The 89,845-nt window shown below is 60.2% G+C and carries 72 protein-coding genes, 5 pseudogenes and 2 riboswitches; of the genes and pseudogenes, 48 read left to right on the top strand and 29 right to left on the bottom strand.

Annotated elements, in window-relative coordinates:
* Positions 1 to 56: 56 nt before the first annotated feature.
* Complete coding sequence (locus L4G42_RS16605) at positions 57 to 992, bottom strand: LysR substrate-binding domain-containing protein (RefSeq protein ID WP_237254091.1); 936 nt, start codon at positions 990 to 992, stop codon at positions 57 to 59.
* Positions 993 to 1,119: 127 nt separating this feature from the next.
* Here L4G42_RS16605 and L4G42_RS16600 point away from each other — a divergent pair.
* From L4G42_RS16600 to L4G42_RS16585, 4 genes and pseudogenes are all read left to right on the top strand, one after another.
* Positions 1,120 to 1,434: pseudogene (locus L4G42_RS16600) on the top strand (heavy-metal-associated domain-containing protein); the annotation flags it as partial.
* Between the two features lie 77 nt (positions 1,435 to 1,511).
* Positions 1,512 to 1,925, top strand: coding sequence for a Cu(I)-responsive transcriptional regulator (gene cueR, locus L4G42_RS16595; protein ID WP_237254093.1), 414 nt, complete (start codon positions 1,512 to 1,514; stop codon positions 1,923 to 1,925).
* A gap of 192 nt (positions 1,926 to 2,117) precedes the next feature.
* A complete protein-coding gene (locus L4G42_RS16590; protein WP_237254094.1) occupies positions 2,118 to 2,675 on the top strand; it encodes a cytochrome P460 family protein in 558 nt (185 codons plus the stop codon).
* An 87-nt stretch (positions 2,676 to 2,762) separates the two neighbouring features.
* A complete protein-coding gene (locus L4G42_RS16585) occupies positions 2,763 to 3,107 on the top strand; it encodes an MmcQ/YjbR family DNA-binding protein (protein ID WP_237254095.1) in 345 nt (114 codons plus the stop codon).
* 31 nt (positions 3,108 to 3,138) lie between these two features.
* Here the strand turns inward: L4G42_RS16585 and L4G42_RS16580 are convergent, their stop codons facing one another.
* Entirely contained in the window at positions 3,139 to 3,579 is a 441-nt protein-coding gene (locus L4G42_RS16580) for a DUF1294 domain-containing protein (protein ID WP_237254096.1), read from the bottom strand.
* A 7-nt stretch (positions 3,580 to 3,586) separates the two neighbouring features.
* Positions 3,587 to 4,417, bottom strand: coding sequence for an undecaprenyl-diphosphate phosphatase (locus L4G42_RS16575; protein WP_237254161.1), 831 nt, complete (start codon positions 4,415 to 4,417; stop codon positions 3,587 to 3,589).
* Between the two features lie 355 nt (positions 4,418 to 4,772).
* On the opposite strand from L4G42_RS16575, the gene pnuC reads away from it, so the two are divergent.
* Positions 4,773 to 5,336 (top strand): nicotinamide riboside transporter PnuC, encoded by a 564-nt coding sequence (gene pnuC / locus L4G42_RS16570; protein ID WP_237254097.1) that lies wholly within the window; start codon positions 4,773 to 4,775, stop codon positions 5,334 to 5,336.
* Between the two features lie 5 nt (positions 5,337 to 5,341).
* Positions 5,342 to 5,866: an AAA family ATPase gene (locus L4G42_RS16565; RefSeq protein WP_237260949.1), complete on the top strand. Its 525-nt coding sequence runs from the start codon at positions 5,342 to 5,344 to the stop codon at positions 5,864 to 5,866.
* A 52-nt stretch (positions 5,867 to 5,918) separates the two neighbouring features.
* On the opposite strand, the pseudogene L4G42_RS16560 reads toward L4G42_RS16565, so the two are convergent.
* Positions 5,919 to 6,833 (bottom strand): annotated as a pseudogene (locus tag L4G42_RS16560) (sigma 54-interacting transcriptional regulator); the annotation flags it as partial.
* Between the two features lie 77 nt (positions 6,834 to 6,910).
* Positions 6,911 to 7,292: pseudogene (locus tag L4G42_RS26385) on the bottom strand (VpsR-related response regulator); the annotation flags it as partial.
* 399 nt (positions 7,293 to 7,691) lie between these two features.
* Between L4G42_RS26385 and L4G42_RS16555 the strand changes: the two are divergent.
* The gene (locus tag L4G42_RS16555) at positions 7,692 to 7,958 is read left to right on the top strand and encodes a hypothetical protein (protein ID WP_062381945.1); all 267 of its coding nucleotides are present in this window, start codon (positions 7,692 to 7,694) and stop codon (positions 7,956 to 7,958) included.
* Between the two features lie 36 nt (positions 7,959 to 7,994).
* Here L4G42_RS16555 and L4G42_RS16550 read toward each other — a convergent pair whose 3' ends face one another.
* The 4 genes from L4G42_RS16550 to cobW form a co-directional block, all read right to left on the bottom strand.
* Positions 7,995 to 8,621 carry a vWA domain-containing protein gene (locus tag L4G42_RS16550; protein WP_237254162.1) on the bottom strand — a complete coding sequence of 209 codons (627 nt, stop codon included), beginning with the start codon at positions 8,619 to 8,621 and terminating at the stop codon, positions 7,995 to 7,997.
* Positions 8,622 to 8,674: 53 nt separating this feature from the next.
* The gene (locus L4G42_RS16545) at positions 8,675 to 9,715 is read right to left on the bottom strand and encodes a magnesium chelatase ATPase subunit I (RefSeq protein WP_237259523.1); all 1,041 of its coding nucleotides are present in this window, start codon (positions 9,713 to 9,715) and stop codon (positions 8,675 to 8,677) included.
* Between the two features lie 184 nt (positions 9,716 to 9,899).
* Positions 9,900 to 13,664, bottom strand: a complete 3,765-nt coding sequence (gene cobN, locus L4G42_RS16540; RefSeq protein ID WP_237254101.1) for a cobaltochelatase subunit CobN — start codon at positions 13,662 to 13,664, stop codon at positions 9,900 to 9,902.
* 2 nt (positions 13,665 to 13,666) lie between these two features.
* On the bottom strand, positions 13,667 to 14,758 hold the full coding sequence (gene cobW, locus L4G42_RS16535; RefSeq protein ID WP_237259521.1) for a cobalamin biosynthesis protein CobW: 1,092 nt from the start codon (positions 14,756 to 14,758) through the stop codon (positions 13,667 to 13,669).
* A gap of 128 nt (positions 14,759 to 14,886) precedes the next feature.
* A riboswitch (cobalamin riboswitch) is annotated at positions 14,887 to 15,118 on the bottom strand.
* 101 nt (positions 15,119 to 15,219) lie between these two features.
* A riboswitch (cobalamin riboswitch) is annotated at positions 15,220 to 15,452 on the top strand.
* Between the two features lie 99 nt (positions 15,453 to 15,551).
* On the opposite strand from cobW, the gene L4G42_RS16530 reads away from it, so the two are divergent.
* The 4 genes from L4G42_RS16530 (at position 15,552) to cobM (ending at position 18,031) form a co-directional block, all read left to right on the top strand.
* Positions 15,552 to 15,761 (top strand): CbtB domain-containing protein, encoded by a 210-nt coding sequence (locus tag L4G42_RS16530; protein ID WP_237254103.1) that lies wholly within the window; start codon positions 15,552 to 15,554, stop codon positions 15,759 to 15,761.
* A gap of 11 nt (positions 15,762 to 15,772) precedes the next feature.
* A complete protein-coding gene (locus tag L4G42_RS16525; RefSeq protein WP_237254104.1) occupies positions 15,773 to 16,492 on the top strand; it encodes a CbtA family protein in 720 nt (239 codons plus the stop codon).
* The gene (locus tag L4G42_RS16520; RefSeq protein ID WP_237254105.1) at positions 16,489 to 16,923 is read left to right on the top strand and encodes a cobalamin biosynthesis protein; all 435 of its coding nucleotides are present in this window, start codon (positions 16,489 to 16,491) and stop codon (positions 16,921 to 16,923) included. Before L4G42_RS16525 ends, L4G42_RS16520 begins: the two co-directional genes overlap by 4 nt.
* Positions 16,924 to 17,284: 361 nt before the next feature.
* A complete protein-coding gene (gene cobM, locus L4G42_RS16515) occupies positions 17,285 to 18,031 on the top strand; it encodes a precorrin-4 C(11)-methyltransferase (RefSeq protein ID WP_237254106.1) in 747 nt (248 codons plus the stop codon).
* Positions 18,032 to 18,260: 229 nt separating this feature from the next.
* Here cobM and nfuA read toward each other — a convergent pair whose 3' ends face one another.
* Complete coding sequence (gene nfuA / locus L4G42_RS16510) at positions 18,261 to 18,854, bottom strand: Fe-S biogenesis protein NfuA (protein WP_237254107.1); 594 nt, start codon at positions 18,852 to 18,854, stop codon at positions 18,261 to 18,263.
* A 105-nt stretch (positions 18,855 to 18,959) separates the two neighbouring features.
* Positions 18,960 to 19,979: an acyltransferase family protein gene (locus L4G42_RS16505; RefSeq protein ID WP_237259519.1), complete on the bottom strand. Its 1,020-nt coding sequence runs from the start codon at positions 19,977 to 19,979 to the stop codon at positions 18,960 to 18,962.
* 481 nt (positions 19,980 to 20,460) lie between these two features.
* Between L4G42_RS16505 and metH the strand changes: the two genes are divergently transcribed.
* The 3 genes from metH (at position 20,461) to L4G42_RS16490 (ending at position 27,080) form a co-directional block, all read left to right on the top strand.
* Positions 20,461 to 24,171, top strand: a complete 3,711-nt coding sequence (gene metH, locus L4G42_RS16500; RefSeq protein WP_237254109.1) for a methionine synthase — start codon at positions 20,461 to 20,463, stop codon at positions 24,169 to 24,171.
* Positions 24,172 to 24,943: 772 nt separating this feature from the next.
* Positions 24,944 to 26,602 carry a nitrite/sulfite reductase gene (locus tag L4G42_RS16495; RefSeq protein WP_237254110.1) on the top strand — a complete coding sequence of 553 codons (1,659 nt, stop codon included), beginning with the start codon at positions 24,944 to 24,946 and terminating at the stop codon, positions 26,600 to 26,602.
* On the top strand, positions 26,586 to 27,080 hold the full coding sequence (locus L4G42_RS16490; protein ID WP_237254111.1) for a DUF934 domain-containing protein: 495 nt from the start codon (positions 26,586 to 26,588) through the stop codon (positions 27,078 to 27,080). The genes L4G42_RS16495 and L4G42_RS16490 overlap by 17 nt, the downstream gene beginning before the upstream one ends.
* Before the next feature lie 233 nt (positions 27,081 to 27,313).
* Here the strand turns inward: L4G42_RS16490 and sohB are convergent, their stop codons facing one another.
* Positions 27,314 to 28,336, bottom strand: coding sequence for a protease SohB (sohB, locus tag L4G42_RS16485; protein ID WP_237254112.1), 1,023 nt, complete (start codon positions 28,334 to 28,336; stop codon positions 27,314 to 27,316).
* 206 nt (positions 28,337 to 28,542) lie between these two features.
* Between sohB and L4G42_RS16480 the strand changes: the two genes are divergently transcribed.
* The 6 genes from L4G42_RS16480 to L4G42_RS16455 all read left to right on the top strand — a co-directional run bounded on the left by L4G42_RS16480 (position 28,543) and on the right by L4G42_RS16455 (position 34,348).
* Positions 28,543 to 29,253 carry a histidine phosphatase family protein gene (locus tag L4G42_RS16480; protein ID WP_237254113.1) on the top strand — a complete coding sequence of 237 codons (711 nt, stop codon included), beginning with the start codon at positions 28,543 to 28,545 and terminating at the stop codon, positions 29,251 to 29,253.
* Between the two features lie 57 nt (positions 29,254 to 29,310).
* Complete coding sequence (locus L4G42_RS16475; protein ID WP_237254114.1) at positions 29,311 to 29,625, top strand: SCP2 sterol-binding domain-containing protein; 315 nt, start codon at positions 29,311 to 29,313, stop codon at positions 29,623 to 29,625.
* Between the two features lie 298 nt (positions 29,626 to 29,923).
* Positions 29,924 to 30,991, top strand: coding sequence for a phosphotransferase family protein (locus L4G42_RS16470; protein ID WP_237259517.1), 1,068 nt, complete (start codon positions 29,924 to 29,926; stop codon positions 30,989 to 30,991).
* Positions 30,992 to 31,016: 25 nt separating this feature from the next.
* The gene (locus L4G42_RS16465) at positions 31,017 to 31,784 is read left to right on the top strand and encodes an SDR family oxidoreductase (protein ID WP_237254116.1); all 768 of its coding nucleotides are present in this window, start codon (positions 31,017 to 31,019) and stop codon (positions 31,782 to 31,784) included.
* 219 nt (positions 31,785 to 32,003) lie between these two features.
* Positions 32,004 to 33,143, top strand: coding sequence for a Gfo/Idh/MocA family protein (locus tag L4G42_RS16460; protein ID WP_237254117.1), 1,140 nt, complete (start codon positions 32,004 to 32,006; stop codon positions 33,141 to 33,143).
* A gap of 431 nt (positions 33,144 to 33,574) precedes the next feature.
* Positions 33,575 to 34,348, top strand: a complete 774-nt coding sequence (locus tag L4G42_RS16455; protein WP_237254118.1) for a TSUP family transporter — start codon at positions 33,575 to 33,577, stop codon at positions 34,346 to 34,348.
* Here the strand turns inward: L4G42_RS16455 and nudC are convergent.
* Together nudC and L4G42_RS16445 are read right to left on the bottom strand one after the other, a co-directional pair.
* Positions 34,310 to 35,176: an NAD(+) diphosphatase gene (gene nudC, locus L4G42_RS16450; RefSeq protein ID WP_237254119.1), complete on the bottom strand. Its 867-nt coding sequence runs from the start codon at positions 35,174 to 35,176 to the stop codon at positions 34,310 to 34,312. The two genes, L4G42_RS16455 and nudC, sit on opposite strands and share 39 nt — an antisense overlap.
* A gap of 90 nt (positions 35,177 to 35,266) precedes the next feature.
* Positions 35,267 to 36,079 carry a crotonase/enoyl-CoA hydratase family protein gene (locus L4G42_RS16445; protein WP_237254120.1) on the bottom strand — a complete coding sequence of 271 codons (813 nt, stop codon included), beginning with the start codon at positions 36,077 to 36,079 and terminating at the stop codon, positions 35,267 to 35,269.
* A 284-nt stretch (positions 36,080 to 36,363) separates the two neighbouring features.
* On the opposite strand from L4G42_RS16445, the gene L4G42_RS16440 reads away from it, so the two are divergent.
* Both L4G42_RS16440 and L4G42_RS16435 read left to right on the top strand, forming a co-directional pair.
* The gene (locus tag L4G42_RS16440) at positions 36,364 to 37,848 is read left to right on the top strand and encodes an ATPase domain-containing protein (RefSeq protein WP_237254121.1); all 1,485 of its coding nucleotides are present in this window, start codon (positions 36,364 to 36,366) and stop codon (positions 37,846 to 37,848) included.
* Complete coding sequence (locus tag L4G42_RS16435) at positions 37,845 to 39,875, top strand: response regulator (protein ID WP_237259516.1); 2,031 nt, start codon at positions 37,845 to 37,847, stop codon at positions 39,873 to 39,875. The genes L4G42_RS16440 and L4G42_RS16435 overlap by 4 nt, the downstream gene beginning before the upstream one ends.
* A gap of 60 nt (positions 39,876 to 39,935) precedes the next feature.
* On the opposite strand, the gene L4G42_RS16430 is transcribed toward L4G42_RS16435, so the two are convergent.
* The 5 genes from L4G42_RS16430 to L4G42_RS16410 all read right to left on the bottom strand — a co-directional run bounded on the left by L4G42_RS16430 (position 39,936) and on the right by L4G42_RS16410 (position 47,441).
* Positions 39,936 to 40,313, bottom strand: a complete 378-nt coding sequence (locus L4G42_RS16430) for a response regulator (RefSeq protein WP_237254123.1) — start codon at positions 40,311 to 40,313, stop codon at positions 39,936 to 39,938.
* A gap of 959 nt (positions 40,314 to 41,272) precedes the next feature.
* On the bottom strand, positions 41,273 to 42,454 hold the full coding sequence (locus L4G42_RS16425; protein WP_237253229.1) for a hybrid sensor histidine kinase/response regulator: 1,182 nt from the start codon (positions 42,452 to 42,454) through the stop codon (positions 41,273 to 41,275).
* Positions 42,448 to 43,065: a chemotaxis protein CheB gene (locus L4G42_RS16420; RefSeq protein WP_237253228.1), complete on the bottom strand. Its 618-nt coding sequence runs from the start codon at positions 43,063 to 43,065 to the stop codon at positions 42,448 to 42,450. The genes L4G42_RS16425 and L4G42_RS16420 overlap by 7 nt, the downstream gene beginning before the upstream one ends.
* The gene (locus tag L4G42_RS16415; protein ID WP_237253227.1) at positions 43,062 to 43,883 is read right to left on the bottom strand and encodes a CheR family methyltransferase; all 822 of its coding nucleotides are present in this window, start codon (positions 43,881 to 43,883) and stop codon (positions 43,062 to 43,064) included. The genes L4G42_RS16420 and L4G42_RS16415 overlap by 4 nt, the downstream gene beginning before the upstream one ends.
* Before the next feature lie 48 nt (positions 43,884 to 43,931).
* Positions 43,932 to 47,441, bottom strand: coding sequence for a response regulator (locus tag L4G42_RS16410; RefSeq protein WP_237253226.1), 3,510 nt, complete (start codon positions 47,439 to 47,441; stop codon positions 43,932 to 43,934).
* A gap of 260 nt (positions 47,442 to 47,701) precedes the next feature.
* Here L4G42_RS16410 and L4G42_RS16405 point away from each other — a divergent pair, with 260 nt between their 5' ends.
* From L4G42_RS16405 to L4G42_RS16355, 12 genes and pseudogenes are all read left to right on the top strand, one after another.
* Positions 47,702 to 49,090, top strand: a complete 1,389-nt coding sequence (locus L4G42_RS16405) for a tyrosine-type recombinase/integrase (RefSeq protein ID WP_237259513.1) — start codon at positions 47,702 to 47,704, stop codon at positions 49,088 to 49,090.
* A gap of 987 nt (positions 49,091 to 50,077) precedes the next feature.
* Positions 50,078 to 52,756 carry a DNA-directed RNA polymerase gene (locus L4G42_RS16400; protein ID WP_237259512.1) on the top strand — a complete coding sequence of 893 codons (2,679 nt, stop codon included), beginning with the start codon at positions 50,078 to 50,080 and terminating at the stop codon, positions 52,754 to 52,756.
* Positions 52,757 to 52,773: 17 nt separating this feature from the next.
* Positions 52,774 to 53,427: a BRO-N domain-containing protein gene (locus L4G42_RS16395; protein ID WP_237259511.1), complete on the top strand. Its 654-nt coding sequence runs from the start codon at positions 52,774 to 52,776 to the stop codon at positions 53,425 to 53,427.
* 78 nt (positions 53,428 to 53,505) lie between these two features.
* A complete protein-coding gene (locus L4G42_RS16390; RefSeq protein ID WP_237259510.1) occupies positions 53,506 to 54,009 on the top strand; it encodes an HNH endonuclease in 504 nt (167 codons plus the stop codon).
* 163 nt (positions 54,010 to 54,172) lie between these two features.
* Positions 54,173 to 55,407: pseudogene (locus tag L4G42_RS16385) on the top strand (hypothetical protein).
* A gap of 235 nt (positions 55,408 to 55,642) precedes the next feature.
* The gene (locus L4G42_RS16380; protein ID WP_237260945.1) at positions 55,643 to 58,282 is read left to right on the top strand and encodes a hypothetical protein; all 2,640 of its coding nucleotides are present in this window, start codon (positions 55,643 to 55,645) and stop codon (positions 58,280 to 58,282) included.
* 67 nt (positions 58,283 to 58,349) lie between these two features.
* Positions 58,350 to 58,793: a phage protein Gp13 family protein gene (locus L4G42_RS16375; RefSeq protein ID WP_237259506.1), complete on the top strand. Its 444-nt coding sequence runs from the start codon at positions 58,350 to 58,352 to the stop codon at positions 58,791 to 58,793.
* Between the two features lie 12 nt (positions 58,794 to 58,805).
* Positions 58,806 to 59,381 (top strand): virion core protein, T7 gp14 family, encoded by a 576-nt coding sequence (locus L4G42_RS16370; RefSeq protein WP_237259505.1) that lies wholly within the window; start codon positions 58,806 to 58,808, stop codon positions 59,379 to 59,381.
* Positions 59,382 to 59,619: 238 nt separating this feature from the next.
* Positions 59,620 to 59,796, top strand: a complete 177-nt coding sequence (locus tag L4G42_RS26380; protein ID WP_419789377.1) for a gp19.5 family protein — start codon at positions 59,620 to 59,622, stop codon at positions 59,794 to 59,796.
* A 50-nt stretch (positions 59,797 to 59,846) separates the two neighbouring features.
* The gene (locus tag L4G42_RS16365) at positions 59,847 to 60,443 is read left to right on the top strand and encodes an HNH endonuclease (RefSeq protein ID WP_237259504.1); all 597 of its coding nucleotides are present in this window, start codon (positions 59,847 to 59,849) and stop codon (positions 60,441 to 60,443) included.
* A gap of 473 nt (positions 60,444 to 60,916) precedes the next feature.
* Positions 60,917 to 61,279, top strand: a complete 363-nt coding sequence (locus L4G42_RS16360; RefSeq protein WP_237253225.1) for a response regulator — start codon at positions 60,917 to 60,919, stop codon at positions 61,277 to 61,279.
* Entirely contained in the window at positions 61,269 to 62,582 is a 1,314-nt protein-coding gene (locus L4G42_RS16355) for a glycosyltransferase (protein ID WP_237253224.1), read from the top strand. Before L4G42_RS16360 ends, L4G42_RS16355 begins: the two co-directional genes overlap by 11 nt.
* 10 nt (positions 62,583 to 62,592) lie before the next feature.
* On the opposite strand, the gene cobF is transcribed toward L4G42_RS16355, so the two are convergent.
* Complete coding sequence (gene cobF, locus L4G42_RS16350; RefSeq protein WP_237253223.1) at positions 62,593 to 63,354, bottom strand: precorrin-6A synthase (deacetylating); 762 nt, start codon at positions 63,352 to 63,354, stop codon at positions 62,593 to 62,595.
* Between the two features lie 1,153 nt (positions 63,355 to 64,507).
* Between cobF and L4G42_RS16345 the strand changes: the two genes are divergently transcribed.
* The 8 genes from L4G42_RS16345 (at position 64,508) to L4G42_RS16310 (ending at position 74,122) form a co-directional block, all read left to right on the top strand.
* Entirely contained in the window at positions 64,508 to 65,413 is a 906-nt protein-coding gene (locus L4G42_RS16345) for an AraC family transcriptional regulator (RefSeq protein ID WP_237253222.1), read from the top strand.
* Between the two features lie 241 nt (positions 65,414 to 65,654).
* Positions 65,655 to 66,977, top strand: coding sequence for an ABC transporter substrate-binding protein (locus L4G42_RS16340; RefSeq protein ID WP_237253221.1), 1,323 nt, complete (start codon positions 65,655 to 65,657; stop codon positions 66,975 to 66,977).
* Between the two features lie 75 nt (positions 66,978 to 67,052).
* On the top strand, positions 67,053 to 67,985 hold the full coding sequence (locus tag L4G42_RS16335; RefSeq protein WP_133771368.1) for a carbohydrate ABC transporter permease: 933 nt from the start codon (positions 67,053 to 67,055) through the stop codon (positions 67,983 to 67,985).
* 10 nt (positions 67,986 to 67,995) lie between these two features.
* Positions 67,996 to 68,829, top strand: a complete 834-nt coding sequence (locus L4G42_RS16330) for a carbohydrate ABC transporter permease (protein WP_237253220.1) — start codon at positions 67,996 to 67,998, stop codon at positions 68,827 to 68,829.
* Between the two features lie 164 nt (positions 68,830 to 68,993).
* On the top strand, positions 68,994 to 70,097 hold the full coding sequence (locus L4G42_RS16325) for an ABC transporter ATP-binding protein (protein WP_237253219.1): 1,104 nt from the start codon (positions 68,994 to 68,996) through the stop codon (positions 70,095 to 70,097).
* A gap of 34 nt (positions 70,098 to 70,131) precedes the next feature.
* On the top strand, positions 70,132 to 71,649 hold the full coding sequence (locus tag L4G42_RS16320; RefSeq protein WP_237253218.1) for a mannitol dehydrogenase family protein: 1,518 nt from the start codon (positions 70,132 to 70,134) through the stop codon (positions 71,647 to 71,649).
* A gap of 23 nt (positions 71,650 to 71,672) precedes the next feature.
* Positions 71,673 to 73,154 (top strand): xylulokinase, encoded by a 1,482-nt coding sequence (gene xylB / locus L4G42_RS16315; RefSeq protein WP_237259503.1) that lies wholly within the window; start codon positions 71,673 to 71,675, stop codon positions 73,152 to 73,154.
* 32 nt (positions 73,155 to 73,186) lie between these two features.
* Positions 73,187 to 74,122: a carbohydrate kinase family protein gene (locus L4G42_RS16310; protein ID WP_237253216.1), complete on the top strand. Its 936-nt coding sequence runs from the start codon at positions 73,187 to 73,189 to the stop codon at positions 74,120 to 74,122.
* A gap of 1,058 nt (positions 74,123 to 75,180) precedes the next feature.
* On the opposite strand, the gene L4G42_RS16305 is transcribed toward L4G42_RS16310, so the two are convergent.
* Both L4G42_RS16305 and L4G42_RS16300 read right to left on the bottom strand, forming a co-directional pair.
* On the bottom strand, positions 75,181 to 75,795 hold the full coding sequence (locus L4G42_RS16305) for a hypothetical protein (protein WP_237253215.1): 615 nt from the start codon (positions 75,793 to 75,795) through the stop codon (positions 75,181 to 75,183).
* A 241-nt stretch (positions 75,796 to 76,036) separates the two neighbouring features.
* Positions 76,037 to 77,065 (bottom strand): alpha/beta fold hydrolase, encoded by a 1,029-nt coding sequence (locus L4G42_RS16300; protein WP_237253214.1) that lies wholly within the window; start codon positions 77,063 to 77,065, stop codon positions 76,037 to 76,039.
* Between the two features lie 322 nt (positions 77,066 to 77,387).
* Between L4G42_RS16300 and L4G42_RS16295 the strand changes: the two genes are divergently transcribed.
* Complete coding sequence (locus L4G42_RS16295) at positions 77,388 to 79,127, top strand: dipeptidase (RefSeq protein ID WP_237253213.1); 1,740 nt, start codon at positions 77,388 to 77,390, stop codon at positions 79,125 to 79,127.
* Between the two features lie 69 nt (positions 79,128 to 79,196).
* On the opposite strand, the gene L4G42_RS16290 is transcribed toward L4G42_RS16295, so the two are convergent.
* From L4G42_RS16290 to galU, 6 genes and pseudogenes are all read right to left on the bottom strand, one after another.
* Positions 79,197 to 79,502 carry a DUF1883 domain-containing protein gene (locus L4G42_RS16290; RefSeq protein ID WP_205483022.1) on the bottom strand — a complete coding sequence of 102 codons (306 nt, stop codon included), beginning with the start codon at positions 79,500 to 79,502 and terminating at the stop codon, positions 79,197 to 79,199.
* A 373-nt stretch (positions 79,503 to 79,875) separates the two neighbouring features.
* A complete protein-coding gene (ahpF, locus tag L4G42_RS16285; RefSeq protein ID WP_237253212.1) occupies positions 79,876 to 81,438 on the bottom strand; it encodes an alkyl hydroperoxide reductase subunit F in 1,563 nt (520 codons plus the stop codon).
* Positions 81,439 to 81,601: 163 nt separating this feature from the next.
* The gene (ahpC, locus tag L4G42_RS16280) at positions 81,602 to 82,165 is read right to left on the bottom strand and encodes an alkyl hydroperoxide reductase subunit C (RefSeq protein WP_122534640.1); all 564 of its coding nucleotides are present in this window, start codon (positions 82,163 to 82,165) and stop codon (positions 81,602 to 81,604) included.
* Positions 82,166 to 82,394: 229 nt separating this feature from the next.
* Positions 82,395 to 84,056: pseudogene (locus L4G42_RS16275) on the bottom strand (hybrid sensor histidine kinase/response regulator); the annotation flags it as partial.
* Between the two features lie 159 nt (positions 84,057 to 84,215).
* A complete protein-coding gene (gene gorA, locus L4G42_RS16270) occupies positions 84,216 to 85,571 on the bottom strand; it encodes a glutathione-disulfide reductase (protein WP_237253211.1) in 1,356 nt (451 codons plus the stop codon).
* A 136-nt stretch (positions 85,572 to 85,707) separates the two neighbouring features.
* Positions 85,708 to 86,550, bottom strand: coding sequence for a UTP--glucose-1-phosphate uridylyltransferase GalU (galU, locus tag L4G42_RS16265; RefSeq protein ID WP_237253210.1), 843 nt, complete (start codon positions 86,548 to 86,550; stop codon positions 85,708 to 85,710).
* A 424-nt stretch (positions 86,551 to 86,974) separates the two neighbouring features.
* On the opposite strand from galU, the gene L4G42_RS16260 reads away from it, so the two are divergent.
* Both L4G42_RS16260 and L4G42_RS16255 read left to right on the top strand, forming a co-directional pair.
* On the top strand, positions 86,975 to 87,160 hold the full coding sequence (locus tag L4G42_RS16260; protein WP_237253209.1) for a hypothetical protein: 186 nt from the start codon (positions 86,975 to 86,977) through the stop codon (positions 87,158 to 87,160).
* Positions 87,161 to 87,363: 203 nt separating this feature from the next.
* Positions 87,364 to 87,645 (top strand): hypothetical protein, encoded by a 282-nt coding sequence (locus L4G42_RS16255; protein WP_237253208.1) that lies wholly within the window; start codon positions 87,364 to 87,366, stop codon positions 87,643 to 87,645.
* Positions 87,646 to 87,691: 46 nt separating this feature from the next.
* Here L4G42_RS16255 and L4G42_RS16250 read toward each other — a convergent pair whose 3' ends face one another.
* Positions 87,692 to 88,048 carry a hypothetical protein gene (locus tag L4G42_RS16250; RefSeq protein WP_237259501.1) on the bottom strand — a complete coding sequence of 119 codons (357 nt, stop codon included), beginning with the start codon at positions 88,046 to 88,048 and terminating at the stop codon, positions 87,692 to 87,694.
* Between the two features lie 203 nt (positions 88,049 to 88,251).
* On the opposite strand from L4G42_RS16250, the gene L4G42_RS16245 reads away from it, so the two are divergent.
* The 3 genes from L4G42_RS16245 to alkB all read left to right on the top strand — a co-directional run bounded on the left by L4G42_RS16245 (position 88,252) and on the right by alkB (position 89,525).
* Entirely contained in the window at positions 88,252 to 88,557 is a 306-nt protein-coding gene (locus tag L4G42_RS16245) for a DUF1883 domain-containing protein (protein ID WP_237253206.1), read from the top strand.
* An 80-nt stretch (positions 88,558 to 88,637) separates the two neighbouring features.
* A complete protein-coding gene (locus L4G42_RS16240) occupies positions 88,638 to 88,817 on the top strand; it encodes a hypothetical protein (RefSeq protein WP_237253205.1) in 180 nt (59 codons plus the stop codon).
* Positions 88,818 to 88,847: 30 nt separating this feature from the next.
* On the top strand, positions 88,848 to 89,525 hold the full coding sequence (gene alkB / locus L4G42_RS16235) for a DNA oxidative demethylase AlkB (protein WP_237253234.1): 678 nt from the start codon (positions 88,848 to 88,850) through the stop codon (positions 89,523 to 89,525).
* Positions 89,526 to 89,845 lie beyond the last annotated feature (320 nt).

The raw sequence follows: 89,845 nt of genomic DNA, 5'->3' as shown, positions 1-89,845 counted from the left end.
GCGAAACTCGAGGCCGTTAGGCCGACGCTCTTGATCTTGATCTTTGAAAGACAAGCCTAAAGGTGCCCCGCCAACTCACACGCCTCCCGATCCGCCTTCGCATTCGCCCCGAAATCCTCGGCCAGCAAATCCACCAGCCCCCGCACCGACGGCAACAACCCCCGGCGAGACGGGAACACCGCATGAATCAACCCACTCGGCGGCCGGAACCCCGGCAGCAACTCAACCAGCCGTCCCTCATGCAACGAATGCCGAACCATGATCTCCGGCATCTGCACCACCCCCACACCCTCCACCGCCGCACGGTGCAACGCATCCAGATCAGACGTCACAAAGCGCGGCTGATGAGCAACCTCGATCCGCTCATCCCCCGGCCCGATCAACGCCCAACGGTGCTCACGATTCGCCGGCGCCAGATCCATACTCGGCAGACCCACCAGCTCCTGCGGCGTTCGAATCGTCCTGCCCTCCAGCAATGACGGACGAACCACCAATCGCTGATTGCTCTCGCCCAACACCTTCATCACCAGATTCTCGTCGTCCAGCGGCGGAAAGCGCACCCTCAGCGCGATGTCATACCCTTCCCCCAACACATCCACCCGACGGTTGGAGCTCTCCACCTGAATCTGCACTTTCGGGTGCAGCACCAGAAACCTGGCAATCGTGTCGCTCACCCCCATCGCCCCCAGCGCCGGCGGGCAACTGATGCGCACAATGCCCTGGGGTTCGGACCTCGACTGCTCGACGACCTTCTCCGCAGCATCGGCCTCCACCAGCATCGCCACGCAGTGCCGGTAATAATCCAGCCCCACCTCGGTCACCGTAAATTTGCGCGTGGTGCGCTGGATCAGACGTACCCCGAGCCGATCTTCCAGCTGAGCAATGCGCCGACTAAGCTTGGTCTTCGGCACGTCGATCTTGCGCGCGGCGGCGGCGAACCCCTTGTTCTCTACCACCTGCACGAAATAATACAAATCGTTGAAGTCGTACACGGTATGCCGCTCGCCTGGTCGGAAGGGGCTGCGATTGTCGCAGGTTGCAAATGGGCTGTCCTGCGTCGCAGCGTGCAAACGATCCAGCCAGATCGTTCATCGCTGTACACCCCTTGACCTTGCCAGAATGGCAAGGTTGATCCTTACTGGACATCGACTTCCCGGAGTGTCCGCGATGCCCCGTTCACACACATTTGACCTGCCCATTACCGGCATGACCTGCGCCAGTTGCGCAGGCCGGGTTGAGCGCGCCTTGCGCAAAGTCCCCGGCGTTCAAGTCGCCACGGTCAACCTCCGCGACGTGCACGCCGAGGTCTTGCCCGCCGACAAAGCCGCAACCGTCGTGGCGCTGAAGAAAACCGGCGTGGTGGCGATGGTCGGTGACGGCATCAACGACGCCCCTGCCCTTGCCGCGGCCGACATCGCCATCGCCATGGGCGGCGTCAGCGTCGTGAGCAACGCCCTGTTGCTGAAAACCTGGATACCCAAAGACAAACCCAAAGACACTGGAGACGCGTCATGAACATCGGACAAGCCGCGAAACGCAGCGGCCTGAGCGCCAAGATGATTCGCTATTACGAATCCATCGGCCTGCTTCCGGCTGCCACCCGCACCGACAGCGGCTACCGCCTGTACGGCCCGAACGAGTTGCACACCCTGGCGTTCATCAAACGCTCGCGGGATTTGGGGTTTTCCCTGGAAGAAGTCGGCAAACTGCTGACCCTCTGGCAGGACCGCGGACGCGCCAGCGCCGACGTCAAGGCGCTGGCCCACAAGCACATCGTCGAACTCAATCAGAAAATCGAGGAATTGGCCGGGCTGCGCGACACCCTGCAGGACCTGGTCAGTCACTGCCAGGGTGACCGCCGCCCGGACTGCCCGATTCTGGCGGACCTGGCGTCGAATGGCGGTCGCACCGATCAGCCCGCATAAGCGCTTAAGGCACCCGCGCGGCAGGATCATTTCGCCCAGTGCAATGCTGGATTGCGGCATTGGGTCATTCCGCAACCTTTCAGATCGCGGGATGATCGGCGTGCGGCAATAAATCAGTCAGAAGTCCTCACCCCACCGCCGAAGCGCCATTCTGCCCTGCGTTCGCCTTTGTTTATCCCTGGAGATTCTGTGATGACCCGGAACATGCGTTTTGCCTCGCTGACCGCCAGCGCCCTTTGCGCCCTGGCCGGTCTGTCATGGTTAGGGCTTTCATGGGCTGCGAGGGCTGAATCATCCCAAGGCACGCCAGCTGACGCCTCGCCAGTGTTCGGCGTAACGCTGCCACCGGGCTACCGCGACTGGCCATTCGTGAGCATCGCCCATGAAGCCGGGGACAAGCAGGACATCCGCGTCATCCTCGGCAACGACATCGCCATGCAAGCCTTCAAAGACGGCACGCGGCCGTTTCCGGACGGCGCGATCATTGCCCGCCTTGCCTACAACTACGAGGTGTCGGCGCAGAACAACGCGGTCTTCGGTCGTGAGCAATCGTTCGTCGCGGGCGAACCGACCAACGTGCAAATTGAAATCAAGGATTCGAAACGCTTCGCCAGCACCGGCGGCTGGGGTTATGGGCAATTCGAAGAGGGCAAAGCCAACCCCAGCGAGAAACTGGCCAACAGCTGCTTCGCCTGCCACAACAAATTGCCGCCGGCGACCGACCTCATCTTCACCCGTTATTCCCGCTGATGCGTAGGCGGGAAAGGAGCAGCTGCATGCTGCTACACAGGGGCTCACCCGTGGCAGAATGCATTCTCTGAACCCGGGAACACCGCCATGCACATTGAAGCAGTCGCCGCGTTCTGCCTGAATCTTCCAGGTGCTCGGGAGGATTACAAATGGGGCGGCGTCAGGGTTTTCTCCATCGCGGACACCAAAATGTTCGCGGTGATGGGCCTGGCGGGCAACGACCTGTCGTTCAAGGTCGGCGCCGAGCTGTTCCTCGGCTATGTAGACCGTCCGGGGGTGCGACCTGCGCCGTACCTGGCCCGCGCCCACTGGGTCACCCTCACCTACCCGTTCGCCATGGGCGAGGCAGAGCTGAAGGAACTGCTGACCCGCTCCCACCAGTTAGTGGTCGGCAAACTGTCGAAGCGCCGGCAAGTGGCGCTGAAGTTGTAGCCACGCTCGTCCAGCCTTTTACGTCAGTGGTCTAAAACAGGTGGCGCGAGATCAGGCTACCGCCGAACAGCAGGCGGTCCATCCAGAACAGTTCATGCAGCAGCACAATCAACCAGAACACCCACTGGTACGAGAACTTGCGGGTTTTGTGGCGAAACACTTGCTGAGCCAGCAGCGCACCCGGCCAGCCGCCGAGCAGCTCAGCGGCATGCAGCAGCCTTTCCGGCGTGCGCTGGCCGCTATGTCGGGCCTGCTTCTTGTCGTAGCCGTACAAGGCAAAGGCGACAACGCTCATCAGCCCGTAGATCGCCGCCGGCAGCCAGCTCACGCCGCTTGTCCAATACGTGACGACCCCGTAAACCGGCAGGCCGCACAGCAACACCAGCGCCAGCAGCTTGATTTTCAGAAAGCGCACGACAGGCGTGCCAGCGCCCCGGCCACCCGGATGTTGCGGTTCGGAGCGTTGAGTCATTGGATGATCAGCCCTGCACGCTGGACCAGTCGACCCAGCCGAATTGCCAGGTCGCCAGGATCAGCAAACCAAAAGCGATGCGGTACCAGGCGAAGACGTCGTAGCTGTGGGTGGCGATGAACTTGAGCAAGGCGCGCACGGCGATCATGGCGAAGATGAACGCGGCGATGAAACCGATGGCGAACACCGGCAGGTCATCGGGCTGGAACAGGTGGCGGTATTTGTACCCTGAGTATACCGAGGCGGCGATCATGGTCGGCATCGCCAGAAAGAACGAAAACTCGGTGGCGGTCTTCCGTGACAGGCCGAACAGCAGCCCGCCGATGATGGTCGAGCCCGACCGCGAAGTGCCGGGAATCATCGCCAGGCATTGCGCGAAGCCGACCTTCAGCGCATCCACCCAGGTCATCTCATCCACTGTCTCGGCGTGAATCACATGCTCGCGGCGCTCGGCCCAGAGCATGATGAAGCCACCCACCACCAACGCTACGGCCACGGTGATCGGGTTGAACAGGTATTCGTGGATCAGATCGGCAAACAGCACCCCGAGGACCATGGCTGGCAGCACGCCGACGATGAGGTTGGCAGTGAATCGCCGCGCTTCTGGCCGCGTGGGCAAACCGGTGACGACGTCGAGGATCTTGCGGCGGAATTCCCACATCACCGCGAGGATCGCCCCCAGCTGAATAATGATATTGAACGCCATCGCGCGCTCGCCGCCAAAACCGATCAGATCAGCGACGATGATCTGATGGCCCGTGCTGGAAATCGGCAAAAACTCTGTCAGCCCTTCTACAACCCCAAGTATCAGCGCCTGTGCGGCGGTCCAAAGATCCATCATTCCCCCGGCTGGAACCTGCTCATGGCAAGGCTCTCTTGATATGTATTACAAACTGTTGCGCGAACGATAAACGGTCGAGCGTAAAAAAAGCATGAACGCAGGCTGTCTGGCTCGGGCATGAGCGCGGCGATGCTAGCAGACCTTTCTGACGAACGCCCTAGCATGAATACTGGCGCGAAGGCTTTGACGTTTACCCCGTCCTCGTTACATTTGCGCTATGAACGCCGCAGGTGGCTCTGGCTGTTTTTCCACTGCCTGTTCAGACGCTTGCGACGCATCATCGAGCCCCACCCCGGGCGATAAAGCGCCTACAATCGCCGACCCGTTTTTTCATCCTTCCTCAGGAGTTGCCATGTCAGGGCTTGAACTGTTCGCCGCTGCACTCGGTGTCATTGCCGTCTGGCTGACAGTCAAACAGAACCCGTGGTGCTGGCCGATCGGGCTGGTCATGGTGCTGCTCTACACCTGGATCTTCTTTGACGTGAAGCTCTACTCCGACATGCTGCTGCAGGTGGTGTACGCCGGGCTGCAAGTGTATGGCTGGTGGCAATGGACCCGCAGAGGCGCGGCGGACAGCGGCCGTATCGTCACCTCGCTGGGCAGCAGCAGCCTGTTGCTCAGTCTGGTGGCCGGCGCGGTGGTCAGCCTTGCCCTCGGGGCGGCCATGGCCCACTTCACCGACGCCGCGCAACCCTGGCTCGACGCCGCACTGACCGGCTACAGCCTGGTGGCGCAGGTCTGGATGGCGCAGAAGCGCGTGCAGTGCTGGCCGTTGTGGATCCTGCTGGACGTGATCTTCGTCGGCCTGTTTCTCTATAAAGCGCTGTACCTTACCGCCGGCCTGTACGCGCTGTTCACCCTGCTCGCCGTCCAAGGCTGGCGTGACTGGCGCGCCGACCCTGCGATGGCGCGTTGACCGGGATGAAAGTGCTGGTCCTGACGGGGCCTGAGTCCAGCGGCAAGAGCTGGCTGGCGGAAGAGATTCAGCGACATTTCGGCGGCGTACGGGTGGGCGAATACGTGCGCCAGTTCATCGATGAGGTGCAGCGCGATACCTGCTACGCCGACATCGACGTCATTGCCCGGGAACAACTGGCCCGGGAAGACGCCGCCCGGTCGCTGAAGCCGGCGCTGCTGATCCTCGACACTCACTTGCTCAGCAACATCCTCTGGAGTCGTACGCTGTTCAACGACTGCCCGGCCTGGCTCGAAACCGCCCTCGCCGAGCGCCAGTACGATCTGCACCTGTTGCTGTCACCGGAAGGCGTCGAATGGATCGGTGACGGTCAGCGCTGCCAGCCGGCGCTGGGTGAACGCCAGGCATTCTTCGAGGCCAGCCGGCAGTGGCTGGTGGCCCATGGGCAGCCTTTCGAAGTGATGGGTGGAAGCTGGAGCTACCGCAGTGAGCGAGCATTGCAGCGGGTCGCCCAGTTGATTAACGACTGAATGCCCACAAGCCGGACGGTGAGCGCCGGCGGATAAATCGCCCAACGCCTGTTCAACGAATCTGGTGTTTGTGCAGCAAGCGATAGAACGTCGGCCGAGAGATGCCGAGCACTTTGGCTGCCACGCTGAGGTTGTCGCTGTGCCGGGTCAACACATCGCAGAGCGCTTGCCGTTCCGCCCGGGACTTGTATTCATCCAGAGTGGCCATGCTGGAACTGATTTCTTCTTCGCCCAGCAGCCCGAGATCGAACGCCTCGATCTGCCGCCCTTCCGCCAGCACCAGCCCGCGGCGTACCCGGTTCTCCAACTCCCGCACGTTGCCGGGCCAATCGTGCTTGCCCATGGCGACCAGCGCATCCTGACTGAAATTGCGCGCCCGCCGGCCGGTTTCCCTGCTATAGAACTGAGCGAAGTGATTGGCCAGCAAAGCCAGATCGCCGTGCCGCTCGCGCAAAGGCGAGGTGCCCACCTGCAACACGTTGAGCCGGTAATACAGGTCTTCGCGAAAACGCTTCATGCGAATCGCCGCTTCCAGGTCGACATTGGTCGCCGCCAGCACGCGCACATCAACCGGGACCCGCTCGCCCGCCACTTCAATGTGCCGATCCTGGAGGAACCGCAGCAAATTCGCCTGCACCTCCAGCGGCAGGTCGCCGATCTCGTCGAGAAACAGCGTGCCGCCATTGGCCTCTTCGATGCGGCCCGTCTTGCGCTGGCGTGATGCGTCGACTCCTTCGCCAGATGCGCCGAACAATGCCTCCTGCAGCAGATGCTCCGGCGTCGCCCCGCAATTGATCGAAATAAAAGGCTGCTCGCGGCGCTGGGACTGCGCATGCAGCGTGCGAGCGATCAATTCCTTGCCCGTCCCGCCTTCGCCACGGATCAGCACCGGCGATTCGGTGGGCGCCAGCTTGCTCAGCAATCGCCGCAGCTCGCGCATTGGCCGACTTTCCCCCAGCAGTTGCTGGCCAGGGTGCTCCCCATACGGGGCGTCTTTGCCGCAAAGGGCACCGTTGGCATAGCTGGCGCCTTTGGCGTAGCTGACGCCCTTGGCACGCAGCCGCGTCATGCCGTAGGCGCGCCCCAACGTAACCTGCACCCGGGCAACGTCGAAGGGCAAGGTATGGAAATCGAAGAACCACTCGCAGACGAAATCACCGATGTGCTCGCGGCGCAGGTCCTCGCTGGTCAGCACGGCGATCCATTCGGTGTTGCTTCGGGAGATAAGGGACTTGACCACTTCAGGGTGTTCGAAGTGCTCGGGCAGCAGACGGATAAGGCCGACGTCACAGGGACGCAACGCCGCTTCTTCAAGGGTGCAGCTGTCGACATCCCAGCCCGCGATGCGCAAGCCGGGGACTAATCGCAGACATTCCTCGCACGGTTCGACGATCAGCAGGCGGCGGATGGAGGCCAGATCATGCATGTGAGTTTCCTTGGCGCCGGGGTCGCGTAGTGATCATGGAGAAAAGTTCTTGTAAACAGTGCCTTGTGAAGGCCGATTGACACCATAGCAAGATTTTTGACGCACCCTTGGATCGATTCTCTATAAGCCTAAGATCGAAACGTGCTTAGCACTTGCGTGCAAAAGCTGGCGGTCTTGGCCACGAAAACGCTGGCCTCGCAGAAGTCTGGACCAGGCGCGGGAAGGAAGCGCGGCTGAAGCGCCGCTTAAAATAAATCAAGAAATTTCAGGAATGGGTGTGACTCAGCCCCGGGGGACGGTCATCAGTACAAGTAGCAACACAAGTAGCGACACGAGTAGCCACCGAGCGAAACGCCCGCCGCCGGTGCACAACGGATACGGGCACTTTGAGGACAGTCCATGAACGCCCCCTTGCGCTTCAACGATGCTTTGCTGATTGCCGGCCACGCCTTTGAACCCTTCCAGTGTGTGGCCTGGGCCCCACAGGACGGCAATGGCGAACTGAGCCTGACCGTCGTCGACCGCACCAGCACCCGCATTGGCCGCAAGCAGATTCCAAGCAGCGCCTATTCCGATCCGAAACAACTGGCGCAGTTTCTGGAACAGGCCCGTGCCGAAATCAGCGGCGAAGGCTACAGCCTCGAGCCGTGGACCATGCCCGCCTGAGCATCTGCCGTCGAAGCGCTTGCCGACGAAGCGCTGTCAGCACTCGTCGATGTGGTGGTAATCCGCGTTTAGTTGCGCGGCAATGTCTCGGGCACGGCCCAGTCGAATGGGGCCGCGCTCGATGTCGATCAGCAGCACGGGACCGCTGAACAAGGGAAGCGGCTGCGCCGGTCGTGCTGATAGCGCCGGCATGTCCTTAACGCGCCCGTCCGTGAGAATCAGCACCCGTTGCTGTTCCGCCGGGCAGCGCTTCTGCCGCTTTGCAGACCAGTCGGCCGCCTGATTGATCGCATCAAACAGCGGCGTGCCGCCCCCCGCACCCAGTGCGTCGAGCCAAGGCTGCAACGCAGCGCTGGCCTTCAGGCCCTGATGCTGCCAGCGCGCGCCCTTGCCGCTGGCAGTCAGCAACGCCAATCGGGCGCGCTGCCGATAAGCATCATCGAACACCCCCGCCAATAAACCCTTTGCCTGACTCAACGCCTGATTGCGCCGGGTCGATGCCGACGCGTCGACGATCACCAGCCAGAGCTGCTCCGGCCGGCGACTGCGGGGCTGATGTACCAGGTCGCTGCGAACCCGCGGGCGGCCGCGGAGCAAGGTTGGCAGCCAGGCAATGGCGCCCTCTGCACCGGGGCGGGCAGCGCCGTTTCGGCCGCCGCCCAGTGCGCCCGGTCGAGGGCTGGCATTCGCCCCCTTCGACGGGCGGGGGCGAATGCCTAGGGCTTTTTTGGCCAGTGGGGCACTTCTTTGCGATTGCCCGTCTGCACGCTGCGGGCGGGTAGCTCACCCCAACTGCCCTCGCCTGTTTCTGGCCCGTTATGCTGCGGCAGAGCACCGTTGTCGGGTTTCGGCGGGGTTTGTTCTGACGGCGCAGGCGGTTGGGACTGGGACTGATGCGGCGGCTGCGGCTCGCGACGACGATGGCGCAGGGCGAAATCTGCCACGGCGTCGATGTCCGCATCGGTGATATGGGCACTGCCGCACCAGGCGGCATGGGCACGCGCCGCCCGCAACCAGACCAGATCCGCCCGCAAACCGTCGACCCCGGCCGCAAAGCAACGCTCGGTGATCAGGCCCAGGCTGACGTCATCCAGCTCAATGTTCGGCAACAGGTTGCGAGCGGTTTCACAACGGGCCTTCAACGCCTGCTGTTGCGGGGCCCATTGCTGACAGAACGCTTCAGGCGCGGCGTCGAAATCCAGCCGGCGGCGAATGATCTGCCCGCGCTGTTGCGGCAATGTCTGCCCGCTCAACGCCACGTTCAGGCCGAAACGGTCGAGCAGCTGCGGGCGCAGTTCGCCTTCTTCCGGGTTCATGGTGCCAATCAGCACAAAACGCGCCGCATGGCGATGGGAGATGCCGTCGCGCTCCACCAGATTGACCCCGCTGGCGGCTACATCCAGCAGCAGATCGACCAGATGGTCCGGCAGCAGATTAACCTCATCGACGTACAGCACGCCGCCGTCCGCCTTGGCCAGGACCCCCGGCGAGAACGCAGCGCGGCCTTCGCCCAGCGCCGCGTCAAGGTCCAGCGTGCCGACCAGGCGCTCTTCGGTCGCACCCAGCGGCAGCGTGACGAACTGACCGCTGGCCAGCAGATCCGCCAGCCCTCGGGCCAGGGTCGATTTGGCCATGCCGCGCGGCCCCTCGATCAACACGCCGCCGATTTTCGGGTCGATGGCGGTCAGGCACAGGGCGAGCTTCAGGTCATCGGCACCGACGACGGCGGCCAGGGGAAAATGTGGGGTGTCGGTCATGTCGGGCTCTGTTCACACATCGGATAGTAAGGTCGTGGCGCATGTCGATGATCCACGCACGACGTGCAGGAGCGCGCTTGCCCGCGATCGGGTCGGTGCATCCGACTCATTTCTGCCGTCTGAACCGACGTTTTCGCGGGCAAGCGCGCTGCTGCCGTCGCCGCTGTAAGCCTTGGCGTCTGACTCATGACTCTTCGATGTCCAGCAACAGATTCTCCAGCGCTTCCCGGTATTCGCCAGGTTCCTGCCACAAGCCGCGCTGCTGCGCTTCGAGCATGCGCTCGGTCATGTCCCGCAGCGCGTCGGGGTTGTGCTGCTGGATGAAATCGCGGGTCGAGGTGTCCAGCAGATAGGCATCGGCCAGCAGCGCGTATTGGTGGTCGTCGATCAGCTCGGTAGTGGCGTCGAAGGCGAACAGGAAATCCACCGTCGCCGCCATCTCGAACGCGCCCTTGTAGCCGTGTCGCTTGACCCCTTCGATCCACTTCGGATTGGCCGCCCGCGAGCGCACCACCCGGTTGAGTTCTTCCTTCAGCGTGCGGATCTTCGGCAAATCGGGCTGACTGTGATCACCGTGATAACTGGCGACCTTCTCGCCGGACAGGCTTTCCACCGCCGCGAGCATGCCGCCTTGAAACTGGTAGTAATCGTTGGAATCCAGCAGGTCGTGTTCGCGGTTGTCCTGGTTCTGCAGCACCGCCTGGACCTGGCTCAGCCGCTTGGCAAAATCGTCACGGGCCGGCGTGCCTTCGTCGCTGCCGCCGTAGGCGTAACCGCCCCAATTCAGGTAAACCTCGGCGAGGTCTTCGCGGCTCTGCCACAAGCGCCCGTCGATGGCGTTCTGCACCCCCGCACCATACGCCCCCGGTTTGGCGCCGAAGATACGCCAGCCGGCCTGCTTCGCCGCTTGCTCGGCATCCAGACCGTCGCGCAGCAGTTGCTCGCGCTCCTGGCGCACGCGGGCGGCCAGCGGATTCATGTCGTCGGGCTCGTCCAGCGCTGCGACGGCCTGCACCGCGGCGTCGAACAGGCGAATCAGGTTGGTGAACGCGTCGCGGAAGAAACCGGAGACCCGCAGGGTCACATCGACCCGAGGCCGATCAAGCAGGCTCAGGGGCAGGATTTCGAAATCATCGACGCGCTGACTGCCCGTCGCCCACACCGGGCGCACGCCCATCAGCGCCATGGCCTGGGCGATGTCATCACCGCCGGTACGCATCGTGGCCGTGCCCCAGACCGAAAGCCCAAGCTGACGTAAATAATCACCATGATCCTGTAAGTGCCTCTCCAGCAACAGGTTTGCCGACTGGAAGCCGATTCGCCAAGCGGTCATGGTGGGCAGGTTACGCACGTCCACAGAGAAGAAATTACGCCCGGTGGGCAGCACGTCCAGCCGTCCGCGACTGGGGGCTCCGCTCGGCCCGGCCGGGACAAAGCGGCCGCTTAGCGCGCTAAGCAGGTTCGTCATTTCCGCAGGACCGCACGCGTCGAGACGCGGAATCACCACTTCATGCAAAGACTGAACAACCTCGGACAATCCTTCGTTTTCAAAGCAATTACTAATCGGTACGCCGTCTGCAATCTGCCCGATCATCTGCGCTGCCAGCAGCTCCAGACGCTCGCGGGTATCGCCCGTCGTGCGCCATGGTTCAGCGCTGACCTCATGTAATGCCTGAGGTTTGTCGCCGGTCCACGGCGCGCCCAGATCACAGTCCAGCGGATCGAAATCCAGCGCCAGTGCCTGACTCAACGCGCGCAGAAGACTCGCCTGACCGCCGCGACCATCGCCGCGAGGCACCCGCACCATCGCCAGCAGCGTGTCGATGCGCAGCCGGCCAGTGGGCGACTCGCCGAACACGTGCAGGCCATCGCGGATCTGCGATTCCTTCAGGTCACACAGGTAGGTGTCCAGACGCGGCAGCCACACGGCGGCGTCGGCCTCGCTGTTGGCATTCCCGTCCATGGCCAGTTCGCGGTCGATATGGGTTTCGCGGACCAGCCTGAGAATGTCTTTTTGCAGCTCCCGGGCACGGCGCGGATCGAGTAGCTGCGCTTCGTAGTATTCGTCAGCCAGCAGTTCGAGATCGCGCAACGGACCGTAGGTTTCGGCGCGGGTCAGCGGCGGCATCAAGTGGTCGATGATCACCGCCTGGGTGCGGCGCTTGGCCTGGGCGCCCTCGCCCGGATCGTTGACGATGAACGGGTAGATATTCGGCATCGGGCCGAGGATCGCGTCCGGCCAGCAGTGCTCGGACAGGCCGACGCCTTTGCCCGGCAGCCACTCCAGATTGCCGTGCTTGCCGACGTGGATGACGGCGTGGGCGCCATAGCGTTTGCGCAGCCAGAAGTAGAACGCCAGATAACCATGGGGCGGAACCAGATCGGGGTCGTGATACACCGCACTGTGGTCCACGTTGTAGCCCCGCGCCGGTTGAATGCCGACGAAGGTCATGCCGAAACGCAGGCCGGCGATCATCATCCGCCCGTCGCGGCACATGGGATCGGTATGCGGCACGCCCCATCGCGCGATGACGGCATCGCGATTGGCTTGCGGTAAGGCCTGAAACGCGGCGAGGTACTCGTCCATGGCCATGCTCTGGTGGCAAGGCCGTTGATCGAGGCTGTCCGGGTCGTTGGTGACGCCGCCGAGCAAGGCGTGAATCAGCGCGGTGCCGGTCTCGGGCAAGTCCTCGACCGGATAACCCTCGGCCTGCATGGCTTTGAGGATGTTCAGCGCGGCCGCCGGCGTGTCGAGACCGACGCCGTTGCCAATGCGCCCGTCGCGAGTCGGGTAGTTGGCGAGAATCAGCGCCACGCGCTTGTCGGTGTTGGCCGTTCGGGCCAGCAGCACCCAGCGCCGGGCCAGTTCGGCGACGAAATCCATGCGTTCCGGCTGCGCGCGGTAGCAGACCACGTCGGACTGGCTGCGCTCACTGTGCCAGGCCAGGTCCTTGAAGCTGATCGGCCGGCTGATGATGCGCCCGTCCAGTTCCGGCAACGCGATGTGCATGGCCAGATCGCGAGACCCCAGGCCTTGCGCGCTGGCCTGCCAGGCCGGTTCGTTGTCCTGGGCGCAAATGGCCTGAATGACCGGAATGTCCCGGCGAAACGGTCGCACATCCGGCGCTTCCGGGCTGGATTGAGCGAAGCCGGTGGTGTTGAGAATGACCTCGCACTCCACCTCGTCGAGCCAACCCTGCAACGCCGCCATGCAGCCGGCTTCCTTGAGGCTGGCGACGGCAATCGGCAACGGGTTCAGGCCCTGGGCCGACAAGCGCTCGCAGAACACATCGATGAACCCGGTGTTCGCGGCTTGCAGGTGGGAGCGGTAGAACAGCACGGCAGCGACCGGCTGATCCGCGCGCCAGTCGGCCTGCCAACGGGCCAGGTCCGCGTTGGCGTTCTGCGGGTGATAAATCACGGTGCGCGGCAGGGTTTGCGGCTCGGCCCAGGGATAGTCGCCGCCCAGCCAGCGCGTGGCGATGAAGTTGAACAGCGCCAGCGCGTTGTGTTTGCCGCCCTGACGCAGGTAGTGCCAGAGCCGCTCGCGGTCTTCGGTGGATTCCGTGCCCAGTGCGCTCAGCTCGGGGTCCGGCCGATCGCAGCCGGGCACCAGAATCAGCTTCACCCCTTTCGCCGCCAGCTCCACCAACCGCTCGACGCCGTAACGCCAGTAGCCGATGCCGCCGTGCAGGGAAATCAGAATGACTTTGGCGTGGCGCAGCACCTCGTCGACGTACAGATCCACCGATGCATGGTTCTGCACCTGCATCGGATTGGCCAGGCGCAGGCTCGGGTAGTCATCCGGCAGTTGCTGCGCGATTTCAGCCAGCAGCGCCAGATTTGAGTCGGCGCTGCACAGGATCACCAGCTCGGCGGGCGTCTGGCCCAGGTCAGCGATGTTGTCGTCGGGAACAAACCCGCCGGGCTGAGTACGCAGCAGGTGCATGGTTAGCCTTTGATCCCAGAGACCGCGTCACGTAATGAGACCGCAGCGCGCAATTGCGCCTCGAGAACGCCGGCGTCCAGCTCCTGGCCGATCAGCACCAGGTGGGTTTCACGGGCTTCGTCGGGTTTCCAGGCGCGGTCGAAATGCTTGTCGAAACGCGTGCCGACGCCTTGCACCAGCAGGCGCATGGGTTTGCCGGGAATGGCCGCGAAGCCTTTGACACGGAGGATGCCGTGCTGCACGACGGCCTGGGTCAGGGCATCGAGCAACAGCGATTCGTCGGCCTGGGGCAGCGTGATGGAGATCGAGTCGAAGGCGTCATGGTCGTGATCATCGTGATCGTCGCCTTCGTGGTGATCGTGGTGGGTCTTGCGGCCATCGATGTGCAGCTCGGATTCAGCGCCCAGGCCCAGCAATACGCTGATAGGCAGCTGACCCCTGTTCGCTTCGACGATCTTCACCGCCGGCGGCAGTTCTTCGGCGACTTCCGCGCGTACGGCGGCCAGAGCGTCGGCGTCGAGCATGTCGGCCTTGTTCAGCACGACGAGGTCAGCGCTGGCCAGTTGGTCGGCGAAGAGCTCGTGCAACGGCGATTCGTGGTCCAGATTCGGGTCGAGTTTGCGCTGGGCGTCGACCTGATCCGGGAACGCGGCGAAGGTGCCGGCGAGCACGGCCGGGCTGTCGACCACGGTGATCACGGCATCGACGGTGCAAGCGTTGCGGATTTCCGGCCACTGGAAGGCTTGCACCAGCGGTTTCGGCAGGGCCAGGCCCGAGGTTTCGATGAGGATGTGATCGAGGTCGCCGCGACGGGCGACCAGTTCCTGCATCACCGGGAAGAACTCTTCCTGAACGGTGCAGCACAGGCAGCCGTTGGCCAGTTCGTACACACGACCGACTGCTTCCTCTTCGGTGCAGCCGATGGTGCATTGCTTGAGGATGTCGCCGTCGATGCCCAACTCGCCGAATTCATTGACGATGACGGCGATGCGCCGACCTTCGGCGTTGTCGAGCATGTGCCGCAGCAAGGTGGTTTTGCCCGAGCCGAGAAAGCCGGTGACGATGGTGACGGGGAGTTTGGCCAGTGTTTTCATCGGTTGCCCTCAGGCGTGCGGCAGGGCAACGAGGACGAAAACTGCGCAGGGCCGGCGGAAGCAGGCGCGCGGTTCGATTCGCTACCGGATCACCCCGCCCGGTTGTAGTGAAATTCCTCGGCCGCGCGCAGGCGGTCCGATTCGAGGCAGGTCTCCTGGCTCACGGCGGCCGGTCGCCGATGGGCATCATCAGGCGACTGGCATTCATTGCGCCTTCCCGCTCGCGCAGTGGCTGTGCAATGAAGCTGTCCGTTTACAGTTGCGGGGGCAGCTGCGGCATGTCACCGCATTCCCTTCTTAGCGCCGGTGGCCTTGATACTGGATAAAGGCGGCCGGCGAACCTCAAGTGCGCAAGGCTACGCAGTGACTGGAAGCCGGTCAATCGCGCTGTTGCAGTGATTGCAGCGCCGATTGGCCCACCGAATGACCGTTCGATTGACGACTCGAACAGTGCGTGGTCTCCTACACACCTTGTTACGGGTGCCCTTCACAGGGTGAAACGGGAAACCGGTGCGTGCAGACCTTCGGGTGTGTATCAGTCCGGTGCTGCCCCCGCAACGGTAAGCGAGTGAAGAGTCAGATCCACTGTGTCGGCAACGACATGGGAAGGCGATTCTTGAAGGCACGACGGCTGTAACGGCTGATGCATGTGCCCCTCGCGAGCCCGGAGACCGGCCCGACAACGCTACCTAACACAACCCGCGGTGGGCGGGCGCTGTTGAGCACTGCCAGCCTTCGCCTGCGGTGTCTTCGCGCCTTTCCGTCCGCTGAATCCACTTCAGAGGGAAGCGCCATGTCCATCAGCACACCCCGCCAGACGTCCGGCACCAGCACAAACACCACAACAGCCGTGACCGCCACGCAAAGCCAGCGCCTTGTCGTCGCCGTCAGCGCGATGTTTCTCGGCGCGTTTCTGGTGTACTTCGCCGGCTTCTCCCACATCGATGCAGTGCACAACGCGGCACACGACACCCGTCACAGCTCCGCCTTCCCCTGCCATTGAGACCTGCCGCCATGTTCAAGCAAATCGCGCAAACGGCCGGGTTCACCGGACTGCTCGCCGCCCTGTTGTTGACGCTGCTGCAAAGCTTCTCGGTGGCGCCACTGATCCTGCAGGCGGAGACCTACGAGAAGGCCCCGTCGGCTGACATGCATGAGCACGCCGAGGGTGCGATGGCCGGCCATGTCCATGACGCCGAAGCCTGGGAGCCGGAAGACGGCTGGCAGCGCGTGCTGTCCACCACCGGCGGCAATCTGGTGGTGGCGGTCGGTTTCGCTTTGATGCTGGCGGCGCTGTACACCTTGCGTTCGCCGACCAGTGCCCGCGAAGGCGTGTTGTGGGGATTGGCCGGTTATGCCGTGTTCGTGCTGGCGCCGACCCTCGGCCTGCCGCCCGAACTGCCCGGCACCGTTGCGGCTGACCTGACCCAACGGCAGGTCTGGTGGGTTGGCACTGCCGCCTCCACCGCTACGGGTCTGGCGCTAATGGTGTTTGCCAGGCACTGGCTGCTGAAGATATCGGGCGCGGTCATTCTGGTGGTGCCGCATATCGTCGGCGCGCCGCAACCGGCGGTCCATTCGGCGCTGGCGCCGGAAGCCCTGGAGGCGCAATTCAAGGTAGCGTCGCTGCTGACCAATGCCGTCTTCTGGATTGCCCTGGGCTGGATCAGCGCCTGGCTGTTTCGTCGCAGTGAAGCACCCGCGACGCAACCCGGCTTGAACCCCGCGTTGTGAATGATTCGCGCGACCGGCCGCTGTGGGTGGTCGGCCTGGGCTGCCAGCGCGATTGTTCAGCGCTGGGACTTCGGCAGTTAATGGAAGATGGTTTGCGGGAGTGTCGGCTTGAACTGCAGGACATTGCTGCCCTCGCCTCAATCGATGGCAAAGCGGATGAAGCGGGGTTATTGGAGCTGGGTCATGCGCTGGGCCTGACGGTCGGGTTCTTCAGTGCGGGTGATCTGGCAGCTTACGAGACTCAGCTCAGCCATCGATCCGAGCTCGCTTTCGAGCGCACCGGATGCTACGGCGTGGCGGAAAGCGCGGCGTTGGCGATGGCAACGCGGCTGACCGGCTCGCCGGCGACACTGGTCATCCCCCGCCGAAAAAGCCCCCATGCGACATTTGCGCTGGCAACCGGGACGGGTAAGGCTGGCGCAATCTTGTAGGATCCGCTCAACCTTGTAGGATCCGCTCAACCTTGTAGGATCCGCTCAACCTTGTAGGACCGGCTCAATCCTGTAGGACCGGCTTTAGCCGGGAAGGCATCAGGCGTCACACTGTAGATTTCGAGGGTGTACGCACAGGCCCCTTCCCGGCTAAAGCCGGTCCTACAGAGGCAGACCGCGTGCATTCAGTCAGAGATGGGCGCGAGCTTTTTGTAGGACCGGCTTTAGCCGGGAAAGCGTCAGGCGTCACGCCGCCAAATCGAGGGTGTACACGCAGGCCCCTTCCCGGCTGAAGCCGGTCCCACTGGACCGCCTGCAGCCATCCAAACAGTGCTCAAACGAATTCCAATCAGGACACCCCATGACTGTTTTTTTCATCGGCGCCGGCCCCGGCGATCCGGACTTGATCACCGTCAAAGGCCAGCGGCTGATCCGCTCCTGCCCGGTGATCATCTACGCCGGCTCGCTGGTGCCTGAAGCGGTGCTGGAGGGGCATCAGGCGGTTCAGGTGACCAACAGCGCTTCATTGCACCTGGAACAGATTATCGAACTGATGAAATCCGCTCATGCACAGGGTCAGGATGTGGCGCGGGTGCATTCCGGCGATCCCAGCCTGTATGGCGCCATCGGCGAGCAGATCCGCTGCCTGCGCGAATGGCAGATCCCCTTCGAAATCATCCCCGGCGTCACCGCCACCGCTGCGTGCGCCGCGTTGCTCGGCACGGAACTGACGCTGCCGGACATTTCCCAGAGCGTGATACTGACCCGCTACGCTGACAAAACCGACATGCCCGACGGCGAAAGCCTCGGTGACCTGGCGCGGCATCGGGCAACCATGGCGATTCACTTGGGGGTGAACAACCTCGGCAAAATCGTCGCCGAGCTGACCCCACACTATGGCGCGGATTGCCCGATCGCCGTGGTGCATCGCGCCAGTTGGCCGGATCAGGACTGGGTCACGGGCACTCTGGCGGACATCGAGGAGAAGGTGCGGATCAAGGGATTCCGCCGCACCGCGCTGATTCTGGTAGGCCGGGTGCTGGGCAACGACGTGTTCAGCGAATCATCGCTGTATCGCGCGGGCCATGCGCATGTGTTCAGGCCCTAGCTGAACGACGTGCCCGAAACTGACCCGATCTGCCTTTGATTCTGGCCGAAGGCCGTAGGAGCGCGCTTGGTCTGGGCCGCATCCGGACGAATGCGTCGGGTCAATCACTACAGGAATATCTGAAAAATCGCTTTCGCGGGCAAGCGCGCTCCTACAATGACCGTCGCTACCCACAACCCACAAAAAAGCCCCGAACCAGTCGGGGCCTTGCTTTCAACACAATCACTTCTCAGTAATACGCGTTTTCTTTCTGGGTGTGGTCGGTCACGTCGCGCACACCGGTCAACTCGGGAATGCGCTCCAGCAGCGTGCGCTCGATGCCTTCCTTGAGCGTCACATCCGCCTGACCGCAACCCTGGCAACCACCGCCAAACTGCAGAATGGCGACGTTCGCCTCATCTTCTTCCACGACCTCGATCAAGGTCACCTGGCCGCCGTGACTGGCAAGACCCGGGTTGATCTCGGTCTGCAGGTAGTAATTGATGCGTTCGTTGATCGGGCTGTCGGCGTTGACCATCGGCACTTTGGCGTTTGGCGCCTTGATGGTCAGCTGGCCGCCCATGCGGTCGGTGGCGTAATCGACAACGGCGTCGTCCAGAAACGCTTCGCTGAATGCGTCGATCCAGGCGGTGAAGCTTTTCAGGCCGATGGCCGTGTCTTCCGATTTTTCTTCGCCGGGCTTGCAGTAGGCAATGCAGGTTTCAGCGTATTGGGTGCCAGGCTGGGTAATAAACACGCGGATGCCGATGCCGGGTGTGTTCTGCTTTTCAAGCAGATCGGCCAGGTAATCGTGGGCGGCATCAGTAATCGTAATAGCGGTCATAAAAACTCCTCGCAGACGTGGGGCGCAGTTTACGCCAATCAACTGCGCCTGACAAAGCCCTAGTGTTTTAGTCGGGTAAGTGACCCGACCGCTACCCGGCGCCTGTCAGGACAGCGCCGTCTCCTTGCTCGCCCGTCGCTGATCCAGCCAGCCTTTCATGCGCCGGTGCAGACCCTTCTCGATCCATTCATAACTGAGCCACGCACCCAGCGCGATGACCGGCACACAGACGGCAAACACCATATACGGGTTCAGGCCGTAACGCTCGCTCACCAGCCAGCCCGCATACAGCACCAGCACGTGGAGCAAATACACTGAGTACGAGCAATCGCCCATGACTTTCAGGAGGCGGTAGCCGCGCAGATAAGGTTCAAGGGAGATGCACGCGACCACGATCACCGCACTCGGCAGGCCCCAGTTAATGATGCGAGGCGCCGGTTGCAGGTGATCGATGGTGAACAGCGCAGCGCCGATCGCGATTAATGGCAGCCACAGCCGCTCGCTGATCCAGCCCCGGCGATACACCACACCCACGAAAATACCGAGCAGGAATTCATAAACGATGTCATTGGCGTAGAACCGGCTGACCAGCCCGGAACGGCCGAGCACATCGGTAATGGCGAAAAGCGCCGCCGCCAGGATCACCGGGCGCAGACGCTGTTGAAACAGGAAGACCAGCGAGAACAGGACGTAGAAGAGCATCTCGTAATTCAGCGTCCAGCCCACGTTGAGGGTGGGATAGAGGCCGTAGCCGCCGGGGTTTTCCGAAGGGATGAACAGGAGCGACAGCGCAAAGCTCTGCCAGTCGACGACTTGGTGGGGCAGCAGCGGCTGAGCGACGACCACCAGCAGGCCCATCACCAGCGTGTAAAGCCAATACGCCGGGACGATACGAATGACCCGGTTGAGCATGAAACGGCCGGCGGGAATGTCTCTGTCCACCGTCGACAGGTAGATGACCAGACCGCTGATGACGAAAAAAATGTCGACACCGACGGCGCCTTTTTCAGTGAAAAAGCGGCCGACCGGCCCACTCGGATGGAAGTCGAAAAAAATCTGCATGAAGTGGTGACACACCACAGCCCACGCGGCGAGTGCCCGCAGGGCCTGAACCGAAATCAACATCTGCAACCTCTTGCTTCGTCTGGATTGACCTTCGGTGCCACGCCAAAACAGGCAGGGTGTCGAAGAGCGACTCACAAGTCCGACTTCAAAAATTGCAAAAAGGTTCGACGCCACTGACGGGCTGCGTAATGGCTGCGCGCCATGTTTTACAAGGGTTTCAGCGTTTCGGACAGCGTGCGTGGGGCTGGCACCGAAAGCAGCGTTTCGCAAAGTCTGTAGGGGCCGGCTTGCTGGCGAAAGCGGTGTATCAGTGACATCAACGCCACAGGACGACACGGGTTCGGCAGCAAGCCGGCTCCTACAGCTCGATGACGGTGCTCGCCCGAGCTGTGCAATCAGGATGCGCCCGGGTCAGAGACAATTGTCCTCAACATGAACAGAATTCATGCAAATCCTGGAATGATTTAAATCCACGCAGGTTTGCTATGATTTCGCACTTTTCAGCAACACCATTTCGTACTTCTTCATCCGGGTAACCTTCATGTCAGATCGCAGCGCGCGTCTTCAAGCACTCCAGCAGGCTCTTCAACAGCGAATCCTGATCCTCGATGGCGGCATGGGCACGATGATCCAGAGCTATCGGCTGGAGGAAGAAGACTACCGCGGCAAGCGTTTTGCCGACTGGCCGAGCGACGTCAAGGGCAACAACGACCTGTTGATCCTGACCCGGCCCGACGTAATTGGCGCGATCGAAAAGGAATACCTCGACGCCGGCGCCGACATTCTCGAAACCAACACCTTCAACGCCACCCAAGTGTCACAGGCCGATTACGGCATGGAAGCGCTGGTCTACGAACTGAACGTGGAAGGCGCGCGCCTGGCTCGCCAGGTCGCCGACGCCAAGACGCTGGAAACCCCCGACAAGCCGCGTTTCGTCGCCGGCGTGCTCGGCCCGACCAGCCGCACCTGCTCGCTGTCGCCGGACGTCAACAACCCCGGCTACCGCAACGTGACCTTCGACGAGCTGGTGGAAAACTACACCGAAGCCACCAAAGGCCTGATCGAGGGCGGTGCGGACATGATCCTCATCGAAACCATCTTCGACACCCTCAACGCCAAAGCGGCGATCTTCGCCGTTCAGGGCGTGTTCGACGAGCTGGGTTTCGAGCTGCCGATCATGATTTCCGGCACCATCACCGACGCCTCGGGCCGCACCCTGTCCGGCCAGACCACCGAAGCATTCTGGAACTCCGTGCGCCACGCCAAGCCGATTTCCGTGGGCCTTAACTGCGCGCTGGGCGCCAGCGAGCTGCGGCCTTACCTGGAAGAACTGTCGAACAAGGCCGAGACCCACGTATCGGCGCACCCCAACGCCGGCCTGCCCAACGAATTCGGTGAGTACGACGAAGCCCCGGCAGAGATGGCCAAGGTCGTCGAAGAGTTCGCCCAGAGCGGATTCCTGAACATCGTCGGCGGTTGCTGCGGCACCACCCCGGCGCACATCAAGGCCATCGCCAACGCCGTTGCCCCGTATGCGCCGCGGCCGATTCCGGAGATCCCGAAGGCCTGCCGCCTGTCCGGGCTGGAGCCGTTCACCATCGATCGCAGCTCGCTGTTCGTCAACGTCGGCGAGCGCACCAACATCACCGGCTCTGCCCGCTTCGCCCGCCTGATCCGCGAAGACAACTACACCGAAGCCCTGGAAGTCGCCCTGCAGCAGGTTGAAGCCGGCGCCCAGGTGATCGACATCAACATGGACGAGGGCATGCTGGACTCGAAGAAGGCCATGGTGACCTTCCTCAACCTGATTGCCGGCGAGCCTGACATCTCCCGCGTGCCGATCATGATCGACTCCTCGAAATGGGAAGTCATTGAAGCCGGCCTCAAGTGCATTCAGGGCAAGGGCATCGTCAACTCGATCAGCATGAAAGAAGGCGTCGAGCAGTTCATTCATCACGCTAAATTGTGCAAGCGCTACGGCGCGGCGGTAGTCGTGATGGCCTTCGACGAAGCCGGCCAGGCCGACACCGAGGCGCGTAAGAAGGAGATCTGCAAGCGCTCCTACGACATTCTGGTCAACGAAGTGGGCTTCCCGCCGGAAGACATCATCTTCGACCCGAACATCTTCGCCATCGCCACCGGCATCGAAGAGCACAACAACTACGCCGTGGACTTCATCAATGCCTGCGCCTACATCCGCGACGAGCTGCCGTACGCGTTGACCTCGGGCGGCGTGTCCAACGTGTCGTTCTCGTTCCGCGGCAACAACCCGGTGCGCGAGGCGATCCACTCGGTGTTCCTGCTGCACGCGATCCGCAACGGCCTGACCATGGGCATCGTCAACGCCGGCCAGCTGGAGATCTACGACCAGATCCCGGCCGAACTGCGCGACGCGGTGGAAGACGTGGTGCTCAACCGCACGCCGGAAGGCACTGACGCGATGTTGGCCATCGCCGACAAGTACAAGGGTGACGGCTCGGTCAAGGAAGCGGAAACCGAAGAGTGGCGCGGCTGGGAGGTCAACGAGCGCCTCAAGCACGCGTTGGTCAAGGGCATCACCACGCACATCGTTGAAGACACCGAGCTGTCGCGCCAGTCGTTCAAGCGCCCGATCGAGGTCATCGAAGGCCCGCTGATGGCTGGCATGAACGTGGTCGGCGACCTGTTTGGCTCAGGCAAGATGTTCCTGCCGCAGGTCGTTAAATCCGCCCGCGTGATGAAACAGGCCGTGGCGCACCTGATTCCCTTCATTGAAGAAGAGAAAGGTGACAAGCCGGAAGCCAAGGGCAAGATCCTCATGGCGACGGTCAAGGGCGACGTTCATGACATCGGCAAGAACATCGTCGGCGTGGTGCTGGGCTGCAACGGCTACGACATCGTCGACCTCGGCGTGATGGTGCCGGCGGAGAAGATCCTGCAGGTTGCCCGGGAGCAAAAGTGCGACATCATCGGGCTGTCCGGCCTGATCACGCCGTCGCTGGACGAAATGGTTCACGTCGCCCGCGAGATGCAGCGTCAGGACTTCCACCTGCCGTTGATGATTGGCGGCGCGACCACCTCCAAAGCCCACACGGCGGTAAAGATCGATCCCAAGTACAGCAACGACGCGGTGATCTACGTCACCGATGCGTCCCGCGCCGTGGGTGTGGCAACGCAGCTCTTGTCCAAGGAGCTGAAAGCCGGCTTCATCGAGAAGACCCGCGCCGAATACGTTGAAGTGCGCGAGCGCACGTCTGCCCGCAGTGCCCGCACCGAGCGCCTGAGCTACGGCGCGGCCGTCGCCAAGAAGCCGCAGTTCGACTGGGCCAACTACCAGCCGGTGAAGCCGACGTTCACCGGGGTCAAGGTGCTGGAAGATATCGACCTGAACGTGCTGGTGGATTACATCGACTGGACGCCGTTCTTTATCTCCTGGGACCTGGCCGGCAAGTACCCGCGCATCCTGACCGACGAAGTGGTGGGCGAAGCGGCCACCTCGCTGTTCAAGGACGCCCAGGAGCTGCTGCGCAAACTGATCGATGAGAAGCTGATCCGCAGCCGCGCCGTGTTCGGCTTCTGGCCGGCGAATCAGGTCGATCACGACGACATTCAATTGCTCGACGACCACGGCGCGCCGCTGGCCAAGCTGCATCACTTGCGCCAGCAGATCATCAAGACCGACGGCAAGCCGAACTTCTCCCTGGCCGACTTCGTGGCGCCCCAGGGCAGCGGCGTGACCGATTACGTCGGTGGCTTCATCACCACCGCCGGCATCGGCGCGGAAGAGGTGTCGAAGGCGTATCAGGACAAGGGCGACGACTACAACGCGATCATGGTCAAGGCGTTGGCGGATCGGCTGGCCGAGGCCTGCGCCGAGTGGCTGCACCAGCAGGTGCGCAAAGAGTATTGGGGCTATGCGCGCGACGAGCAGTTGGGCAACGATGAGCTGATCAAGGAGCAGTACACCGGCATTCGCCCTGCCCCCGGCTATCCGGCCTGCCCGGACCACACCGAGAAAGGCGTGTTGTTCGAGCTGCTCGACCCCGCCCAGGGCAACGGCAAACCCGGCGTCAGTGGCGTGTTCCTCACCGAGCACTACGCGATGTTCCCGGCGGCAGCAGTCAGCGGTTGGTACTTCGCCCACCCTCAGGCCCAGTATTTTGCCGTGGGGAAAGTGGACAAGGATCAGGTGGAAAGCTACACGGCGCGTAAGCAGCAGGAGTTGAGCGTGACCGAACGCTGGCTGGCGCCGAATCTGGGGTATGACGAGTAAACGGCGAATTCATTATTGGCCGACCTGATCATTCGGCCAACGCGACACCTGTAGAAGGGACCGGGGTGGCGCTCCACTTTGCCCGCGAAGACGTCGTTACAGGCGATAAAAATGTGTCGGATGTACCGACCCTTTCGCGGGCAATCGCGCTCCTACACCGATCTGCGGCACCCGCCGAGCCCGTAGGAGCCGGCTTGCTGGCGAGCCCGATTTTCGCAGACGCCGTTGCAGCGTCTGCATGAACGCATTCGCCAGCACGTCGGCTACTGCGGATGGGTGGTATCCGCCAAGCCTGTGCAGGAGTCAGAGCCTTTAAGGAGACGCAGGACCCCGCTACTGATGAGTCACCCAGAACGCCACCGCCCCCACCACCAGCACAATAATGAACAGAATGGCCCATGCATCCACATGGCTCTCGGATTTGGCAACTTTCGGGTGATTTCGCATTGCATCGCCTTTTGTCTGTTTTATGGGTGATCGCAAAACTCGCGGGCCAACGACGGGCGTCGTCAACCATCGCCTCAGTAAAGTCGAGCCATGCCCTTATCACAAGTGAGGTTATGTCGGGCCGACGTACTGCTTAGCACTTTTGGTTCTGTGCATATACTCAAACGTCACTTTTGCGCATAACCGCAAACTGGTAACCTCCCCCGGCTCCGCAAGGGGTGCGCGGCCGTGCGCGCAGATTTGTTCGGTAGCCTGAAAGCAGACGACAACGCATCGCCTTTCCGGCTGGCCCAGCAGCAGTGAACCGCCTGAGAACAGGACCACCATGTACGTATACGACGAGTACGATCAGCGGATCGTCGAGGACCGCGTCAAGCAGTTCCGCGACCAGACCCGCCGCTATCTGGCCGGCGAGCTCAGCGAAGAAGAGTTCCGCCCGCTTCGCCTGCAAAACGGCCTCTACATCCAACGCTTCGCCCCGATGCTGCGCGTCGCTGTGCCCTACGGCCAGCTGACCTCGCGCCAGGCCCGCATGCTGGCGAAGATCGCCCGCGATTACGACAAGGGCTACGCGCACATCAGTACCCGCCAGAACGTGCAGTTCAACTGGCCGGCACTCGAAGACATCCCCGACATTCTCGCCGAACTGGCCACCGTGCAGATGCACGCGATCCAGACCAGCGGCAACTGCCTGCGCAACGTCACCACGGACCAGTTCGCCGGCGTCGCTGCCGATGAGCTGGTGGACCCGCGCCCATGGTGTGAAATCGTCCGTCAGTGGACGACGTTCCACCCGGAATTCGCCTACCTGCCGCGCAAGTTCAAGATCGCGATCAACGGCTCGACGTCCGACCGCGCCGCCATCGAGGTGCACGACATCGGCCTGGAGCCGGTCAAGAATGCTGCCGGCGAACTGGGCTTCCGCGTACTGGTCGGCGGTGGCCTTGGCCGCACGCCGGTGGTCGGTGCGTTCATCAACGAGTTTCTGCCGTGGCAGGACCTGTTGAGCTACCTCGACGCCATCCTGCGTGTGTACAACCGCTACGGCCGTCGTGACAACAAGTACAAGGCGCGCATCAAGATTCTGGTCAAGGCGCTGACGCCTGAAGTGTTCGCCGAGAAAGTCGAGGCCGAAATGGCCCACCTGCGCGGCGGCCAGACCACGCTGACCGAGGCCGAAGTGCATCGCGTCGCCAAGCACTTCATCGACCCGGACTACAAGGCGCTGACCGATTACAACGCCGAACTGGCTCAGCTGGATCAACAACACCCCGGTTTCGCCCGCTGGCGCTCGCGCAACGTCCTGGCCCACAAAAAGCCGGGCTACGCAGCGGTGACGCTGTCCCTGAAACCTACCGGCGTTGCGCCGGGCGATCTCACCGACAAGCAACTGGACGGCATCGCCGACCTCGCCGACCGCTACAGCTTCGGTCAACTGCGCACGTCCCACGAGCAGAACGTGATTCTGGCTGACGTCGAGCAGAGCCAACTGTTCACGATGTGGGGCGAACTGCGCGAGCAAGGCTTCGCGACGCCGAACATTGGTCTGCTGACGGACATCATCTGCTGCCCGGGCGGCGACTTCTGCTCGCTGGCCAACGCCAAATCGATCCCGATTGCCGAATCCATCCAGCGTCGTTTCGACGATCTCGATTACCTGTTCGACATCGGCGAGCTGGACCTGAACATCTCCGGCTGCATGAACGCCTGTGGTCACCACCACGTAGGCCACATCGGCATTCTCGGTGTCGACAAGAAAGGCGAAGAGTTCTACCAGGTCTCTCTGGGCGGCAGCGCCAGCCGCGATGCCAGCCTTGGCAAGATCCTCGGCCCGTCATTCGCACAGGACGTCATGCCGGATGTGATCGAGAAGCTGATCAACGTCTACGTTGAGAAACGCAACGAAGACGAGCGCTTCATCGACACCTACCAGCGTATTGGCATCGACCCTTTCAAGGAGCGCGTCTATGCAGCGAATCATTAAGAACAACGAGGTCATCGACGAGACCTGGCACTTGCTGCCCAAGGACACGACGTTCGACAGCCTGTCCAACTGCGACGACCTGATCGTGCCGCTGAACCTGTGGCGCGAGCATGCCCATGCGTTGAAGGCCCGCGACGGCGGTCTGGGTGTCTGGCTGGACAGCGACGAGCAAGCCGAGGAAATCGGTGACGACGCGGATCAGTTCCAGGTCATCGCCCTGAACTTCCCGGCGTTCACCGACGGCCGCAGCTACTCCAACGCACGCCTGTTGCGTGACCGCTACGGTTACAAGGCCGAGCTGCGGGCCATCGGCGATGTGTTGCGCGATCAGCTGTTCTACCTGCATCGCTGCGGGTTTGACGCCTTCGCGATTCGCGCCGACAAGGACCCGTACGAGGCGCTGGAAGGTCTGAAGGGCTTTTCCGTGACGTATCAAGCGGCCACCGACGAGCCGCTGCCGCTGTTCCGGCGCCGTTGATCCGGCACTGATCAACAGGCAACAAAAAGCCCCGGTTTCGTGAGAAGCCGGGGCTTTTTGTTGGAAGGGTGAACGCTTCATGTAGGAGCGTGGCTTGTCCCGCGATCTGCCGCGAAGCGGCAGTAAATTAATTCAACGCGGTGTGTCAGGTTTGCAAACCCTGCGGCCATTGCGGCTGCTGCGCAACCGATCGCGGGACAAGCCACGCTCCTACAGACTCATGCAGATCGGCTCTACCAGAACCGCTGCTGAGTCAGCTTGCCCCACCACCCCGTCACCAGTTGGTCGACCGACGTGCTCGCCGCAATGCCGACACGCTGCTGCAGGCTTTTGCGTTCGGCGTAGTGCAGATGAAACACCTCGGCGGTTTTAGCCTTCTCCGACAGGTATTCATCGCTGGTCTTCAGCTCATCCACCAGTTGCTTGTCCTTGGCTGCAATGCCGAGCCATATCTCGCCAGTGGCGACTTCGTCGATCTCCAACTGCGGGCGGTAGCTGGCGACAAAGTTCTTGAACAGCTCGTGGGTAATGTCCAGATCCTCCTGGAATTTCTCGCGGCCTTTCTCGGTGTTTTCGCCAAACACCGTCAACGTGCGCTTGTACTCGCCGGCAGTCAGTACTTCAAAATCGATGTCATGCTTCTTCAGCAGGCGATTGACGTTGGGCAATTGGGCAACCACGCCGATCGATCCCAGGATCGCGAACGGCGCACTGATGATCCGGGTGCCGATGCACGCCATCATGTAGCCGCCGCTGGCCGCAACCTTGTCGATGCAGATGGTCAGCGGAATGCCCGCCTGACGAATACGCGCCAGTTGCGACGACGCCAGACCGTAACTGTGTACCATCCCGCCGCCGCTTTCGAGGCGCAGCACCACCTCATCCTTTGGCGTGGCGAGGGTCAGCAGCGCGGTGATTTCGTTGCGCATGTTCTCGGTGGCCGAGGCCTTGATGTCGCCGTCGAAGTCCAGCACGTAGACCCGCGACTTGACCTCGGTGGACTTCTTGTCCTTCTTCAGCTCCCTGGCCTGGGACTTGCGCAGTGCCTTGAGCCGGGTCTTGTCCAGCAGCGAACCTTCAAGGCGATCACGCAGCCCTTTGTAGAAGTCATTGAGCTTGGTGACGTGCAACTGACCGCCTGCACCACGACGCCCGCGACCGCGCATCGAGCCGATGACCACCAGCACCACAATGATCGCAATCACGATGGTGACGGTCTTTGCCAGGAAGCTGGCGTAATCGAAAATGAACTCCACAGAAACTCCTTACCTGTACAGCAGACCCTCGGCAGAGGATCGCGAATGGGGCCAAGCATACCGGCGCGCCGGTGGCCGGGCCAGTGACGAGACGGGGAATACGGGACAGATCGGCCAATTCAAACGAGCGTATGTTTTTTCATTGACAGACCGCGGGCCGTCCTCATAACCTCCCAGCACTTTCAACGTGCCAGGGTGACGCGGTCGTGGGCAGCATCTATCTCATACGACATGGCCAGGCCTCGTTTGGTGCGGACGATTACGACGTCCTGTCGCCCACCGGTTTTCGCCAGTCGGAAATCCTCGGCGCGCACCTTGCGCAGCTGGGCCTGAGCTTCGACCGCTGCATCAGCGGCGCGCTGTTTCGCCAGCGCCACACGGCCGAAACAGTGATCGCCCAGCTCAACGCCGCCGGCCTCGCCACACCCGAGCTTGAAACCGACATCGCCTTCAATGAATTCAACGCCGAAGGCGTGATCCGCGCGCTGCTCCCCGCGATGCTGGATGAAGAACCTCAGGCCTTCGAGATCATGCGTGACGCCGCCAACAACCGCGCCGAGTTCCAGCGCCTGTTTGCCGCCATCATTCGCCGCTGGCTGGTGGGCGATCACGACGCCGCCGCGCTGCAGAGCTGGCAGGCCTTCGTCGAGCAGGTTGAAGCCGGCCTCAGCGGCATCCTTGACAGCGCCGGGCCAAGTGATCGCATCGCCGTGTTCACCTCCGGCGGCACCATCACCGCCCTGCTCCACCTGATCACGCAAATGCCGGCCACCCAGGCCTTCGAACTCAACTGGCACATCGTCAACACCTCGCTCAACCACCTGAAGTTCCGTGAGCGCGAGGTGTCCCTGGCTTCCTTCAACAGTTACGCGCACCTGCAACTGATGAAGGCGCCGGAGCTCATCACCTACCGCTGAGCCCGGCCAATCGCACCCGCAAAGTGCTCGTCATCACTCATATAAAAGGATCACACCATGAGCTCCGTAGAAAACGCCGTCCAAGCCATGAAAGCCAAGTTCAACCCATCCGCCGCTGCGGGCCTGGACCTGGTGTTCGGTTTCCGCATCGACGAAACCAAAAACTTCTCCCTGATCGTCAAGGACAGCAACTGCGAACTGCAGGAAGGCGTCAACCCGGACGCGCAAGTCACCCTGGTGATGGACGGCGAAACTCTGGAAGGCATCGTCAGCGGCGAGACCGACGGCATGCAGGCGTTCATGGGCGGCAAACTGCGCGCTGAAGGCGACATGATGCTGGCGATGAAACTGAGCGAGCTGTTTCCTTCCTGAGGAGGCTGGTGCAGGCATTTGCCCGGGATGCGAGGTGTGTCTGTGGCAGCTTTGTCGCTGATGGACCGCAATCGCGGGCAAGCGCGCTCCTACAGGGATCGCGGTCCTGCCAAAAACCGAAGCTGCCCGGCTTCGGTTTTTTTTCGTCCGGGCTATGTGCCGAACAGCTAACCCACCCGTGAATCAGGGCGGCTGATTGCCCCGTAACACCCACGCCAATAGCCCTTGTTCGCGGGCGCCGGGGCGCATTAGATTAGCCAATGATCCTGGCCCACCAAAATAATCTGCAGGGATAAGCATGGCGCTCACCGACCAGTCCACCCAGGTTCGATCCGGCGAAGAACTCGACGCTGCGTTGATCGACCCCTACCTGAAAGCCCATATCCCCGGCCTGAGCGGCAGCGCGCAGATCAGCCAGTTTCCCGGTGGCGCGTCGAATCTGACGTATTTGCTGAAATACCCCGAGCAGGAGTTCGTCCTGCGCCGCCCGCCGTTCGGTCACAAGGCGAAAAGCGCCCACGACATGGGCCGCGAATTCCGCATCCTCAATCAGCTGCGTGACGCCTTCCCTTATTGCCCCAAGGCGTACCTGCACTGCACCGACGAAGCGGTGATCGGTGCCGAGTTTTACGTGATGGAGCGGGTCAAGGGCATCATCCTGCGCGCCGAGTTGCCCGCCGAGCTGAACCTCGATGCCGCCCAGACCGAAACGCTGTGCAAGAGCTTCATCGACCGGCTGGTCGAACTGCATCAGGTGGATTACACCGCCTGTGGGCTCGGCGATCTGGGCAAGCCCCAGGGTTACGTTGAGCGACAGATTCGCGGCTGGACCGAGCGTTACGAGAAAGCGCGCACCGCCGATGCGCCGAGCTGGGAAAAGGTCGCCCGCTGGCTGGACGAGAAAAAGCCGGCGGACCACCCGGTTTCAAGCCTGGTGCACAACGACTACCGCTTCGACAACGTGATCCTCGACCCCGACAACCCGATGCAGATCATCGGCGTGCTGGACTGGGAGCTGACCACGTTGGGGGATCCGCTGATGGACCTGGGCAACAGCCTGGCGTACTGGATTCAGGCGGATGACCCGGCGCCGGTGCAACTGATGCGGCGCCAGCCCAGCCATGCACCGGGCATGCTCACCCGAGAGCAGTTCGTGGCGTACTACGCCGAGCGCTCGGGCATTCCCATCGACAATTTCGACTTTTACTACACCTACGGTCTGTTCCGTCTGGCCGGCATCGTCCAGCAAATCTACTACCGCTTCTTCCACGGCCAGACTCAGGACAAGCGCTTCGCCCAGTTCATTCACATGAACGCCCTGCTGGAGCGCATGGCCCTGCAAGTGATTGAGCGTTCCAGCCTCTGATTGCGACACGACAAGGAAAACAACAATGTCCAAGACTCAACTGTTCGACCTCGATGGCAAGATCGCTTTCGTTTCGGGCGCCAGCCGTGGCATCGGTGAAGCGATTGCAAAACTGCTGGCCCAGCAAGGCGCCCACGTCATCGTCTCGAGCCGCAAGATCGATGGCTGCCAGCAGGTGGCGGACGCGATCATCGCCGACGGCGGTCAAGCCACCGCCATCGCCTGCCACATCGGTGAAATGGAACAGATCACGGCGGTGTTCGCGCAGATCCGCGAGCAGTTCGGGCGTCTGGACATTCTGGTGAACAACGCGGCGACCAACCCGCAGTTCTGCAACGTGCTGGACACCGACCTCGGGGCGTTCCAGAAGACCGTCGACGTGAACATCCGCGGCTACTTCTTTATGTCGGTGGAAGCCGGCAAGCTGATGCGCGAACACGGCGGCGGCAGCATCATCAACGTGGCGTCGATCAATGGCGTCTCGCCGGGCGTGTATCAGGGCATCTATTCGGTGACCAAGGCGGCGGTGATCAACATGACCAAGGTCTTCGCCAAGGAATGCGCGCAGTTCGGCATCCGCTGCAACGCCCTGCTGCCCGGCCTGACCGATACCAAATTCGCCTCGGCGCTGGTGAGCAACGAGAAGATCCTCAACACCGCGCTGGCGCAGATTCCCCTCAAGCGGGTGGCGGCGCCGAGCGAAATGGCGGGGACGGTGTTGTACCTGGCCAGCGATGCGTCGAGTTACACGACCGGCGTGGCGTTGAACGTGGACGGCGGGTTCCTGTCCTGAATCGCTGAGCGATCATCTGTAGGAGCGCGCTTGCCCGCGAATTCGATGTATCTGATGTCGATTCATTGCCTGACACACTGCAATCGCGGGCAAGCGCGCTCCCACAACATATGCGCATGAGGTGAAATTGAGGTGTTCCTGAGGGAATAAAGATTCCATCGGGAACCCCCAACCACCTACATTTTCCGCACAACAACACGTCTCAAAGGACACGCTGTCATGCGCGGGAATTCTCTTCCAGAACTGGGCGTCGGCCTGATCGGCACGGGCTTCATGGGTCGGGCTCATGCCCTGGCGTTTCACAACGCACGTACCACGTTCGATCTTCCCTTCAACCTCAAGCTCGTCGCCCTCGCCGATGCGGACGCTGCGCGCGCCGAACAGTGCGCAGCCAGTTGGGGGTTCGATCGCAGTCATGGCGACTGGCAGCAGTTGATCAGCGATCCGGCGGTCAATCTGGTGGCGATCACCACGCCCAACCTGTTGCATTTCCCCATGGCCATGGCGGCCTTTGAAGCGGGCAAAGCGGTGTATTGCGAGAAGCCACTGGCGGTGAGTCTGGCGCAGGCGAGGGAGATGCAGGCGGCGGCGCGCAAGGCCGGCGTCGTGACAAGGGTGGGCTACAACTACCAGCACAACCCAATCATCGGACTCGCGAAGCAGATGATTGAAAGCGGCGAGCTGGGTCGGATCGTCAGTTTTCAGGGGGAGTTCAGCGAGGACTTCATGGCCGATGGGCTGTCGCCGTGGTCCTGGCGCTGTGAGGAGGCTCATGCCGGTGGCGCGCTGGCCGACCTCGGCAGCCATTTGCTGGCGATGGCGCGGTACCTGCTCGGCGATATCGACGCGGTGTGCGCGGACTCGCAAACGGTGCACCCGCAGCGCCCGGACACCCGCGGCAGTGGAGAGCAACGACCGATCAGCATCGATGACCAGACCTACGCGCTGCTGCGATTTGCCAACGGCGCGCGGGGTACGTTCGGCAGCAGTTGGCTCAAGCATGGCTACAAGAATCACTTGAGCTTCGAGATCGGTGGCACCGAAGGCACGTTGTCGTTTGATCAGGAACGCTTGAACGAACTGCGGCTGTACCGGCCCGGCGCGACGGGACGCGACGGGTTTCAGCGGATTCTGGCGGGGCCTGCGCAGCCTGGGTATGCGTCTTTCTGCCCGGCGCCGGGGCATCAATTGGGATACAACGAGCTGAAGACCCTGGAAGTGCACGAATTGATTCAGGCGCTGGGTGGACAGGGTTCGAACGGGACGGACTTTGCCGAAGCGATGGAGGTCGAGCGCCTGGCGACAGCGATTCGCATTGCGGCGAAAGAGCTGCGTTGGGTGAGTGTTTCGGATATTTGAGTCGGGTGTCAGACCGGTAATCGAGGGTGTTCAATACGGCCTCTTCCCGGCTGAAGCCGGTCCTACTGGCTGACCGCGTGCGGTTAGTGGGGCCGGCTTTAGCCGGGAAGCTCCTGCAGATTTCGCACAGAAAAAAATGTCATCGTCCGCCGCTAACCCTTGCAGGAGCGCGCTTGCCCGCGAAGGGGCCGGTGCATGCGACGCATCTGTGGCGTCCGTACTGACGCCTTCGCGGGCAAGCGCGCTCCTACACTTGACCTGAGGCGCAAACAAGATCGATATTCGGCCGCAGAACGCAGGCGTTCAAGCTGATCGGCAGCGCTGAGATGAAAGACAATTCGCCGTTTGCCCTGCAACCCGGCGCGCCTTGCAGGTAGAATGCTGCGCTTCCGGGCAGCCATTCTGCCCATCTGCCCGATAAGCGCCTTCCCATGCCGTTCGAACTCACCGTTGAACCCATCACCCTGCTGGTGCTGGCCGTCGTAGCCTTTGCCGCCGGTTTCATCGACGCCATCGCAGGCGGCGGCGGTCTGTTGACCACGCCTGCCCTGCTCACGGCCGGCCTGCCGCCGCATCTGGTGCTGGGCACCAACAAGCTCAGCTCGACCTTCGGCTCGGCCACCGCCAGCTACACCTTTTATCGCCGCAAGCTGTTTCACCCGGCGCAGTGGAAACGCGCGCTGATCGGGACGGCAGTGGGCGCGTTGATCGGTGCGGTGGTCGCGCATTATCTGCCGGCTGAACTGCTGAATCAGATGCTCCCGGTGATCGTGTTCGGCTGCGGGCTGTACCTGCTGTTCGGCGGGACGCCCAAGGCGCCGCTGGACAGCAACGCGCCGATCAAAACCAAATGGCAGTTGCCCCAAGGCCTGGGGCTGGGCTTCTACGACGGCGTGGCCGGACCCGGTACCGGGGCGTTCTGGACGGTCAGCACGTTGCTGATCTACCCGGTCGATCTGGTGAAAGCCAGCGGCGTCGCCCGCAGCATGAACTTCGTCAGCAACGCCGCCGCGCTGATGATTTTCGCCATCAACGGCTCGGTGGACTGGGTGATCGGGTTGACGATGGGCCTGGCGGTGATGGCCGGCGCATTCATGGGCGCCAGAACCGCGATCAAGGGCGGCGCCAAGTTCATCCGCCCTGTCTTCATCACCGTGGTGCTGGGCTTAACCGTCCGCCTGGCCTGGCAGCACTGGTTCAACTGAACCTGAGCGCTGGGCCAGATACAGATCGATCAGGTGGCGCGCGATCGAGCGACTGGCCGGCAACGGCGGCAGGTCATGGATGCTGAACCACTGGGCGTCTTCGATTTCGTCTGCCTGGGGCACGATTTCGCCACTGTCGTATTCAGCGTGGAAGCCGAGCATCATCGAGTGCGGGAACGGCCAGCACTGGCTGCCCTTGTACTGGATGTTCTTGACCGTCACCTGGACCTCTTCCATCACCTCGCGCCGTACACAGTCCTCGGCCGACTCACCCGGCTCGGCGAACCCGGCCAGCGTGCTGTAGACCCCGGACACAAAACGCGGCGAGCGCGCCAGCAGCACTTCATCGCCGCGGGTGATCAGCACGATCATGCTGGGCGAGATCCGCGGATAAGCGCGCAGATCGCAGTGCGGGCAATACATCGCCCGCTCGCCCGGTACCTGCTGGGCCGGTTGGCCGCAACTGCCACAAAAACGGTGTTCACGGGCCCAGGTGCTGATCTGCGCCGCGTAGCCGAGCATCTGGAAGACATCGGCGTCGTCGGCGAGCATGAACTGGCGCAGGGTCTGCCACTGCGTACCCTCCAAATCCAAAGCCAAATTTAGCTCGGGCGAATCTCGAAGCGTCTGCACGTACACCGGCTCGCCGTCAAAATGGCCAATGCCGTGCTCGTGCATCAGGGGCAAGTCCTGCCGCTTCAGCCATTCGCGGGGGAACAGCACGCCGTTGCTGTCCTTCAAAAAGCCCTGGTTACTCTGAACCACAGCCCAACCACCGGGTGCCTGAACATCAAGCACGGCGGTGGTCCAACGCTTCGGGCGCGTCATGCATCAACTCCTCTGATCACCGACCTGCCCGTCTGCAGCTCGATAAAGAGGTTCAGAGGCGGCAGGCGGTTACGCATTCAAATAGGTCAGTCAATTGTCGAAGACCGGCTTCTGTTTGCTCATGTGAGCCATCATCGCCAGCTTCAGGTCGGCTGATTGCAACATGGCAGCGTTCCAGGTGGCAACGTATTCGAGGCCGTCGTCCACGCTGTGATCACGCATGTAGCCGATCATGCGCTTGCTGCCACTGATGGCGATGGGTGATTTGGCGGCGATGTCCCGGGCGATGGCGAACACGCCTTCGAGCAGCTGCGGCAGGTCGGCGAACGTGCGGTTGACCAGGCCAATGCGCAGCGCTTCTTCGGCACCCACGTTGCGCCCGGTGTAGGCCATTTCGCGCATCATGCCGTCGCCGATCAGTCGCGGCAGGCGTTGCAAGGTGCCGACGTCCGCCGCCATGCCCATGTCGATTTCGCGGATGGAAAACAGCGCATCGTCTGCCGCGTAGCGCATGTCACAGGCACTGATCAGATCGATGGCGCCGCCGATGCAATAGCCCTGAATGGCGGCGAGCACCGGCTTGCTGCAACGGTCGACGACACTGAAGGATTCCTGCATCTGCAGGATCTTGCGCCGCAGCAGGCGGGCGTTGCGGCCCACGTCCTTGCCCAGCTCGCTGGCCACCGACGCGAGCAGTGTCAGATCGATGCCCGAAGAGAAGTGTTTGCCTGCACCACTGAGCACCACCACGCGGACGTCGTCGGTGTCCTCGACCCAGCGGAAAATCTCGATGATCTCCTGCCAGAACGCTGCGTTCATCGCGTTGATTTTTTCCGGACGATTGATTTGCACGTGGGCAATGTGGTCGGCCAGTTCGACCTTGAACGCACTGTAGTCAGACACGGCTTTAGATCCTTGTATGGGCCAGACGAGGTTTATTCCTTAACGCCGGATCATAGCAAGTCAGTCTGTGCGCTCGCAGGCCACGGTTGCGCCATTTGCCGGACAGTGAGGCCGCTAAAACCCCCACAAATGCCATCGGTCGGCGAGCAATAAACTGAACGGTCTCAGCGGGTAACGGTCCAGAGTGATGGCTGCATGGAATTGGATTTTCCCGACCATGATTGCCTGGGCAGTCGAACCTGTTTCGGCGCCCGCCCCTTTCTCAGGTCGCAAGAGGGCGATTCTTGACTACATCAAAAGCGGCAACCGGTATCGTGGGCCTGGACGACATCCTCGCGGGTGGCCTTTCGCGCAGTCACGTGTTTCTCCTCGAAGGAGAGCCCGGCACCGGCAAAACCACCGTCGCGCTGCAGTTCCTGCTGGCTGGCTCAGCGGCGGGCGAACGGGGTCTTTACATCACACTTTCTGAAACCGAACGCGAATTGCGCGACGGTGCACGCTCCCACGGCTGGGAGCTGGACGAGAACATCTCGGTGTTCGAGCTGACACCCCCTGAAGATTTGTTGAACGCTGCCCACCAGCAGAGTTTGCTGTACTCCTCGGACCTGGAACTGGGCGAGGCGACCAAGCAGATTTTCGAAATTGTCGAGCAGGTCAAACCTTCGCGGGTGATCATCGACAGCCTCTCGGAAATCCGCCTGCTGGCGCAGAGTTCATTGCGTTATCGCCGGCAGATCCTGGCGATCAAGCATTATTTCGCGCGCTACGACACCACCGTGGTGCTGCTCGACGACCTCACCACCGAATCCCTGGATAAAACCGTGCACAGCGTTGCCCACGGCGTGATCCGTCTCGAAGGCCTGACGCCGACCTATGGCGCCGAGCGCCGACGCCTGCGGGTGGTGAAATACCGAGGCCAGAAGTACCGCGGCGGCTATCACGACTTCAACATCATGGACGACGGGATTCAGGTGTTCCCGCGTCTGGTGGCGGCCGAGCACCGCGACGGGTACGTCAGCCGCCAGCTCAGCAGCGGCATCAAGGAGGTTGATGCCCTGCTCGGGGGCGGGCTGGACAGCGGGTCCAGCACTGTGATTCTGGGGCCTGCGGGAACCGGTAAATCGCTGATTTCGCTGACATTCGCCGCTGCAGCGGTGGAGCGTGGCGAGAAGGCGGCGCTGTTTATCTTTGATGAAGAGCTCGGCCTGCTATACACGCGTATGAGCAAACTCGGCATTGATCTTCGTGCGCTTGAAGCGACCGGCAATCTGATGATCCAGCAAGTCGACGCCGCTGAATTGTCCCCGGGTGAATTTGCCCATCGCGTTCGCCGCTGTGTGGACGAACTGGGCATCCAGACCGTGGTGATCGACAGCCTCAACGGCTATCAGGCAGCGATGCCTGAAGAGAACGCGCTGGTCCTGCACGTGCACGAACTGTTGCTCTACCTCAATCGTCATGGCGCCTCGACGTTCATGACCGTCGCCCAGCACGGTCTGGTCGGCGACATGCAGACGCCGGTGGACATCACCTACCTCGCGGATTCGGTGATTCTGCTGCGTTACTTCGAAGCACTGGGTCAGGTCCGTCGGGCCATTTCCGTCATCAAAAAACGCACAGGCACCCATGAGTCAACCATTCGTGAATACCGCATCAGTGCGTCCGGCATGACTATCGGCGAACCGCTGGAAGCCTTTCAGGGCGTATTGCGTGGCATCCCTCAGTACCACGGAGAGAAAAATCCCCTGTTGCGGGACACCGACGCGTGAGCACTCCGGGACAGTTATCGGAACGGGCCATTATCCTGGCCCCCCTCGGACGGGACAGCAAGATCGCGTTGACCATGCTGCAGGAAGCCGGCTACCCGGCGATCATCACCCACGACCTGGTGCAGCTGTGCAGTGAGCTGATGTCCGGTGCGGGCCTTGCGATCATCGCTGATGAGGCATTGCGCAGCGCGGACATCAACCCCCTGCTCAGCCTGCTGGCCAATCAACCGGCCTGGTCGGACTTCCCCATCGTGTTGCTGACCCACCATGGCGGCCCGAAACAGAATCCCTCGGCGCACCTGGGCAAGATGCTCGGCAACGTCACGTTTCTGGAGCGGCCGTTTCACCCTGCCACGCTCATCAGCCTGGTGAGCACCGCCGTGCGCGGGCGTCGACGACAATACGAAGCCCGCACTCGGCTGGAAGAACTGCTGGAAAGCGAGCAGCGCCTGCAACATGCGCTGAAAGCCGGACGGTTGGGCTCCTGGCAGCTGGACACCGAATTTCTGGTGCTGGAGTGCTCGGCCATCACCAAGGCGCACTTCGGCCGGGACGAGCGCAACCCGCTCTTCTACCACGAGTGGCTGAGTTCGGTGCACCCCGAAGATCAGCCGCGCATGCAGTCCGTGTTGCAGCACACCCTGGACAGCGGTGCCGATTTCATTATCGAGTTTCGCAACGTCTGGCCGGACGGTTCGGTCCATTGGGTGGATATCAGGGCCCGGGCGATCCGTGCGCGCAATGGCAGCGTCAGCCTGCTGTCCGGCGTGACCTCGGACATCACCGAGCGCAAGCTGGCCGAACAGCAGCTGCGCCAGTTCAACGAAACCCTGGAGCAGCAGGTCGAGGAACGCACCTCGCAGTTGCGCCACAACGAAGAAGTGCTGCGTCAGTCGCAGAAAATGGAAGCGGTGGGCCAGCTCACCGGCGGCATCGCCCACGACTTCAACAACATGCTGACCGGAATCATCGGCAGCCTCGAGCTGCTGAGGCGTCGTCTGGCACGGGGTCGCACCGATGATCTCGATGGTCTTATCGACCTGGGCGTGACCTCGGCCAATCGCGCCGCCGCCCTGACCCACCGTTTGCTGGCGTTTTCGCGCCGCCAGTCGCTGGACCCCAAGCCGGTCTTGATGAATGACCTGGTCAACTCCATGGGCGAACTGCTGAATCGCAGCGTCAACGAGAGCATCCGCCTCGACATGTGCCTGGACCCGGAACTGTGGACCGCCGAGGCCGATCCGAATCAGCTTGAAAGCGCCCTGCTCAATCTGGTGCTCAACGCCCGCGACGCCATGCCCGACGGCGGCATGCTGATGATCGAGACCTTCAACCGCCGCCTCGACCGCGACTTCACCAACGCCTACGAAAATCTCCTGCCGGGTGACTACGTGGTGCTCAGCGTGCGCGACACGGGCTGCGGGATGCCGGAGAACGTCATCAGCCGGGCCTTCGATCCGTTTTTCACCACCAAACCGATCGGCCAGGGCACCGGCCTCGGCTTGTCGATGATCTACGGCTTCACCAAGCAATCCCACGGTCATGTCGAGATCGAGAGCCAGGTGGGCGACGGCACCACCGTGCAGCTGTTCCTGCCGCGTTACCACGGGGCGGCGCAGCAAGAGGATCCCGCCCTCCCCAACGACACGGCTCAGGCCCGTGAGGGCGAAACCATTCTGCTGGTCGAAGACGATCCGGCGGTGCGCGCGCTGGTCAGTCAGGTGCTGAGCGAACTGGGTTATGCGTACGTGGAAGCCGGTGATGCGGTCGGGGCGATTCCGATTCTGGAATCGAGCCAGCGCATTGACCTGATGATCAGCGACGTTGGCCTGCCCGGCATGAATGGCCGCCAGCTGGCCGACATTGGTCGGCAATTGCGCACGGACCTGAAAGTGCTGTTCATCACCGGCTACGCGGAAAACGCCAGCGCCCGCTCGGGCTTTCTGGAAGGAGGGATGCAGATGATCACCAAGCCGTTTGCGTTTGACCAACTGACGGCCAAGGTGCGGGAGATGATCGAGGGCTGACGCGAGACAGGTGCAGACACAAAAGCCGGCGACTGCCGGCTTTGTTGTTTTCTGAAGGGATCAGTTGAGCAGGGTTTGAATCTGCGAGTGCAGCGTTTCCATGGTGAACGGCTTGGCCAGGATCGGGGCCTTTTGGGTGATCGGACTGCCGCAATCAACGATCTCTGCCGGGTAGCCACTGATGAAGATGACCTTGAGTTCCGGTCGCAGCTTGACGGCGGGCTCGGCGATCATTACGCCGGACACCCCGCCGGGCAGGCGGTAATCGGTGATCATCAAATCGAGGTGGGGCTTGGTGGCAAGGATTTCGAATGCCTGCTCCCCGTTCTCCGCCTGCAACACCCGATAGCCTTCGCCCGACAAATAATCGGACAGCAGCATCAGAATGAGCGGCTCGTCTTCGACGATGAGTACGACATTTTCTGCATCAGAGCTCATTTGAACGCCTTTGATCTTATAGATAGCTGCCATTACGACCATGCCCCGCGCTGGAGGTTGCGCAGAGTGCTCAGTTATTTGATTGAAGGCCTTTGGTGTGGGGAATGGTCGGCCTAACGGCCTCGGGTTTCGCCTTCGGCGAGTTACTTGATAAAGCCCCAAGTAACCAAGGGCTTGTGCTCCTGGTTGGGCTCCTCCTCCGTCGGAGTACCCTCACTCCGACGACGCTCCGTGGGCCCGCGCCGAACGGACATCCATGTCCTGACGGCGCTCTCGCCGCATCCATGCGGCTCGGCCCACTCCGCGTCGTCTGCGTTCAGCCTGCACCCAAGTCGCGATTGTCGCCGTCTGGGATTTTTGCGTATGAAGATCAAAAGCGGATCAAGAGCAGATCAAGAGCTTCCCGGCTAAAGCCAGTCCTACAAGTGCGCGCGGTGTCAGTAGGACCGGCTTGCTGATCGTTCCCACGCTCCGCGTGGTAACGCAGCCCTGGACGCTCCGCGTCCCACTGAAGCCGCGCATTCAGGCCTGGTGAAGTGACGCAGAGCGTCAACGGATGCATACCCACGCGGAGCGTGGGCACGATCAGAGATGATGGCGGCGACCTCGACAGTAGGACCGGCTTTAGCCGGGAAGCTCTTGATATGCGTAAACGCGCTTTTGATCTTCATACGCAGAACGTCCAGTCACCGCAAAACGCGACCTGGGTGCAGGCTGAACGCAGGTCTCGCGGAGTGGGCCGAGCGGCATGGATGCCGCGAGAGCCGCCCCCCGCCATGGATGGCGGATGGCGGCGGGCCCACGGAGCGAGACCGGAGTGAAGGAACCCTGACGAAGGAAGGGCCCAACCAGGAGCAGGCACTTTTGCTTACTTTTGGTGCTTTTCAAAAGTAAGTCGCCGAAGGCGAAACAGTCTGCCCCCAGGCAGACGCTTGTGATCGTGATCTTAGAGATCTTGATCAGAGCGGCAGCGATACCCGGAACATCGACCCCTCGCCTTCCTCGCTCTCGACACTGATCCGCCCGCCATGAGCGCTGACGATCTGATCGGAGATGAACAGCCCCAAGCCAAGCCCCGCCACTGCATGACTGGCCGCGACCCGCTCGAACTGTTGAAAAATACGCTTCTGGTTTTCCGCGCTGATCCCGATCCCGTGATCGCGCACCTCCACCCGCGCCTCGCCGGCCTCGCTGTAGACCCGCAACTCGATCGGCTTGTGCGCGCCGTAGCGCAAGGCGTTGGTCAACAGATTCGCCACCACCTGCTCGATGCGAAACTCATCCCACACGCCAATCACCGGCGCGGTGGCGTGCAGGGTCACCACGCTACCGGCGGCAGCGATCTGCGCCGAATAACTTTCCACCAGGTTGACCACCAGCTCCGACAAATCAAAGGGGCCGGTGCGGATCGACAGCTTGCCGGTGCGAATCCGCGACACGTCAAGCATGTCCTCGATGAGGCGGATCAGGCTCTGGATCTGCCGCTCATCGCGATCCACCATGGCCCGAAGTTTTTCCATGGTGAACGCCGAGGCATTGTCCTTGGCCAAATGCAACTTGCGCAGCTGGGTTTCCAGAATCAGCCCGTTGAGCGGCGTGCGCACCTCGTGGGAGACAATCGACATGAAGTCATCGCGCATGCGGATCGCACGCTCCAGCTCGCTCTGCGTCGACTTCAACTCGCGCATCAGAGCTTCCTGCTCCGCGCGGCTGCGTTCGAGCTCTTCGAGCTGCTGCTTCAGGGCCTTGCGCTGGCGATACAGGTCGACGAAGACATTGACCTTGCTCTTGACTGCATGAATATCGAGGGGCTTATGCAGGAAATCCACTGCACCGCTTTCATAGCCCTTGAACGCGTAATTCAGCTCGCGCCCGGCGGCACTGACGAACACGATGGGAATGTTCTTGGTCTTCTCGGTACTGCGCATCAGCTCGGCAAGTTCGAAGCCGTTCATCCCCGGCATCTGCACGTCGAGAATCGCCATCGCAAACTCGTGTTCGAGCAGCAACGACAGTGCTTCGTCCGCAGACAACGCCTTGAACACCTGACGGTCCTCACGCTTGATCAACGCTTCAAGCGCGAGCAGGTTCTCCGGCAGATCATCCACGATCAGCAGTTTGGCTTTGATTTCACTCAGCATGCATTTCGTTCCAGCTCGACAAGCAAGGACCCAATGTCGGGCAAAGGCAATAGAAAATCCGGCGTATGAAGGGCAAGTGCCGCTTCGGGCATGGTCCGCGCGAGCGCCTGGGCCGGGTCCTGGACCACGGTGAGACCACCGTACTCCTTGATTCGTGCAATGCCGCGCGCGCCATCGCTGTTTGCACCGGTCAGCAATACACCTGCCAGCCGTTCACCATAGGCGTCTGCAGCCGATTCGAACAGGATGTCGATGCTCGGGCGCGAGTGATGCACGCGCTCCTCCTGACTCAGCGACAGGCTCAGATCGTTCTCGATCGACAGGTGATACCCCGGCCCGGCGAAGTACAGCGTGCCCGGTTTGATGGTCTCTTTATCGTCCGCTTCCTTGACCGGTATCGCCAGGTTCACGGCAAAGACCTCGGCCAACTGACTGCGACGCTGATCCGGCACATGCAGCACCGCCAGGATGGGCAGGCGATAGCCCCTGGGCAGCGTGCGGAAGATCTTCAGTAACGCTTCGACGCCGCCGGCCGACGCGCCGACCACTATCGCGTCCACCACGGGCAACGAGGGCTGGTCCGGGGATGAGCCAGGAAATGACGTTCTCATGATTTGCGGTAGATCCGCTCGAGTTTGACCAAAGGGTCGAACTGGTTCTTGTACCCGGAAAAATCCAGGGTTTCCTTGCTGCCGAGTACGAGAAAGCCGCGATGGCACAGGGACTCGTGAAACAGCCCGAACGCGCGGTCCTGCAGTTTCTTGTTGAAATAGATAAGCACGTTGCGGCAGGAGATCAACTGAGTCTCGGAGAACACGCTGTCCGTCGCCAGACTGTGATCGGCGAAGGTGACATTCTCGCGAAGGGTCTTGTCGAAAATCGCGTAATCGTAGGCGGCCGTGTAGTACTCCGAAAACAATCGCTTGCCGCCAGCCTTCAGGTAGTTCTCGTTGTAGCCGCGCATGTTTTCCATCGAGAAAATACCTTGCTTGGCCTTTTCCAGGGAACGGGGATTGATGTCGGTGGCGTAGATGATCGTGCGCTCGAGCAGGCCTTCCTCGCGCAGCAGGATGGCCATCGAGTAGACCTCTTCACCGGTGCTGCACCCGGCAATCCAGATTTTCACCGACGGGTAAGTCTTGAGCAGCGGCACGACTTCTTCGCGAATGGCGAGGAAGTGCGTCGGGTCGCGGAACATCTCGCTGACCGGGATCGTCAGGAATTGGAGCAGCTGCATGAACGCCGACGGGTCATGCAGCACCCGCTCCTGCAATGCGGATATGGTCTTCAGTTCAAATTGACGCAATGCGTGGGCGACCCGTCGTTTCACCGACGCACCCGAGTAATCGCGGAAATCGTAGCTGTATTTCAAGTAGATCGCTTCAATAAGCAAGCGTAACTCGATATCGGCGTCTCGTTCTTGGTGCATCGGCAACACTCTGGATCGGGCAAAAGGCGGTCAATTGATCCGGTTCATTCAGATACGTTCCATCTTCGGCAGCCACACGCGAATCAGCGAGAACAGCCGGTCGAGGTCGATCGGCTTCGCCAGATAGTCGTTGGAACCGGCCTGCAGGCAGCGATCCTGGTCATCTTTCATCGCCTTGGCGGTCACGGCGATGATCGGCAGCTTGCGCCAGCGAGGATTCTTGCGGATCTCGATGGTGGCTTCGTAGCCGTCCATTTCCGGCATCATCACGTCCATCAGCACCAGATCGATGTCATCGACGGTGTTGAGCTTCTCGATCGCTTCCAGTCCGTTACGCCCCACTTCGACGATCGCGCCCTTGTGCTCAAGCGCGCTGGTCAGGGCGAAGATGTTGCGCACGTCGTCGTCGACCACCAGGATCTTGCGGCCTTCGAACACGCGGTCGCGACTGCGCGCGGTCTTGAGCATCTTCTGGCGCTCGTTCGACAGCTGCGACTCGACCTTGTGCAGAAAGAGCGTGACTTCGTCGAGCAGGCGCTCCGGCGAACGCGCACCCTTGATGATGATGGTCCGCGAGTACCGCAGCAGTTCGGCTTCTTCGTCCCGGGTCAGGTTGCGCCCGGTATAGACGATGACCGGCGGGAACGCGCAGATCTCATCAGTGGACATACGCTTGAGCAACTCGTTGCCGAGCATGTCCGGCAGCTTGAGGTCAATGATCATGCAGTCGTAGGCGTTGTCGCGCAGCAGCTCAAGGGCGTCCTGGGCGAAACCGACGGCGGTGATTTCAATGTCGTCGTCGCCGATCAGGCGCGCGATGCTGTCACGCTGCAAGGCATCGTCTTCGACCAGCAGGATGCGTTTGACCTTCTGCGTCAGCTTGGCTTCGAGGCGGGCGAAGACGTCCTTGAGCTCTTCGCGGGTGGTCGGTTTGACGGCGTAACCGATGGCGCCCATTTGCAATGCGGCTTCCTGGCGGTCTTCGACGGAAATCACATGCACCGGAATGTGCCGGGTGCTCGGCAGCTCTTTCAGGCGTTGCAGCACGGTCAGACCGGAATGGTCCGGCAGGCGCATGTCCAGCAGGACGGCGTCCGGTATGAACGAGGAGGCCAGATCGAAGCCTTCGTCGGCGGCGTGGGCCACCAGGCAGTTGTAGCCAAGCTCATGGGCCAGGTCATAGAGGATGTGAGCAAAGCGCACTTCGTCTTCGATGACCAGAATGCAGCGCTTGCTGAACGGTGCTTTTTCGCGGTCGTCGGCAAAGCGCGGAATCGGCTCTGCGGCCGGTGCAGCCTTGGCGGCGACTGGCGCCGGCGGCATGATGCGAGCCGCAACGGGCTCAGGCTGCACGGCAACCACGGGCGCATCGGCGTACTGCGAAGGCTCCTGCTCAACGTACTCTTCCGGCACCACCAGGGTGAAAATACTGCCCTGCCCCGGCGCGCTGGTCACGCTGATCGAGCCGCCGAGCAAGCGCGCCAGATCGCGGGAAATCGACAGGCCCAGGCCGGTGCCGCCGTAGCGGCGATTGGTGGTGCCGTCGGCCTGACGGAACGCTTCGAAAATACTCTCCTGCTGCTCCTCAGCGATGCCGATGCCGGAGTCGCGCACGGTGAAGGCCACGCCTTCGCCGGGCTGCCGTGAAACGGTCAGGCTGACCGTCCCGGTTTCGGTGAACTTGACAGCGTTGGACAGCAGGTTCTTGAGGATCTGCTCCAGCCGTTGGCGATCGGTGTACAGCGACACCGGCGTGCCGGATTGAATCTCCACCGAGAATTCCAGCTTCTTCTCGGCCGCCAGTGGTTCGAAGGTCATGCGCAGGCCGTCCACCAGACGACTGACGCTGCTGTTCTCCGGACGCATGTCCAGCTTGCCGGCCTCGACTTTGGAAATATCCAGAATGTCGTTGATCAGGTTAAGCAGATCGTTGCCCGCCGAGTAAATCGACTCGGCGAACTTGACCTGTTCAGCGGTGAGGTTGTCCTGGGGGTTTTCCGACAGCAGCTTGGCCAGAATCAACGAACTGTTCAGCGGCGTGCGCAGCTCGTGGGACATGTTGGCGAGGAATTCGGATTTGTATTTGCTGGAGCGCTGCAGCTCGTCGGCGCGGGCTTCAAGCTCAATCTGGGCGATGTGCAATTCTTCGTTATTGCGGTCCAGTGCATCACGCTGATCAGCCAGCGCCTTGCCCTGCTCAGCCAGCTGCTCGTTGGTCTGCTCAAGCTCGGCCTGCTGGGTTTCCAGGTGCGTCTGGGATTCCTTGAGGATCCGCGACTGCTCTTCCAGCTCTTCGTTGGCGGTGCGCAGTTCTTCCTGCTGCACCTGAAGCTCTTCGTTGAGCTGCTGGGTTTCGGCGAGCACTTCCTGCAAGCGCTGGCGATAGCGCGCGGCCTCGATGGACGTGCCGACGTTCTCGGCCACCAGCTCAAGGAACTCCAGGTCACGGGGGGTCAGCTCGCGGAGGAAGCCCAGCTCGATCACGCCGTTGACGTGGTCATCATTGCTGGTCGGCACCACCACGACGCTGCGCGGCGAACCTTCGCCCAGGCCGGACGTGACTTTGAAGTAGCCCTGAGGGACGTTATCCAGGGTGATGATCTGATCCTGCTCGGCCGCTTTGCCGACCACGCCTTCACCGCTGTAGATCGACTGTTCTTGCAACTCCTGCTCGCGGGAGAAGCCATAGGAAGCGACTCGCACTAGCCCGCCGTGCTCCTGACGCACATACACCGCTGCCACCACCGCGCCCAGGTATTGCGCGAAGAAATGCAACACATTGCGCCCGAGCAAATTGAGGGTGAGCTGGCCGATGACCTGCTCGGCCAGTTCGCTCTGGCCGTTGCGCAGCCAGGCGACATGGGACAAGCGCTCGGCGTCCAGCTGTTGCGCCTTGAGGTTGGCGGCGTAGGTGTCGGACAAGGTGGTCATGTCCCGCCGCCCGACCCAGGCAAGAATGCCGCTGACGATCAGAATGAACGCGATGTACAGCGAGACTGACATCACCGTGGTATGGGTCACGTCGGTGTTGCGTGTCAGACGCAGCTGATGCTCGACGTTGGCCGCCTGCTCGTATTGCTCACGCATCTCGTCGGCCAGGCGCTTGCCGCGACGGTCCTTGATCGGCGTCTGGTAGTCGCCGCCGGTGCGTCGCAGGGTAATCATCTGCTGGGCGAACTCATTCCACGACGACTGCAGTGCCGCCAGTCGCTTGAAGCGATCGACCTGTTCCGGGTTGTCGGCAACCAGTTCCTCCAGCCCCTGAAGCTCGGTGATGATGGCCGGTTTGGCCACTTCGTACGGGTCGAGAAAACGCTCGTCGCCGGTCAGCAAATAGCCGCGCATGCCGGTTTCCATGTCCACCGACAGCTTGAGCGAGCGATTGATATTGTTGATCACCCGGTCGGTGTGTTCGACCCACTGGATGGCTGACAACAGGTAGGAAATCAGAATGACGAAGAAGGCCGCACTCAGCACGCCGACCGCCAAAGGCAAACTGACGTTGCGGCTTAACAGTTTGCGGAAACGTTGCTCATCGACTGCAGAGTTGGTAATCATCGCAAGGGCTCAGGCGGATTCGTCTAAGCGACGGAGTTTGCCGTAAACTTCAGTAAGTTGCGACCTGTTCAACAAATACAGGGGTCACAACGATGGACACACAGCAAACACAGACCAATTGTCACAACGGTGTCACGAATACACGCCTCGCTAAGCCCTACCACTACAGGCGACATGGGACCTATTACCTCAGGGTGCGCCCTGAAGGGTCCAAGACATCGTTCAGCATTTCACTCAGGTCAACCGATAAGGCAGCGGCTATGTACGTCTCTACTGAGCTTCAAGGCATCCTCAAGGCATTCTTCATCGACAGCCCTGAAGCGACCTGGGAGGACATCACAGCGGCACTCAAGAGTGAGGCTGACTTACTGTTCGCCCGAAGGGTAGAGCCTCAGTATTTGGGAGACTATTACAACCTCTTTGAGGACCACCTGAACGTACTCCGTGAGTTCGTCGCTACGATGCCCTTGAGCGTCAAGCAGGCCAAGACCATCAAGGCAGCTCAAGACCTCTTCAAGGCGACTCAACGGAAGCTCAGAGGGCATCCTGAAGACCTTGCGAGCATCGTGCAGGGCTATGAGGAACTGATGGGTTCTCATCGGGCTACAGACGTGCCACAAGGACCGCTCTCTCTGTCTTCATCTGTAAGGGGACCGTCAAGCTCCCATCAAGTCAGCCCCTCTAAACACTCAGGTCGCCTCTTGTCTCCAAGGACCTTCAAGGACCTCTCAGAGACCTACATGGACGAACATAAGGACAACATCAAGGCAACCACTACGAGGACCTACTGGACCACCATGAGGGTCCTCACAGAAGCCTTTGAGGCTGCTGGTGTGATGAATCTTGTGGACCACTCAAGGGCTGACTTGGTGAAGGTCAAGCAGCAACTCTCTGAGGGCCGTGCAGTGCCTACAGTGAACAAGTACCTGACTACCTTGGTGACTGTCCTTACCTGGGCTTCTGATAACGGATTGATCAATAACAACTACTCACAGCGCCTCAAGATCACTAAGGGCACTGAGAGTGATCGTAGAGCCTTCACTACGGAACAGATTGAGGCAGTCCTAAAGGTGTCTAAAGAGGCTCGTGGATGGACTCAGTGGGTGTGTGCCCTGGGTGCTGTGACGGGTGCAAGACAGCAAGAGATTATGCAGCTAACCAAAGAGGACATCATTGAGTCAGCCTTAGGGGTCAGTATCGATATCAATGAGCGTGGTGACTCTGGGAAGTCTGTGAAGAACAGTGGGTCAGAGCGCATCATTCCTCTCATTGACTGTAAGTGGCTGGACCTCAAAGGGTTCATGGAGTTTGTCTCAAAGCAGCCCTCAGGAGCCTATCTGTTCGCCTCTAAGAACAGCGCCCGTAAAGGTAAGCCACTCGTGTCCAAGAGGATGATGGATGTCGTGAGGGCTGCTGTAGGAGACGACAGGGCCTTAGTGTTCCACTCATTCCGTCACAGTCTCTCAGGGCTCTTGCAGTCCAATGAAGTGAGCTTGCAGGTATCTGCGGCCATCCTGGGACACAAGACAGGCTCAGTAACGTTTGATGTCTATGGGACAACTATGGGTCAGGACACTTTGAGGTCTGCTCTCATGAAGGTCCTTCCTGCTCTTCCTGTCCATGTCGTCCAGCTTCCTGTTGCTGCATAGCGTCATCCCTGCCCGGTTTAATCGCTCGTACTCATGGATTGGTATGGAGGGCTCTCAAATGAGAGACGCATTACAAGTTTTCGCATTACTTTCCCTAATTGCTCCGTGCTGGTTAGCAGGCAAAATAAGTTCTGCACTATTTGGCTATCCAAGCGTAGAAGCGTTTAGTCACGCCCAGCTAAGCCAAGACGCAAACTGGTCCCTAATTCCATTCGCACTGCTATTGATTGCCTTAGCATGGCCTTTGGGCTGGCTATGGGTTCGGCTTTTCAGGCTCATCAAAATTCTTTAGGTCACTACCGGCCCATCACTTCACATCACTCTCAGGAAAGGCATCATGGCGGCTCCGAAGCTCCACACTGACTCTCTACAGATACACGCCAAGACCTCTATCCAAGCCCATGCAAAGCTCCTTAGAACCATCATTAAGGCGGTAGGCGAGCTGACTAATAGCGGCCTGATAATCAAAGGATCAGGACCTCACGGAACTACATGGACCGCTTCAGGTGCCGTGGTAGTCGAAGAGTTCACCTACGTAGACAGCGTACAGCGGACACAGACAGCGCTTCGATTTGGTTCGTGGTTGTGTTTGGCCCTTGCGTTGAAGGTCACACAAGCAGACGCTCGACAGGCGTTCATTGAGGTCGTAGAGAAGCATCCCCTGCGCTGACCTTTAGGCGAGCATCCCAAAGCATCGCTCACGCTGGCTCCTATCAACCCCGCCAATTTAGAACCCTGAATGATTCCCTAAGAATCGTCGGGGCTTTCGTCGATATACGTACATTATTTGGCTTTACATAAATCCGAATACCGCCTACACTTGACCCCCGCGAACACTGGGCCGCACGAGGCACTGGAAAATCCAATTGAGCCGCCAAGCCCTAACTCCAAGAGCTTCTTAAAGAACTCTTAGAGAGCCTCTTTGCGCCTCACCACTTCCCAAACCTTCTTATTTATCAACGGGTTAAATCCCGTGACGGGGTAACTGTGCCTGTAATTCAGCCTGCTCAACATGACTTCAGTGACATCCTCTCTTCAACTTGGGCCTTCGACACCCTTACAGCGCTACATGGTGAGGAACTTGCAGCCCAACAACTTTTCCTTGAACACGAAGCCTATACGCTCGGTGAGGCCCACTTTAAGAAGACCCTTGAGCGTCAACAAGAGCGCGGGGAATTCGCTGAGAACGCTACAGCTAAGCCTGTGTTGTCCACACTGGTTCCCTTAATGGCAGTCGCCTTTGATAACTGGGTTGAACATCAAGTAACTAAGGTCCGCCGAAAGCACATTGGGCTTCAGTTCTTTCAAATGGTCAAGGCTGAGAGTGTCGCCGCGATCACCATCAAGTCAGTTTTGAACATCATCGCTAAGAAAGGCCCGAAGAGCATTCAGTCTGTCGCTGTGTTCCTTGGTCGTGCCCTTGAAGAAGAAGCCCGCTTTGGCCGCATCCGTGACCAAGAGGCTGAGCACTTCTTCAAGCACATCCGCAAGGCCCTCAACAAGCGCAATGGGCACACCTACAAGGTCGCCTATTTGGAGAAGGTTGAGGCGCACATGCAGGAAGCCAATGAGCTGTCCTCAACGTGGACCTCTTGGGACTCCCTTGAGAACGACATGACCTATCACATGGGGATTCGTCTCCTTGAGTTGCTCATTGAGTCCACTCAGCTTGTGGAAGTGAAGCGGGAACATGCAGGCAACGCCAAGCTTGACGGTGAGTTTGTCCACTTGACTCAGGAGTGGTCCGACAAGCTGTGCGCTCGGGCCTATTCGCTCGCTGGGGTCACTCCACGCTATCAACCAATGATTGTCCCTCCGAAGTCCTGGGTGACCATGATTGGTGGTGGCTACTGGGCCAAAGGTCGTCGCCCTCTCCCACTCATCCGTGTGCGCTCTAAGAGAGCCTTGCAGCGTTACCGCGACGTGTCCATGCCTGAGGTCTTTAAGGCCGTCAACATCGCTCAGGCTTCGGCCTGGAAGGTTAACGAGAAGGTCCTTGCAGTAGCCAAGGCTGTCATGGAATGGAAGCACGTTCCCATCGACAAGTTCCCTACAGCGGACCGTGAGGAACTCCCTGTGCAACCTGAAGGCATGGATGAAGACCCAGCACTGTTGAAGGCCTGGAAGAAGGAAGCGTCTGGTGTCTATCGCCGTGACCGTGCCCGTGTGAGTCGCCGCCTGTCCTATGAGTTCATCATTGAGCAGGCTGAGAAGTTCGCTGAGTACGAGGCCATTTACTTCCCGTACAACCTCGATTGGCGTGGCCGGGTCTATGCGATCCCTGCATTCAACCCACAAGGCAACGACATGACCAAAGGGATGCTCATGGCTTCCGTTGCGGAACCTGTAGGCCTTGAGGGCATCGAGTGGCTGAAGATCCACGGGGCCAACTGTGCGGGCGTCGATAAGGTTGACTTCAGCAAGCGCAAGGCCTGGGTCATTGAGAACCAAGAGCTGATCCTTGAGATTGCTCGGGACCCTTTGGGGCAACCTGAGTGGACCAAGATGGACTCCCCTTTCTGCTTCCTGGCGTTCTGCTTTGAGTGGGCCGGTGTGGTCGAACATGGGGCCCTTTGGGAGTCAGCCTTGCCGATTGCCTTTGACGGTTCCTGCTCGGGAATTCAGCACTTCTCAGCGATGCTCCGGGATGAGCGTGGTGGTCGCGCTGTGAACCTACTCCCTTCTGATGAGGTGCAAGACATCTATCGCCTCGTAGCTGAGGAAGTCATTGAGAAGGTCGTGAAGGACCTCACAGAGGGCACCGATGACAGCTCAGAGATGATGACCAACGAGAAGACCGGAGAAATCAAGGAGCGTCGCGTTCTGGGCACAAAGTCGATGGCCCGTGGCTGGATGGGCTATGGGATTGACCGCAAGGTGACCAAGCGTTCTGTCATGACCCTGGCGTATGGCTCAAAGGCCTTCGGGTTCACCGATCAGGTCCGCGAAGACATCATTCAGCCGGCCATTGACCGTGGTGATGGTGAGCAGTGGTTTCCTGATGCTCAGCAATGTGCTCGCTACATGGCGAACCTCATTTGGGACTCTGTGAGCGTCGTTGTGGTCGCTGCTGTTGAGGCAATGAACTGGCTCCAGAAGGCTGCAAAGCTGTTGGCCTCAGAGGTCCTTGATGGCAAGAAGACCAAGAAGAACCCGAACCCTGCCGTGCTAAAGCCTTGTATGCCCGTCTACTGGGTCACGCCTGATGGCTTCCCTGTGTGGCAGGAGTACATGAAGCCTGTTCAACGTCGCATTGACCTGATGTTCCTGGGCACTGTGCGCCTGCAAGCAACCATCAACGTCCGTGACTCAGACACCATTGATGGGGCCAAACAGGAATCCGGGATTTCCCCTAACTTCGTCCACTCACAGGATGGGTCTCACCTTCGCAAGACTGTCGTTAAGGCGTCCGAGTGCTACGGCGTGGAGTTCTTCGCTCTGATCCATGACAGCTTCGGGACCATCCCAGCGAAGGCCGGGAAGATGTTCAAGGCAGTCCGGGAAACTATGGTAGAGACCTACACACAGAACGATGTCCTTGAGGACTTCCGTGAGCAGTTCTTAGAGCAGCTCCATGAGAGCCAATTGGACAAGATGCCTATGATGCCGCTGAAGGGGACGTTACGCATCCAAGAGATTCTGGACAGCGAGTTCGCCTTTGCTTGATCGAAAAGCGCAACTTCATGGGCATCGAACTGTATGTACTCGTGGGACACCCTGAGCATGACCTTCTGTTCGTAGCGACTCAGGTAGCCCGTGCGGCTGGCTTGAAGGACCCAAAGAGTTCTATCTATCACGCTCGCCATAAGCTGCAAGAAGGTAGGGCAGTGGAAGTACTGGTAGAAGATAGTTCCACCATTGGGTGGCCGGTGGATGAGAACGCCAGACGGATGCGTAAGAACACCACAATGTTCACTGAGGCAGAGCTGTACGGCGTCCTCCTTCGCTCAAAGTCACCTCTCACTGCACCTTTTCGCCAGTGGGTTACAGAGGAAGTCCTACCGACCATCCGTAAGACAGGCAAGTACGACGCTGAGCAGTCCTCACACCCAATCGCCGTGGGTGTCATGGATGAGCTGAAGACTCTCAGAGGTGAGGTAGGTGAGCTTAAAGGCCTAATTGAGTCGCTCTTGCTGCGCGGTCCTGTGGTTGCCCTGGCAGAAGCCATCAAGCCAAGTCCCTACATTGGACAGGCGGGGACGACTACTCACTATCACTTTGATAAGGGACTCATGCGGACCCTCTGTGAGGTGGAAGGGCTGTCCACTCCCGCCGCTGACAGGCTCGCACCGATGGTCTTGCTGAATCTGGAAGTGAACTTGGTGGCTCAGTGGTAACCTCTCTAAAGCTGACCTCACGTAGAAGCCCTCACTATGACCGCAGACATCCCGTCTCGGAAATCAGGAGGCGAGACGATGAGATTATCTACACCCATGCCAAATCTTTACGAACTACAAGAAATTTATGTCATTGACTCAAACAGCCCGTCCGGGCTTAGCAGATTTAAAGCAGTCATCGGAGGGAATGGGAAAGTAGGCCCAGTTCTCAGTTTAGGTTTCGACGGATATTGGCGTATGAAATTCAACCGTAAGTTTTACCGAACGCACCGCATTATCTACTTCATGCACCACGGTATCGATCCCGCAGAAAGCGTAGTTGACCACATCGATGGAAACCCACTGAACAACCGTATTGAAAACCTCCGAAAGTGCACTCACCAAGAAAACTTACGGAATGCAAGGAAGCGTGGTAAAGGCGAGCTTCCGAAGGGCGTTACTATGGGTAAGGGGGGCAAATACCAGGCACAAATTTCAATTCGAGACAAAGTCCACACCAAGGTGTTCGCAACCTTAGTGGCCGCTACTACTTACCTGGATGAGTTACGGAAGCATTTTCACGGAGAGTTTGCGAGAAATTAAGGCCCACATTGGCTGAGCGAATCGACTTAAATATCAACTATCCGTTTATAGGAGTCTAATTAATGGCGAATGAAATCCAACAAGCCCTTGGGCAATCGGCTCAGACCACCTCGGGCCGTAAGGGCTTCGCTGTGGGCCGGGCACAGGCTATCAAGCTGCTCGTATTGCTAAGCCCGTAATAGACAACTCCCTTGGAGATGCCATGCGGAACTTCGTGAAGGCTGGCGGTGATGCCTTCGCGACCTACGAGCAGAACAGGCAGTCCACTGCTGACGAACGCTCCAATGAAATCATCCGTAAGCTGTCCCCCGAGCAACGCCGTCAGGCTATCGGAGAAGGGACTTTGCTCTATGCGGATGACCCTGACGCTATGCAACAACTTCGCCTCAAGTCTGGCCGTAATGCTGCCTATGAGGTGGACAATGAGGTCCAAGAGGAAATCAAGCGGGGGTCTTTCCGGTCCCGTCAGGAGCTTGATGAGTGGCGTCAGACCCGCATGGAGCAGAGTCAAAGAACTACGCTGAGATGGCGGGCATTGACGCCAACGACAAGGACTATCAGACAGGCTTTAACTCTGACATCTCCCAACGTAGCGCGGCGGTCTATGACCTTCACTCACAGTACCTCTCGAAGAACCTTGAGACACAGGCAGTCCTTGAGACACAGGCCGACCTTCAGCCTCTCTTAGATGACCCTAAGGTCCTGAGCAATCCTGCAAGCGCTGATCACTTCTCGAACTACTTCAACAACGGCCTCAAGGCCGGGATCTTCCCGAGTGATGCCCATGCAGTTCAAGCCCTTCAACGGGTGGCCTCAGCGGCTGTCGATAAAGACGGCGGTGTGACCCTGCTCGACAACATTGGGGACAAGACCCTGAACGTCTATGGCGGTCAACGGAAGGTCTCTGACTTGCTGGGTCCTGAGATGATGGACAACCTGAAGATGAAGGCTGCTACCTCAACCTACACGAGGAACTCCAAGCGTAACGAGTCCTTTGAGCTGGGCCTTGCGAACGCTGTGAATCAGGCAGATCCCGCTGCTGGCTGGCAGGAACTCAACAAGCTTGAGCAGGGCAACGACTGGTTACAGACCGGTGAGCAAATGACCCCTCAAAGGCAGAAGCTCATTCAGGCCAAGGCTCAGCTCATCGCCAAGGTGTCTCAGAACTCTCAGCAAGGGCTCATTAAGCTCCAGCAATCGGCACAGGCAGATAACCGTCAGGCTGTCATTGACGATGCCTACACACGCCGCATGGCCTCAGAGAACGTTGCGGTATCCCCTAAGTTTCTGCCGGTCAACGAGAACACTGGGGAGTTCAAAGAAAGCGATATGGCGACGTATGCAGCTAACAAGCTCAATCAGATCAACTCCCTGTCGATCCCTGCGTCCAGTCGCTAAGGCTGTGCGTGAAGATGTCCCTGATGATCAGCTTGAGAAGATCCTTGCGATGCACGGTGAGTCTGCCTTGCCGAATGAACGCATTGACCTGCATCCCTCAATGGAGCCAGACGCTAACGAGTTTGCTGCTCCTGCTATGCGCCTTGAAGCCCGTGAGACAGCCCGTCAGCTTGGTCAGGAAGACCCTACACGCTATCCCTGGACCGCTGGGGAAACCCCTAAGGAATCCATGGGTGTGGCCTACGTGGACCATCCAAGCGAGCCCGGTGCTGTGCGTCTTCAGGACGGCTCGATTCTCTCAGCTTCCAATCCGCTCAACCCTAAGACCCTCGAAGAAGCAATGCAGGTCATGCCTGATGATCGGGCTGCGCCTGGGGTTTCCATGGGTGGCTTTACAGAGATTGGCTACACGCTAAATCGCTCTGAGAACCCTGAAGTCCTCGCCCTGGGCAACCAGTTGTTTCGATCCCCTACAGGGACCGTAAGTGGATCTAACGGGAAGTTCGGGGCTACTGCCTCAGACATCATTGAGCGCATCCAAGGGCAGGACCATCTGACCTACAACAAGATGTCTGAAGAGGTCCTTGAGGCCATCAAAGACCCGAGCTATGCGCTGACTGATGGTGGCCGTCAGGCTCACATTGAGAAGACATTCAGGCGGGTTGCTGAGGCCATCGAAGAGAAGTCAGGGACCAAGCTGAGTCAGTTGACAGCCGGTGAACGGAAGCTAATGGACACTGTAAGGAGCCATTACGACACCAAAGCAGACTACCTCGCAGCCCCCGCACAGTTCGGCAACAGGAACGCCAAGCCGGTACTTCCTGAGACCCGTCACGCTGGGTCCTACATCCCGAACATCTATTCGACAGCCTCAAAGAATCTTCACCTTCAGAAGTTCGGTGGTGAGGAAGGCTTGCAGGACGCTATCCGGGAATCATGGCTCGCCAGCTATGCAGCACGGCCACACGTACAGGCTCGGGTAGACAACTTCCTGAAGGATCAGGTTGACGCTGAGCTACTCGCACGGACCCCTAAGGCTGTCGGTAAGAAGCCAGCGGCGCCAGTGGACACCGTGAAGCTACGTGAGAGCATCTTGCAGGAACTCGTAGAGGACTACGCCACAAGGAAGGCTTATGGGATCGCCAAGTCAGACGACTTCAACGAATCCAACTTGCTGTCATTAGGGGACCAAGGAAGCATCCCCGGCGAGATGGGCTTAGCGTCTAACAACTTCCTTGAAGGGCGTCACCTGTTCGATTCGGACATGGCGGTTCCCCTCTCGGATGGCTCTCAGTTCTCAGTGAATGACCTGCGAGAGTTCAACCTGTCCCGCATCACTCCCAGCTATGACCGCCGTGTGAACGGTGACATTGGGATCATGGGGGCAACTGGACGCTCTACGGCTGAGCTGATCAGCGACATGTCTAAAGTGAAGACCGCTACGGCTGTAGAGCGGAAGGCCCTTGAAGAGTCCATTAAGATCCTCACAGGCCGTGCCCGGAGAGACCCAGAAGGCGCCCTTGCGGCTGCTGCCAGATCCCTCACAGACATGAGCTTCTTCGCTAAGAACGCCTACATGGGTGTGCAGTCCATCACCGAGGTTGCCAGCATGGTCACCAAGGGTCACACACGGCTGTTGCTCAAAGGGGTTCCGTTGCTCAGGGACATGACGGGATGGGGCTCTAAGATCAAGCCTAAGGACCTGGAAGACATGCACTCAATGGTCTTCGGGCGTGAGCTGGATAACCACATCAGACCGTCCCGGCAGGACATCGTGGACCGTCTCAGGGATCAAGCTGGGACCAATCCGGCAATCGCTCAGGCTGTAGGCTCCGTCAAGTTCGCCACACAGGAACTCTCAGCCCGGTCACCCTTCACGAAGTTCCTCACAGAGTCCTCTAACTACATCTCCGACGCTGGCCGTCAGGGTGTGCTGTCTGACTTCGTGAATCACGTGGTGGACGGTCGGGCCTCGAAGCTCTTTGAGGACACTCGCCTGAAGTCCATGTCGATCACCCCTGACCAGTTCGCAGGGATGAAGGACTTGGTTAAGGCTTACGTGAAGAAGCAGCCTGACGGGTCCTACAAGATCACTGACAGAGCAGCCTTCCAACGTGACCCTCGGACCATGGATCTATGGCGTATGGGTGACAAGATTGCAGACGAAACCATTCTGCGCCCTCACAAGTTCTCTTCGGCTGACACTGAGGCCTACGGGGCTGGCGTGAAGATGGCGATGCAGTTCAAGAACTTCACCATGCGCTCAGTCAACTCGCGTCTCATCCGTGGTTATCACGATGCAACCAAGAACGGACGGGCAATCGATCAGACCCTACAGGCTGTCATCTCGACAGGCCTTGCAACCGCTGGTTACGTCGCAATGAAGTACAGCCAAGCAGCAGGGATGCCCAAGGACCAGCGTGACAAGTTCCTGAAGCAAGCCCTTGATCCAAAGATGCTCGCCTATGCGGCTATCTCTCGAAGTTCCCACATAGGCGCCCCAATGGGTCTGGTGAATATCGTTGCGGCACCTTTGGGATTGGATCAGGCCGCAATGGTCCGCTCGTCGATCCTCCCAAGGGGCCCTAAAGAACAGCGGGATCCGGGTGCAATGAAGTTCTCAGCGACCAAGGACGACCGAACCACTGGGGTCCTCGGGAAGATTGCCGAACAGGTCCCAGCTTATGGGGTCCTCGCGAACGCCGGTCAGGTTGGCTACAACGCCTTTGGGGCTGCTGGTACTGATTCCCGTAGAGCTGATCAAGAGTATATGACGGGCGTCTTCAACGGGCTCCGTGGGCTTGTTCCTAATGACCCGGTAAGTCAGAAGCTCTTGCTGATGATGATGGAAGACCAGGGCGTAGAGATTCGTTAAATATCATCCACTTTAATACAGGACGCCATCAAGGGTCCTGGCACTATTTAATCTATGGAGACCATGTATGCAAAAAATCAAAGCGACGCTCACTGATCTTATTACTGCTTCAGAAAATCTTTCTTCAAATGACCTTGCAGACTTTAACGCAATGCAAGACGGTCGTGATCCAGTGGAAGTATTCACAACAGCCCTTGATGACACTACCCACACCATCACAGATGGGAGGCATGTGCTGGCCGTTGGTGGGCATACAAAAGGCGGTGTGTGGTTCGTTACCACGAAATTCGTCTCAGTTTTATCGCAAGCCGAACGCTTTAGTTTTTACCGGATTATCAAAAAGCATTTGGCTGAGATTCGCAATGAACTTCCCAATGAAGTGGAGTTAACTAATTTCGTTGCCTTACACAATCACGCACATATTCGCCTACTGACGAAACTTGGGGCCGTATTTAGCGAAGGTCTTTTCAAAGCGCCGTCAGGGCTTCTACTTAAACGATTTTGGTTATAAAGGAGTGTAATCATGTGCGAACCGGTATCTATTTCAATTGCTATGGCTGGGCTTGCAGCCTCATCGGCAGCTATGAGCGCATCTGAAAGCGCTAAAGCAAAAGGCCAGATGACAGACAATGAGCGCAAGCAGCAAAACGAAGTGGTCAAACAGGCCAACTTTTCGGAAAACGATCAAAAGCTTGCGACCGTGGACAAGCAAGACGAATCCCGCCGTCAGCTCACTGAGGTGAACCTTCAGGCCATGCGGAACCAAGGCACCATTAACACTGCCATTGGCGAGTCTGGTCTTTCAGGTAACACGATGGACCGCATTCGGAACTCAGTCGGCAATGACTCGTCTGCTCAAAAGATGAACATCACTGACAACTACAGGCGCGACTATCAGGCCATCTTTGCGAATCGCGTAGGCAGCTCGGAGAATGCTAAGGCTGCTGTTCGTGGCCTCGGTGGCAATAAGTACAAAGTGAACAATATCGCGAATGCCTTAAACATCGTCTCTGCTGGTGTGAGCGGTTACGAGCAGGGGGAAAGCATTACCGCAAAAAACAAAGCTAAGAACACCAATAGTGCGGGTGTAAATACGTGACAGAGGGGCCTTCGGGTCCCTTATTTTTCAGTTTTGACCCTTCTGACCAAAATGACCACCTCTACAGGCCACGTCGTCCGGGCTTCTTAAAAGAACTCACTATTACTGGAGGGCCCCTGTTTGTATATATACAGAGAGACTCTCTTTCTGGCTCTTAAAGGTCCCTCTAAGGTTGCCCTGTCTGGTAGGTGTAATCACACCACCTTAATCACAATTCAACTTAAAGGAGGGCTATGAGATGACTACACAGTGGGTGACTACCTGTGTCGCTGTATTACGCACATTGGCTACCCATCGTGTCACCTATCGATTTCTTGGTTTACTCGCTGTCACTCTTGGAGTTACTCAAGGTGGTCCTTTGGTCCAAGCCTTTGGGGATGTCGTCTGTGTTCTACTTGGTGGCTGTGATGGCTGAGGTCGTAAGGATGGTCATTGAAGCGAGGCGACAGAAAGGAGGTACAACAATTGAAACCCGATACCCAACAAGACTCACCCACCTTGCAGCCGAAAGACCGCTTCATGATCGACGCTACGAGCCCAAGTGGTCTTAGGTGGAAGACGAACGGCCACGGCTATAAACGAGGCGACGTAGCAGGCAGCAAGACCCCGAAAGGGTACTGGAAGGTTGGCAAGCAGCCGAACAAGAAGATGGTGCACCGTGTCGTCTATGAGATTGCTTTCGGTCCGATTGACGCTGATTTTGAAATTGACCATGCAGACGGTAACCCCAGCAATAACCATCCAAGCAACCTCCGGGCGTGCAGTCACGGTGAGAATGGTCAAAACAAGTTCGGCTCTGCTTCTCAGGACTGGTATCCAAAGGGTATCAACATCAACGCCCGAACGGGTCTGGTGCAGGGAATCATAGGTATTGACGGCAAGCAGGTACGACCCGGTAAGGGATTCCGAGAGGATCGTGACGTTTCTTCAAACGGTCTGAATACCTTGGTGAGCATCATGCGGAAGGCCCTTGAGGACATGCATGGTCCCTACGCGAATACTCAGAGCTATTACTGTCAGTTGCCCGATGAGGCTGTATTAGGGCGCGATGAGGGCTTTTGATAAAATAGCGAAATTTTGGCTGAGACCACCTCAATAGTATTGCTCACGCTGACTCCCCCGTGGGGCCTCGCTTGGGGTCCTTGTCGTGTGCCTGCGAGGGGTCCTTATCGCGCACATGTAGAACTCTGGTGTCACGATTTGTCACAACGCTTGTCACGAAGATGTCACGACTGCCAAGGTATCTCCAAATCATGGGCCAGATAAGGCCTGTAGGCGCTGGATTGTGAACACATGTTGATGTTTGCCGTAAACCTCTGCAAAAACTCCAGCTTCAGACGTATAAGGTTGAATTTTCTGACAATAGATCGAGAACAACTGGCCTTGCACTGTACATTTGAGTGCAATTCAAAAGCCACTACACTCAATTGAATCATGTTGTTGCGGCGCAGAACTTGTCACAATTGCGCCCCCAGCGAAACGCTGTAAACCCCGATGCCGTGTGATGCGCTCCCCGCCCAATTAAGGAACTTGCCATGTCCGATTCACCCCGCACGATTCTGGTGGTCGAAGATGACAACATCGTCCGGATGTTGATTGTCGACGTCCTCGAGGAGCTTGAGTACACAGTGCTGGAAGCGGCCGACGCAGCCGAGGCCCTTACGGTTCTGAACAACGCTGACAAGACCATCGACTTAATGATGACTGACCTGGGCCTGCCCGACATGAACGGTAAAGATCTGGCACTGAAGGCACGTGAGATTCGCCAGGACATTCCGGTGCTGTTCGCCAGTGGCTACGCGGATTCCGTTGATGTGCCAGAGGGCATGCACAATATCGGCAAGCCGTTTTCCATCGACCAGCTGCGTGACAAGGTAAAGGGCATTCTTGGCAACTGAGCAACCGGCGCAGCGATCCCCGATCCATGTGCTGATCATTGGCTACGTCTGGCCCGAGCCGCGATCGTCTGCGGCCAGCGGGCATGTCATGCAGCTGATCGACTGTTTTCTCGAACAGGGCTGGCAGATCACCTTCGCCAGCGCCGCTACCGAAGGCGAGCACAAGGCGGACCTGGCCGCGCTGGGCATCACTGAAGTCGCCATCGCCCTCAATCACAGCAGTTTTGACGCCTTTATCCGTGAACTGCAGCCCGACGTGGTGGTGTTCGACCAGTTTCTGATGGAAGAGCAGTTCGGCTGGCGGGTGGAAAAGCACTGCCCGAACGCGCTTCGCCTGCTTGAGAGTTCCGACCTGCAGAGCCTGCGCCATGCCCGTCATCAGGCGGTCAAGGAACGGCTCGACGGCAAGCCCGATGCGGACCTGACGGATTATTTCCAGACGTCTCGGGATCAGCTGTTCACACGGATGGCGACCACTGACCTGGCCCAGCGCGAGATCGCCGCGATCCACCGCAGTGACCTGAGCCTGATGGTGTCCGACGTCGAAATCGGCCTGTTGACCGAGCTGTTTTCGGTGCCCGCCGCCCAGCTGCATTGGGTACCGCTGCTTGTGCGAGAGCGGCGCGATGTGCCCATTTGCCCGCAGCGCTTTGAAGACCGGGCGCATTTCATCACCATCGGCAACTTCCGCCACGCCCCGAACTGGGATGCCGTGCTGTGGCTGAAAAACACCGTCTGGCCGCTGATTCGCGCGCAATTGCCCTCCGCTCAGGTTCATGTGTATGGCGCCTATACGCCGCCCAAGGCAGCAGCGTTGCATAACGCTGCTCAGGGGTTTCACATCATGAACTGGGCCGAAGATGCGCTGGAGGTGATGGGTGCGGCGCGGGTATCGCTTGCGCCGTTGCGATTCGGCGCGGGGATCAAGGGCAAGATCATCGATGCCATGATCTGCGGCACGCCAACCGTCACCACGCCCATCGGCGCCGAGGCCATGCACGACGAACTGGCATTTCCCGGCGCCGTGGCCTGTGATGCGCAAGGGCTGGCGGACGCGGCAGTCAGTCTTTACAGCGATCAGGGCCGCTGGGAACACGCGCAACGGGACGGCTGGCAATTGCTGCCGGCGCGCTTTGGCCATGACCGCCATTGCGCTGTGCTGATCGAACGCATACTTTTGCTGCGGGCAACGCTGCAGGCCCACCGCACGGCCAACTTCACCGGCGCGATGCTTCGCCATCATCAGCACAAAAGCACGCAGTACATGTCGCAGTGGATCGAAGCCAAGAACAAAAACGCCTGAGGCATTTTGTCTAGCTGACGGCGCGGCGCAACAGGTAGGTGTCCATGATCCAGCCCTTCTGCGCACGCGCGGCTTCACGCGCCTGACGTATCTGCGCGCTGACTTCGTGCAGCGGGCCTGAAATAAGCATCTCGTCAGGGGTGCCCAGGTAAGCGCCCCAATAGATGTGCAAAGCCTGATCGACGAACCGCTCGAAGGTGCAATGCGCGTCGAGCATCACCACGCTGTTGCTGATGTGCTCGCCCTGCTCCGCTTCAAGCTCCCGGCCGGTGGTGATGTTGATGGGTTCGCCGATGCGGTTCAGCCCGATGCGGTGCCCGGCGGCGAGCGCCTGCACGCTGGTGATGCCGGGAATGACTTCGTAGGCGAATGATTCACGGCCGCGGGCGAGCACCTGATCGAGAATTCGCATTGTGCTGTCATACAGCGCCGGATCGCCCCACACCAGAAACGCGCCGGTCTCGCCTGCCTTTATTTCATCGGCGATCAGCTGCTCGAACAGCACGGCGCGCTGCTCGTGCCAGTGTTCGATCCCGCTGCGGTAAGACGGCGCATCGCCCTTGCGCCTGGGATCGCTCACCTGCACCAGACGATAGTCATGCCCCTCGATGTAGCGCTCGCAAATGTCCCGGCGCAACGCCAGCAGGTCGTCATTGGCGTACCCCTTGTCGAGGATGAAAAACACCTGGGTGCTGTTCAGCGCCTTGATCGCCTGAACGGTGATGTGCTCGGGATTGCCCGCGCCGATGCCGATGACGTGGATTTTTTTCATGGGGTGGCGGTTCTCTGAAGGCATTCGCAAGGTGCATCAGCGTATCGGGTTGTTGATGGGTATGGTTAGTCCACTCCGCAGACGAGCGTCACTCCGCAGAATTGATGGCGCTTAGACTGGCCTCTTCCCGGCTGAAGCCGGTCCTACTGGAACACCGCGTTCGACCTGTAGGTCTGGCTTTAGCCGGGAAAGCGTCGAACGTCACTCTGCAGAATTGATGGTGCTTAGACTGGCCTCTTCCCGGCTGAAGGCGGTCCTACTGAAGCACCGCGTTCAACCTGTAGGACTGGCTTTAGCCGGGAAAGCGTCGGACGTCACGCCGCATATTTGATGGTGCTTAGACTGGCCTCTTCCCGGCTGAAGCCGGTCCTACTAAAACACCGCGTGTAGCCTGTAGGACTGGCTTTAGCCGGGAAAGCGTCGGACGTCACGCCGCATATTTGATGGTGCTTAGACTGGCCTCTTCCCGGCTGAAGCCGGTCCTACTGAAGCACCGCGTTCGACCTGTAGGTCTGGCTTTAGCCGGGAAAGCGTCGAACGTCACTCTGCAGGATTGATGGCGCTCAAAACGGCCTCTTCCCGGCTGAAGCCGGTCCTACTGAAACACCGCGTTCAACCTGTAGGACTGGCTTTAGCCGGGAAAGCGTCGGACGTCACTCTGCAGAATTGATGGTGCTCAGGCTGGCCTCTTCCCGGCTGAAGCCGGTCCTACTGAAGCACCGCGTTCAAACTGTAGGACTGGCTTTAGCCGGGAAAGCGTCGGACGTCACGCCGCATATTTGATGGTGCTTAGACTGGCCTCTTCCCGGCTGAAGCCGGCCCTACTGAAGCACCGCGTTCAACCTGTAGGACTGGCTTTAGCCGGGAAAGCGTGGGATGCCACGCCGCAGGATTGATGGCGCTCAAAACGGCCTCTTCCCGGCTGAAGCCGGTCCTACTGGAACACCGCGTTCGACCTGTAGGTCTGGCTTTAGCCGGGAAAGCGTCGAACGTCACTCTGCAGGATTGATGGCGCTCAAAACGGCCTCTTCCCGGCTAAAGCCGGTCCCACTGAATTCGTGCGTTCATCTGCATCTGTTTAAAACCCGCGTCTGTATTCCGCCCGGCAAATAGTGCACATTAACCCCACGCCATTCTCCAGACCGGCACCCGCATGACCAAAACAACAAGAGTCACCGACCCTTCCTACGAGCTGATGGATGACCACAATGGGCTGTCGATCATCTACCGCGAGCACGGTTTTCCCTGCCCGCTCGTGCGCTGGCATTTCCACAAGGAATACGAGCTGCACCTGATCGTCGCCAGTTCCGGCAAGGTCTTCGTCGGCGATTACATCGGCAATTTCTACCCCGAGACGCTGTTTCTCACCGGCCCCAATCTTCCGCACAACTGGATCAGCCAGATCGAAGAAGACGAGGTCGTGCCCAAGCGCGACATGCTGGTGAATTTCACCGAAGAGCTGCTCGAAAGCGGCAATCAGGTGTTCGCCGAACTCAAGACCCTGGCGCCGCTGCTCGAACGTGCCCGGTACGGCATCGAATTCCGCTGCAAACGCACCATCCGCCAAGCCACCAAACTGATGCAAAAGATCGCCGATACCACGGGCATGACCCGGCTGGGGCACTTTTTCATTCTGCTGGAAGTGCTGGCGGCGAGTGATGATTTCCAACTGCTGTCGGGCACCACCGCGTCCCGGCTGTCCGACGATCACGCCGTGGAGCGCACCAACAAAGCCGTCGAATACATTTTCACCCACTACGCCCGCGAGCTGCCGCTGGAAGAAGTGGCGGACTACCTGGGCATGAAGCCGACCTATTTTTCCCGCGTGTTCAAGCAGGCCACCGGGCGCTGCTTCGTCGAGTTCGTCAACCGGCTGCGCATCAGCAAGTCCTGCGAACTGCTCGCCGATGGCGACCGGCCGGTGACCGACGTCTGCTTCGAGTCGGGTTTCAATAACATCTCCAACTTCAATCGGCGCTTTCAGAAGCTCAAAGGCATGACCCCTTCGCACTATCGCCGCCTTGCCGTGCAGCGCCTGACCGAACAAAACCTGTACTGATTCGTTGCCCCTTCGCGCCCTTCAACTACGCTGGAACTGCCCCGCACCATGCGCTGGTGCAGTTCCACGACGTGGCCGTCGGAATTCCCAGTGCAAAAAAGTATCAGTTCAAGTGCGTCGCAGGATTTGTCAACCAGCGCGTACAAGGCTGTAATCAACTGACATTCTTCCAGACCTCCGGAAGAAACAAAAACAATAACCAAGCTTCTGTCGTCGCCTGGGCGCAGAAGAGGAGTGATAAATGAAGACCTCTGCAAATGTTCTCCTTGCCGGTACCTGTCTGACCCTCCTGTCTCTCTGCACCGCCGCCACTGCCGGTGATGTGACCATCGCCACCGTCAACAACAGCGACATGATCCGCATGCAGCGGCTGTCCAAGACCTTCGAAGAACAGCACCCGGACATCAAGCTCAAGTGGGTCGTGCTGGAAGAAAACGTACTGCGTCAGCGTCTGACCACCGACATCGCCACCAAAGGCGGCCAGTTCGACGTGTTGACCATCGGCATGTACGAAGCCTCACTCTGGGGCGCCAAGGGCTGGCTCAAGGAAATGACCAATCTGCCTGCGTCCTACGCGCTGGACGACGTATTCCCGTCGGTACGCGATGGCTTGTCGGTCGACGGCAAACTCTTCGCCCTGCCGTTCTACGCAGAAAGCTCGATCACCTACTACCGCAAAGACCTGTTCAAGGCAGCCGGCCTGACCATGCCGGAACGTCCGACCTGGACGCAGATCTCCGAATACGCCGACAAGCTCACCGACAAGTCCAAGGAACAGTACGGCATCTGCCTGCGCGGCAAGGCCGGCTGGGGCGAGAACATGGCGCTGATCACCACCATCGCCAACTCGTTCGGCGCCCGCTGGTTCGACGAACAGTGGAAGCCGCAATTCGACCAGCCTGAATGGAAGAACGCGCTGACCTTCTACACTAACGTGATGAAGAAAGACGGACCTCCCGGTGCCTCCAGCAACGGCTTCAACGAAAACCTCGCGCTGTTCAACAGCGGTAAATGCGCGATCTGGGTGGATGCCAGCGTCGCCGGCTCGTTCGTCACCGACAAATCACAGAGCAAAGTGGCTGACAGCGTAGGCTTCACCTATGCGCCCCATGAAGTCACCGACAAGGGCTCGGCGTGGCTGTACTCGTGGGCTCTGGCGATCCCGACCAGCGCGAAGAACGACAAGGACGCGCGCGCCTTCACCGAATGGGCCACGTCTAAAGAGTACGCCGCGCTGGTGGCCGAGAAAGACGGCGTCTCCAACGTACCGCCAGGCACCCGCGCATCGACCTACACCGATGCCTACAAACAAGCCGCGCCGTTCGCCAACATCACCCTGGAATCCCTCAAGGCCGTCACGCCGAAGGCGCCGACCCTCAAGCCGGTTCCGTACGTAGGCATCCAGTTGGTGACTATCCCCGAGTTCCAGTCGATCGGCACCTCCGTCGGCCAACAGTTCTCGGCAGCACTGGTGGGCACATCCAGCGTGGATCAGGCCCTGACCAGCGCGCAAAACGTGGTCGAGCGTGAAATGAAGCGCGCGGGTTACCCGAAGAAGGGCTGACACCCGCTGCTTGAAGGCGGCAGGCGCCAATTGCCTGCCGCCCACGTTCACGCTTTTGCCCGGTTCGGAGTCAACATGAACACCTCAACCCTCACCCCACGCACCGCCGCAGCTGACGATAAGTCGTCCGCCAAAGGCAGTGTCACCAAGCCCGGCTGGTTTCTGGTCAGCCCGTCGGTGCTGTTGCTGCTGGTCTGGATGATCGTGCCACTGGGCATGACCATCTACTTTTCGCTGATCCGCTACAACCTGCTCAACCCCGGCGAAAACGAATTCGTCGGGCTTGAGAACTTCGAATTCTTCGTCACCGACGCAGGTTTTCTGCCCGGCGCCATGAACACGCTGTTGCTGGTCGGCAGCGTGCTGGCCATCAGCGTGATCCTTGGTGTGTTGATTTCGGCGCTGCTGGAAGCCAGTGAGTTCTTCGGTCGTGGCATCGTGCGCGTGCTGCTGATTTCGCCGTTTTTCATCATGCCGACGGTCAGCGCGCTGATCTGGAAGAACCTGATTTTCCACCCGGTGTCCGGCATCCTCGCCTGGGTCTGGAAGCTGTTCGGCGCTCAGCCGGTGGACTGGCTGGCGAATTACCCGATGCTGTCGATCATCATCATCGTGTCGTGGCAGTGGCTGCCCTTCGCGATCCTGATTCTGATGACCGCCATGCAGTCCCTGGATCAGGAACAGAAAGAAGCGGCGCGGCTGGATGGTGCTGGCCCGATCGCGATCTTCTGGCACCTGACCCTGCCGCACCTGGCGCGCCCGATCGCCGTGGTGGTAATGATCGAAACGATCTTCCTGCTCTCGGTGTTCGCCGAAATCTTCACCACCACCAACGGCGGCCCGGGCTTCGCTTCCACCAACCTGGCGTACCTGATCTACAACCAGGCACTGCTGCAATTCGACGTGGGCATGGCATCGGCAGGCGGTTTGATTGCCGTCGTGATCGCCAATATTGCCGCGATCATCCTGGTACGGATGATCGGCAAAAACCTCACCGACAAGTCTTGAGGGCAAGGCCATGATGACGCTCAAACAATCCCGTCGCCTGCAAAGTGCCCTGCTCGGCACCTTGTCGTGGCTGATCGCGGCGCTGATTTTCTTCCCGATCTTCTGGATGGTCCTGACCAGCTTCAAGACCGAGATCGACGCGTTCGCCACGCCGCCGCAGTTCATTTTCACGCCGACCCTGGAAAACTACCTGCACATCCAGGAGCGCAGTGACTACTTCCACTTCGCCTGGAACTCGATCCTGATCTCCTTCAGCGCGACGATCCTGTGCCTGCTGATCGCGGTGCCGGCGGCCTACTCCATGGCGTTTTTCGAAACCAAACGCACCAGGGGCACGCTGTTGTGGATGCTCTCGACCAAGATGCTGCCGCCGGTGGGCGTGCTGATGCCGATCTACCTGCTGGCCAAGACCTTCGGCCTGCTGGATTCGCGCATCGCGCTGATCGTGATCTACACGCTGATCAACCTGCCGATCGTGGTGTGGATGATTTACACCTACTTCAAGGACATCCCCGGGGAGATTCTCGAAGCGTCGCGGCTGGACGGTGCGACGACACGGCAGGAAATCTTTCGGGTGCTTATTCCGATCTGCAAGGGCGGGCTGGCATCCACGGCGCTGCTGTCGCTGATCCTGTGCTGGAACGAAGCGTTCTGGTCGCTGAACCTGACCTCCTCGAATGCCGCACCGCTGACTGCGCTGATCGCTTCCTATTCCAGCCCTGAAGGGTTGTTCTGGGCCAAATTGTCGGCAGTGTCGACCCTGGCCTGCGCACCGATCCTGATTTTCGGCTGGATCAGCCAGAAACAACTGGTCCGCGGCCTGTCGTTTGGTGCCGTGAAATAACTAACGCAGCCCTGTGTAGGAGCGCGCTTGCCCGCGATTGCGGTGGGTCAGCGGTGAATTTATCGCTTGATGTACCGCGATCGCGGGCAAGCGCGCTCCTACAGGTCGGTGTTGAGGCCACGCGAACACATGGCCCTTCTTGAAGAATAAAACTGGAGCCCATCATGGCTAACCTGACAATCAGAAATCTGCAAAAAGGCTTCGACGGCCACCAGATCATCAAAGGCATCGACCTGGACGTGAAGGACCGTGAATTCGTGGTCTTCGTCGGTCCGTCGGGCTGCGGCAAGTCCACCCTGCTGCGCCTGATCGCCGGTCTGGAAGACGTCACCAGCGGCAGCATCGAACTCGATGGCCGCGAGATCACTCAAGTGACCCCGGCCAAGCGCGACCTGGCGATGGTGTTTCAGACCTACGCGCTGTACCCGCACATGACCGTTGGCAAAAACCTGTCGTTCGCGCTGGACCTGGCGGGTACGCCAAAGGCCGAGGTCAAGAAAAAGGTCGATGAAGCCGCGCGCATCCTCGAGTTGGGCCCGCTGCTGGAACGCAAGCCCAAGCAACTGTCGGGCGGTCAACGCCAGCGTGTAGCGATCGGTCGCGCCATCGTGCGCAACCCGAAAATCTTCCTGTTCGATGAACCGCTGTCCAACCTCGACGCCGCCCTGCGTGTGCAGACCCGGCTGGAGCTGTCGCGCCTGCACAAAGAGCTGCAGGCGACGATGATCTACGTCACCCACGACCAGGTCGAAGCCATGACCCTGGCCGACAAGGTTGTCGTGCTCAACGGCGGTCGTGTCGAGCAGGTCGGCTCGCCGCTGGAGCTGTACCACCACCCGGCCAATCTGTTCGTCGCGGGCTTTCTCGGCACGCCGAAAATGGGTTTCCTCAAGGGCAAGATCAGCCGCGTCGAAGCGTCGGCCTGTGAAGTCACCCTGGACGCCGGGGCGAAAGTGCTGCTGCCTTTCACCAACGCGCAACAGAGCGTGGGCGATGCCGTGACCCTGGGTATTCGCCCTGAGCACCTGGAGTTGGCCAACGAGGGTGATTGCCAGTTGACCGTCATCGCCGACGTCAGTGAACGCTTGGGCAGCGATACCTATTGCCACGTGCGCACCACCTCCGGCGAGCCGCTGACCATGCGTATTCGCGGTGACCTGGCCAGCCAGTACGGCGAAACCCTGAAACTGCACCTGAACAGCGCGCACTGCCACCTGTTCGACGCTCAGGGCCAGGTCATCCGCCGCGCGCTGCAGGCCGCAGCCTGATTCATCGCACTCCACAGAATTCGGGAACACCGTCATGAAACTGAACAAGCAGAACCTCTCCAATCTGGGCGCCGGCATCGCCATCCCCGCCTACTCCCTCGATGAGCGTCGCCATGGCATCGCGCACATCGGCGTCGGCGGTTTCCACCGCGCCCACCAGGCGTTTTACACCGATGCGCTGATGTCTCTCGGGGCAAATGAACACAGCGGCGAAGGCCTGGACTGGGCCATCTGCGGGGTCAGCCTGCGCGAAGAAGACCGCGGCAACTTCGAAGCGCTGAAGGGCCAGGATTTCCTCTACACGCTGTTCGAACTGGGTGACACCCCGGACACCGAAACCCGCGTGATCGGCGCCATGAGCCAGATGCTCATGTCCACCGACAGTGACCTGGCGCTGATCGACAAACTCGCCAGCGCAGACATCCGCATCGTCTCGCTGACCATCACCGAAGGCGGCTACTGCATCGACGACAGCACCGGCGAATTCATGAGCCACCTGCCGCAGATCCAGTACGACCTCGAACACCCCGCGACACCGAAGACCGTGTTCGGTTATCTGTGCGCCGCCCTGACACGACGCCGCGCGGAAGGCACACCGGCGTTCACCCTGATGTCCTGCGATAACCTGCCGCACAACGGCGCCGTGACACGCAAGGCCCTGCTGGCGTTCGCCCAACTGCGCGACCCGGAGCTGCACGACTGGATCGCTGAAAACGTCAGCTTCCCCAACGCCATGGTCGATCGCATCACGCCAATGACCAGCACCGCCCACCGCCTGCAACTGCACGACCAGAAAGGCATCGACGACGCCTGGCCGGTGGTCTGCGAACCGTTCGTGCAGTGGGTGCTGGAAGACAAGTTCGTCAACGGCCGTCCGGCCTGGGAAAAGGTCGGCGTGCAGTTCACCGACGACGTGACTCCGTACGAAGAAATGAAGATCAAGCTGCTCAACGGCAGCCACCTGGCGCTGACCTATCTCGGCGCGCTGAAGGGTTATCGGTTCGTCCACGAAACCATGAACGACCCGCTGTTCGTCGATTACATCCGCACCTACATGGACCTGGACGTCACCCCGCAACTGGCGCCGGTGCCGGGCATCGACCTGACCGAATACAAACAGACCCTGATTGATCGGTTCTCCAATCAGGCAATTGCCGATCAGCTGGAGCGCGTGTGCTCCGACGGCTCGTCGAAATTTCCGAAATTCACCGTGCCGACGATTAACCGTCTGATCCTCGACAGCGGCAACCTGGACCGCGCCTCGCTGGTGGTCGCAGCCTGGGCGCTGTACCTGCAGGGCAACGGGACCCGCGACTTCACCGGGGAAAACGGCGTGCCGTACACCGTGGTCGACCCGCGCGCCGACTTCTGCAAGGCGCTGGTGGCCGATGACGTGTTGGTCACCCAGCGCCTGCTGGACGTGGAAGAAATCTTTGGCGCGGCGATTCCCCGGTCGGCCGAGTTCGTGGCATCGTTCGAGCACAACCTGAACAGCCTGAAGCAATTGGGCGTCAGCAAAACCCTGGAAAACCTGTTAGCGAAAACCGTCTGAGCTTCAGAGGTAAAGAGGTGAACATGTTTCTCGGCATCGATTGCGGCACCCAAGGCACCAAGGCGATTGTTCTGGATGCTGTTAGCGGCAAGGTTCTGGGCGAAGGCTCGGGTGCGCACCACATGATCAGTGGCGCCAACGGTCGCCGCGAACAGGATGTGCAGGAATGGCTCGATGCGTTCGAGCAGGCAACGGCGGCGGCATTGCAGCAGGCCGGGGTGTCCGGCGCGGACATCCAGGCGATCGGTGTTTCCGGTCAGCAACACGGCTTGGTCATGCTCGATGCATCGGGCCAGGTCCTGCGCCCGGCCAAGCTGTGGTGCGACACCGAATCCACCCCGGAAAACGATCAGCTGCTGGCGTATCTGGGCGGTGAGGCCGGTTCGCTGGAGCGTCTGGGTATTGCCATCGCGCCGGGCTACACGGTCTCGAAATTGCTGTGGAGCAAAGAACAGTTCCCCGAACTGTTCGCCCGCATCGACAAGATTCTGCTGCCCCACGACTACCTCAATTACTGGCTGACCGGCCGCAGTTGCAGCGAGTTCGGCGATGCATCGGGCACCGGTTATTTCAACGTACGCACCCGCGAATGGGACCTCGAGATCCTTGAGCACATCGATCCCAGCGGCCGGCTGGTCAAGGCGCTGCCGGAACTCATCGAATCGCATCACCCGGTGGGCAAGATTCTCCCTGCCATCGCCCAGCGTCTGGGCCTCAACCCGAATGCCATCGTCTCCAGCGGCGGCGGCGACAACATGATGGGCGCGATCGGCACCGGCAATATCGCACCGGGCTCGATCACCATGAGCCTGGGTTCGTCGGGCACGGTCTACGCCTTTGCCGATGCAGGCAACGTCAGCGCGCAACCGTCGGTGGCGACCTTCTGTTCCTCGTCAGGCGGCTGGCTGCCGCTGATCTGCACCATGAACCTGACCAACGCCACCAGTGCCATCCGCGAGCTGTTCGCGCTGGACATCGGCGCCTTCAACACGGCGGTCGCTTCCTCGCCGATCGGCGCCCAGGGCGTGCTCGTGCTGCCGTTCCTCAACGGCGAACGCGTGCCCGCCCTGCCCCACGCCACCGGAAGCATTCTCGGGCTGGACAGCACCAACCTGACCCAGGCCAACCTGTGCCGTGCGGTGGTCGAGGGCACCACCTTCGGCCTGCGTTACGGCCTGGACCTGTTGCGCGACAGCGGCATTAAGAGCGATAACATCCGCCTGATCGGCGGCGGCGCTAAAAGCGCGGTCTGGCGGCAGATCGTCGCCGACATCATGGACACGCCGGTCATCTGCACTACCGGCACTGAAGCGGCAGCCCTGGGCGCGGCGATTCAGGCGGCGTGGTGTCATGCCCACGCCGAGGGTGACGGTGAGTCGCTGCAAGCGCTGACCGAGCGTTGCGTCAGCCTCGATCCGGCCAGCGAAACCCGGCCGGTGGCCGAACACGTTGCGGCGTACCACGCGGTTTATCAGCACTATCGCAATCAATTGCAGGGCCTCTGACGGACAGCCCCGTCGGCCTTAATGGAGCAACTATGTATCTGGTCTGTGGCGAAGCACTGTTCGACTTTTTCTGTCAGCCGGACAGCGGACAAAGCAACAAAGTAGGGTTTCAGGCCATTGCCGGCGGTTCGCCGTTCAACGTCGCCGTCGGGCTGCGCAGGCTGGGCATCGATGCCGGGTTTTTTGCCGGGATTTCCAGCGATTACCTGGGCAAGCGCCTGGCGACCGTGCTCGCGGAAGAAGGCGTGCGCGATGACTTTCTCGTGCACGTCGACGCGCCAACCACCCTGTCGATGGTCGCCGTGGGCGCCGACGGCTCGCCGCATTACAGCTTTCGCGGTGAAGGCTGCGCGGACCGGATGTTGAGCGTCGAGCATCTGCCGACGCTGGACGACAGCGTGCGTGGACTGCATGTGGGTTCGTTCTCGCTGGTGGTGCAGCCGGTCGCCGATACGCTGCTGACGCTGGTGCGACGGGAAAGCGCGAAGCGGTTGATCACGTTCGACCCCAACGTGCGTTTGAACCCGGCGCCGAGCATTGAGTTGTGGCGCAGTCAGGTGGCGAAGTTTGCCGAGCACGCGCACATCATCAAAGTCAGTGATGAGGATCTGGAGCTGTTGTATCCGGAGAAGGACGCGGCAGCGGTGGCCGAGGGCTGGCTGAAGGACAATTGCCAGTGGGTGGTCATGACCCGCGGTCGTCAGGGCGCGACGGTGTTTACGCGGGCGCTGGGCACGTGGTCGGTGGCGGCGCGCAAGGTGGACACAGTGGATACGGTGGGTGCCGGGGATACGTTTCAGGCGGCGTTGATTGCGTTTCTGACGGAGCGGGGTCTGGATGCGCCGGGCAGTCTGGCAGGGGTGGATAAGGCGACGCTGACGAAGATGCTGGAGTTTGCGGTGGCGGCGGCGGCGGTGACCTGTACCCGTGAGGGGCCTGATTTGCCGTACCGGGCGGAAGTCGTCTAGGTTTCTGCTTCTAAAAGCGGTGCACCGGATATTGAGTCATATCCATTGTTTAGGAGCGCTGGGATTATGGTTCCGCCCTTACGGCGGGTCACTTTTTCCAAGAGCCGAAAAAGTAACCAAAAAGGCCCTGCTCCTGGCTAGGTCCCTCCTCCGTCGGGATTCCCTCTCTCCGACGACGCTCCGTGGGCCCGCGCCGAACGGACATCCATGTCCTGACGGCGCTCTCGCGGCATCCATGCCGCTCGGCCCACTCCGCGTCGTCTGCGTTCAGCCTGCACCCAAGTCGCGTTTTGTGGTGTTTGAGCTTTCTGCGTATGAAGATCAAGAGCAGATCAAGAGCAGATCAAGAGCTTCCCGGCTAAAGCCGGTCCCACTAAAGCACCGCGTACACACTGTGATCGTTCCCACGCTCCGCGTGGGAATGCGTCCTGTGACGCTCCGCGTCACTTCCCCAGGCCTGAATGCGCGTCGTCTGCGGGACGCGGAGCGTCGGGGGCGGCGTTACCACGCGGAGCGTGGGAACGATCAGAACGCCAGCAGCATCTGCGGCCTGCGTGTCGAGAACGTCCTTCGGCGTGATGAAGATCCCCTGTAGGAGCGCGCTTGCCCGCGAATTGCGGTGGGTCAGTGGCATCTGTGTGGCTGACAGGACGCCATCGCGGGCAAGCGCGCTCCTACAATGAATGTGCATGCAGTCAGTGGGACCGGCTTCAGCCGGGAAGCTCTTGATCTGCTCTTGATCTTCATACGCAAAAAGCCCAGACACCACAAAACGCGACTTGGGTGCAGGCTGAACGGAGGTTTCGCGCAGTGGGTCGAGCCGCATGGATGCGGCGAGAGCGCCGTCAGGACATGGATGTCCGTTCGGCGCGGGCCCACGGAGCGGGACCGGAGTGAAGGAACCCGACGAAGTCGGGCCCAACCGAGAGCATAAGCCCTTGGTTACTTGGGGCTTTATCAAGTAACTCGCCGAAGGCGAAATGTCTGCCGTTAGGCAGACGCCCTTGACCTAAACGAAACGCTCTGCCGTTAGGCAGAGCCCCCGAAGTGTCAACCGATCAGGCCATCTCAGCCTTCGCCATGGCGATCCTGGTCTTCACCTCCTGCTCAGCGACCTGCTGATCCGTCTTCTGCTTCTGCAGCTCGGTCACCTGCTTGTCCACCGCTGCCTGCTCCTGCGGGGTCATGGCGTCATATTCCGCCTTGCTGACGCCCGTCAATCGCTGCCGCACCTTCTCCGCATCCGTCTGGTTCATGTAGGACAGAAACTGATCCTTCACCGAACCCACGCCGTCAGAACCCGCCGCGCCATCACTGGCCGCCAGTTCATCGGAGACGGTCTTGCTGACGGTGTCAGACGACGCGACCTGCTTGTCAGCGCTGGACACAAACGCCGCAGCCGCTGCCGCCTTGTCATCATCCGTCACCGACGACGCCGTGTTGGCCGCCCCTGCCTTGAGGTTCACCATCATTTTGGCAAACGACTCGTCGTAGCCCTGCTTGCCGTCATTACTGCTTTGCGCCGCGCCTTCGCCATTGCTCGCAATCGCCGCCACGGGTGTGGCAGCGCCGGCCATGGCGCTGGTGTAGGCATCCGTGTCCGCCGTGGCGTAATGCGTGTGGCTTACGGCCTTCGACACGAACTGCTGGATGGCACTGTTGCCGATTAACATCTTTCACCTCCTGTTCAGGTTGTCCGATGTAGCCCGACAGCAGCAAAACCGATGCCATACCGCGTGAGGTGTCCTGAAAGGCCCGCCAGCACTGGCCTGCAGAGCACGTGCCAAGCCACGACTGGCCGCGTAATCAAACAATGCTTGCCATCTGCGGCAGATTCTCGCCGCCGCGTTGCCGCAGTGGCCACAGCAGTGCATGACCCACAGCAATCTGCCACCTACCCACCAGTCACCAGCGCTACTTGAGAAACCCCTTCACCGCCTCATTCACCTTGTCCGCCTCACACGCCGGCGCCATGTGCCCGCAATCGTTGTTCAGCACCAGCAGCTGGGCGCCCTTCTGCGCCGCCAGCGCCCTGGAAGGTGCCGGGTCTACCATGCGGTCCTGTTCAGAAGTAATGATCAGCAACCGCGCCTTGATTTTCCCGGCCAGCGCGGCCATGTCGCCGTGACGCAGCAGGTCGAACGACGTCATCGCCTGCAACTGCCGGTACCAGTCGACCGTGCTGAACGGCTGGCTGGCTGTCGCCGCGGGCAGGTTTCCGGCAGGCGCGGGCCTGTTCGCCAGGGTCTTCGCCGCGCTGCGTTCGGGCGTCCACAAATAGCCGTTGTGTACCGCCGTGAGCTGTTTGAACACCGTGCCCGGCGCGTAGTTACCGTCGTTCCAGCCCGGTGCGCGTTCGATGGCGGCGAGTTCCGAATTCCACGCCTGCAGGTCGCGTTCGGTCGGGTGGGGCGTGGCGACGATGGTCACCACCTTGCTGGCGAAGTCCGGGTACATCACCGCCCACTGCAAGGCCTGCATACCGCCCATGGAGATGCCGACGATGGCGTGGGCGTGATCGATGCCCAGGTGCATGGCGAGCAGTCGATGTTGCGCCTTGACCATGTCGCGAATGCCGAACTGCGGGAATTTCAGGCGCGGCGCGCTGGGGCTGTTGGACGGCGAGCAGGACACGCCGTTGCCGATAGCGTCGAGCGCCACGACGTACCAACGATCAGTGTCGACCAACTTGCCGGGGCCGATCATGTCGGCCTGATCGGACGTCCGTCCGGCCAGCCAGGTCGGCACCAGCACGACATTATTGCGATCGGCCGCCAGCGTGCCGTAGGTGCGATAAGCCAACGCGCATTGCGTGAGTTTGCCGCCGGTCATGTTCAACGAGCCAATGTTCACGCGCTGCTGCTCTGCCGCCTGGCAGAAGCCCACACTCATCATGACCAACAGTGCACACAGTGCCCGGTCAGCGTATTGACGCAGTTTCATGGAGTCCCTTAGTGATAAAGCCTGGCGTGATACGCCTGAAAGGTTTGTGCCTACGGAAAACCATGTACATCACCACCATGCCGTCGCGCTGCGCCATCAGCGTAGACGGTTATGTCGTAGGAGCCAGGCGGGTTCATGACTATTTTTTCAGGCCATTCAATAGCCTGAGTCATTTATGGTTCTGCGCCGCTTTCACCCTTCAAGGCGACAGATATCAGAATGAGGACTCCCCCTGCTCCACCGGCGATGGTAGCGTGCGGTAGTTTCTGATCGAACGATCAGACATTTCTCTCAACATGCCTGCCAAGGAATGTCACACCCAATGGACTTTTCGCTCAAGCACCTCGCCGCCGCCACGCTGATGTTCGCCGGCGTCTCCGCCTTCGCGCCCGCCGCCTTCGCCAACCTCACCGCGCAGCAGAGCAGCACGATTGTCGGCAGTTTCAAAGAAAACGCCGTCACTGATTTCCGCCAGTTCCTCAAGACCGTCAGCACCACCGACGTGGTCAAGGCTGCGGGCATCGAGCCGGCGATCAACGCCTTCCTCGCCAATAAAAAGCTTTCCGCCGATGAGCAGAACGATATCCATCGCCTGCTGGGGGTTTATGCGCGGGTGAAATACGGCAGCGCCGCCACCGAAACCCTGCGCGAGCTGGTCGCCATTCCCACGTTCCAGACCCAAGGCGTCGCACAGCACGACAACCCGGCGTTCATCAAGATTGCCGAGAAAATCAAAACCCTCGCCCAGTCGTTCAACCTGACCTTCCGCAATATCGACAACCGCGTCTATGAAGTTTCCCTTGAGGGCTCAAGCCCTGAAGTAGTAGGGATTCATGCCCACGCCGACGTCGTCCCGGTCACCCCGGAAAACTGGGTGCTGGCCGATGGCACTCGCCTCGATCCGTTCAAAGTGACCCTGATCGGCGACCGCATGTACGGGCGCGGCACCGAGGATGACAAGAACGGCATCGTCGTCGCGCTGTACGCCATGAAAGTGATCAAGGAGGAGAAGCTGCCGCTGGCGCGCAATTTCAAGCTGCTGATCGACACCACCGAAGAAACCTCCGGCGACGCCATTCCCTATTACTTCGAGCGCAACCCGACGCCGGCCTACAATCTGGCACTCGACGGCAGCTACCCGGTGGTCATCGCGGAAAAGGGCTACGGCACGGTCATGGCCAGCTTCCCCCGCCGCACCGCCGAAGGCACGGGCGCAGAAATCACCTCGATAACCGGCGGCATGGCGACCAACCAGATCCCGTCGAAATCAGTCGTGACGCTGGTCAGCGATCGCCCGGCTGAACTGGCGGCCGAATTGCAAAAAGCCGGTTCCGATTACGCCCAGCGCAACGGCGGCAACTGCAAGATCGACGCAGAAGTCGCCGGCAAGGACGTCAAGCTGACGGTCACCGGCGTGTCGGCGCATTCCTCCGAGCCTGAGTCCGGGGTCAACCCGGTGGCGCGGATGCTCGATTTTATCAACGGCCTGGACGGTAAAGTCGCGCTCAAGCACAACGCAATCACCGACGCCGCGCGCTATGCCGCTGACAACTGGGGCCTGGATTACCTCGGCAGCAAACTGGGCATCGGCTTCAGCGATGAGTTCATGGGCCCGCTGACGGCCTCGCTGACCTACGTGGCGATGGACGACAAAGCCTTCAAGCTGGCGGTCAATCTGCGCGTGCCAAGGGGCAAATCACCGGAAGCGCTCAAGGCGGACATCGCGCAGAAGCTGACCGCATGGACCCGGCAGAGCCACATCACGCCGGGCCTGGATTACTCGATCGCCGAGCCGATGTACCGCAATCCCGAGGGTGAGTGGGTCAAGGCGCTGTTGGCCGTGGCCACCGAGAACCTGGGCATGGAGCACAAGTTCGGCACTTCGGCCGGCGCCACGTCAGTGCATGAGCTGCCCAACGGCGTGCAGTTCGGCCTGGCCAAACCCGACGTCAAATACACCGGTCACACCGACGCCGAGTTCAAGACCACCGAGCAGTTCCTGTTGGACTTGCAGATCGTCACCGAGATGATGGGCCGCATCGGTCAACTGCCGAAACTCTGACCGCCCTGCCCCGGGCCCGCTGCAATGGCGGGCCTGACTCGCGCCGCTGAATGCGCAGTCATCAGGGACTCAGTGCTGAAGCGTGGAGCCAGTCCGGCGCACGATCTTGATCGAGTGTTTGAGGTTGGGCTTGCGCGTCACGCTGATCGCCCGTTGGGTGACCGTGTCCAGGGTGATGTTCCAGAAGCCGGTGCTGGGCACGACGATTTTCGCCGGGAAGCGGTCGAAGGCGCCGCCGTGATAGGTGTGCCGACCGCCGTTCTTGAAACTGCGGAAGTTGGCGTCACTCATGAGGCGGATGTTGCAGGCGTTCGAGGACTCGATCACCACAATGTCGCCTTCATTCAGGTGTTCGCGTTGATGGATGAATTTCACGGGGATCCCACGGCAGTGATGAAAACGGGTGCGAGAATATCATGGAGCCCTGGCCCGGAAGGCTGTGGTCCCATGAACGCATCCGCTACAGAGCAAAAAAAACCTCATGATTGCTCATGAGGTTTTTCTGTTTCTGGCGCTTGGTTCAATGGGATGGCGACCGACGCCTTCCCGGCTGAAGCCGGTCCCACAAGTCGGCGTACACCCGATCCCACTGCATGCGTGGAACGCGTTTTAGTGGGACCGGCTTTAGCCGGGAAGAGGCCGGTGTGTACCCCATCAGTTTTGCAGTGTGGCAACCGACGCCTTCCCGGCTGAAGCCGGTCCCACTAGAAGACTGCATGCAGTCAGTGGGACCCGCGTGGGCGTGGCATCACGCCGGGGCGCTGGTGCGGATCAGGTGGTCGAAGGCGCTGAGCGAGGCTTTGGCGCCCTCGCCGACCGCTATGACGATCTGCTTGTACGGCACGGTGGTCACGTCGCCGGCAGCGAAGATGCCCGGGATCGACGTCTCGCCCCGTTGATCGATGATGATCTCGCCCCGTGGCGACAGCTCGACAGTGCCCTTGAGCCACTCGGTGTTCGGCAGCAGGCCGATCTGCACGAAGATACCTTCCAGCTCAACGGTGATTTCTTCACCGGTGATGCGGTTCTTGTAGCGCAGGCCGTTGACCTTCTGGCCATCGCCGGTCACTTCGCTGGTCAACGCGCTGGTCAATACCGTCACGTTGGGCAGGCTGTGCAGCTTGCGTTGCAGAACCGCATCGGCGCGCAGGTTGGCGTCGAATTCCAGCAGGGTCACGTGGGACACGATACCGGCCAGGTCGATGGCCGCTTCCACACCGGAGTTGCCGCCGCCGATCACCGCAACGCGCTTGCCTTTGAACAGCGGACCGTCACAGTGCGGGCAGTACGCCACGCCCTTGTTGCGGTATTGCTGCTCACCCGGGACGTTCATTTCACGCCAGCGTGCGCCGGTCGCCAGAATCACGGTCTTGCCTTTGAGCACGCCGCCGCTGGCGAACTTGACCTGGTGCAGTTCGCCATTCTTGCCCGGAATCAGCTGCTCGCCGCGCTGCAGGTTGATGACGTCTACTTCGTACTGCTTGACGTGCTCTTCGAGCGCAACGACCAGCTTCGGCCCTTCGGTGTGCTGCATCGAGATGAAGTTCTCGATCGCCATGGTGTCCAGCACCTGGCCGCCGAAACGCTCGGCAGCCACGGCAGTACGAATGCCTTTGCGAGCCGCGTAGATCGCTGCGGCGGAACCGGCCGGGCCACCGCCGACGACGAGCACGTCGAACGCTTCTTTGGCATGGAGCTTCTCGGCCTGACGATCACCGGCGCTGGTGTCGATCTTCGCCAGAATCTCTTCCAGGTTCATGCGGCCCTGGCCGAACAGCTCACCGTTCAGGTAGAGGCTTGGCACCGACATGATCTGGCGGTCGGTCACTTCTTGCTGGAACAGGCTGCCTTCGATGGCGACGTGCTGCACGTTCGGGTTGAGCACGGCCAGCAGGTTCAGTGCCTGGACCACGTCCGGGCAGTTCTGGCAGGTCAGCGAGAAGTAGGTTTCAAACTTGAACTCACCGGTCAGGCTGCGAGCCTGTTCGATGGTGTCCTCGGAGGATTTGGACGGGTAGCCGCCAACTTGCAGCAGCGCCAGCACCAGCGAGGTGAATTCGTGACCCATTGGCAAGCCGGCAAAGCGCAGCTTGATGTCCTGGCCCGGGCTGTTCAGGGCGAAGGACGGCGTGCGTGCATCGCTGCCATTGGTGTCCAGGGTGATCTTGTCGGAGCTGCTGACGATGTCATTGAGCAGGGTCAGCATTTCCTGGGATTTTGCGCCGTCATCAAGGGACGCAATGATCTCGATCGGGCGAGTGATCCGCTCCAGGTAAGATTTCAACTGAGCTTTAAGATTGGCGTCCAACATGGTTCGGCTTCCTTTTTCACTTTCAGGGTCTAGATGCTTTTCAGCGTCTGGATAACGGGTTCTGCAAAAAAAAACGCCCGAGCGATGACCGCCCGGGCGTTTTTTGGGGGCGATGCGGTTTACGTGCTTATGGGCTCATCGCCCCCGATCCGGTCATGACGACTTAGATCTTGCCAACCAGGTCCAGGGACGGTGCCAGGGTGGCCTCGCCTTCTTTCCACTTGGCTGGGCAGACTTCGCCCGGGTGTGCAGCAACGTACTGAGCGGCCTTGATTTTGCGCAGCAGCTCGGAAGCGTCACGGCCAACACCGCCGTCGTTCAGTTCGACGATTTTGATTTCGCCTTCCGGGTTGATCACGAAGGTGCCACGGTCAGCCAGGCCTGCTTCTTCGATCAGTACGTCGAAGTTGCGGGAAATGGTCAGCGTCGGGTCGCCGATCATGGTGTACTGGATTTTGCCGATGGCTGGCGAAGTGTTGTGCCAGGCAGCGTGAGCAAAGTGGGTGTCAGTGGAAACGCTGTAGATCTCGACGCCCAGCTGCTGGAATGCAGCGTAGTTGTCGGCCAGGTCTTCCAGCTCGGTTGGGCAAACGAAGGTGAAGTCAGCCGGGTAGAAGAACACCACAGACCATTTGCCTTTCAGGTCGGCGTCCGACACTTCTACGAAGTTGCCGTTCTTGTAAGCAGTTGCCTTGAACGGTTTGACTTGGCTGTTGATGATAGGCATCGGTGAATCTCCTGAGGGTTGTGAAAATGGGTGATACAAATTCGATGGGGAGGATACTACGCAAAATCGTCAGCAGGGACTCATTGGCAAAGCTCATGCTAACGATTGGTTTTGACTATAAGGATGCTTTATTAATAGAAGACGTTGTTGGTTAGGGTTCGGTTGGGCGACCCGCCCATTCGGCCGGAAAGCTTCCCGGCTAAAGCCGGCCATACTGATCCAGCCGGTCCTACACCCTCGACTCAATCAGACGTCGCAACCGCTGGGCCAGTTCGTCGATGCTGAAGGGTTTGGTGAGCAGATCCATGCCATCGTCGAGAAAGTCCCCGCGGACCTCCGCCTCTTTGGCATAGCCAGTCATGAACAGAACCTTCAGCCCAGGGCGATGCTGACGGGCGATTTCTGCCAGCTGGCGTCCGTTCAAACCGGGCAGCCCAACGTCCGTCACCAGCAGATCGATCGGCTCTGCCCCTTGTACAATCGGCAGCGCTTCATGGCTGTCGCCGGCCACTTCGACGCGATAGCCCAGATCTTTCAACACATCCACCACCAGCATGCGCACGTCAGGCTCGTCTTCGACCACCAGCACGCGCTCGCCCTGACTGGCGCGAGGCGGCTCAACGCTGCGGTCAATGGCGGGCGGACGCTCGGCGGCATCGTGATGACACGGCAACAGCAAGTCGATCCGCGTGCCGCGACCTTCTTCGCTGGAAATACTGACCCGGCCACCGGTCTGGTTGATGAAGCCATAAACCATCGACAGGCCCAGCCCGGTGCCCTGCCCGATTGGCTTGGTGGTGAAAAACGGGTCAAAGGCCCGCGCGATGACCTCGCTGGACATGCCCAGCCCGGTGTCCTGGACACGAAGGCGCACGTAGTCGCCCGGCGCCAGCGCATCCTGCAACAGGGCAATGTGGGTCAGCTCGGTCTGAATCAACAGCCGGCCGCCATCGGGCATCGCGTCGCGGGCGTTGATAACCAGGTTGAGCAAGGCGTTTTCCAGCTGGTGCTCATCAGTGTTGGTCAGGCACGAGGTCGCGTGCAGATCGACCTCCAGCTCGATGCTTTCGCCGATGGTTCGACGCAGCAGTTCTTCCATCGACGTCACCATGTGATTGACGTCGACGGGCCGCTGATTGAGGGACTGGCGACGGGCGAACGCGAGCAGGCGATGGGTGAGTGACGCGGCGCGGTTGGCCGAACCCATGGCGGCCTCGATGTAACGATCGATCTCCGACACACGCCCTGCGGCCACCCGACGCTGAATCAGGTCCAACGCGCCAAGCACGCCCGTCAGCATGTTGTTGAAGTCATGGGCGATGCCGCCCGTCAGCTGGCCGATGGCGTCCATCTTCTGCGCGTGGCGCAGGGCCTCTTCGGCCTGGGCGCGCTCACTGATTTCAATCTGCAGGCGTTCGTTGCTTTCGGCCAGTTCGCGGGTGCGCTCGGCAACGCGCTGCTCAAGACTCTCGTTCAGCTCGCGCAATGCATCTTCGGCACTGACCTGCGCCGTGATGTCTGTGCTCGTGCTCAGCCAATAGGTGATGCTGCCGCGCTCATCGCGGATCGGCAACGCGCGGGACAGGAACCAGCGATACTGGCCGTCCTTGCCGCGCAGCGGGAACGTGTCCTCCCATAACGAGCCGGTCGCGAAGCAGCGCTGCAGGCGCGACTCGACCCGCTGGCAATGATCAGGGTGATGCAACGATCGCCAACCCAGCGCCATCATCGCTTCATGGGATGTGCCGGTGTAGCTGTACCAGCGTTCGTTGTACCAATGGATGCGCCCGGCGGGGTCGGCGATCCAGGCCAACTGACTCATGTTGTCGGCGAGGCTGCGAAACTGCCGCTCACTTTCCTCAAGCGCTTCGGTTCTGGAAAGCGCCTGGTCATCAGGTCCTGCTGGATTCAAGGGCATGGCTGCCGAAAAACTCGTGCTGGTCAAAGAGTGGGTCCGTCCCTAAAAACAATGGCTCGTCCAGCTCCCTCCATGGAGGCCGGACCGTTCACGTGTGCCGTGCGGTGTTCAATAACGCGTGTTATGCAAGCCTTAGCGCGTCGGTGTGCGCATGGTAACGAATTCCTCCGCCGCCGTAGGATGCACGCCAATAGTGTCGTCGAAAATCTGCTTGGTGGCGCCGGCCTTGAGTGCGATCGCCAGGCTCTGGATGATCTCGCCTGCGTCCGGGCCGACCATGTGGCAACCCAGCACGCGGTCAGTTTTGGCATCGACCACCAGCTTCATCAGGGTGCGCTCCTGGTTGTCGGTCAGCGACAGCTTCATTGGCCGGAACTTGCTTTCGAACACCTGCACCTCATGCCCGGCCTTCAGCGCTTCGGCTTCGGTGAGCCCGACCGTGCCGATGTTCGGCAGGCTGAACACGGCGGTGGGAATGTGGCGGTAATCCACGGGGCGGTACTGCTCGGGCTTGAACAGGCGCCGCGCGACGGCCATGCCCTCGGCCAGCGCCACCGGCGTCAACTGCACACGGCCGATGATGTCGCCGACGGCGATGATCGACGGCTCGGTGGTCTGGTAGTCACCGTTGACCTTGATGAAGCCCTTGTCATCCAGCTCGACGTCGACGGTGTCCATGCCCAGGTTGTCCAGCATCGGACGGCGCCCGGTGGCGTAGAACACGCAATCGGTGTTGAACGTGCTGCCATCGTTCAGGCTCAGTTGCAAGGTGCCGTCAGCCAGCTTCTCGATGCTGTTGATTTCGGTCTTGAAGCGGATGTCCATCTCGCGCTTGGCGAGTTCTTCGTGCAGGTGGGTACGCACGCTTTCGTCGAAGCCGCGCAGGAACAACTCGCCGCGGTACATCAGCGAGACGTCAGCGCCCAGGCCGTTGAAGATCGAGGCGAACTCCACTGCGATGTAGCCGCCGCCGACCACGACGACGCGCTTGGGCATCTGTTCGAGGAAGAACACTTCGTTGGAGGTGATGGCGTGATCGCGGCCTGGAATATCCGGCACCTGCGGCCAGCCACCGGTGGCGATCATGATGTGCTCGGCCGTGTGAACCTGGCCGTTGATTTCGACTTCATGGGGACCGCGCAGGCGCGCATGGCCTTCCATCAGGCTGACGCCGCTGTTGGCGAGCAGGTGGCGGTAGACGCCGTTGAGGCGACTGATTTCACGGTTCTTGTTGGCGATCAGGGTGGGCCAGTCGAAGTGCGCCTCACCACTGCTCCAGCCATAGCCCTTTGCTTGCTCGAAGTCTTCTGAATAGTGCGCCCCGTAGACCATCAGCTTCTTCGGTACGCAACCGACGTTAACGCACGTGCCCCCCAGATAACGGCTCTCGGCCACGGCCACGCGCGCACCGAAACCGGCGGAAAAACGCGCCGCCCGGACGCCGGCCGAGCCTGCGCCAATTACAAAAAGGTCAAAGTCGTAGCTCATGTGTCTCTCCTAAGCGATGCGCTAGCATAACCGCTTGAGCGCGCTCGGCAAGTTCCGCAGGACAGAAACGACAAAGCCACCCGAAGGTGGCTTTGTCTGACAGCACAGCTAGACGCTGACTACCGATACAGATGCATCACTGAGTCGATTTGCCGGTCTTGTAGAAGTGCTCGAAGCAGAAGTTGGTCGCTTCAACGTAACCTTCCGCACCGCCGCAGTCAAAACGCTGACCCTGGAACTTGTACGCCAGGACGTTGCCTTCGGCCGCTTGCTTCATCAAGGCGTCGGTAATCTGGATTTCGCCGCCTTTGCCTGGCTCGGTGTTTTCGATTTTCTCGAAAATGTCCGGCGTCAGGATGTAGCGGCCGATGATTGCCAGGTTAGAAGGCGCGTCTTCCGGCTTCGGTTTCTCGACCATGTCGGTAACGCGGAACAGACCCGGCTTGATTTCTTCGCCTGCGATCACGCCGTACTTGTGGGTCTCGTTGGCGGGCACTTCCTGAATCGCCACGATAGAGCAGCCGTAATGCTTGTGCAGTTTGACCATCTGCGCCAGGACGCCGTCGCCTTCCAGGTTCACACACAAGTCATCCGCCAACACGACGGCGAACGCTTCGTTACCGATCAGCGGACGGCCGCTCAGAATCGCATGGCCCAGGCCTTTCATTTCGGTCTGGCGAGTGTAGGAAAAGCTGCACTCATCGATCAGTCTGCGGATACCGACCAGGTATTTTTCCTTGTCGGTGCCCTTGATCTGGTGCTCCAGCTCGTAGCTGATGTCGAAGTGGTCTTCCAGCGCGCGCTTGCCGCGGCCGGTGACGATGGAGATTTCAGTCAAACCCGCAGCAAGTGCTTCTTCCACGCCGTACTGGATCAGCGGCTTGTTGACAACTGCCAGCATCTCTTTTGGCATGGCCTTGGTCGCTGGCAAAAAGCGAGTGCCGTAACCGGCTGCAGGGAACAAGCATTTCTTGATCATATAAATCCTTGATGAGGCTGGGGGTGTTGCGGCGCAGTCTAATGAGGCGGCGATAACCTTACAATGCCCGCCACTGGCCGTTCGCTGCCTAGGTAGAGGAACGCTGAAGCAGATAGTTCCCCAATCCGCTCCGCTGAATTGTCCGGAACGTTGCCGTTCTCGAACAGGCGGTTGCCTGCCGCGACCTTGCCACGCTTCACCCACTGATTATTGGAATTCCATGCTGTCCATCGTACGAGGGCATCCAGCGCCGCGTAACCGCCGTTCGTTGACCCTCGCAAGCGTAGCCCTGTTCGCCGGCCTGCGGGGGGAAATGTTCGCCAGCGCGCATGGGAATCTGCCAGCGCTCGCGGAAAATTGTGCGATTGCCCTTTGCCATTTGCCCATTATCATGGGCGCCTGAATCACTGATCGAGATGAGTCGATGTCTGAAGTCAAAAGCGTGAACGGTTACCTGATCCAAAAGCTCCAGGACGGCCAATGGTGGCTGGTGGGCCACGATGGCGAGGCCGTTGCAGGGCCGTTCTCCAGCGAAAGCAGCGCCATTGAAGTCGCGGCCGTGTTCGAGGACACACCGGCCCCGCGTCGCCGGGCTGACAAGAAAGATTGATGACCTCGCCCGGCCAGTTCTGCAACGGGGCATGGCCCGGGCGGGTGTTAAAAAAAGCTGGCGCGCAGGTGCGTTTAAATCAAAGCGTGCGTCCTGCAAAAAATGTCGGGTGATGCCGGAACGATGGCACCCGGCCCAAGTCTGAGACTAGCAATATCAACGCAGCACACTCCACACCAGCCCTCATCGCGAAGCATTCCACCATGATCAAGATCTTATCCGTCATTGCTGTACTGAGCTTGACCGGCTGCGCGACTGCGCAGAACACCTATCTCAAAGACGGCAAGCAGGCACTGAGCATCGACTGCTCCGGCGAAGCCATGTCCTGGGCCGCCTGCTACGAAAAGGCTGACGCCTCCTGCGCGGGCACCGGCTACAACATCGTCAGCACCAACGGCACGCCGCAACCCAAGGAAGATGACAAGACCCTGGGCGTAGATGTCGGCAATTATAAAAACCGCACAGTGCTGGTGGTCTGCAAATAACGCTTATACCCGTTTAGCCCCTGAACCGCGTCACTCTATAACCGCTTCACTCGCCCGAGATGCAGGCCGTCACGGCGTGCTGCACGTCTTTGGGCCGCAGCGGATTGTTCGACATGCGCTCGAACAGCTTGATCGAGCTGCCGCTGGAGCGGGTTTCGATGTCGACGATGGCAGCAGGGTCACTGCTCAAGAGCTTCTGTGGAACGATGATACGCAACCCCTCATGGCGCGGCTCGATCTGCGGCGGCTTGCGGCTGTCCGAGATGCGTCCGACAAAGCACGCGGCATAATCCTTCGGCGACTTGCCGGACATGACGCTCATGGTCGCCGGGGTGTGTTCGATGTCCGTGACTGTGGCGCAACCGGTCATCGCCAGGGCCAGAATAACAACCGCCAATTTCATACAATCCCTCCAGTAAAGGTGCTTACGACAAGCCTGACCCGGATTAAATCCCGCGCGTCTGCTTTTTTAACTGCCAGCCTGGCGGTCAGCGCTGCGCCGATTCGGGCTGAGGACAGCGCAATAAAACCCGCCGGAATGATCAATGCCCAGGCTCGTCGTGCTATCGTTTCGGGTTTTCGAGAACGCTGTCTCCGGAGACACCCATGAAATTCGTTCACCAGCGCGAGCACCTCAACGAAGACGACGTGGTCGTCATCGAGTGCTCCCAGCTTTGCAACATACGCCTGATGAGTGATGCCAACTTCCGCAGCTTCAAAAACGGCGGCCGTCACACCTACCACGGCGGCGCATTCGACCGTTTCCCTGCCAAGATCGCGGTGCCCAGCACCGGCTTCTGGAACATCACCATCGACACTGCTGGCCGCAAACTGGACAGCAACGGTGGGCGCAAAACCGCTTTCACCCATTCGATCAAAATTGTCCGCCGCTCGTCCTCGCGCCTGAGCTGACGCACCATTGAACACCGGATGGCGTGAAATCTTTGTGTTTTTTTTGCGAACATCCGGTCAGCTTTTCCAAGGAGTCAAATGTGAGCACCGCTGCCCCCGTCGTCAAATATGCCATCAGCTACAAGCTCAACGGTGAACGTCGTTTCGAGTTTGCCCTGCTGCAGTCGCCTTCCCCCGATGAAGCGCTGGCAGCCCTGCAGAAGATGCACGCCGACGGTGACGATGTCATCAGCGATGTGAAGGTCAGCAAAGCGCTGTAGACGAGGTCTGAACCGGGGAAGCCCATGGCGATGCAGCGCAAAGGCACGACGCCGGCGACGTTTGATCTGTTCGCGGAGGATACGCCGCAACTGCCTTCACAGGAGCAGATCGGGCCGGAGTCGTTTGTGTTTCGCGGCTTCGCCCTGCCCTTCATCGAGCAATTGCTGCCTGCGCTGGAGTCGGTTCTGACGCAGGCGCCGTTCCGCAACATGGTCACGCCCGGTGGTTATACGATGTCGGTGGCCCTGAGCAGTTGCGGGGAGTTCGGTTGGATCACTGACCGAAGTGGCTATAAATATTCTCCGATCAATCCCCTCACGGGTCAGCCATGGCCGGCGATGCCCGGGGTGTTCATGGAGCTGGCGGTGGCGGCGGCTTCGGCGGCGGGGTTTGCCGCGTTCGTGCCTGATGCGTGTCTGATCAATCGTTACATCCCCGGGGCCAAGATGTCGCTTCATCAGGATAAGGATGAGCGCGGTTTGGAGTGGCCGGTGGTGTCGGTGTCGCTGGGGTTGCCGGCGATGTTTTTGTTTGGCGGGGATGAGCGCCGTGATCCGACTCAGCGGGTGCCGTTATTTCATGGGGATGTGGTGGTGTGGGGCGGGGTTGATCGGCTGCGCTTTCATGGGGTGATGCCGGTTCGTCAGGGGGAGCATCCGCAGTTGGGGGAGCAGCGGATTAATTTTACGTTTCGGAAGGCGCGGTGATTAGGCTGTAGATCTAAAGATCAAGATCAAAAGCGTCGGCCTAACGGCCTCGGGTTTCGCCTTCGGCGAGTTACTTGGAAAAGCACCCCAAGTAACCAAGGGTGCTTGCTCTCGGTTGGGCCCTTCGTTCCTCAGGGTTCCTTCACTCCGGTCTCGCTCCGTGGGCCCGCGCCGAACGGACATCCATGTCCTGACGGCGCTCTCGCCGCATCCATGCGGCTCGTCCCACTGCGCGAGACCTGCGTTCAGCCTGCACCCAAGTCGCGTTTGGCGGTGAATGGCCTCTTGTGTTTGGAGATCAAAAGCGAGATCAAGATCAA

This window comes from Pseudomonas petrae (assembly GCF_021728295.1).
Classification (GTDB): Bacteria; Pseudomonadota; Gammaproteobacteria; order Pseudomonadales; family Pseudomonadaceae; genus Aquipseudomonas; species Aquipseudomonas petrae.
The sequence above is the reverse complement of the archived record's forward strand: the minus strand, read 5'-3'. Positions and strand labels throughout refer to the sequence as shown.

Bases quoted from the DNA above. Each gene is read 5' to 3' on its own strand.
- L4G42_RS16260 (WP_237253209.1), top strand. From the start codon at position 86,975: ATGTCTGAAGTCAAAAGCGTGAACGGTTACCTGATCCAAAAGCTCCAG.
- L4G42_RS16370 (WP_237259505.1), top strand. From the start codon at position 58,806: ATGTGCGAACCGGTATCTATTTCAATTGCTATGGCTGGGCTTGCAGCC.
- L4G42_RS16460 (WP_237254117.1), top strand. From the start codon at position 32,004: ATGCGCGGGAATTCTCTTCCAGAACTGGGCGTCGGCCTGATCGGCACG.
- L4G42_RS16360 (WP_237253225.1), top strand. From the start codon at position 60,917: ATGTCCGATTCACCCCGCACGATTCTGGTGGTCGAAGATGACAACATC.
- L4G42_RS16255 (WP_237253208.1), top strand. From the start codon at position 87,364: ATGATCAAGATCTTATCCGTCATTGCTGTACTGAGCTTGACCGGCTGC.
- L4G42_RS16320 (WP_237253218.1), top strand. From the start codon at position 70,132: ATGAAACTGAACAAGCAGAACCTCTCCAATCTGGGCGCCGGCATCGCC.
- pnuC (WP_237254097.1), top strand. From the start codon at position 4,773: ATGTCAGGGCTTGAACTGTTCGCCGCTGCACTCGGTGTCATTGCCGTC.
- L4G42_RS16575 (WP_237254161.1), bottom strand. From the start codon at position 4,417: ATGGATCTTTGGACCGCCGCACAGGCGCTGATACTTGGGGTTGTAGAA.
- L4G42_RS16525 (WP_237254104.1), top strand. From the start codon at position 15,773: ATGTTCAAGCAAATCGCGCAAACGGCCGGGTTCACCGGACTGCTCGCC.
- L4G42_RS16465 (WP_237254116.1), top strand. From the start codon at position 31,017: ATGTCCAAGACTCAACTGTTCGACCTCGATGGCAAGATCGCTTTCGTT.
- metH (WP_237254109.1), top strand. From the start codon at position 20,461: ATGTCAGATCGCAGCGCGCGTCTTCAAGCACTCCAGCAGGCTCTTCAA.
- L4G42_RS16530 (WP_237254103.1), top strand. From the start codon at position 15,552: ATGTCCATCAGCACACCCCGCCAGACGTCCGGCACCAGCACAAACACC.
- L4G42_RS16410 (WP_237253226.1), bottom strand. From the start codon at position 47,441: ATGATTACCAACTCTGCAGTCGATGAGCAACGTTTCCGCAAACTGTTA.
- L4G42_RS16415 (WP_237253227.1), bottom strand. From the start codon at position 43,883: ATGCACCAAGAACGAGACGCCGATATCGAGTTACGCTTGCTTATTGAA.
- L4G42_RS16455 (WP_237254118.1), top strand. From the start codon at position 33,575: ATGCCGTTCGAACTCACCGTTGAACCCATCACCCTGCTGGTGCTGGCC.
- L4G42_RS16345 (WP_237253222.1), top strand. From the start codon at position 64,508: ATGACCAAAACAACAAGAGTCACCGACCCTTCCTACGAGCTGATGGAT.
- L4G42_RS16250 (WP_237259501.1), bottom strand. From the start codon at position 88,048: ATGAAATTGGCGGTTGTTATTCTGGCCCTGGCGATGACCGGTTGCGCC.
- L4G42_RS16245 (WP_237253206.1), top strand. From the start codon at position 88,252: ATGAAATTCGTTCACCAGCGCGAGCACCTCAACGAAGACGACGTGGTC.
- cobF (WP_237253223.1), bottom strand. From the start codon at position 63,354: ATGAAAAAAATCCACGTCATCGGCATCGGCGCGGGCAATCCCGAGCAC.
- L4G42_RS16590 (WP_237254094.1), top strand. From the start codon at position 2,118: ATGACCCGGAACATGCGTTTTGCCTCGCTGACCGCCAGCGCCCTTTGC.
- L4G42_RS16555 (WP_062381945.1), top strand. From the start codon at position 7,692: ATGAACGCCCCCTTGCGCTTCAACGATGCTTTGCTGATTGCCGGCCAC.
- L4G42_RS16330 (WP_237253220.1), top strand. From the start codon at position 67,996: ATGATGACGCTCAAACAATCCCGTCGCCTGCAAAGTGCCCTGCTCGGC.
- L4G42_RS16340 (WP_237253221.1), top strand. From the start codon at position 65,655: ATGAAGACCTCTGCAAATGTTCTCCTTGCCGGTACCTGTCTGACCCTC.
- alkB (WP_237253234.1), top strand. From the start codon at position 88,848: ATGCAGCGCAAAGGCACGACGCCGGCGACGTTTGATCTGTTCGCGGAG.
- L4G42_RS16585 (WP_237254095.1), top strand. From the start codon at position 2,763: ATGCACATTGAAGCAGTCGCCGCGTTCTGCCTGAATCTTCCAGGTGCT.
- L4G42_RS16300 (WP_237253214.1), bottom strand. From the start codon at position 77,065: ATGAAACTGCGTCAATACGCTGACCGGGCACTGTGTGCACTGTTGGTC.
- cobW (WP_237259521.1), bottom strand. From the start codon at position 14,758: ATGAAAACACTGGCCAAACTCCCCGTCACCATCGTCACCGGCTTTCTC.
- ahpF (WP_237253212.1), bottom strand. From the start codon at position 81,438: ATGTTGGACGCCAATCTTAAAGCTCAGTTGAAATCTTACCTGGAGCGG.
- L4G42_RS16335 (WP_133771368.1), top strand. From the start codon at position 67,053: ATGAACACCTCAACCCTCACCCCACGCACCGCCGCAGCTGACGATAAG.
- cobM (WP_237254106.1), top strand. From the start codon at position 17,285: ATGACTGTTTTTTTCATCGGCGCCGGCCCCGGCGATCCGGACTTGATC.
- L4G42_RS16495 (WP_237254110.1), top strand. From the start codon at position 24,944: ATGTACGTATACGACGAGTACGATCAGCGGATCGTCGAGGACCGCGTC.
- L4G42_RS16325 (WP_237253219.1), top strand. From the start codon at position 68,994: ATGGCTAACCTGACAATCAGAAATCTGCAAAAAGGCTTCGACGGCCAC.
- L4G42_RS16475 (WP_237254114.1), top strand. From the start codon at position 29,311: ATGAGCTCCGTAGAAAACGCCGTCCAAGCCATGAAAGCCAAGTTCAAC.
- L4G42_RS16565 (WP_237260949.1), top strand. From the start codon at position 5,342: ATGAAAGTGCTGGTCCTGACGGGGCCTGAGTCCAGCGGCAAGAGCTGG.
- nfuA (WP_237254107.1), bottom strand. From the start codon at position 18,854: ATGACCGCTATTACGATTACTGATGCCGCCCACGATTACCTGGCCGAT.
- L4G42_RS16395 (WP_237259511.1), top strand. From the start codon at position 52,774: ATGGGCATCGAACTGTATGTACTCGTGGGACACCCTGAGCATGACCTT.
- cobN (WP_237254101.1), bottom strand. From the start codon at position 13,664: ATGCACCTGCTGCGTACTCAGCCCGGCGGGTTTGTTCCCGACGACAAC.
- L4G42_RS16390 (WP_237259510.1), top strand. From the start codon at position 53,506: ATGAGATTATCTACACCCATGCCAAATCTTTACGAACTACAAGAAATT.
- L4G42_RS16425 (WP_237253229.1), bottom strand. From the start codon at position 42,454: ATGCTGAGTGAAATCAAAGCCAAACTGCTGATCGTGGATGATCTGCCG.
- galU (WP_237253210.1), bottom strand. From the start codon at position 86,550: ATGATCAAGAAATGCTTGTTCCCTGCAGCCGGTTACGGCACTCGCTTT.
- xylB (WP_237259503.1), top strand. From the start codon at position 71,673: ATGTTTCTCGGCATCGATTGCGGCACCCAAGGCACCAAGGCGATTGTT.
- L4G42_RS16405 (WP_237259513.1), top strand. From the start codon at position 47,702: ATGTACGTCTCTACTGAGCTTCAAGGCATCCTCAAGGCATTCTTCATC.
- L4G42_RS16505 (WP_237259519.1), bottom strand. From the start codon at position 19,979: ATGTTGATTTCGGTTCAGGCCCTGCGGGCACTCGCCGCGTGGGCTGTG.
- ahpC (WP_122534640.1), bottom strand. From the start codon at position 82,165: ATGCCTATCATCAACAGCCAAGTCAAACCGTTCAAGGCAACTGCTTAC.
- L4G42_RS16580 (WP_237254096.1), bottom strand. From the start codon at position 3,579: ATGACTCAACGCTCCGAACCGCAACATCCGGGTGGCCGGGGCGCTGGC.
- L4G42_RS16545 (WP_237259523.1), bottom strand. From the start codon at position 9,715: ATGACCGACACCCCACATTTTCCCCTGGCCGCCGTCGTCGGTGCCGAT.
- L4G42_RS16420 (WP_237253228.1), bottom strand. From the start codon at position 43,065: ATGAGAACGTCATTTCCTGGCTCATCCCCGGACCAGCCCTCGTTGCCC.
- L4G42_RS16490 (WP_237254111.1), top strand. From the start codon at position 26,586: ATGCAGCGAATCATTAAGAACAACGAGGTCATCGACGAGACCTGGCAC.
- L4G42_RS16375 (WP_237259506.1), top strand. From the start codon at position 58,350: ATGCAAAAAATCAAAGCGACGCTCACTGATCTTATTACTGCTTCAGAA.
- cueR (WP_237254093.1), top strand. From the start codon at position 1,512: ATGAACATCGGACAAGCCGCGAAACGCAGCGGCCTGAGCGCCAAGATG.
- L4G42_RS26380 (WP_419789377.1), top strand. From the start codon at position 59,620: ATGACTACACAGTGGGTGACTACCTGTGTCGCTGTATTACGCACATTG.
- gorA (WP_237253211.1), bottom strand. From the start codon at position 85,571: ATGAGCTACGACTTTGACCTTTTTGTAATTGGCGCAGGCTCGGCCGGC.
- L4G42_RS16470 (WP_237259517.1), top strand. From the start codon at position 29,924: ATGGCGCTCACCGACCAGTCCACCCAGGTTCGATCCGGCGAAGAACTC.
- nudC (WP_237254119.1), bottom strand. From the start codon at position 35,176: ATGACGCGCCCGAAGCGTTGGACCACCGCCGTGCTTGATGTTCAGGCA.
- L4G42_RS16295 (WP_237253213.1), top strand. From the start codon at position 77,388: ATGGACTTTTCGCTCAAGCACCTCGCCGCCGCCACGCTGATGTTCGCC.
- L4G42_RS16430 (WP_237254123.1), bottom strand. From the start codon at position 40,313: ATGAGCTCTGATGCAGAAAATGTCGTACTCATCGTCGAAGACGAGCCG.
- L4G42_RS16310 (WP_237253216.1), top strand. From the start codon at position 73,187: ATGTATCTGGTCTGTGGCGAAGCACTGTTCGACTTTTTCTGTCAGCCG.
- L4G42_RS16305 (WP_237253215.1), bottom strand. From the start codon at position 75,795: ATGTTAATCGGCAACAGTGCCATCCAGCAGTTCGTGTCGAAGGCCGTA.